Raw genomic sequence first — 115343 nt, 5'->3', positions numbered from 1 at the left:
AAGGAAAGCGAGGAAGTCTCGAACAACTCCAAAACCGATCGGGTAATCTTAAGCCCCGAGATGAATTCGGAACCTCCGATTTCTCCCAACGACCTAAATACTCTCCCGACCGAAGAAAAAAAAGCTCCTACAAGCGGGGAATTCTCCGGGGAACGGGAATCGGCTCAGCGTGAAACGGCGCCTTCCCCAGAAAAGAAAAACAATTCTCTCAAGGAAGAATGGCCGGAAGAAAAAAAATCCGGTTCCTCCGAAAAAGCCGAGCGTGAAAAATTTCCCGAAGACAAATGGACCCCTCCGAAAGACGAAACATCCCGAACCTACAAGGACGAAGAATCCAAAAAGGAAAAAGTCCGTGAGTCCCGCGATCGCGACGATTGGGAAACAAAAGCCGATCGCTATTCTAAAAAGCGTTCTTCCAAGAAATCGAAACTCAAAAAACATTCCGTTTCGAAAACCGGAAAACGGATTCGTTCGCTGGAAACGAGAGTGGATCGACTCGAGAAAAAACTCGGTATCTCGCCTTCCAAAAAGAAACACAAAACCGGGAAGTCCGGTAAACGAAGCCTGGAAAAACGGGTTCGCAAGTTGGAACGGGAAATGGAAAAATTAAAAACCAAAGAATGACATGGGGATCGCAGAACGTTATCAGGAAATCAACGAAGAGATACGAAATCTGAGACCGGAAAATCCTCCCGTCCTCATCGCGGTTTCCAAATTCCAACCGCTTTCCAAAGTGAAAGAAGCGGTCGCGGGCGGTGTTCTTCATTTCGGAGAAAACCGAATCCAGGAAGGACTCGAAAAATTTTCAGAATGGATCCAAGAAAAGAATTCCCCCTTGGTTCTGCATCATATCGGCCCCGTTCAGAGCGGCACCTTACGCAAGTTATTCGCCGGTTATTCGTACGCGCACGGAGTGGGGGCGATTTCGACGGTGCGGGAACTTCTCGCGCGCGCGGATAAGGAACAAAAACCGATCCGTTATTTTTTACAGGCGAACCTGACCCAGGAAGATACGAAACACGGTTTCGAAAAAAAAGAACTGATCGAAACGCTTATGAAAAAAGAAAATTTATCCAATGCGTTTTGTAAACTCGAAGGAATGATGGTGATGGGGCCCTCGGACGGAGATCCGATCCGTACAAGACAAGTCTTTCGCGAACTCGCAGAGATCAGAAAAGAGTATATGCCCGAAGGAAAACTTTCCATGGGTATGTCCGGCGATTATAAGATCGCGATCGAAGAAGGAAGCGACTTCGTCCGAATCGGAAGCGCTATTTTTGGAGAAAGGAACTGAAATGAAACATACGATCGGCATTGCAGGCTGCGGAAATATGGGAGGAGCGATTTATCTCTCCCTCAAAAAACGTTATCCGACACAGGTTTTGGGTTACGACCCCTACATGACCTCGAATCAAAAAATCGAACTCGTTTCTTCTTGGGAAGAATTCTCCGCAAAGTCCGACGTGATGATTGTCTGTGTAAAACCCGGCAAGGTCACGGAGTTACTCGGACAAATCAAATCGCCCAAAAAAATCATCTCCGTCGCCGCGGGAATCGGAACGGAAACGCTTCGAAAACATCTTCCGAACGGATCGCAAGTCGTACGCGTTATGCCGAATCTTCCTTTGCTCGTATCGGAAGGTGCGATCGGTTACTTTGGCGATAAGGATTTGTATGAAACCGTAACCGAAATCTTTCAATCCCTCGGTCATTCGGTGGAACTGGGTTCCGAATCTTTACTCGATGCGGTTACGGGATTATCCGGTTCGGGACCGGCGTTCGTTTTTAAATTCATTCAAGCGTTAGCCGAAGGCGGAGTTCTTTCCGGACTGGGTTATCAAGAGGCTTTGGATCTCAGCATTCAAACCGTGATCGGTTCTGCGGAACTTCTTCGCAAAGAAAGAAAAAAAGATCCTTCCGCTCATCCGGAAGTTTGGAAGAATAAGGTGACTTCTCCCGGAGGGACGACGATTGCCGGGCTTGCGGAGTTGGAAAAGAACGGATTTACGGATTCGATTCTGCAAGCAGTCAAAGCGGCCACCAAACGTTCTCAAGAGTTAGGCGGTTGAACGATTTTTTTCTCGTTCTATAGAAAGAGATTCCGAAATCAAGAATCGCTATTAAAATCGGCGACTTGATCCGGTTCGACTCGCGTTGTTATGCGAATCTTCTCGTGAAAACGAACTTCGCTTTGGAGAAATGCAGTAGTTCTTTTTGGTTAGTTCGTTTAACGCAAATAGCCTAACGGTTTCCTGTGAGTAAATATTCATGTTCTGATTGCAAAAAAGAGAGCAAACTTCTTATAATACGAAGTTATACAGGAAAACAATTCTTAGAGTTAAAATTTATCTTGAAAAGAAAGAGGGAAGGATTAAAACACTAGCGCGGACAGGATTCGAACCTATGACCTTTGGGTTATGAGCCCAACGAGCTACCAGCTGCTCCACCGCGCGGTGTCTATAGGTCAGTATTTGCTTGGAAGCTTCGAAAGCAACAAGAAATCGGCAAAAAGAATTGATTTTTAAAGAAAAATTGGTCTGATAACCTCTTAAAGAGAATCATTTCGAATGAAAAAGAACGTCGAATTAGACTCGGCACTCAATTGGAAAACACTCCCTTAGCATCTACAGAGACCGGAGAACCAACCGTTTGATCAGTAAAGAAAATGATCCCTTGATGATAGAATATCTGGAAAAGAAAATCTATGATCAAAAGCAATTATTAGAAATCAGCAAGGCCCTGAATTCCACATTAGATTACAAATATCTAATGGATGCGATTTTGAATATCTGTCTCGCTCAGCTCCAAACCCTTCAGGCGGCGATCTACGTCAGTCCCGAAGCGGATTCGGACTTTTTCGAACTCGATCCGAGCTATAAAGGATTCGACCTTTCCGAAAACGAGAAGTCATTTCGCATCAAAACGAACGCCGCGCTGATCCAGTTTCTCGAAACGAGAATGAAGGCGATGACCATCAATCAGATCGAAGAGAGCATGGGACGATCCGTGAACGAAGTCGATTTCCTGCGCGGAATCGGAGCCGATCTAATCATTCCTCTCAACGCGAAAGGAAAGGTGAACGGCCTCCTCGTTCTCGGAGAAAAGATGACCATGAGCGAGGTTCAGGAAGAAGACAGAGACTTCTTGACCACTCTTTCCACTCTCGCGGGAATCGCGGTCGAAAACTCTCGACTTTACGAACTCGCGACCGTGGATATGATGACCGGTCTCAAAGTGCATCACTACTTTCAAACCAAACTCAAAGAAGAGATGGATCGCTGCAGAAAGAAGAAGTCTCATCTCACTCTGTTGTTCACGGACGTCGACAACTTCAAGAAGTTCAACGATACGCACGGACACCAAGCGGGAGACCAGGTTCTGATCGAAGTCGCGAAACAGCTTATCCGCAACGCGGGCAAACACGATACACCCGCGCGATACGGAGGAGAGGAGTTCTGTCTTGTGATGCCGGGAGCCGACCTCGAACGCGGTTACGAGATGGGAGAAAAGATCCGCAAAGCCGTGGAAGCGAGTTCCGTCAAAAACCCGAACGGAGGACCGGACCTAAAAGTCACTCTTTCCGTGGGAGTTTCCGAGTTTTGGCCGAAAGACAAAAACAATCGAGATCTGATCGAAAGAGCGGATAAAGCCCTTTATACGGCCAAACATTCCGGTAAAAATCAGACCATTTGTTACAAAGAGAACTAGAAAAACTTTTCTTTTTTCGGAATCTGCCGATGAGTACGGTATGGAAAAGAATCTCCTGCTGTACCAGATTCCTCTGAGCGGACTCGAGGAAACAGAACTTACAAAACGGATTCAGGATCGCGCCCTCGGGAAAGAAAAATTTGATTTTTCCCCGTATTCGTGTTTTATAGAATACAAACCCGCGGACCCGATCACGGGAATTCAGTATCGGGACTGCGTGATCGACTATACACGATGTTCCAATCAGAAATGTATCAAAAAACTTATCTGAGGATACTTCTCTCCTTCGTAGTTTTCTTTTTTCTTTCCTGTTCTCTGATTCCCTCGCAGGCACGGATCTCTTCCGTTTCCGGGGGAATCGAAATCATTCTTCCGTTTCAGGAACGAAGCGGATTCCGCTTTATTCAACTTTCCCTTTCCCCCGATGAAAAACCGCTCCGGTTTCTTGTGGATACCGGTTCGAGATTCTCCTTTTTGGATGAGAAATATTTTTCCGAACAGGATGCCAAACGAAGAATCGCGGTGACCTATCCCGGAGGGAAGGACGATTCGGTTCGAAAAATCCGGACGATCCGACTTTTTCACAAAAGCCATCCCGTTTTTAAGGAAATGACGGTTCATTCCCACGGTTTTTCCGGAAGTCTGGAACTGGACGGGATCATCGGGATGGACGCTCTGTATGAGAAAATTCTAATATTAGAATATCCGAATCAGATCCGTTTTCTCGAAACCGCGGGTGGAGAGTTCGCCGAGTCCATGGTTCCCGAATTTCCGGGTCTTGCACAGAACACGGAACCGCTCCGTTTTTTTTCCGGTCACCCGGTTTTAGAAATGAATTACAGCCCGGATGAAAAAGCCCTTCTTTTGATGGATACGGGCGCCGATCTGAGTCTTTTGGAACTTCCCAAACCGGTTCCCGGTTTTGTGGAGGAAACTTCCTCGAGTCGGCCGGTCCAGATTCTCAACTTTCAAGGCAAGGTTTTGAACGTAAGAACGCGTTTTATACGGAAACTTTGTATTGATACCACGTCTATTTGTGTGGAGAATCTCGAAATTCTTCCTTCCGGCCTTCCTGTGGATTTTTCGGGAGTTCCCACGGGAGTCCGAATCCAGGGAATTCTGGGAGTAAACTGGCTGAACGAGCATAGAATTCTTTTGGACATGAAACGGAGTCTTATAGGTATAGTAGGGAAAGACGGCGGAAAGTAGATGAGCAAGGGTAAAATCATAGTGGCGATGAGCGGCGGGGTGGACAGCGCGGTGACCGCGGGTCTGCTCATGGAAGAAGGCTACGAAGTCATCGGCGTCAACTTGAGAACCTGGGAATACGAAGCCCCCGCCTGCGATACCACCAAAAAATCCTGTTGTTCTCCCGAAGATATCCGCGACGCGAGAGACGTGGGTCTTTCCCTCAAGATTCCTTTTTACGTCGTGAAGATGGAAAAGGTATTTCAGGAGAAGGTGATCGATCGTTTTATCGACGACTATCAACACGGGAAAACTCCGAACCCTTGCGTGGAATGCAATACCTTCGTAAAGTTCGGCGCGTTGTTTGAAAAAGCGAAAGCTCTCGGAATCGATAAGATCGCGACGGGCCACTATGCGCGCATCGCCAGGAACGGAGATCGTTACGCGATCGCGAACGGGATCGACGTCGGAAAAAATCAGGCTTATTATTTATACGGACTTTCTCAAGAGAATTTAAAAAACGTAATATTCCCTCTCGGTGAAATGACCAAACCGGAAGTGCGAGAGATCGCTAGAAGAATGGGACTTCCCGTCGCCGAAAAAGCGGAGTCGCAAGAAATCTGTTTTATTCCCGAAAACGATTACAGAAAGTTTTTGGAAAAGAAGAATGTCGAGTTCACTCCGGGTTTTTTCAAACTCAGGGACGGCCGAATCATCGGCAAACACAAGGGCCGCGAAAATTTCACGATCGGTCAGAGAAAAGGTCTCGGCATCGCTTGGAGAAATCCTCTCTACGTCATCGCGATCGAAGATGACGGTTCCGTAATATTAGGAGAAGAGAATGAAACCTATACGGGTTCCTTTTCCGTGATCGATGCGAACTACCAAGGAATCGCTCCTATCCGCGAAGGGGAATCTCTGGAATGCCGCGTTCAAGTCCGTTACAGACATATTCCGATCCGTTGCAGAATCACGAAAGTCGCGGACGATCTCGTGGTCCATCCTCTCGAAGACGTGCGCGGGGTGACCCCGGGACAATCGGCGGTGTTTTATCCTTTGGATTCCGACTACCTTCTGTTAGGCGGAATTATCCGTAAGGGAAGCATTCAAATGCAGATCCGGGAAGCCGTCGAACCGGCGGTTTCCGCACAAGGTTAACGAGGATTTTTCTTTTTGTCACTGAGTCATAAAATTACGGGAAAAACGATTCTCATCGTGGGCGGTGGACTTCTCCAGGTGCCCATCATCCAAACTGCGAGAATGATGAAACTCACGACGGTCGTAGCCGATATGAACGGCGACGCACCCGGTATGAAGATCTGCGACATTCCGATGGTGATGAGCACGAAGGACATCGAGGGAATGGTGCGCGAATCCAAAAAACTCGCGACCAAGATCAAGATCGACGGAGTGATCACCGCCGGAACGGACGCGAGTATGACGGTTGCCGCCGTCGCGAACGCGCTGGATCTTCCCGGAATTCGTTACGTTGACGCGGAAGCCGCTTCCAACAAAGTGAAGATGCGCGAACGTCTGAAAAAAGCGGGGATTCCTCTTCCCGGTTTCGCTCCCGTTTGGAGCCTTGCTGACACGCGAGAAGCATTAGAATTTTTGAAATTTCCCCTCGTCATGAAACCTGCGGACAACATGGGCGCGCGCGGAGTCATCAAGGTTGAAAACAGGGAAGAATTACAAGCGGCCTTTAAACACGCGAAAAAATATTCTCCCACGGGGGAAATGATCTTAGAAGAATACATGCCCGGTCCGGAAGTTTCCGTCGACGCGTTGACTTGGAACGGAAATTTCGTGATTACCGGAATCGCCGATCGAATCATCGAACGCGAACCGTTCTTTATCGAGATGGGACACAACATGCCTTCGAGTTTAAGTCCTTCCGTTTTAAAGGAAGTGGAAGACGTGATGTTTCGAAGCATGAAGGCGCTCGGAATCACTCTCGGCGCCGGTAAGGGCGATATCAAGGTCACTCCGGACGGAGTAAAAGTGGGCGAGATCGCGGCAAGGCTTTCCGGCGGTTTTATGTCCGCGTTTACGTTTCCCCTTTCCTCCGGGATCAACCTGAACCGAGCCGCAATTCTCATCGCACTCGGAGAAGAACCGGACAACTTAACTCCTACCGTAAAACGCGTTTCGATCGAACGTTGTCTGTTGGCTCCGAGAGGAAAACTTCTCGCGATCGACGGAATCGAAGAGACTCGCAAGATCGAAGGCGTCAACGATCTCTTCTTTATGAACAAGATCGGCGATATCATCCAGGAACCCACGAATAACATCGAAAAGACGGGCCACGTCATCATAAGCGCGGACACTCTCGAAAAGGCCGAAGCCGTTTTCGAAACAGTAAAAAATACGATCCGTTTTACCTGCGACGAGCTCTATTCCGTTTCCGAAAAAGAAATCCAACAAAACGCGAGAATCCGATTCGGGAAAGATATATGCTGGGTTTGTAAAGTATGCGACGGAACCGATTGCGCTTCCGGCGTTCCCGGTATGGGCGGTTTGGGAAGAATGCTTACCTTCCAAGACAACGTCAAGGCCTTACAGGAATATTCCATTCTTCCTAGATACATCCGCGAACATACGCAAGGCTCGACGGAAACTCACTTTTTAGGGAAAAAAATCAAAACTCCTTTGATGGCCGCGCCGATGACCGGCGCAGTCACCAACATGAACGGCGCCATGGACGAGTTCACGTTTGCGGCAACACTTCTCGAAGGTTGTCAAACTTCCGGCACCTTAGCATGGTTAGGCGACGGCGCCAGCCCGGACAAATATCTTATTATGCTCGAAGCGGTCCGTAAAACGAAGGCGGATGCGATTCTCATCTGCAAACCGAGAGAAGACGAAGGTCTTTTAAAGGAACGGTTTCAAGAATCCGAAAATGCGGGTTTGTTCGCGCTCGGAATGGACGTGGACGCGGTGAACTTCAAAACGATGACTTTAAGGAACATTTCTTCCGTAACCCGCAACGTCTCTAAACTCGGAAAGATCCGTTCTCTTACAAAACTTCCTTTTATCGTGAAGGGAATCATGACTCCGGAAGACGCGCAACTTGCGATCGACGCGGGTGCGGATTGTATCGTAGTTTCCAATCACGGCGGAAGGGTCTTGGACGATATGCCCGGAACCGCGAGGGTTCTATCGGGAATTCGCAAAGCTGTCGGAGATAAAATTCCGATCGCCGTGGACGGAGGAGTTCGAAGCGGGATGGACGTCTTCAAAATGATCGCTCTCGGCGCGGACACTGTTCTTGTGGGAAGGCCGATGGCGATTTTTGCGGTCGGAGGCGGAGTCGCAGGAATTCGATTTTTAATTTCGCAATATACCGAACATCTTTTGCAATCCATGAACGTGACCGGAGCGGAAACCCTTCGAGGCATCGGAATGGATCTTCTGTTCCGGAAAAAAAACGACGAAGAAAATTCGGTTTCACAATAAGAAAATCGTTTTACTAACTCGGCATTTCCGATCCAATATTCAAACCGCAAATCGGGGTTTCGTCCCCGATGGAAACGGGAATAACGGATCTCGACCAAATTCATGGATAAAATCATCAATGACCCGGAAGGAATTCACAAAATTCTTCAGTCTCTTTTTACCAGACTTCCGGTCGTGATCCTCGTTGACAATCGTCCTTTGCCAGTGCGGGTCGTCGGTCTCAAGGATGCGGTTCGCATCGTGGTCACTCTTCCGCCCGGAACTCCGACGGAAGCGCATCGAAAACTTTTTCTCGTTCACAACAATCACAGATTTGCGGCATTGTTCACGGTAGAGATGCACAATCCTGCCAACGGAGTCGAACTTCTTCTTGCTACCGCGATTCAAGTTACCGTCGCTCAAAGGACGGAAGAACGGATTCACGTGGACGCTAGCGCCAACGGTTCGCAGATCAGTCTTACCAACATCATCAATCAGGGGAATCTGAGAAAAACATTAGGATTTGCTGATAAAAAGATCGACGAGATCGTAAAAAAACACGCGAAACAACTCAGGGAAACGTATCCTCATTCCAGCGTTTTCTTTTCGGACCGCATGGATAACCGTCTCAGACTGATGTACAACTTCGATCAGGCGATCTACGTTCTGGATCGAAATTCCAGAGGAGACGGAAGCGCAGGGTTTCAGTTTCTTCCGTTTCCCGAATATCAAAAACTGATCGCTGTAAATAAACTCGATCCGGGAATCATCTCCGAAATTTCGATTATGATTCGGTACAAGGGTTATACCCCTCTCGGCTACGTTCAGATTCTTTCGGACAAGGAACTCGGCACGAACGACTTCAACGCGGCGAACATCGCGGCCAACGCGGTTTCGAAGGAAGTGATCGCTTCCGGTTTCTTTCAAGAATCCAAGGAAAAATGCAACGTGGACAACATCTCCATGCAAGGGGTCGGTTTTTTTCATCCGCAGTCGATTTTCTTTTCGAGAAGTTTTACCGTGGGAGAAACGATCCTGTTCGATCTGAATCTTTCCGCGGAAAACAAGGGGACGTTTCGAGCCGTTATCCGAAACATCAACAATACGGACAAGATGTTTCGCATCGGTTGCGAGTTCTTCAACTTGAACGAACGGGAAGAGAACATGATTCAGACCTACGTCGATTCCAAGGAACACTAAACTTTTTGGGCGCAGTTTTGATCGACAACCCGGATTTATCCCCAGGCTCGGAACGAGATTCCGAAACTCTACAGATCGCGATCTCCAAGGAAGAATCCGGAACGAGACTCGATCACTTTCTTTCCAAAAAATTCACGTATCATTCCAGAACGGCTTGGCAAAAGGAAATTTCCGAAGGAAGAATTTTGGTTTCCGGTAAGAAAGTAAAGCCGGGCGTATTGATCCGAGAAGGGGAGATTGTCGTTTATCAACCCGTGGAAAAAGAAGAACCTCCGGTTCGGACCGATTATACGATTTTGTTCGAAGATGATTGGATCGTAGCCGTGAACAAGCCGGGGGATTTACCCGTTCATCCCGCGGGAGCGTATCGAAAGGGAAACCTTCTGACTTTGTTGAACGAATCCGGCCGTTTCGGAACATTGTTCACGATTCATAGACTCGATCGGGAGACTTCGGGCGCGGTTTTATTCGCGAAGAATTCCATGGTCGCTTCCTCGCTTTCCTCTTTATTCAGTTCCGGGAATATTCAGAAATTCTATATTAGCAAAGTGTACGGGAATTTTCCCCACCGAAAAACCGCATACGGAGTTTTGAAACCGGATTCTACTTCAAAGATCAGAAAAAAACGCGCCTTTGCGGAACTTCCGCGGAATCGGAATATTTTTTCCGAAAAAAAGAATGTCGTTTTAGAAAATTCTTTCTCGGAGCCGAACGAGGAAATCTGTCTGACCTACTTTCAAAAAATTGAATCCGATCGGATCGGACATTCTACCGCGTTCGATAAAACGAAACGGCCGCTTCCAAACGACGGATCCACTAAACCGACCCATTCTTTCGTTTTGTGCAGACCGGTGACGGGGCGTATGCACCAAATCCGGGCGACTCTCTACGGTTTGGGATTTCCTCTTTGGGGTGATAAACTCTACGGAAAGGACGAAGATACGTTTTTGGATTTTATCGAAGGTAAAAATCCGGATCTGATTACGAGACTCGGAATGGAAAGGCAGGCATTGCACGCTTACTCGGTTCGATTCGTACATCCGATTACGAAAAAGAAACTAAAAATCGTAGCTCCTCTTCCGGAGGATTTTTCGTGAAGACGATCACTCCCGGACTTTTTGAATCTTTGATCCCTGTCATCGTTCTTGTGATGGGACTCGGTTACGCGGGAGTCGTGTTCGGAAACGGAACCGTGGACGGACCGGCACAGATGCTTCTGATCTTATCGGGGACGGTCGCGAGTTTACTCGGAATCCGACTCGGAGTCAAATGGGACGTTTTGGAAGAACACATCCTCGAATCTTTGAAGAACGTTTTAAAGCCAGTGTTGATTCTTCTGCTTATCGGTTCTCTCATCGGAGTTTGGATCTGGTCGGGCATCGTTCCTTCGATGATCGTATGGGGTTTGAAAATTCTCAAGCCGTCCTTCTTTCTGGTCATCGCTTGTTTGTTGTCCTCCGTCGTTTCGCTGATTACGGGAAGTTCCTGGTCCACCGCGGGTACGGTCGGAGTCGCGCTTATGGCAATCGGAACCACACTCGATGTTCCGCCCGGCGCTGCCGCGGGCGCCATCGTATCGGGAGCGTATTTCGGAGATAAACTTTCTCCGTTTTCGGAAACGACCAACCTCGCTTCCTCGATCGCGGGAACTCCTTTATTCAGTCATATTCAACATATGTTATATACGACTTTGCCGGCTTTCTGTATCGCCCTCGTTTTTTTTACGTGGATCGGTTTGGGATATAGCGGATCGGAAGGAATCGATCATAAGGTGAACGAAGTCGTTTCTTTGCTCGAGAATTCCTTTCGAATTCATCCTTTGCTTTTGATTCCTCCCGTTCTAACCTTCGTTTTGATTTACTTTAAGATTCCGGCAATCCCGTCGATCCTTGCCGGAATTCTTTCGGGGGTTCTATCGGGAATTTTTCTACAACATTCGGATCTGAGTTTTCAGGAAGTCTACAAACAAGTTTTGAACTCCGCTTCGAAAGGGAACGCTTCCAGGACGGGGAACGTTCTGACCGACGCACTTCTTTCGAGAGGGGGGATGGCTTCGATGCTTCCGACCGTTTGGTTGATTTTTTCGGCGATGTTTTTTGCGGGAGCGATGGAGGGCGCCGGTTTTATCCAAAAGATTACGAAAGGAATATTAAAATTTGCGAATACGGATCGTTCTCTTCTGACGGGAACCATCCTTACGAGCGTTTCCGCAAATCTGCTTTCTTCGGATCAGTATCTTTCCATTTTAGTTCCCGGAAAGATGTTTAAAAAATCGTATGAAGAACACGGGCTGGATTCCAAAAACCTTTCGAGAGCGCTCGAGGATTCGGGAACGATGACGTCGGCCTTGGTTCCTTGGAACACATGCGGTTCTTTTATGGCCGCCGCGCTCGGAGTTCCGGTGGTTGTGTTTCTTCCTTACGCCGTTTTAAATCTTTGTAGTCCGATCATTTCGCTCGTTTGTGCTTGGACCGGATGGACAATTCGTAAATCCTAATATTCAATTTTAAAAATGTTTTGCCCGAGAATAGAAATAAAAAATAACCTGCCTATCTTTAAAATCCGTTAAACCAAATTCGATGAATAACAAAAAAACGAAAGGATGGGCCCTTTTTTCCATTGCGCTCGGGATTTTGCTTTTGGGTTTTTCTTGGGAGGAATCCTTCTTGATGCCCGTGGAAGACGCCGGTGTTTCGAGTTACCATTCCGATTCTTTTTGGTTTTACCCTTGGGGAAAGTCGATCACGCACAAAGGCGTTGATATCTTTGCGAAGCGCGGAAGAACGGTTTTTTCTTCCACAAACGGAATCATTCTCTATCAAGGAAATATCGATATGGGAGGCAATGTGGTTCTTGTGTTGGGACCGCAATGGAAACTTCATTACTACGCGCACTTGGATAAGATCGAAACATTCTCCCTTTCTTATGTAAGTAAAGGAGCTATGATCGGAACCGTCGGAGATTCAGGAAACGCGGCCGGAAAACCAACGCATCTCCATTATGCGATCGTAACTCTCTTCCCATATTTCTGGCTTGCAGACAAAGGAATCGAAGGTTGGAAAAAAATGTTTTATCTAAATCCCATACCTTATTTAAACAAAGCCGGCAAATAGACGCGAGCCTTCCGTTCGAATTATAAAAGTATTTTAAGAATTAAGAATATACCGAGGTTGATTCCTCCCAGAACAAAGAACCAATTCAAGTTGGGAGGAAGAAACGTTTCTTGGATCGCGAATTCGATCGCTCGTTTCAAAACCTTTTGCAGATCTTCCGGATTCGGATTTTCAGAATCGGGTATTCTTTCCGAAATTTCTTTCAAAAGGGATTCGATTCCGAGTTTATCCGTCATTCGTTTGACGAGGAAGCGGATGGGAGAAGGTAGGTCTTCGAGTTTGCCGAGATAGTAGGGAAGGTTTTGAATCTGTTCCGAAATCGAGAATTTCTTTCCGGCCGATTTGTCCGTTTCCGCTTTTTTACGGATCGACGTTTCCAATTTTTCGGAAAGATAGATGCTTACGGGTTCGAGATGATCGGTGATCAACATCTGCAACGCTTTGGAAACCGCGAATTTTTTTCCGAACAGAAAATGAAGAAAGGGAAACGCGATCCCGAAGGTTAACACCATTAAGGTGATCGGCCAGAGCTCGATGACGATGATGATGAGCGCGAGAATCGCTCCGATTCCTCCCGCTCTGGCTGCGGGAATTCCTCCGAGCCCCGATGCCAACGCTCTCATCTCCGGGAACAAGAACGCGAGCAGAATCCAGTTGAGAGTCCAGCCTATCAACGAGAAGAAGACGGTATTAACCAAGATCGTAAACGAGGTCCGTGCCGTGGATTTGAGTAAAGAGACCGTGTCGAGTTTCATAATCTTTATTCCCCGAAGCTGAATTCTTGCGCTTCCATATAGGAAGAATCCAATCTGCGGACAAGCCGTAAATTTCTTTCCAAACGGGAAAAATCGAAATTCTTTCCTTGATCGTTCGTTATAAAATTGCGGAGTCGAAACCGACCCGAAAGCGTCCGTTTTTGCCGGAATCCGGACTCTTTTTTTCCTTGGAAAAAGTAGGGAAGGCCGATATTGATAAGAGAGAAAGCCATGGTTTCCAGAATTCAAATAATACTGATCGCAATCATCCTCGTGTCCGTAGAACTGCTTTGGGCCGTTTCGCCGGATCAAACCAACCTCGGAATTTTAATTGGTGAGAATAAGATCAATCTTAAGTTCATCAACATCTGCGTGAGCAATCTAACTCCGATTCTGGATGAAGGCGCCGCGGCTCAGGATAAAACTCCGCCTAACAGTACGAAAACGGAAGCCGCTTCCGCACCCGCGGCAACTACGGCGGGAAAGGAAGAACTCTATAAAAAACTGGCCGGCATTCCTTCGTACGGAAGTCTAAAAAAGGCGAATCAGTTCGACTTCAACGGAAACATGTGGTATTTCCAGAGCAATTATAGTCTTTCTTTTAAGAACCTTCGAAGCGCTCAAGGGGAAATGAAGGATCTCTATCAGGCGACTCACGAACAATATCTTCAAAACTCAAGAGTGATTTTGGAATTCGCTTCTCCGTTGATCGTTCGCAGCAACGATAAGATCGCGCAGCATCTTTTAAGGCTCGGTTTCCGAGATCTCAAAAGTTCCGAGGATCATTTCACCACGGCTTACAATTCCGCTCCGTATCAGTTCCGTTATAAACTTCTTCTTCATAGCGAAGGGATCAAGATCGCGAGAAGGGCGAGACGATTCGCTCTCCTTGCGATGATCGCTTCCAAAACTCCGGCGGAGGATAAACCGGAATATCAATTCGTCAACCTCGACGATATCAGAACCGCCGCGGAAAAAGAAAACATCACCGATTACGAAAGGATCAGAAACACCCTGATCAACTACATAGACAACGATCTCATTCAAAGGAAGATCGTTCCTCCGGGAGAAGCGAAGGACAAACCGATCGATGTTTTGGAAATCCACGACGACAACTATTCGATCATCACTTCGGGAAGAATTTCACTGATGGATATGAGTAACGACGAAATTCGTACGGACGATATGGTGCAAAAGGAAACTCTTCCTCCGATTCCTGCAAAACCGGCTCCGACCAATTAAGAATATTCGAAACTTGGAAAGTATGAATTCGAAAAGTATGAATAGGACGAAAATCGGCGTGAGCCTAGTTTCCATTCTTTTCGGATTCGCATTGTTGGTCCAGGATGGAAGCGCGGGAACTCTTTCGTTTCGAGAAAAGAAAAAATCGATCGAACGGAAGATCCGAATTCTGGAAGAATCGAAAAAGGCGATCCCGTTTCAAAAACAAATCGAAAACTGGAATCATATTGTCGATTTGAGAGACCGTTTTCGAACTTCGTATCGTTCGGGTTCCGCTCAGGAAAGGGAAGAAGCCTTACTCCTTTTGGAAAGGGCCGTTTGGCAAGTTACCGCCGACTTCGCGCAAGAAGGAAAATCGGCCGCAAAGAATCTGATCGTGTCGTATTCGGAAGGTTATCTTCGCGTAAAAAATCATCCGGAAGATGTTCCGCTCTCGGCAAGTCGCGAAGAAAAGGCCGCGAACTATTTTCGGATGGCAAAGGAAGAATTGGGCCAGGCCGAAAAGTTCGATCGGGACCGGAACGATTTTTACGCGATCGTCCTCTACGGAAGATCCATTCAATATTCCTTAAGTGCGATGGAAATGATCGGTCTCGAAACTCCGGCGGGTTTTGAGGGAATTCTCAAAAAGAAAATAAAACCTTAATCAAACGCGGACTTTATCGTTTGCCATTGTTTGAAAAACCCGTTTCAGGACTTGCCGATTTTTGAATGTAGTTTTTACTCCGTCGCTTTTTTGTTATCCGAATTCGTTTCCGAAGAGGAAGTTTCGTTTGGATCGTTTTGTTCTTTCGGTTCGATCCCTTTTTTTGTCTCGGATCCATTCGCATTTTCCGATTCGGAGATTTCGATCGAAACGGCGGCAGTGAGAGCGTAGTCGTACAAACGATAGTCGTCTCCCCGATACAAGGGATAGCGATACGAAAGGTTGAAGTTGAGTTTTTCCGAAACGTTCGCCGAAAAACCGACGCTGACTTCCCGAAAGATCGCCGGAACTTTTCCTTGGTCCGTTCGTTTTAAATCCACTCCTTCGTACGGAGTTCTATATAAGAAACCCGTAAAGAACGAAAGACCCGGCTTCCAAAGGTAGGTCACGTATCCGGAAAAGAGACTCGTCTTTTTTAAAAGGTAGGTTTCTTCCGGAGCGGCGGACGCAGGACTTCGGAGCCAATACGCGATTCCGTCGTTGTCCTGAAGATTGTTCGGCTGCGATCCGGAAAGAGGAAAGATTCCGCTGATTCTTCCCACAAAACTGAACTTACCCAAAAGATAACCGAGCGTAAGTCCCGGAATTCCGGAATAATAATTTCCACCCGTAAAACGATCCGTATCGGGACCGGAAGGAAAACCTACGTTGGCGCTTAATACGACGAAATAGTTTTTTTGAAAGTCGATCAATGGGAGATATTTGATTCCGATATACGTCTTTCCGATCCTCGCGGCGTCCGAACGATCCTTCTGTTCGTAGTAAGTGTAAGGGGTGCTGAGATTCAAAGCGAACATTCCGTTTTTCAGATTCATCTCTCCGTAAAACGTGGTCGTGTGGATGTTGTTGTTTTCGTTTGTCTGTTTATAAAAATCCTGCGTGATTACGACGTAGTTCGCCGGTTTTTCCCGCTTTCCGGTAAACGGATCCACGAATCGGGTGGAGGATTGTTCGCTTCCTCCCATGCCCGTATGATGCGCTTCGAGAGAAAGAGCATAAGCGAAAAGAATAAAGAGGAAAAATATTAGAATTTTATGTTTCATTAAAATAGACTGCATCCCGTTTGATACAGAATCCGGTCCTGCTGCTGAAAGTTGGCAAGAATCAGATTGTAGAGATTTGCGTTTTGATACGGATTGATATCGACCGGACTTGTCAACGCCGGGTTTGAGATCGATGCCAAGATCGACGTTCCGCTTTGATCCTGAAAGAGTCCGTTCATTTTCCAGGTGACCGGAAAACTTCCCTGTTTTTCGGGGACGACGTCGAATCTGCATCTAGGAAACAGCTCCACCGTAAAGGACGACGTTTGAAGCCGGATCGTCTTTGCGACGGGGGCCGTCATCTGAAACGTAAGAGTCATCGATTGAATCTTGTATTTCACCGAAGCCAAATACCCCGAAGGAATTCCGGAAATCAAAGGAGCCGCGGAAGTATGAACGTCCCCGGTTAAAATCGTCTCCGTGATCGTTTCCAAGTTTGTATCGTTAAACGAAGTCGTTCCGTATTCCTGTCCGTACGGAGAAGTGACCGGAAGATCCAGGGGAACCGTATACGGAGTGTGGGAATGGGTCGAATGTTCTTCCGGAGAAGTTTCGTCTAACGTTCTTGTTTGACCGGGAACTGTGGGGACGGGGTTCGGATTTACCCGAATCCCGATTCCGTCCCAAATGATTTTAGAGCCCGTTTGCAGTTGAAGGCTGTATGTGGTTGCTCCGGAAACCGCGTCAAAGTTTCCGATATTCGAATCTTGCTGATCGTCCGTATAATACAGATTCGCTTTGAACGTGGCAGGCCTTTCTCCATACAAGGTCAGCAGTCTCTGCAGCATCTTCGCTTCTTCCTTTCTGGAATCTCCCACGGAGCCGAAAGTGCATCCGAATAGGAAGAAGACGGATAAAAAAAGAATCCTAAAAAGGATCGCTGTGTCGCAGGTCATTTACGAACTCCGTGTCCGTTAAACTTTTCAAGAAATTCACGAGGTCCGTTTTTTCCGCGGCTGTCAATCCGATCGCAAACACGAACGGGTTCTTGTTCGGATTGAGTCTTCCGTCGCCCGTATTCGGACCGGTCGTAACGTTTCTTCCTCCGGCGTTGTAGTGTTCCACGACGTTTTCCAGAGTATCGATCGACCCGTCGTGCATATACGGCGCGGTTAATTCAATATTTCGAATGGAAGGCGCGCGGAATTTTCCCTTGTCCGCTGCGTTAGCCGTAAACTCGAACAAACCTTGATTGCCGGACGGATAACTTCCGTTGCCTCCGATATTATAAAGACCGTTGTTGTGAAACACGATCTCCTCAGTTACGGTTCCGGTATGAACGCTCGTTGCCGCTAGATTGAAACCTCCGTGACAATGAAAACATTCTCCCTTTTCCGAAAAGAAGATCTGCGCCCCTCTGAGGATCGAAGCCCTTTGTGTGGAGTTCCCGAGTGCGGCTACGTTTCCGTCGTAAAGATATTTGTCGTAAGGAGCTCGCCCCGAAATCAAGGTCCGTTCGAAGCTTGCGATCGCCTTAATGACGTTCGACGTAGTGAAAGGATCTCCTCCCGGAAACGCTTTTGCGAAAAGACCTTGATAACGATTGTCCGCGCGGAGACGATCGAGCATTTCGTTTTCCCGATTGGCGAGACCGAGTTCCACGGGATGTTCGCCGAACATCGGAACGAGCATTTGATCTTCGAGATTCTTCAGATTGGGATTTACCCACGTCTGACGCACGTTATACGCCACGTTGATGATTCCCTGCGAGTTTCTCGGATGAACGTCTCCGGTCGAACCGACGCCGGTCGTCAAACCGTCCGTAAACGCCTTTGCCTGTTTGTGACAAGAGCCGCAGGATTGAGTTTGATTTCCCGAAAGTTTCTTATCGAAGAATAAGAATCTTCCGAGATCGACTTTCTCCTGTGTCATCGGGTTGGAAGCGGGAACGACCGGAACCGGAAATCCCGGCGGAAGATTCCACACATAGGTGTTCTGCGGCAAAAGCAAAAGAAGCAGCGCTTCGTTTTGATTCGATTCCTTTTTTTCAAACGGAGCGAAGGGAAGAATTCCCGAACCGCAACCGATTATAAAAAACGCGTAAAAACAAAGAAGGAATGATTTCATGTTTCTTTCTCCCTGGCTCGAGAATCCCCGAGCCTTTGTAAAACGATCGAGTTTTATCACTTCGTCTTAACGGAAAATACGGTTTGAGTCGGAGTCGCCGGCGCCCCCGTTGCCAAAACTAAGCCGATATTCGGAAAAATGGTAGGACAACCCGTGCTCATCATACCGCTCGTTCCGGACATGCACATCGCAGCACCCGCGCTTGCGGTCAGATCGATTCCTTGTAACAGGGCCTGGACGTTGATCTTGATTTCCTGGGTGGAAGGATTGAATCCTCCATCGGGCGTGAGAGTTACCGGAATTCGATTGGCTCTTACACAGGTGCTCGCGCTTCCCGTTCCGGTGCAATCTCCCGAACCGATATGAACCGAGGTTCCGGCGCTCCCGGTTTCCACGGTTTCGAAGTCGAGCTTCAAGAATTTATAACCGCTCGTCCAACTCCAAAACATACCGGTCGTGTTCATCGGAGCGGCTTGATTGTCCGCGTCCAGGTGATTCTTGTTTTCGGGAACTCCGACTGTGAACTTGATTCCTTTGTAGGTTCCCATCGGAATGGCCGCTGCGACGAGGTTGTTGGTTTCGGGGGTTCCGTCGCACTTGCCGGTTTTGTTTTCAAAGTCGAGAAGGGCGATGTTTCCGGATTGAAACTTCCCGTCCTGATTGAGAGTCAGAGCGAGTTCTTCTCCCGAATCTTTGATCAGGATCACGTCGTGGACGAATAGGCGAAAGTCGTGCAGTTGAAAGGTAGTGCTTTCCGCGATATGCGCGTTCGGAATAAAAGGAGCCGTTTCGAGAACGCTCGCGTGTCCTCTGAGGGTCGCGCCGCATTCCAACTTTTGAGTTCCCGCATATGCAGAAAATTGAATGCCTTGGTTGGCGGTCAGAACGAGCAAGGAAGCGATCGCGGTCAGATCGGAATCGTCCTTTTTTTTATCCCAAGGACAATGGACTAAACTGAAACAAATCGAAACGACAAAAATAAATACGAATATTTTTCGTAACATAAAAATCTCCTAATGTATTCAAAATCGAGCCCTGAACGGAACGTTGCGGAATTGAAACGGATTCGCGGGACGAAAACGGCGACTTTTTCAGCGGACTTCGCTAAGTCTCGCTGCGAAAAAAACGCCGAGCCTGGGCGGTCGCTCCGACGGGCAAAAAAAGGTTTCGAAAAATCAGGAGAATCGAGGGGGTTTTAAAAGGGAGAAGCCGACGAGAATTCCAAAATTAGAATATTCTAAAGTGATAATTTGGAGCAAGCCGGGTTCGTGGTTTAGATCCGACGCGCTTTCGGGGGAAAAAAACGCCGAATAGAACGCGCCGAGCTGAGAAAGTTTATTTTCCGTCTTTTTGCAGGAACAGGAATGGATTTCGCCGGACGCGGCCGAATGACAATCGGGAAGTTTTTGAACAAGGGTCGATTTACCCTCGGAACGTAGCTTTTTCGAAAAACGTTTGTCTTCGCGGTTTGCGTGTTTCTGGGCCTTGCTTCCGTGGTTGCATTCGCAGAGTTTCGCCTTTTCGGAGAGAACGCAACCGAACAATCCGCTGGAAAAAACGACGGCTTGGAAAAGAATCGAAACGGAAACGAAGATGGAAAGGAAGGATTTCATCCCAGATTGATTTTGAGTTTGAAAAGCACGAGCTGCAATCCTTCGCTCAGTTTCACTTCCGAAATCCGGATCTCGTCCTTTTTCAATTCGGAAATAAATTTTAGAATACGGTTTAAAACCATGGAGGGAATGGCGACCACGGGAGTCATATCCAGAATCACTTCCGCCGGACGAATCTCGCGGATCTGGGAAAGAATCACGTCGATCTCATCGGATTCCACGGAACAGATATTCTTGCGGAACACGACTCGAAACGAATTCTTATCGGGATAGATTGTGGATTCTTCCAATTGCTGCATAAATGAGAACGCAAGTACGACTATTTCAGAAACCTCGCTCTGCTGGAAACAAAAAAATCCGAAGAATTCCCGCGGAAACGGCACGGGAAGCGTAGGCCGCCCTTGTTTTTATCGTTTCTTAAAAAGTCCTTCGGAACATAGTATCCGTATGAAAAATCGGATTCTCCATCGAATCTTGGATGCGAACGAAGGCGGGAACATTCGATCCTTGCTTTGGGGTTTCGTTTCGATTTTGATCCTTCTCCCCTTATTGTCTTTTTATCCTTGGAAGTTTAGAATCGGCTTTGCCGCTCTTTTAATTTTATTTTCGATTTTAGATTCGTTCGTTCCAAGGATCGCGACCTTTGTTCTCGCGGCGAGCGGCGTGTTTTTCGGAAATCATCCGGGCGGAAGATTTCTGGAACTTCAGGATTGTCTTTGGATCGTTTGGTCCCTGCGCGGAATCGCGGAAAATCGTCTGCACGGAAATCGAATTCTGCAAAACGAATTCTGGAAACGTCCGCTCGGAATCCTTTTGCTTTTGTTTTTCGGAACGGCTTTTTCGAGTCTTTTGGCAAATCCCGATCTGCTTTCGGATCTTCGATTTTATCGCAAAGGCTGGTTTTGGTTTTTGCATTCCACGGAGTTGGAACCGATTTATCCCTGGAAACTTTTGTTATTGGGAATTTTGTTCGTATTCGGTTTGCTTTCTAGAAACCAACTCGCCGCAGGGTCGTCGGATCGAACAAAACCCGATTCCGTTTTTTTGGATTATGCGGCCGGAATTTCATTCGGAATTTTGATCGCGGTATTTGCGGGATGGACGGAATATTTTTTCCCATTCGCAAAATCAACGTTAGACGGTTATCATCGTTGGTTGGACGGATACAAACTTGTCGCGCTTCCGCATTCTTTGATTCCTTCTTTGGAACGTTATTTGCCCCTATCGGCGATCCAATCCTTGTATTGGAACCGAAGCTGGTTTGCGATCCATTTGATCGCGAGTCTTCCGTTTTTATTTTATTGGTTGTTTTCCGAGGCCACGGATCGTTACCGAAAATTTAGGGTTCCGTTCTTGATTCTCCTCGTCTGCGTTTTAGCGGTGACTTTTTTTTGGATCGGTGCGAGAGGCGGGGTTCTTTCGTTTCTTGCTTTTTTGGGAATGAGCGCGTTTGTATTTGCGTTTTTTCGATTGGGGAAGAAGGAAAAGATCGTTTCCGTTTTTTCTGCGTTTTTATCCTTTTTGTTCGTGATCGCCGGAATCGTATTCCCTTTTGTCGTAATCGCGACGAATGCGGGAACGGGCGATGTGGAACGTCTTTCCCATTTTTTAGCGGGCACGAAACTCTTTTTCGAAAAACCGTTGTTTGGCGGAGGTTTCGAAAGTTTCGGATGGTACAACGAATGTTGTTTGAACCAAGAAGGAAGACAAAGTCCGTATCATACGGCTCACAATCAGTTTTTACAGATTTTTTCCGGAATCGGCGTGTTCGGAGCGGCCGTTTATGCGGCGCTTTGGGGATTTCTTTTTTATGAATTCTTTGCGGGGAAACGAAAAGGCCGATCGTTTGCGGAAACCTCCCTTGTGTTCGGATCCGTATTCGCGGTATTCGTATATTCTTTTTTTCAAGAATGGTTTTACTTGAGAGCGGTATATTTTCAGTGGATCGCTTTGTTCGCCGTGTTTTCTTCTTCAAAGGAAGAAGGACGAGAATCTTTGGTGGAAAGGAACGTCGCTCGGGTAAAATTGTGGCTTTCACAAACCGCATATAATATTCGAGGTTTTGAATGTAAAAAATCTCACGTTTCCGCGCTGGGAGGTTTGATTCTTCTTTTGGGTTCCTGGGTTTTGTTTCCGACAACTCTGTATCGTTCCGGAATTTATTTTCCTCCGGGAAACCCGGACCCGTACGAGGCGCTGATCTTGGAAGGGAAGGGGCAAATCGTCCTTGTTTCCAAACCGGCCATATATGACGTATATCCGGCCAGGGGTTTTGGATTCGTAGATCTTTCTTTTTCCACGGAAGGGGCGGAGTTCGTTCCTTATAAGCAATACAAACAGGATATACCTCGGGATGAACGGAGTCTCCGTACGATCGAAGGTAAGAATATTCTAAAAACGGAATGTACTTTGCGCGATGTTCCGAGTCCGTTTTCGACTCTGTTTTTTTGGATTGAGGAGCCGATCGATCCCGAACCGAGAAAATTGTGCGCCCGGTTTCGCATTCAAAAATATTTATGAACGAACGCAGGGCGCCGATTTCGGTCGTCATTCCGACGTTCAACCGGGAGGCAAAGGTTTTCAAAGCGATCTCCACGGTTCTTGCACAAACGCTCCTCCCAAAAGAAATCATCGTCGTGGACGACGGTTCCACCGATTCCACGGTTTCGAAACTCGAAAAAGAATTTGGAGAGGAACAAAGCCGCATCGTCATTCTCCCTTTAGAACACAAAGGAGTGAGTCACGCAAGAAACAAGGGCGTGGAAATCGCACGCAACGATTGGATCGCGTTTTTGGACTCGGATGACGAATGGCTTCCCGAAAAATTGGAACGTCAGTGGGGTTTTATCCAAAACCATCCGCAGACAACGATTCTGCAGTCGCAAGAGATTTGGGTTCGTCATGGAAAGCGAGTCAACCCTCCCGCGTATCTTGTAAAAAAAGACGGATGGATCTTTGAACAGAGTTTGGATTTTTGCAGCGTTACTCCTTCCTCCGTTCTACTGAAAAAAGATCTCTATCAAAGTTCGGGGGGAATGGACGAGGATCTTCCGGCTTGCGAAGACTACGATCTTTGGGTGAGGATTACTTCTCGTCATCCGGTTGCCTTGTTGGACGAACCCTTGCTCGTTCGGTACGGAGGTCACGAAGATCAATTGTCGTTTCGGTTTCCGGTCATGGATCGATTTCGAATTTACTCTATTCTAAAATTATTAAGTTCTCATTTACTCGACGATTCTCAATCCACGCTTTGCAAAAAAATCCTCTTTATAAAATGGAATGTTTTAAGGCAGGGAAAAGTCAAAAGAGACTCTTGGAGCGAAGAGTTCGATTTTCTGTTCGCATCCGTGTTGAAAGAAGGAATGAATTCTTCCTTTGGAAAGCGTATCAAAGAGTTTCTTTTGAATCATGAGAATTGGAGCAGATCCTGATCGTTTGAAATCTTTTTTTCCTAAAACGGGATTTGTAGTTTTCTTTTTGGAAGCAGTCCGAAAGTTATTTCCAATCCTGATCTTTGCGGTTATAATCGGAAGGTCGAAAAATTATCGGAGCTGATCGAATCATGGCCAACCCAATCCAAGAATTGACCAAGAAATTTAAGAAACAAACGATGGATCCGCTTTCTTATGAAATTCTAAAAAGCGAAATCGTTCGAACGAAAATTCTCTGCGGTTTTTTTACGTTTTCTTCCGCTTTAATGGTGATCGTTTTTAGTCTCTTTCACGAATGGATCGACAAGGAAACGGGCGGTAATTTTCCTTACGTGGCGGTTGTCGGAGTCAACGTGGGAACCGCGCTCTACGAGTTGCTTGCAAATCGAATCTTCAATCGTTATCTTAAGAAGAGGAAAGTGGTATTCCCGATCGCGAGATTCGGAAACGCGTTTATCGAAGTGTCTTCCGTGTCTTTGCTTATTTGGTTGAATATCGAAGCGTTTCAGTCTCCTCTGATTCCGTTGTATTCTCCTGCGGTTTTGACCTTTTTTGCGTTTATCATCCTGTCGGTTTTGCGTCTCGAATTTTGGCTAAGCGCGTTTACGGGTTTTGTCGCGGGGGCGCAATTGTTGGGTTTAGCGATTTATTATATTCCGAAAAACCAAATCCTGATGCCGATCAATTTCTTCAATTCGGTCGCGCCGTTTCTTTCCAAAGGGCTCTTGTTTACGTTCGGCGGCGTGGCCGCGGGTCTTGTGGGACTTCAATTGAGACGATCTTTAATTTCCGCGATGGATGCGGTTCAAGAGAAAAACAAGGTGGTCGGAATGTTCGGCCAGTATGTTTCTCCGGACGTTGTGGATCGTCTTCTCGAACAGAAAAACGAAAGTTTCTCCGAGTTCAAACACGTCTGCGTGATGTTTTTGGACATCCGCAACTTTACGAGATTCTCCGAAAAACGATCTCCGGGAGAAGTCATCGATTATCTCAATTATATTTTTTCCCACCTCATCGACATCGTGAACATGCACAACGGGATGATTAACAAATTTTTAGGCGACGGTTTTATGGCCGTGTTCGGCGCTCCGATTTCCGACGGAGGAAACGACGTTAAGAACGCGGTGAACGCCTCCTTGGAACTTTTGAAAAAGATCGAGTTTTTGAATCAGGAAGGAAAAATTCCGGAAACCCAAATCGGAATCGGTCTTCATTCCGGAGAGGCGATGACGGGTAACGTGGGCTCCGAAGCGAGAAAGGAATACACGATCATCGGAGACGTGGTCAATCTCGCTTCGAGAGTGGAGCAGTTGAACAAGGAATTCGGAACAAAACTTTTAGTGACGCACGCCGTTTACGAAGATATCAAAGCCGGTATTCCGGGAAGACATCTTTCTTCCATCCAAGTCAAAGGAAGGGAACAACCCGTAGACGTCTACGAGTTGGGCAAGGTCTAAAAAAGGGTTAAAGCCAGAACTCGAATTCTTTCTGATGTTTGACGGGATTCCATTCTATGATTTGGAATTCCGCGACTCCGTTCGTGTAGAACGGATCTTGATGACAGAACGCTTCCAATTCTTTGCGGGAATTGGATCTCGCGATTAGAATTCCTCCGGTTCTCGGTTCTTGAGGGCCGGATGCGAGTAGAATTTTCTGTTCGTATCCTTTGGATAAATGTTCCCGATGCGGGATTACGTATTGGTCGACCGTTTCGATCGGCGTGAGATAACGAAGAACCACGATAAATTGTTTCATGTTGTTGCCAGGATTTTCGAGCCTCTTGAAATTTGCAAACTTGTCGTAGATACGATCAAACACTCTGAAATTTTTTCGTAACCCCCAATTTCAGGCGGGACGGCGAGCTACAATCGAAGCGGGCTGTTAAGTTTTGAGGCGCCGGGAAGATGCGGCAGATTTTTCTCAATCACAAACATTTCCGGTTCGCAAATCAAAACTGAAAATCTTGTCGGAACCTTTTCGGCTTTCGATCAGATTCTGCCGTGGTTTTTGTGGGAACTCCTGCAATCGCATTCTATTTACTACTTGTCTCTTTTGTTTCCGCCGATCCGAGTCGCGATCCAGCGCACCAACGTCCTCAGAAAAAGGAAAGAAGTCGAAATCGACATCAGCGGAATCCACACGATAACCCATTCCGATTTCAGAACGGTAAGACCGCGTTCGGTCAAAAAGTTTTTGATTCCGATGGGAGAAACACGGATCGGTCTTTGATCGAAAAAGAAACGTTCGGAAGAATAGGGGATTAAAAATCCGACTCCGAGGCCTCCGCTCGTCATTGCGTCCAAGATCCCGTGGGAAACGATCGAGACGCATAAAAACAAAAGAACAACCTCGATTCTCGCGCGAAACCAGCGCACCAAAACGCAGGCCAAAACGGAAAGGGAACATCCGAACAAAATCGAATGACTGAAGCCCCGATGACCCCAATCGTTTTCATACGGAATTCCGAATTTAAACGCGATCACATCCGCGTCGGGAAGAATCGAAAATAAGATCCCAACCAAAAGCAATCGCCCCGGAATGAATTTATTTCCAAATGCGATCCAAAAAGAGATCGGAACCGCGGTATGAGTCATAATCGTAGGCATATTCAATTTCCTGAATGTTTTGATGCGGGTGAATCTAACTGATCGAAAACTTCATCTTTGGATCGAGATCATTTTCGGAAAACTGCGGACGTTTTCCAGCCATCTTCGAACGTTCGGAAACGTTTCGAACGAAAACCCTCCGTCCTCGGCGACGTGCGAATAGGCGTATAACGCGATATCCGCGATCGTCAACCGTTCGCCCACGAAAAAATTCATTTCTTGGAGATGATCTTCCATAACCGCAAATGCCTTGTTGCCCTTGAAGTGATTGTTTTCTAACACGGAAGAATTCTCCCGTCCATCGACCGCGTACTTCATCAGCCAGCGATTGACCGCGACATAGGGCTCGTGACTGTATTGTTCGAAAAAAAGCCATTCTAAGATTCGGGTTTGTTCGAGCAGATCCTTGGAAAAGAATTCCGTGTCCCGCGCCAAGTAATAAAGGATCGCGTTGGATTCGGGAATGTTCGTTCCGTCCGCAAGCTGAAGCACGGGAATTTTTCCGTTCGGATTGATCTTCAAAAATTCGGGAGTTTTCGTTTCTCCCTTTCTCGTGTCGATTTCGATCCATTCGAAAGGACGATCCAAAAGGGTAAGAATGGATTTTATCTTGTGACAATTTCCGGAAACCGTCATTCCAAAGACTTTATACACGATCGCTCGACCTCTCAAAGACTAAGATATAAGAATCGATTTTTTGACCGAGATCGGGACTGTATTTCTTTTTTTGAAACGGATTTTCCTCTTTCCGTAAATTCTTAGAAGTTGTTCGGACTTTTCCATTTGACTAGGAGAAGAGTCCGCAAAATTGTACTTACAGCGTGTCTCAAAATTCCGGTTTTACTAAATCGAAAAGACAAGCTGCAAGAATCCGTTCCGATCGTATTTCGGAAGGTAAGTAGGAATCTAAGATGAGCGATAACCTGAAAAAAAGAAGTTCCATGACGACCGATGGAGACAACCGCGCTCCGAACCGTGCGATGCTTCGCGCCGTAGGTTTTACGGAAGAAGACTTTCACAAACCGATGATCGGAATCGCTTCCACTTGGAGCGAAATCACCCCCTGCAATATTCATATCAATAAGCTCGCGGAAAAAGTCAAAGAGGGAGTCCGTGCCGCCGGTGGAATGCCGCAGATCTACGGAACCATCACCGTTTCCGACGGGATCATGATGGGACACGAAGGAATGCACTTCTCCCTTCCTTCCCGAGAAGTCATCGCCGATTCGATCGAGATCGTTTCCAACGCGATGAGACACGACGGTGTGATCGCGATCGGCGGTTGCGATAAAAACATGCCGGGTTGTTTGATGGCCCTTTGCAGAATCGACGTTCCTTCCATTTTCGTTTACGGAGGAACCATTCTTCCCGGAAACTGCGACGGTCACGACGTGGACATCGTTTCCGTTTTCGAAGCGGTCGGACAGATGAATGCGGGAAAAATTTCCAGAGAAGAATTCGTTCGCATCGAACAAAGCGCGATCCCGGGTGCGGGAAGTTGCGGAGGAATGTATACCGCGAATACGATGTCTTCCGCGATCGAAGCCCTGGGAATGAGTCTTCCCGGTTCGGCATCCATGCCCGCGGTCAGTTCCAGAAAGGCGAACGACTGCTACGAAGCCGGAAAGGCTTTGATGGAACTCATCAAAAAGAATATTACTCCGAAACAAATTCTTACCAAAAAAGCGTTCGAGAACGCGATCACCGTAGTACTCGTGTTAGGCGGTTCCACGAACGCGGTGCTTCACCTCATCGCGATCGCGAAAGAAATCGGAGTCGATCTGACGATGGAGGATTTCGATCGCATCAGCAAAAAAACTCCCCACCTCGCGGATCTGAAACCGGGCGGAAAATACGCGATGACCGACCTAGATAAAGTCGGAGGAGTTCACGGCGTAATGAAGTATCTTTTGAAAGAAGGAATGCTTCACGGTGATTGTATGACCGTGACCGGAAAAACGATCGCGGAAAATTTGAAAGACATGCCGGATCTCGTTGAGAACCAGACGATCGTTCGTAAACGATCCGAAGCGCTTCATCCTTCCGGTCCTCTCGTAATCTTAAAAGGAAATCTCGCTCCCGACGGAGCCGTTGCCAAGATTTCCGGTTTGAAAAAAATTTCCATCACCGGTCCCGCCAAAGTGTTCGAATCGGAGGACGATTGTTTCAATGCGATCATGTCCGATAAGATCAAAGCGGGAGACGTGATCATCATCCGGTACGAAGGTCCGAAGGGCGGTCCCGGAATGAGAGAGATGCTCGCGGTGACTTCCGCTCTCGTAGGAAAAGGACTCGGAGAGGATGTCGGTTTAATGACGGACGGCCGATTCAGCGGAGGAACGCACGGTCTTGTGGTCGGTCATATTTCTCCGGAAGCGTTCGAAGGCGGTCCGATCGCGATCGTTCAAGACGGAGATATGGTTACGATCGATTCTCCCAAGAATCTTCTGCAAGTGGAGATTTCTCAGGAAGAGATCGACAGACGTCTGAAATCTTGGAAGCCGATTCCGCCTCGTTATAAGTCGGGCGTTCTTGCCAAATACGTGAAGCTGGTTCAATCGGCGACGAACGGTGCGATTACGAATCTGCTTTGAAAACGATCTATCTTGCGGGGCCGGAAGTAGTTGAAAGCGTCCGAGAAGAACGAAGATTCAAAAACTTCCGGTTTCTACCGCACCTGCACGTTTATAGTTCGCAATGACGACACCGTTCGGCGTGACTTCGCTTTCGGTCACTTGGAACGCCGCAGGGATCGTGCCGTCGACGAACAATCGTTTTCCGCCGCCCAACGTCAGAGGATATATCTTTAACCAAAACTCGTCGATCAGATCGTGTTTCATGAGAGTTTGAACGAGATCGGCGCTTCCGTATACGTGTAAATCCGGTCCTTCTTCTTGTTTGAGTTTTTTGATTTTATCCGCGATGTTTCCGTTTAAAAATACGGAGGGCTGCCATTCGTGAGAAGTCATCGTATTCGAAGCGACGTATTTGGTCGCCGTCATAACCGCCGGCCAGAAGTCCGCATGTTTCGGCCAATAAGGCGCCCATATATCGAATGTCTTTCGCCCTAATAAAAGATCAAAGGGCAAATTCATCTGTCGATTCATGACCGCCCCAACGGCTTCGTCGAAATACGGAACCTGCCATCCGCCATATAGGAAACCGCCGTCCGTATCTTCTTTCGGTGCGCCTGGAGCTTGGATGACTCCATCCAAAGTGAGAAATTCGAGCACAATCAGTTTTCTCATGAGCGGCTTCCTTACCAGATAATTTCGAACTTAAGTTTAGAATCAAAGTTGAATCGCGTCAATAGCATATTTAGTCGCCGTTGGGATGCGAAGAACAATCGCGGTGTTCCGTATTCGGAATTCAACTTCAAATCGGAACGGAAATTTGTTCCAAACCTTCGGTCTCATTTTTTTTGAAAGGAAAGAATTCAAATTCACCGCAAGGAACTTTGCTCTAAGTTGATTTCCGCTTTCGAATTTGTATGGACATGCGCTTGTTTGTCTGCATATTGATCGGGGGAAATAAACGGATGACGCTGAAACGGATGGACAATGTGAGTATTATCGTCGAAGACCTCGCGGCAACGATCGCTCTCTTCGGCGAGCTTGGCATGGAGCTGGAAGGACAGGCTCGCGTCGAAGGACCATGGGCGGACGACGTTGTGGGTTTGAAAGGGATGCAGGTCGATATGGCCTTGATGCGAACGCCGGACGGACATAGCCGCCTTGAATTGGTGAAGTTTCTCAGTCCGAAGGCCGTGCACGCGGAACCGAGGAACGCGCCGGTGAACACTTTGGGAATCAGTCGTATTATGTTTGCCGTCGAAAACATCGAAGAGGTTTTGGCTCGACTTCAAACTCATGGGGTCAAGCTTGTCGGGAAGGTGGCCCGCTATGAAAATAGTTACTTACTCTGTTATCTCCGCTGCCCCGAAGGCTTTTTGATCGCATTGGCCGAGGAACTTCACTGAGGTATTGAGCTTAGTTATTTTAAAGGAATGGAATATTTATTAAATGGAATATTCATTGAATTGAATGTTTTTATTGAAACGGTCGACGCTTCCGATACGGCCGGAGTTTTTTGGGAAGAGAATGTCCGTAATCCTTTCAAAAAGACGGAATAGATCGATTTTTGCATAGGCCGGCATCGTAAACCTGTCGATTGTTTGCGGCTCTCTTGAAAAGTTCCTTGATCTGCGATTTCTTCCTCTGATCGACAAATTCCGCCTCTCTACTTTTTAGACAAGAAGCGGGAAAGCGGAATTAGGTTTGTATTCGACTAACCGTGAGTAAACGGTCTCTGGGTGTGAAGTGACGTAAGAATTCTTACATGCTTCTGCGGTATTGGCCGCCCACTTCATAGAGTGCGTGGGTCATCTGTCCCAGGGAGACTTTTTTGGAAGTTTCCATCAATTCTTCGAAGATGTTTCCGTTGGAAAGACTTACGTTCTTCAGTTGACGTAGGCGATCGGCAAGATCGGTTTCGTTTCGTTTGTGAAATTCCCGGAGCGCTCCGATTTGAGCCTGCTTTTCCGCGTCCGTCGAACGGATGACTTCTTCCGGTATAATCGTGGGCGAACCCTCTTTGCTTAGGAACGTGTTCACTCCGATCACGGGAAAGTCTCCGCTATGTTTTAAGGATTCGTAATATAGAGATTCCTCTTGGATTTTGTTTCTCTGATACATCATTTCCATGGCTCCGAGAACTCCGCCTCTTTCGGAGATTCTATGGAATTCCTGGAGAATCGCTTGTTCCACGAGATCGGTCAGCTCTTCGATGATGAACGAGCCTTGACCCGGGTTTTCGTTTTTAGCCAGTCCGAGTTCGCGGTTGATGATGAGCTGGATCGCCATCGCACGGCGAACGGATTCCTCCGTTGGAGTTGTGATCGCCTCGTCGTACGCGTTCGTATGCAAAGAATTGCAATTGTCGTAGATCGCGTAGAGCGCCTGTAGCGTGGTACGTATATCGTTGAACGCGATTTCCTGCGCGTGTAAAGATCTTCCGGAAGTCTGGATGTGATACTTGAGCATCGCCGAACGATCGTTAGCCCCGTATTTGTTCTTCATCGCCTTAGCCCAGATTCTTCTCGCGACCCGACCGATCACCGCGTATTCGGGATCGATTCCGTTCGAAAAGAAGAAGGAAAGATTCGGAGCGAAGTCGTCGATCTTCATTCCCCGGCTTAAAAAATATTCCACGTAAGTGAGTCCGTTCGCAAGCGTGAACGCAACCTGAGTGATCGGATTGGCGCCGGCTTCCGCGATATGATAACCGGAGATCGAAACCGAATAAAAGTTTCGAACCTGATTGGTGATGAAGTATTGCTGAATATCGCCCATCATCTTGAGCGCGAATTCGGTGGAAAAGATACAAGTGTTCTGCGCCTGATCCTCTTTGAGAATATCCGCTTGCACCGTTCCTCGGACGACCTTTACGGTTTCACGTTTGATCTTTTCGTAAACTTCCTTCTCGAGAACCTCGTCTCCCGTTACGCCTAACAATAATAAGCCGAGTCCGTCGTTTCCTTCCGGGATGGGCGCGTTGTATTTCGGTATGGGAAGATTTTTCGCTTTGTAGATCGCTTCTATCTTTTGACGGACTTCCGTTTCGATTCCGGTTGCTTTGATGTGTTTCTCGCAGGCTTGGTCGATGGCGGCGTTCATAAAGAACGCGAGCACCATCGGTGCGGGACCGTTGATCGTCATCGATACGGACGTAGTAGGGTTGGATAGATCGAAACCGGAATAGAGTTTTTTCGCGTCGTCCAACGTGGCGATGCTTACCCCGGAGTTACCGATTTTACCGTAGATGTCCGGTCTTTCTCCCGGATCTTCCCCGTATAACGTGACCGAGTCGAACGCGGTGGACAAACGTTGTGCGGGCATTCCGAGACTCACGTAGTGAAAGCGCGCGTTCGTTCTTTCGGGTCCGCCTTCTCCGGCGAACATCCGAGTCGGATCTTCTCCCGTTCTTTTAAACGGAAATACTCCGGCGGTAAACGGGAATTCTCCCGGAAAATTTTCCTGAAAGGACCAGCGGACGATCTCTCCCCAATCCTTGAACTTAGGAGTCGCGACCTTAGGAATTTCGAGATTGCTCAGGGATGTCGTCCTGTTGGAAACCTTGATTTCCTTGTCTCGAACCTTGTACGTGAAGTTTTCTCCGCGGTAGTTGGCGAGTTTCGCTTCCCAACCCGCGAGAATTTTTTTGGTTTCGGGCGCCAGAGAGTTTTCAATTTTCGAATATTCGGATTCCAGAATATTCGTCTCTTGTCCGGAAGACCTTAGAACCTCGATCGCCCCTTGGAGCTGGAAGAGTTTGCGCGCTTTTTCGGATTCTTTTTCGGCGATTTGATCGTATCGATTGCATTCTTCTCGGATTTCGGCGAGGTAACGGACGCGATCCGGCGGAATGATGAAGATCTTCTCGCTCATTCCCGCTTCCTTTTCATAGGAAGAATTCCATCCGAGCTTCATCTTATCGGAGAGCGCCCGGATCACATTGCTGTATAGGCCGTTGGTTCCCGGATCGTTGAACTGCGACGCGATCGTTCCGAACACGGGCATGGAATCCAAGTTCTTGTCGAAGAGTTGTCTGGATCTTTGATATTGTTTTTTGACGTCTCGAAGCGCGTCGAGTGCGCCCCGTTTGTCGAATTTGTTGATCGCGATCAGATCCGCGTAGTCGATCATATCGATCTTTTCGAGCTGCGTAGCGGCTCCGTATTCAGGCGTCATCACGTAGAGCGCGATGTCGGCGACCTCGGTAATTTCGGAATCGCTTTGACCGATTCCCGCCGTTTCCACTACGATCAGATCGAAACCCGCGCTTTTTAAAACGTCTATGCTTCGTTTAACGTTTTTGTTAAGCGCAATGTTGGCTTCTCTCGTGGCGAAAGATCTCATATAAACCCGTTCGTGCGAGATGGAATTCATTCGAATCCTGTCCCCTAAAAGCGCTCCTCCCGTTTTTCGTTTGGAAGGATCCACCGATAGGATTGCGATCGTTTTATCCGGAAAATCGATCAGAAATCGGCGGACGAGTTCGTCCGTAAGAGAGGACTTTCCCGCTCCTCCGGTTCCGGTGATTCCCAAAATCGGAACGGTTTTATTTCCCGGTGGAAACTTGAGTTTTTCGGTTAACGCGGATTTTTCGAGTTCCTGTCTTTCGAACGTGTTCTCGACGAGCGTGATTGTCTGCGCGATCGCGAGAGGATTCTTATCCTTTAAGGAAGAATGCAACGTGCCGTTGAACGTCAGCGGCGGAATGAAGTCGGATTTGCGAATCAGGTCGTTGATCATTCCCTGAAGTCCTAGTTCTCTTCCGTCGTCCGGAGAATAGATGCGCGTGACTCCGTAGGATTCGAGTTCCTTGATCTCGGACGGAAGAATGGTTCCTCCTCCGCCCCCGAATACCTTGATATGACCCGCGCCTTTTTCCTTCAACAGATCGATCATGTATTTGAAGTATTCCACGTGACCGCCCTGGTAACTCGTGATCGCGATTCCCTGCGCGTCCTCTTGGATCGCGCATTCCACGATTTCGCGGACCGAACGGTTGTGTCCGAGATGAATCACTTCCACTCCGGACGCCTGGAGAATTCTTCGCATAATATTGATCGACGCGTCGTGCCCGTCGAAAAGGGAAGCGGCCGTGATAAAGCGAACCTTGTGTTGTGGAGTGTAGATTTGCGTTTCCATGTTTATTCTTCTATTCTAATATTCTAAAATACCAAAGTTTCGTTCAACTTTCCGGAGCATCGATGAGCTTTCTCACCCTGTTTTCCAATTCTTCCGTCACGATTTTTGCGGCCTTTTTCAACGGTTCCTTCGGGAACTCGTGCGGATAGATCGGCTTTCCGATGTTGTACGTGATCTTGGCTCCGAACGCTTTTCCCGTGAGGAACGCTTCGGGTTTCATCATTCTCCAGGCTCCGTTGATCGCGCTCGGGATGATCGGAACTCCCGCGCGGATTGCGAGTTTTGCCGAAAGCGCCTTGAACGATCCGGGTGTGACGTGCTCGGTCCGAGTTCCCTGCGGATACACCGATATCAATTCTCCCGTTTGAATGAGTTCGACCATATAATTTTCGAGGTCTTCGTAATAGGCCGCGGCGGATTTCGCGTCCTTCACGTTATGCGCTCTTAGGATCGGATGTCCGCCCCAGTGCATGAGTTGTTTTCCCTGCAGATCTCCGAGCGCGTTTAAGGTCGTGACGAGGGTCTGTTTCATCAGACTCAACGGAAACGTGTTGAGAGGGGAGGATGGATTGTTGAGAAAATCCAGAATCGTTTCCTGAGGATGAAACAATTCATACTTTCCAAGATAAATCACTTTTCTTAAAACGGAGGTTCCTTGTACGATTACATCCAGGTTGTCCGTATGATTGGAAATCAGGACGGCGCCCCCAGTCGGCGGAACGTTTTCCAAACCCGTAACTTCCACCGAATATACGAGGTGAAGAAGAGTTTTTAAGAATTGTTTTACGGGTTCTCTCGGAATGAGGAAGAGGCTGTCAAGAATATCGGATTCTGTTTGGGTTTCCATTCAAAGTCTGCTTTTCGAACGAGTGTTCAATAAATATTGGATTTAGAATTCATTGTACCGAATGGAATCGAATCCATCAAGTTGGATTTTTTAAACGCGATTGATCTTTAGGGGAAGTTAGGAGATACAGTGAGATGAGTGCAAACATCGGTTGGTTTCAAGATTCGTTTTGGTTCGGAGAAACGTTTTTAGTTTCTTTGCGGGGAGGAGGGTTCGATCCGGTTCTCGGAATCGTTACGCTCGTCTTTCATCATTTGGGCGGTAACACCTTCTTTATGATTCTTCTTTCTTCGGTGTATGTTCTTGCCGATCGAAAACTCGGAATTCGACTTGCCTTCGGACTATTGACGACGGGGATTCTCAACGGCTTGACCAAAGCTTTTTTGGAAAGTCCAAGGCCGAACCTGCCTTGGATCGGTCCTGGAAATTTAACGGAAGGTTCTTACGGATTTCCTTCGGGGCATGTGCAGACGAGCGTCGTGATCTGGGGATTGATCTTTCTCCATGTGAAAAACAAAACGATCCGAACGATCGCGCTTCTTATCATTTTGTTTATGCCTTTTTCGAGAATGTACGCGGGAGTTCATTTTGCGGGTGACGCGCTCGGAGGATTCGCGCTCGGAATTTTCGGGCTTGCACTTGTGGAAATCTTGTTTCGGTCTTTTTCCGAGTTGGAATCTTCCGGACGCTTTGAGGGACAGACTCTCTCAAATACCAAAACTCTTTCTTTAGTGATCGTAGTATTTACCTTGCCTTCCGTTCTATTGTATTCGAACGCGGATGTGTTGGAAAAACTCAAGTCCTATGAGAACGTGATATCCGCAAGCGGAGCCTTGGCGGGATTTTCGATCGGAATTCTGCTTTGCAAATTTCATTCTTTGGATTGGAAACCCGCGGATTCTTTTGCGGAAGTTTTGAAACGGGCGGGAGTGTTGATTACAGGGATCTTGTTGTTTTACATTCTTCCTGGAATCGTCGTTCAAAAGCTCTTTCCCGAAAATCCGGTTGCAAGATACCTCCGGTACGGGATCGTTAGCAGTTACATCGCTTTTTTTTCCGTATTTATTTTGGATCGATGGAAGGGAAAAGCTGATTTAAAAAACTAGAATGTTGAGTCTCTCGGGGAAGATGCGAAAAATTTCGGACCTCTTGGTCCAGTTCCGTAAATCCGGAATGTTCAAATCTTCCCTCTTTGTCAGCGTCTCCAAAGCGATCTCATCCCTGCTCAACCTTGTGTTTATGGTCTATTCCGTAAACATTCTCACCAAGAGTGAAAACGGACTTTTTCAATACTACGCAGGATTTCTTCCCGTGCTTCTCGCGATCGCGGAGTTCGGGCTACCGGCCGCGCTGGTAAAATTTCTCGCACCCGTCACCGGAGACAAACAAAAGATCGGAGTATTGTTGTCCTCTTCGATGATCATCAAACTCGGGGCGCTCGGGGCATTGGCCGTGATCAGTCTTGTGGGCGCGGTTCTGCTTCGGGAAAGTTCGATCGTGGTCGCGCTTCTCGTGTTGGGAAGTTTTGTCCTGTCTTTCAATTCCTTTTTTGAAAGTATCTTTATCTGTTTCGGAAATTATATTTCCTTATCGTTTTGGAATCCTCTTCCGAATTTAATCCGACTTGTCGTTTTGTATGCGGCGGACCATCTCACGGAAAGGGCGCTCGGTCATCTCGATATTTTGGCGATCTTTACCGCGTCTCCGTTGTTCGTGTTGGTATTGTTCTTCTTCGTGTTTCCGCGAAAACAATTGTATTGGAGCGGAGAAAAAAACGGAATCAGGGAAATGACTTCCACTCTAACTTCGTTCAACGGATACGCTTTTTTGGCCTCTATCTTCGCGATGATCTCGGATCGGATGGAAATTTTCTTTTTGAAATGGTATCATTCCCAGGAATCCGCCGCGGTTTACGGCACCGCCTTACAGTTGTTCAGCGGATTCGTGATTTTGTTTTCGGTCATCAACTCTCTCATTTATCCGAAATTGTCCAGGCTCGTCGACTCGGATGAATTTCCCAAGTTTTTGTGGAAATCCGTTTTGCTCGCGGTCGGAATGGCGGTCGTATTATCGCCCGGATTTTTCTTGGCGGAATGGATCTTGAATCTGTTGTTCCGCGGAAAATACGCGGACTCGATCGGAGTCTTTCAGATTCTGTATCCGAATTACATGTTGCAGCTCGTGTTCTCACCGCTCGGGATCGCGTTATTCGCGCTTGGGCAGCCGAGAATGCTCGCCTTTCTCGCTTTGCTTCGGCTTGTCTGCGGACTCGTGTTGGCAAATCTGCTCATTCCGGATTACGGACCGACGGGTGCGGCGTCTTCTTATTTCTTAGGCCAGATCGTATCGTGGCTCATCCTGACGGGATATTTTCTCGCGTTCTTTCGAAGATGAAACGGTGCACGCGTTTCAGGATGAAGGTTCGGGGCGATTCCGCTGCGCGGACCGGGCTTGCAGCTTCGGTCAATAAATTTCAAAACGACCGAACGAGGAACGATTGAATCCTAACCCGAAATTTATTGACCCCGCTTTAATCCCTATCGCGCGACCGCAGGCAGCGCGATTGAGTTCCGCGCGACCGCAGGCAGCGCGATTGAGTTCCGCGCGACCGCAGGCAGCGCGATTGAGTTCCGCGCGACCGCAGGCAGCGCGATTGAGTTCCGCGCGACCGCAGGCAGCGCGATTGAGTTCCGCGCGACCGCAGGCAGCGCGATTGAGTTCCGCGCGACCGCAGGCAGCGCGATTGAGTTCCGCGCGACCGCAGGCAGCGCGATTGAGTTTCTTTATTTTTTGTATATTCCAAATCCTGCAAGTTCCCGCGGCTGCGGAATCGTATTCCTCGTATCGCCTCGACGATTTGTTGCTCTTGGAAGACGGAAAACGCGAATTTACCGGAAAGGGAAGATTCGCGGACTTCAAAACGGAAATCAACGACGAGAGGAAAAAAAGAGATTTGAATTCCCCGAATCAAACATCGCTCGGAGCAAAAGAAACTTCGGTTTCGAATCGCGGCGCAAACGAGAACGACGGAAAGGAGACTTCTTCCGAATTGAATTCGGTTTCGGGTTCAAAAGAGAAGTTTTATGCGAACGGATTCGTTTTGTATCGGGGAATGACTCAAAACGGAGGAACCCGGGAAGAACAAGCCGATCGAAGTTTTTCCAGAGGAATTCTTTCTCCCGAAGTCGGTTGGATGGCAAAGGGCGAACGTCTATATTCCAAAATTCTAATCTCCCCGTTTTTGCAATACGAGGAAAGTATAATCGGAACCAAAACGGTAACGCGCGGAGCCGACGGAGAAATCTTGTGGATTACAGGATGGGATTCACCTTCGCTGCGGATCGGAATCGAAGCGGGAAGAGGATATCAAAGGTTCGATAGAAACGGATTCTTATTTACGGGTTTTGCGAATTACGGAGAATTTCAATTCGAATGGAAACCTCTCCGTTTATCCGGCGATTTTGTCGGAGCGCAGATCCAAAATTCGACTTTGTTTTCGACGCGGGATCGGGCGGAATCTCCGCAACGCATCTTCGGAGGAAGTTTGCGTTTTTCCGAAAATCTGTTCGTTCAGAACTTTAGAATATTCTATTATTCGTATCAAGAATCCAGGCAAGAGCCGGTCAAAGGCGATTTGTTTTTGCAGGCGTCTCCGTTTCGACCCTACGGAAAATTTCAATACTACGGATTGGAATTTTCTTCCGCCAAGTTTTTCGGATTTCGTTTGGACGCGGACGCGATCCGAGTTCTGGGCGCTCGCGAATACGGAATCGACGCATTTCGGAGTTATCAAACGGAACAATCGACAAACGGTGGTTTGGCGGGAGCGAGAATCGTCTGGGAAAGGGAAGAAGCGTCTTATTTTCTCGGAGGCATTTATGCGTCCAAGGATTCCGATCCGCGAACGGATCGAAATTCGAACGGATATGCCGGAATTCGGACCGATCTCCGTGGATACGGTGGGAAAACCTCGTTTCTGTTAACCGAAAGTCTTTTGGCGCAGGAGGGAACGGTCTTTCGAGAGGACGGAACTGCGTCCAAGCCGAATTACGAAAACAAAGGGTTTTCCCTGTTTCAGATCGGGGCTAGAAAAAAATGGCGGGAAACGTGGGCCGCTCAAGGGATGATTTTGACTTCTTCGTCTTCCTTGGGCCGCGGTTGGGAAGGGATCGCGACCGCCGGTTATCAATCCGAATTTTCATACATTCTTATGAGCTTGTCGTATGCATACGTCGATCCGCAAAAGGATCGAAAGAATTTCATCGATGAATGGAGAACCAAGGAACCGATCCGGGAATATTCCCGAATTTATTTATCCGCGGGAATTTATTTTTGAAGAACCGGCGTAGCCTTCTTTAAGGTTTTGCTAAAACTGACTTCGTTTCCGATCTCGTTGTAGATCAGTTCGTCCACGTTCATTCTTACTAAAAAAATACCTCGTCCCGAAAGATGACTCGCGTTCGGATCCGTCACGGGATCGGGAACTTTGGAAGGATCAAAACCGGCTCCGTGATCTTTTAGAGAAACGTAAATCTTTTGATTTTCAAAGCTGACATCGAGTTGAACCGATTCGTTCAACGCGTCGCAGATCCGATCCACGTGATCGAAGTAGTTCACCTCGGAGGAAAGAAGTTTGGATTTGTTTTCGTAGTTGATTCCGGCGGAACCGTGTTCGATCGCGTTGCCGAGCAATTCGTAAAGGGCAAGTTTGATCGCGAGAACGTCGTCCGTATGAATTCCGGGGATCAGGGAAATCGAGCGCATGACGAGGTTCACATATTGATTCAAGTTTTTTAAACTAGGTTTGATCGAAAACTGCTGCTTGGATTGGGCGAGTTGAAAGTGATTTTTGCCGATCAACTCCTGGCTTGAGATAAAAAGATTCTCGAACTTCTGCAGGGAATGACGGATCGCATCCATGCGAAACGGTTTGATAAAAAAGTCCACGGCGCCTAAACGAAGAGCGCGGATCGAAACGTCTATGTCCTGATTTCCGGTGATGACGATGAACGGAGTGTTGACTCCTATGTCTCTCAATTTGGAGATGAAGTCAATCCCGCTCATCTTGGGAAGACGTACGTCGGTCACGATCAAATCGAAGGACTTGTCCTTGCAGATTTCGAGCGCTTCTTCCGCGGTGCCCGCCAAGGTGAGATCGTGAAATCCGCCGAATATTTCACGAAACAAGTCGCGGATCACTTCTTCGTCGTCTAAAAAAAGAATTCGCATATCGATTCCATTCCGAATTCAAAAATTACATTTTCGGAATGGATTCGTCAAGATATTATCAGTCTAAATTATCCAGTTTATCCAGATTATAATTTGAGATTATTTTCTGATTGAGGCTTTGGAGTTGTTCCTTTTCAAACGTCGCAATTCGATTGCCTGAAAAACGGAATACGATATGAGAATCGTGATTCTCTTTTAGAATTTCCTTAAGATCGGCAAGAGAACGCACGGGCTTGTCGTTTACGGATTCCAGGATCTGATCTTGAAAATCGTGAAAGCCCTCGTTGGACGAGTCCGGAAACACTCTGCTGATAAACACGAGTCGATTCTTTTCGGGATGCATCTTCTTGTTGAAGGATTCGTACAGATACAAAAGCTTCTTATCCGAATTCTCACGATACTTATCCCCGGATTCTTTCAAATAGGCTCCGGTCAATTCGGTGAAGAAAAGTCCTCCGCTGATCAGATATCGAGGCGGTTTTACGCCGGATTTGGAAGGAATAAAGAAGGATTCCTCCGTGTACGATTTTAACGAGTACGTGATTTCTCTCCGTTTGCCCGCGCGGAATATCCCGAGCGTCACCAACGTTCCCGGAAGAGCGATTTGATGATTTCTTGTAAGAATTCTGGAAAGAATTTCCTGACGATCGGGCGGTGTGGAAAATCCCTGGCCGTTGACGCTGTAGATGGCGTCTCCTGGAAATAAGTTATGGACCGGTCCGACTCCGGGATATACTTCCGAAACGACTACCCCGTACGAAGCGTCCGGAAAGTAGAATTTCTTTTCGGGGACTGTCAAAGCGTCGTCGAAGGAAAAACCGGGATGTGCAATCGGACTGGAAGACGAGGAATGAACGAAGGCGGAAAGATATTCCGAAGGAACGTTCCAGCGTCCGTCCGAATAACCGCAGATTCCATTTTTGGAATATAAGAATTTTCTTTCACTCGATTCTTCTCTGGATTGTCTGCTCATCCGCAGGATCGCGTTCGAAAATTCGGGATGTCCCCATTCGAGTTTCGGAAAAAAACGGGAACAAGCGGGGGAATGGGCGCCGGCAAAGTGAACCCGCTTTTTCGAAGAGAACTTTCCTCTGTGGGAAAAAAGAGCCAAGCCGGTTTCCGGATCGTGTTTGAAAATATACAAACGGGTTCCCGGTCTCGTTTCCGGATTCATTTCCGAAAACAAGGGCATTTCTCCCGGCGGCAAAAGCGCCAGTAAAAAGTCGCCGTCCGCGATCACTGCCGGGATTTTTCGTTCGTAGTGCGAACCCTTTTGCCAAGGATTCTGGTGGGAAAACTTCCGAAAGTGCACGAGGATCGTTTCCGCCCGCAAAGATCCGAATTCGGTCGAAACCGAAGTCGCAAAGAGTATTATAAAAATTGCAAGTCGCAACAACGAAGCTCCGTATAAGAAAGACGCGACTCTTGAGCGCAAAACTCTCCGTTTTACCAAGGCGGATCGTAAAGCCGAAACGGTTCTTTCCAGCAAGGTCGTTCTCATTCGTCCGCCTCCGCGTCGAAGCGTTTTTTAATGCGAACATTGATCTTGTCGATCGTATCCTGATCTAAGACGATCGGAAGGTTGACCCCTCTGAATTTCAGACTGATCGTTCCTCCGTAGAATTTCTTCCAAAGGGATTTGAAATCCTCCAGATTCAAAGGAGTTCGATCGTTGATCGATTCGAGAATCTTATACCGATAACCCGCGTATTTCGAGTTCAACGGATCGGGATATACGCCGGAAAGAATGATGTCACGGTCCGTAAACCGATAGAGTTCGTCTTGGATGTAATAACTGTAATGGTAACGGAGCGAACTTTCCAAACGTTTGGAATCTCCTCCCGCCAGCGCGCGATTGACTGGCTGAAACAAAAAACCGCCCGAAAGAAAACTCGTATTCGTTCCTTGTTGTCTGTAAAGATCCAAACTAGGAACCCGCTTCAACGTTCCCTCGAGTTTGTAGTTCTTCCCGTTTCTATAAAAGAAAATTTTAATGGGATCTCCGATGAACTTGTTCTCGATCATTTCTCCTATGAACATTCCCCCGCCGCCGCTCGGGTCCATGATTCCGCCTTCGTCCGTAAGATACGATTCGTCGATCTTATACACGAAGTCTTCCGGTTTTAAAAGATCCGAAAAGGAAGAATCTGGATAAACCGTGTTCACGAGAATTCCGTTCAACCCGTCCGGAATTTTTAAATACGACTTCAAGGAGGAGGAATGTCCGTTTTGAAAACTGAAACCGGGAAACGGAAAGCCGTGATACGTTTCGTCCTCTACGTCTTTCAGGAAATGGTTGATGATTTCCGGAGGAATGAGATACGCGATATTTCCCTGCGATTGGCTGACTTGAAACGTGATCCCCGCCACTTTTCCGTTCTGGATCGCGGGTCCGCCCGAATAACCGGGAACGATGTTCGCTGTGACGCGGATGGCCTTTCTGTAGTCCAAACCAGTAAACGAATAACGGATCCGTTCCACCCGGGAAACATTACCGTTTTCTAATGTGATGTTTTCGTCCCCGCCCGGATACCCGAGAATCAGAAGATTGCTTCCGAGAGAAGGGGAGGATTCGGAAATTTCCAGAGGTTCGATTCCGTTGAAAAATTCCTCCTCTTCCACTTTGAGGATCGCGAGGTCGCAGTCGAAGCCGAGATATTGAACGCTCGCCTTATAGAATTTGCTCGAATTGAAATGTTTTACCTTGAGATAACCGGAGTTCGAAACTACGTGTGCGTTCGTTAAAATTCTGTTCCCGGAAAGGATCATTCCTGTTCCAGCGTCCCGGTTGATGGATTTGTCCGAATAACCGGAACCTTCTTCCTTTTCCGAAAAGGAATCGCTTCGGATGATGACGACGCTGTCCAAAAGCGCTTTGAGATCCGCGGAGTTTCCGTTCTGCGCGGAAAGCGAAGAGCCGAGGACAACGCTCCATAAAATTAGAATATTCTGAAATACCTTATTATTCATTGTAGAGTTCCGCATCCTGTTGCCAGAGGATTTTATCCGCTTCTATGGAATGGATTTTCAGTTTACCGAGGTATCTTCCGCCTTCCTGGATTTGATCCGTGTCCTTGTCATCCAGACGGATTTTTCCCAAAAAATCGGAACGAACACGGATGTAGGAATAGGGAGAAGAGGAAATGCAGCTCGCTTGAAAGGAATAATACACTGCCTTTTCCCAATAAAAGTCCGCGTCCTTTTTCAAGAAGATCAAAGGACAAGTGGAATCGAAAAAGATTTCCTTGCCGCTCTTTAAATCTCGTTTGGCCGGGTGTTTAGCCACGCTCAAAAAATACTGAAGACCGAAATTGTCCTTCGGTTCTTTCACGATTTGCGGTCGGATCGGATTCGATTCCTTCTTTCCGTATCGTTTCCAATTCCAAGCGGATTCTTCCGGAAAACGATCCTCGAAGGAAGGTTTGATTTCGAGGTAGGTTTTTTTTCCGATCTGCAAAACCTCTCCCAAAGAAATCCGAGTCGATGATCGTTTCCAAAATTCGGAACCGGCGCCTAAGTAGATAAAGCCCGGCCATTTCTCTTCCTTACAGGAATAGGAGAGATAGACTACCTTCTCGAATCTCCCCGATTCTTCAAAGCCGCAAGGCGCGACATCCAAAGAAGAATAGCGAGCGCGGAACGAACGAGCCAAAGATTCCGAAGGACGTTTGTGAAATTCTTTGACGAAGGACGTGAATTTTTCCGAAGGAGTCCGTTCCGGTTCGGATTCGGAGCCGACGCTTCCCAAAAATAAAACGAAACCCGCGAGAATCCAGACGAACCATTCTCCCGTCTTGCGGAGGGCCGCCGGAAAAAAACGAATCCGAGTACGGACGATTCTGAATTCTCGTATCATTGTTTAGAATATCGGCCTCGCGACCCCCCGATGTTAAATCCACAAACGCAAAGAAGATTCTCGATTCGATTTTTCGTTTCGCATTTTGCGAAGAATTCTTTCTTTCTTTTTTACGAAGTCTTATGTCCCAAATTTACGATGTTTTTTAAAAAAAAGTACATCGGAATTCTCAGGCTGAAAATAATGGTTAAATTCAAAGAATAACTCATTTCGAATCGATAGGGTAGGTTTGCTTGTCCAGCTGGAATTTTATAAAAACTGAATTGAATGATAAGGATTTTTTAATCGATTGTCGCTCCGCGTCCGGTTATCAGGAATCTACTCTGAAAGGCGCTTACAGTTTTCCGTTTATCAAAAAAGCGTTCGCATCGGATCCGGAATCGCAAAAAAAAATGACCGGACCTTTGGAAGAAATTTTAAAGCTCGTACAAAAGGACGGATCGGCTCGAGTCATCGCCTTCGACGAAGGAATGGGGATGTTCGCTTCCAGAATGGTTTATCTTTTGAGAGCGGCCGGTTATCAAAACGCGTTTCTCTACGGAAACCGTTGGCCCGTGGAAGGAACCGCGCTGGAAAAAGGTTCCCGAGAGATGGAACTCGCTCCCGGAGATAAACCGAAAAAACTTGAAGGTGTAGTGGACAAGGCTTTCCTCGAAAAGAATTTAACCCGACTTCAAATTTTCGACACGAGAACCCAGGAAGAATACGAAGGAAAACTTCCTAGATTGACCGCGCCGGAGCCCGGATCGTTATGCGGTCGTTTGCCGGGAGCGTTTCTTTGGGACTGGAGAATTCTTTACGACGGCCAGGGAAATCTCATCGAAAAAACGCAGTTTAACAAAAAACTCAGATCCTTTCCGTTTATGCCGGAACGTACGACGGTGATCTACGATTACAACGGCGCAAGATCCTCTTTGCTCGCTCTGATGTTACGCGAAGTCGGTTATCTCGACGTTCATACCTACCAAGGTTCTTGGTTCGAATGGAGAAGATCGAGTCTTCCGAAACAAGCGGTTTCGGTTTACGGACAAGCCGGAACGGGCGGCGCGGCCCCGAGAGTCGGCGGCTCCGATCGCAAATAACTAGAATCACGAAGCCCTTCGAATAAGAACTGGATTTTTAAACAGTTCCTTGGTATTCGGTATCAACGGATTCATAAGGAGAACTGAATGTTCTTAAGAAGGGCTTTTTTATGTTTACTCAGCGCCGGACTTTCCGTTTGTTCCGGTCCGTTTTCCAATTATACAAAAATCACCCTTCCTGTTGAACAAAAGTTCACGTTCGGCAAATACTTTCAAGCGGTTCAAAGGGAGAATGTCCTGGAGATCCGCTCGAACGCGGGGATCTTTCTCGAACTTTCCCTGACAAAACCGTTTTTATCTGCGGCAAAAGGCACTCAGGAAGTAAAATCCAAATTCGCGACCTATCATATCAAGGATCGGATCGGGCACCGCTGCGATTCTCAGAGTATCGAAAGTATCGTCGCTTCCACGGCCGATCTGAAAATTTCGGGCAATCTCGAAGGGGCGGGCTGCGCGAGCCGTTACGAAGTCGTTTTTACGCCGTTAGACGAAACGTCTTTGTACTTTCAAGTCGGTATAACTGATTCTACATTAAACCGAACTTATCTCCGGATCGGCTCGGAGGAGACGGAGAATATCTTCGGGCTGGGGGAACAATTCTCCCATTTCAATCTCAAAGGAAAAACCCCGTTTTTGTTAACCGAAGAACAGGGAATCGGAAGAGGGGATCAACCGATCACCGCGGGAGCGAACCTGACTGCGGGCGCGGGAGGAAACGAATATTCAACCTATACGCCGATTCCTTTCTTTCTTACCTCCAAAAACAGGTCCGTGTATTTCGAAAATTCTTCCTATTCCAGTTTTGATTTTTCCAAACCGGAAGAAATCTCCGTGGAGTTTCGCGAGAACGGGTTGAGGGGAACGATCTGGAAGGAAGCTTCTCCCGTAAAACTCGTACAGAAGTTCACCGCAAAAACGGGCAGGGCTCCCGAACTTCCGGATTGGGCCTACGGAACCTGGCTCGGAGTCCAAGGCGGAAAGGATGTCGTATTAAAACATATCGAAAGCGCAAAGACGGCGGGAAATCCGATCACCGCTCTTTGGATTCAGGATTGGGTGGGGAGAAGAAAGACCACTTTCGGTTCCCAGCTTTGGTGGAGATGGATCGCGGACGAGAAGTCGTATCCCGAGTTTCGAAAATTCTGCGCCGATCTAAACGCACAAGGAATTCATGTATTAGGATATTTGAATCCGTTTCTCGCCAACGAAGGCCCGCTCTACGAAGAAGCAGTCAAAAAAGGATATCTAGTAAAAGACAAAAGCGGCAAGAACTACGAAATTCAGACCGCGGGTTTTCCCGCCTATTTATTGGATCTCACCAATCCGCAAGCGGTCGATTGGATTCAGGGAATCATACAAAAAAATCTGATCGGTGCGGGTTTGTCGGGTTGGATGGCCGATTTCGGAGAATGGCTTCCTCTCGACGCGGAGTTGCATTCCGGAATTTCAGCCGAGGTTTACCATAACGTATATCCGGTCGAATGGGCGCGCATCAATCGCGAGGCGATTCGCAAAGCGGGCAAAGAAGGAAAGGTCGTCTTCTTTACCAGAGCGGGATACAGCCAATCCATGAAACATTCCACGTTGTTTTGGGAAGGCGATCAGATGGTAAGCTGGGGAGAACACGACGGAATCGTTTCCGCATTGACCGGGTTGTTATCCGGAGGAATCAGCGGAATCTCTCTCAACCACAGCGACATCGGCGGATATACGACGATCAACAATCCGATTCGAGATTATCATCGTTCCAAGGAATTGTTTTTGCGTTGGGCGGAACTCAATGTATTCAGTCCCGTATTTCGGACGCACGAAGGAAACCGTCCGGAAAAAAATCATCAACCCTACACGGACGAGGAAACGATCCGGGAGTTTGCGAGATACGGAAAGATGCATCTTGCTCTGAAAGAATATCTTCGTTCTCTCGTAAAGGAAGCGTCCGCCACCGGACTTCCGGTCGTGCGTCCCTTGTATCTTCATTATCCGGATGACATACGGACTCATACGATTCAAAGGGAATTTTTGTTAGGAGAGGATCTATTGGTTCTTCCCGTTTTGGACAAGGGAGAATCATCCGTGGACGGATATTTGCCCGAAGGAGAATGGGAACACGTTTGGACCGGAAAATCCTATTCCGGAAAAACAACGGTGAGCGTCGAAGCGCCGTTAGGCGAACCGGCCGTATTTTTGAAAAAGAACGGAACTTGGTACGGAAAGTTAAAGGCGTCCTTACTGCCGTTGAAACGGTAATCGAAAGCGGCCATCGAAATGACGCTCAGAAATTTTTTCGGGAACGGACTTCAAAGGTTTTATATTCTTGTTCTTATTTTGCAGGGAGCTCCGCTCTTTGCGCAGAACTTTAAAACAGGAGTTCATCTGATCAACGGGGACGATAAGGCTTATACGATCGTTTATTCCGAAACGAACCTCCCATCGTCTAAAATTTGTTTCGTGGAAAAGCCGAGTAAAACTCGGAAGAACGGATTGGCGCCGGTTGCAATCCGGGGCGATGTTCCCGGTTTTAAAATTCTTTCGAGAAAGGAAGACAAGGATTCGTTTCAAGTGGAAACCAAGGGGGTTCTAGAACCGAAAGCCGAAGTTCCTTGTTTGAGTTTGTATCTAAATTCCATTTCCATCGAAAACGGAATGTCTCTCCAAGAGGTAAAAAATCGGACGATCGTAATTGAAAACGGTAGATTGACTCGCCGAAAACGCGGAGTCTAAAGAAAGAATGAAAGAAACCGGTTTTACTCCGCAAAAATCTCCGATCGTTTTCTTTGACGGTGTTTGCAACCTATGCAATGCGGCAGTTCTTTTTTTCTTGGATCGCAATCGAAAACAAAATCTTCTTTTTGCCAGTCTTCAATCGAACGCAGCGGAAAGAATTCTTGGAAAGAAGGTAGAATTCGACGATTCTCCCGGTTCGGTTTTGTTTTTAGAAGAAGGAATTCTCCATCAAAAGTCGACGGCCGTCTTGAAAATCTGCGCGCATCTTTCATTTCCTTGGAAATTGCTTCCGTTCTTTCGGTGGACCCCCGTTTTTTTGCGCGATTGGGTTTACGATTGGATCGCAAGAAATCGTTATCGGTGGTTCGGCCGCTTGGAAGCGTGCAGAATGCCTGATCCAAAACTCAAATCCAGATTCTTAGAAGACTAAAAACAGAACGACCGACTCGCTTATGTTGCGTTGCAAAAAGAAGGAGTGAAAATTTTTCACGGATTCAATCTGAATTCTTCCGAAGTTTTTGGAAAAATGTAGGAACTCATACAATCTTCTCCTTCGAACAGGAATTGGATCGAAACCTGTGGGAACTCTTACACTCGTGCTTCCAACTTCTATCGTTCTTGCCAAACTGTGGGAACTCCCACTTCTCCTACTAAGAATCTATTCTCAATAAAAACAGTTCAAATCGTAAAAAACGAAAAAATCTCCGTAAACCAAATAATAAAATTCAAAAACAGAAGAATTCTAATCAAATTCCTTTAATATCGTCTGTTTTCCCTTTAGGAATTCCGTTGAAAAATCCTTGAATGGAATCCTGAAACGAGAAGACTGACTTCAGAAGTTGTTTTCCGTTGCCGACGTTCAATTTAGGTCTCGGGATTCCGAGGTTTTGTTGGCGACATATTTTGGAATAAACGATATGAAAAGAAAAACCGGCACCGTTCTGGCAGGATTGTTCCTTGTTGCGCTGTTCTTTAGCATCAAATCCTTTGCCAACACCAATTTAGAAGAAATCAAATTAGACAATCAATACCTTCAGACCTATCGAGGCCTGGAAGGAATTTGGATCGTTCCGAATCGGGTCAAAGAATCCGTCGGGGATCTGATCCACAACTTCGGAACCACCGAACACGAAATCAAACGGGTCAACGGAATTCCGGACAACGAAAGAATTCCCGTAAACGAGCCCGTATTCTTTCCCTATAACGAAAATTTTACCAGAAGTCTTTTGCTCGAAGACAAGGGCCGCGAAATTCTCCGCACCGATCAGAGAGAATTCATTTGGCCGATCAGTTTCAAACATTCTTTCGTGACGTCTCGTCTGGGAAGAAGATGGAACGCGATGCATTCCGGAGTCGATATCGCTTGTCCGACCGGTTCGATCGTGATCGCAGCGGCCGACGGAATCGTTCTTGAATCCAAAAAAGACGGCGGTTACGGGAACAAGGTTCTTCTTTCTCATCCGGGGATCAACGGGATCAATACGCTTTATGCACATAACTCTCTTCTTTACGTAAAAGAAGGAGATAAGGTGAAAAAGGGGCAGATCATCGCTCTTTCCGGGAACACGGGACATACGACCGGTCCGCATCTTCACTTCGAGGTCCGTTATCAGAATGTCGTATTAAATCCGGAACACTATCTTCCGGTTTTTCAATCTTCTTCCGAGGCTCGTGTGGCGATCGCCCGGGAGACCATCGAACAATAAGTGTCTTTAACGCGGGATTTTTGGAATCCGCAGATCTATGAAATTCTTTCCCGAAATCAACCCGGGAAAGCCGCATTCGATTTCGATAATACTCTTGTAAGAAACGATTTCGGCGAAGCCGTGATGGAACTCTTTCTTTCACAGGGTGTTCCCGCTTACAAAGGCGATCTTTCCGCTTTTTTTCCACGGGAGAATCTGGACAAAATTCTTTCTTCGCGTTTTCAAGATTCCGATTTGTTTCGTAAACTCGTGTTAGACGAGTACGAATCGATTCAATCCGAATCCGGACTCGAGGCATCTTATCGTTGGAGTTCCTGGATCTTTTCGGGACATTCTCCTCAACAACTAAAAAGAATTTCCAAGCGGGTTTGGAACGATCACGCGATGGATCGGAGTTCGCAGGCCGTAAAAATTTACGAACCGATGAAGGAACTCGTCGCCCATCTCATCGAGAAGGGTTGGGAGGTTTGGATCGTGACCGCTTCGCCTCAGGAGATCATTCAATCCGTTTCTCATCTGTTCGATATTCCCTCGGAACGAGTTTTAGGAATGAATCTTGCGGTTGTGAACGGAATTCATTCTTCTACGATCCTGGAGCCCTTCACGTATGGAAACGGAAAAGTGGAACGTTTGCGCGTTGCAACCGGTGCCTTTATGGATCTTGCGTTCGGGGATTCGGTGAACGATTTTCCGCTGTTGCGTTCCGCTGCGCGCGCGGGGATTTTTTTGGATCGCGGAAAGGGTGTTGTTCCTCCTTCCGAGGCAAAGATTCAGGCGATCGCCGATTGGAACGTTTTGGAAGGCGTTCTCGTCGAATCGTAACGTCTTAAATCGGCTCGGAACATCCGTTTCTTGAAAAAAGTTGGAATTTTTGGAATATTCGAAATCGATCATTGAATCATGGAAACTTCGAAAAAAGGAACCTTAATTTTAGTATCGGTTTCTCTCGGAAATCCGGGAGACCTCACGCAGCGCGGCAAAGAATTATTAGAACATTCTGATATACTCATAGGCGAAGAATCCAGAACGACTTCCACTCTTTTAAAATCCGTCAACGTCCAAAAAGAATTTCTTCTTTGCAACGAACATACAACCCCGGAACAAATCAAAGAGCTCGGCGATCAAGTGATGGACGCTAATCTCAGCGTTTTGATATCGGATGCCGGAACACCGGGAATCGAAGATCCCGGAAGGGAACTGGTTCAGGAAGTCTTGCGAAGAGGCGGAACTGTCAAGAGCTCGCCCGGTCCGATCGCCTTCGGAGCGGCTTTGAGCATTTCCGGTTTTAAGATTTCTCCGTTTACGTTTTGCGGCTTTTTATCCAGAGAATCGGCCGATCGTAAAAACGAATTGAGCCGTTATTTAAAACCGGGTCATACGATCGTATTTTACGAAACGCCTTACCGTTATAAGGCGGTGCTACACGATTTGGATTTCGTCTTAAAAAAAACGGGAGAGGATCGGCAGATCTTTCTTTGTCTGGACCTTACTTTGGAGTCCGAGTTTCAGTTTCGCGGAAAGATCGGAGATCTTTTGAAAATCGTGGATAACCTTCCGAAAGGAAATCCGGTGATCGTCGTTTCGCAGAGAAAGGGGCAGTCGAAGTCAAATGCAGGCCAGGGATCGAAGCAGGAGCATAATCAGCGATCAATGCCAAAACCCCGAAAAAAATATCGAAAGCGATCTTCGAAGTTCTCTAAAAATTAGAATACAGATTCTGAGAAGGAATGTAAAGAAATCTATTTTCCCAAATTAATTTCAATTGTTTATGAGAAAATAGATTCTTTTTTTCTAATATAAGCAAGGGGAAGATGACTTACAAAAGGATAATGAGTTGTAACATTGTGACGATGCTTTACACGTGTAAGGATAGATGCTACATCCGGCTGCGGCTCCTCCATTGTAGCAGAGGTAATTCCCGTTTTTTATTTCTATATTAATCATTGTCGATACACTTCCTGAGCTATTTGTTCCCGTTATCGTATACGTTGTTGGTATTGATGTTGCAGTTGGGGTTCCAGAAATAGTTCCGTTACTCGTGTTTAATGAAAGACCGGCTGGAAGAGCGGGGTTGATAGAAAACACGGTGGACGTTGCTGATTGAAGTGCTGGAGAATTAACCGGATAAGAGATAGATCCGAAGGTCGTATATTCCGTTGTAGATAGTGTTGAATATCCGAAAATTAGGCTTTTTATTCCGATATTTAAGTTTGCTTGGGCATTGCCGCCTGCATTTTTACCTGTGACCGCATAAGACGTAATAGAAGAGAGGGTAGTCGGCGTTCCCGATATATTACCGGTGACCGGGCTGATTGACAAACCAGCCGGTAGAGACGGGGCGGTCCATTCGTTGATCTGTGTTTCAATCTGTGAACTTCCTTGGTAGTATGGAGCCAGCGTTGAGATCGGGACGTTGACTGCAAAATTACAAGGAGAGGAAAAAGAACAAGGATAGGATAACGAAGGGGCATTGACTACTGTAGACATAGAAAATGTTCCTGAAACTTTATACGACGGATCTCCTGAGTAGGTAGCTGTAACCGTATAGATTTTAGGTGAAGTGACTGCGGTCGGAATACCAAGGATTTGGAATCCGTTTCCATTCTTATAGATACTACTTGTTGTCAACCCTGAAGGTAGATTAGGAGAAATAGAAAATTGAAATTGACCTGTTGTCGAGATTGTTTTCGCCGTTCCAGTTGCCATCGCTCGAATATCTATCGTCTCCTCATAAATTCCATAGGCGCTATTGATTGACGGATTACCCGATTTGAGCAGGCTAAAGGTAATGGGACTTGGTGTTGATTGTCCCTGCGCTCCTAAAAGCAAAAGTAAATCATTCATTTCCTGATTGGAACCGCCACCGTGTTTACAACTCGGATTTAAGGTAAGGAGGACGATGAAAAGAAAGTAGGTGATTTTGAGTCTGGTTTTTCTCGTAAAATCGGTTGAAAAATTTTGTTTTTTGCGCATATCTCTGAAATTCATGGAAACTGGATTCCTTTTTTGTATTCCAAATAACCGAATTGAAAATATCATGTAACAAAAAGGTTATTTTATTCATAATATTATTTTGTGATTTTTATTCAATAAAAAAATCACAAAATAATAGCTGAGAATTCGAAAACAAAATGAATTGAGGCACTGGATTCCGGTTTTTCGAGCATTTGAATTTGCAGAAATAAATAAAGTTTCAATTCTCAGCGGTTACCCAAAGGCGTCTTTCGTAAACAATAGACAGGCGCGCAAAAGGCAAAAGTTCACTGGAGTGTCCCAATGAATGAACATTATAAATCCGGCATATCGATCGCTTTCAAAAACGAAGATCGGTCGTTGAAGACTGCTTCGGTGATCGTAAACGGAGAAATACTCGGAATCTTTTGACAAACGTCGGAAGGTTTGGAGGAAAACGCGGTTTTATTTTGGGTTTGTATCGGCGGTAAAAAACCGATTTGTTTCGGGCCTGTCTTGCCGCCGTAAAAGTTCACGACCAGAATTTTTACTTTTTTATCTTTCAAAACGTTGATTCTAAACGTTCCATTCGCTTCGACGTTTGCATAACTCATTCCGTAATAATCAAGTCCGATCGCCTGAACCGAAAAGTTACGATTGTTCTTAACATCGACCTTTCCTTCCAGACAAGTGAACTCGGGTTTCGGTTTATCGAAATTCCACCAACCGGTCGATTGAATCTTGGAATAAAACTGGAAGGGAAATCCTTCCATCGTTTCAACCGCTTGGCGGGTTGTCGCTTTGGTCTCGCTTGAAACTAAATCCCAGGTTCCGTTTGAAAAACGATATACGTTGGAGCCGGACGGATCGGTCAAGGCTTGGAGTTCCACAGACAACTGCTTTCTGGGTTCGGTTCGTTTTCCTTCCTCATTGTAGAAGGCGAGATAAAACATTCCCGTAGATTCCAAAAGAAGATTCGCCCCGATTTGTGTGGGAACTCCCGCGAAAAGAAAATCGGCGTGATTGTTCAGAACGGTGATCCTTGCTTCGATGCGTTTCGAATCGGAAAAGGAATTCGCAGGAATTTTAAGTCTTAGATTTCCCGTATCTAAAACCGTTTCCTGATACGGAAGAAACGACTCGATGAACGGTTTTAAAATCGAAAAACCGAACGTGCTTGCGTTTACGTTTTGTGAAGATCCGGCAATTTCCCAACGGTCTTCTTGTTTTGCGATGATCCGATCCCTTTCCTCCCGACTTAAAGAGGGATTGCTCGGATCTTCCTGAGCCGAAACCGGGACGACGGCAAAATATGCAAAGACGAACAAACAAGGAACGTAATGTGAAAGTAGCTTCATAAGGAGGATATCGATTTTTTAATTTAGAACTTTAGGTGCCGATCTTTTTAATGGTCTCTTCGATTTAATTTTTTTAGCAACCGAATTTAAAACTTCTTCAAATATTCAGGCATTTCCGGAAGGGACCTTTCGGTCCATATCCAAGCGCCCACAAGAGAAACGATCGGAGCCGATTCTCCTTCCAAAATTCGGATTAACGCATTTTTTAAATCGTCTTGTGACGTTAGTCGAAACGGAATGTTCGGAAATTTCGAACCGAAAGAAGCTTCTTCCTGCTTGGCAACATATTCCAAAAAGAAATCGGGAAAACTTTTTCCCGATTCTTTTTGAAGTTTCAAAAGCTTCAGCAAATCCGGATCCTGCGATTTTTTTCCCATTCTTTGAAGAATGATCGTGATACCGCGAACGCTCTGACTGAAAAAAGAACCCGCACGGATGATTTTGCGTCGAGCCGGATCTTGCAGCGCCCATTCCTCCATTTTCTTTTTTACGAACGCGAGCGATCCGTAAAACGGTTGTAGGTGCGGTCTATAATAATACGCGGAATATCCGACACTGAGAGTCGGTTTGAGTTTTGCTTCGACCGCAAGCATCGGGTCCATACAGAATTTCAAAGCGTCCTTGACGTCGTTTTCGGGGGTTTCGGAAACCGGATAACCTAAATTGCCTCTTGCCGGTGTATAAATAAAAAGATCGATCGTATGAATTCCGCTCTTTGAAAGTCCTTCGTACAAACGAGGAAGAGAATGATCTTCCGCGTCCAAATCGATTTCCGTGATCGTTAAATCGGCTTCGGTCAAGGGAGAATTCTTACTCGTCGTCGCAATCACATTCCATTCTTCGTTTTGCTTGTTTGCGAATTCGCGAATGGCCGCGACCGCGCTTTGCCCCGCAACACCGCTGGTTCCGATGATAAGTGCGTTCTTTTTTGACATGGAGTTCTCCCGTTGGAGAGAAACCGTCTCTTAAGTGCCGATCCTTGTCTTTCTATTTTAGGAGGAATTTCGAAAAAATCGAATCATCCAATTCGACATCGTCCAAGAAGTTTTGAAAGTCGCGAGGAGGAGGACAAAAAATTCTTTCCTTAGTTCCTTCCGCGGTTTCGAACGAAACTGCCATCGCGTGTAAGAGAGAACGTTTAGCGATCGGCCTTTGCCGTTTCTGTTTTGTGATGGGAGTTCGGCTCCGATTGTTCGAAGTCTTTTCCACGCGAGAGGCATCGGTTTCCGATTTTCCATAAACATGATCGCCGAGGATCGGGAATCCTTTTTCACTCAGATGAAATCGGATCTGGTGCCTTCGTCCGGTATGAAGTTTCGCGAGTAGAACGGTATAATTTTCATTTCTTTCCCTTTTTAAAACGAAGAATTCGGTGATCGCTTTGTCTCCTCCGGAAAAAACTTTTCTGACTTTTTTATTTCCGTCTTTCAGATAACAGGTTTCTGTGAAACGTTCCTCTTCCACGATTCCAACCGCGACACAGAGATAAATTTTTTCCGAAGTCTTTAATATGCGATCTGCTTCCGGATTTTTCTCAGGATCTTTGCAGAAGAAAACGAGACCGCTTGTGTCCAGATCCAATCGGTTTACGGTTCTCAAATATTCGAACGAGAGTTGTTTTTGGAGACGGTCCGCAAAATTCTCCCGTTTGGAATCTTTGGTCGCATGAACCGGTATGCCCGGCGGTTTTTCGGCAAAAAGAAAAGATTCGGTTTCGTAGAATATTCTAATATTCGAATGTTTTTCAGGCATTCTGCTGTCTTAGATCCAAAAGGGAACTTCTGAAGTTTTTTTCGTCTTTGAGAATGGAAAAGAAGAGCTTGTCCGTGGATTCAACGATATGAACGGCCTTTTCGACCAGCTCTTTTCCTTCCGGCGTGAGTAACAAACAATTCGCTCTGGAATCCTCCGGATCGGGTTTTCTCGTAAGGAGTTTTTTGGATTCGAGACTGCGCAAGACCTTGGAGGTCATCATGACGTCCGTTTTCGCGTGTTCGGCGAGGCGGACTTGCGTCGCTTTTTGGACGGTTTCCTCGAACCAAGCCAAACTCGCCAACAGAACGAATTGAACGTGCGTCAGATCGAGAACCAAAAGATTCTCCCGAATCCGTTTTTGCCAAAGGTTCGTAATCTGCCAAAAAAGAAATCCCGTGCTTTCTTCGGCCTGTAATTCTGAGAATATCGATTTTGGTTTCATGGCCTTTTCTCGGGGTTAGGGTTTCATTCTATTTTTTTATTCTCGATTGTAAAGTTGGATTGTTCCGGAAAATCCGGATTTTGGGGTTTGTAATTTCCGTTTCTTTACGTTAGAATTCCTATAAGAACCTGTCCCAAAGAAAACTCAGCGACACTGCTCTCTATGGGTCGCAGCGGGAAACTCAGCGACACTGCTCTCTATGGGTCGCAGCGGGAAACTCAGCGACACTGCTCTCTATGGGTCGCAGCGGGAAACTCAGCGACACTGCTCTCTATGGGTCGCAGCGGGAAACTCAGCGACACTGCTCTCTATGGATCGCAGCGGGAAACTCAGCGACACTGCTCTCTATGGATCGCAGCGTCAGGAATGAAGCTGTAGCTTGTTTTTCTATCCAAGTAGAAATAAGTTTCGGGACAAGCCGTATGATTCTTTGAAAATTGTCGGCATTTTTCGGTTTATAATTTTTTTTGAAAAAATAATCGGAAATAAGGGTTAATCTAATGAGGCGATCATGAAAAAAGTTATTTCCATTCTGATTTCTGTTCTCCTGGTTTCCGCCTGTGCACAGGCCGATAAATTCAGTCTTGATTCTTCGAATCCTTTGGCGCTTTTAGCGCAAATTTCCTGGAGCATCAACGCCGTTCCGAATACGGGTTCCGGCACGACCAACTTCGTTGCCGTTGGTGAGAAATGTTCCTTTTGGAAAAGTTCGGACGGTAAGACTTGGACATACAGCAATACGAAATTCTCCGGTTGTACGGACGGTTCTATTTCCGCGATCGCCTACGGTAACGGGACTTGGGTGGCCGTAGGCGCTTTGAACGCGAACGGCGGTTGCGGAATTTGGTCGAGCAAGGACGCGGAAACTTGGACCGCTTCTTCCTGCGATCCGAATCCCAGCCCGCCGAATGGAACTTCGGCTCTGCATCCGTTGTACACGATCGTCTATGCGGGAACCCGTTTCTTTGCGGGAGGTCCGCATAACGGTTCCACTACGGGCGTGGGATTTTTCGGTCAGGTATCGAGCGACGGTTCTTCGTGGCAGTATCTTTCTTTGACGGACGGCGCCAGTTACATCGGTTCGGACTATCTCTATTCTTCTTCCTATAACTCCGTTACTTCCGAAGTGTATTTCAGCGGTGTGCATAACGTGAACAGCGAAGTGATCACCGTTGCGCTTCCAGGCTTGGGTCAATCTTCCGTTTCCGTCTCGATGACTTCCTTCAGCTACGGTGTGTTAGCTTTGAAATCGGGTAAGGTTCTCGTATACGGCGACGATAACTACACGTCTCCGACGATGGGTGTGGTGAAGATCGGAAATTCGATTACGACCGTAAGTTCGGCGAGTTCTTCGAACACGGGCGTGACGAGTCATATCAATACCGCCGCGGAAGGAAAGGACAAGATCGTCATTTTAGGGAACCAATGTAAGATCGATTATTACCAATTCGGTTTAAACGTTTGGCATCCGGGGATTGCGGCGCCCGCACCCACCATGACGAATTGTTCCGGTCTGGATTGGACATCCATGGCTTACAATACGGCCTTGGATCTTTACGTAGCGGGCGCGCGCGTCAGCGGAAGCACTCCGACCGCCTTCGCGTATTCGACGACCGGCCTTCCTTCCGCGTGGACAGTCGTATCACAGGCGTCTGGCGGAACACCGGGACCGGCCATCTTAGGAATCGCCACCAAGTAAGATCGTATCTACAAGAGTCGTCGTTCATTCCGCGGAGTATGGCATTCATTCCGAATATTCAAATTTTTGTATTTTCCGAAATTCTCGTTTGTTGTTTTGTTTAGAGATCGGAAACCGTTTTCCAAAATGAAGTCGGTTTAAAAAATCCCAGATCCGATCGATCCGGAGAAAACGAGTGAGACGCGGGTATTCATTTATTGTAATCCTTTCGATTTTTCTAAGTTCCTGCGCGCAAGCGGACAAGTTCAGTTTGGACGCTTCCAACCCGATGGCACTTTTGGGTCAGATCGGTTGGAGCTTCGGCCTTACCCCGTCGAATGCCTCGAACGCCAGCGGAACACAATTCGTAGCCGTAGGAGACAATTGCACATCCTGGACTTCCCAAGACGGAATTTCGTGGAAGTTTAGCGCCGTCCGATTTCCGGGCTGTAGCGGAGGTTCTTTGAAGAACGCCGCCTATGGTAACGGAACCTGGGTTGCGGTCGGGACGACAAACGGTGGAGGCAATTGCGGAATCTGGTCGAGCAAGGACGACGGAGAAACTTGGGTGTTGCGCGCGTGCGATCCCGTAATGATTGCATCGACGCCAACCACCAAATCGTTGTTTGGCGTTACCTACGGCGCGGGACAGTTTTGGGCCGTGGGGCAAAAAAATCAGGCCGCCAACGGAACCGATTATTTCGGACAACATTCTTCGGACGGAATCACTTGGCAATATATGGGAATCACGGACGGTTCCTCCTACATCGGAACCGACTATTACAACACGGTCTCTTATAACGAGGTCGCATCCCAATTGTATTTCAGCGGAGTTCATTCCGTAAACCCCGAGTTTTCCGTGGTGAACATTCCTTCACTTGCGAACTCGTTTCCTTCGGTGGGAATGGCGAGTAACGTAAATCAGGTTTTGGCCTTAAAGAACGGAAGTATTCTTGTCTATGGCGATGCGGACAACCCCGGAGCAGAAGCAAAAATCGCGTCATCCGTTACGAATGTAGGAAGCGCGATTGTGTATTCCACCGCGATCCAAGTTCACGCAAGCATTGCCGTTGAGGGAAAGGACAAGATCGTTTTGTTCGGAAATTCCTGTTCTATGGATTACTATCAGTTCGGTTCGGACGTTTGGCATCCTTTGGATGCGAGCGTAGTCTCGGGTTGTTCCGGTAAAAATCTTTTGGGAGCGGCTTACAATTCCGCTTTGGATCGATACGTGGTCGCGGGAACTTCCAACTTTTTCGCGTATTCGACGACCGGCCTTCCTTCCGCGTGGACCGCGGTTACGCCCGACCTCGGTGGAGCATCGGCGCAAGCGGTCAACGGAATTGCGTCTAAACAACGTTAGGCTGTAATTTTCCCCGATCAAAATTAAAGTGGCCGATTCTTTTTCGAGAGGTTGAATTTGGAAAAATTAATTAAGTTTAAAAACCTATTGGAAAATAGCGGAAATTCGGAAATTGAAGATTCTGACAGGGTTGTTTTGCTAAAATGCGACGATCTATATCATTTGGAATTTTATGGAAATCCGATCGAAGAAAATTATTTCGAACTTTTAGAAATAATTTGCGATAAAGAAATATCCGAAAAATTAAAATCGATCGATTTCAAAGGGCCCGATGTCGGATCAAACGGAACACGAAATTGGGATTTGAATCCGCTGGTAAACGGTTCCGCAAACTTTAAGAATTTAGAATATTTTGCGGTAGAAAAAACGAAATCCAATCATCATAACCGCACTATTATCGGAGAATCTTACAATGAAGACGGAGTTCTTGCGAAACTATCTCTAAAATGTCCGAATCTTAGGGTATTGATTTCTCCATCGGCCCCGAATGCCGATTTTTTTAAAAACAACCACAATACATTAGAATTATTAAATGTATCTTCCGGATATTCCCACGAGAATTTCATCGAAAATTTATCTAGTTACGATTGTTTTCCGATGTTAAGAAGTTTGCAATTCGGAGAATATAACGAAACATACATGAATAATTATTCGGATCTTACTACTCCATTCGATCATTATAAAAAACTTTTCTCTTCGGGGATTCTGAAAAAGCTGCGGGTGTTTATTTTAGAAAACCCGGTTTGCTCCAAGGAAGAATTGTCGGAAATAAAAACCCTGCTTAAGGAATGTCAATTTCAAGTTATTCGATGTTCTTCCGAATGGATTCGAAGATAGGTCGGATATTTCCGTTCGTATATTGAAACCAAATCTTTCCGCTAATATTTCCTCATCGCTTCGTTCCGGATCGCACGGTCGATCCTCACTTGGGGCAAAACAACGGTTTTTGCCGTTCGTTAGGCGGCTTCCGCAAGTTTCGCGAGATTTTTCATCGCGCCTGGTAATTCTTCCCCGATTTTATTTCCGATTACGCGGGAGAATAAGAAAGAAAGCGGGCCTGTGAACGTTACGGTGTGCACGAACTTTGTTCCTGAAGGAACGGGAATGAGTTCGTGTCTGAATTCCAATTTGCAAAAAGGAAGTTGTGTGAGATCGGAAAAGAATTCCTTCTCGCGGACTTCGGTAAGACGAAACCAGGTTTTCGGTCCGCCCTTGGGTTTGAGCATTCCCCGGCTTCCCGTTTTAAATTCTCCCTCTAAATAAGAATCTTCGACTTCGTGATCCCAGCGTTTCCAATTCGATACGTCTTGGTAGAGTTCCCAGAGTTTGGCCGCGTTGGCTTGGGTGATTTCTTCGTGTTGTATGCGTTTCATCTTCTTACCTTTTTTGAATTATAACTAAATTTATAATAATCGTGATTATCAATCAAGTCTATTTTTTTCCGGTCCGGAGTTTTAGATTGACAGAATTCTGCTATATTAGACAAAAAAAGTGTAATGAACCCATCCATGGAAGAATTGGAAGCCGGTAAAGAATCCCCCTCCAGTGAACATATCACGGAAGTCGTCAAAGAAAATCTCAAACTGATTCGCCATACGAAAGGATTCTCCTTGGATAAGTTGGCCTCCCGTTGCGGTGTAAGCCGCGCGATGCTTTCGCAAATCGAGCAGGGAAAGAGTGTTCCGACAATTTCCGTTCTTTGGAAGATTGCAAACGGTTTGAACGTTCCTTTCAGCGAACTTCTCAAAGAGAAAGGCACGGAAGGCGTGATCGTGATGAAAGCGGAAAACACGAAGGTTTTGTTTTCCAGTTCCAAAGTCTTTTCTAGCCGCGCACTTTTCCCTTATAACGGAAATCGAAAAACCGAATTTTACGAACTCATTTTAAAACCGGGCGGGATTGAAGTTGCCGAGTCCCACCAATCCGGAACCACCGAAAACATCGTGGTCGTTTCGGGAAAACTCCGCCTGCGGGTCGGAGAGAAGGTCGTGGAATTGGAACCGAAAGATTCCGTTTTCTTCAGAGCCGATATTCCGCACGAGTATTCCAATCCTACAGATCAGGAAACTCTGATGTATCTGGTGATGGATTACAGAGACGAAATCAACTAATTCCTAAAAAAGATCTTTCCTTTCTTTGTCCGCATCGGAGAATCCTTCGGATATTTCCTTTAGGATATTCAAGAATGCCGAAACGTCTTTCTCATACGATTCTTCTTTTCGCTTCGCTTGTCAGAATACCGTCGGCGATCGGCACGGTTTTGATTTCGTTTTCCGTTTTCTTTTCTTTGAGTGCGGAGAATCTTCCGCCGATCACCGCACCCGATCCGGATGCGCGTTACACCGAACAAATTTCCTGTCATTCGAACGATTGTATTTCCTTAAAACTCGAAGACATTCTTGCCGAAGGATCCGTTAAGTCCAAGATCTCCGATCTCATGGCGGAGAACGCCGGTAAGATCTTAATCGATACCTCGAACGCGCCCCGCAAGATCGATTCCGAGGATTTGGACGACGTTCGTACTCTTCTGGAAGAAATTTCCAAACGCGACGGAAAGGTTGCGATCGAAAAGCTACATATCGCGATTCGTTCGTTTCAGATTCCCGATCCTCCTTTTTTAAAGGACGTCGGTCTCGTTGGTTGGGACGTTTTCAAAAGAATCTACAAGAAGGTTTATTACCGTAGAACTTCGGACTATCATGCGAAGGTTTTGTATCATCCCGAAACGACGAACATCTTTCTGGTTTATTTCGTTCACCGAAAATACGGAGATATTTGCAACACGGTGTTTGCAAGCTGCAATGAGATCGAATATCTGGACGACGATACGTTCGATCTTCAACTTTCGCAGGCTTTGCGCGAATCGAAGGAAAAGAAGATTCCTGTGAAGGTCGCTTTTCGTCAAACTCCGGCTCTTCTTCCCGAAGCGAAGATCGATCTGGAATATCTGAAAGGGGTCAATCGTTCCACCCGGATTTATAAGTGGCTGGCGGCCGGTAAGGAAAGGGAAGTCAAACCCGTTACCAAGTCGCGCTTTCTTGTGTTTCAGGCGGTCGTTACCGCGATCGATTATTCTTTGACCGTGTACGATATGATTTCCGCGCTAATTCTATACAAACCCGCAACGGAACGGAAGATCGAAGTGAATTATATCGATTCGCCGCAGGGTAAACAAATCGATTCGATCATCTTTCTTCCTCCGGAAGAAGAGAAGACGAATTGAAAGCGTGAACGTGCGTTTCGCGGTTTTGTTTTTTAGAAAGTAAATTCGGATTTGTTGGGCTTGTCGGGACTTTGCCGTTTTTCGGAGACTGTGGGAACTCATACGAAGTGTGCGGGTTTTACGGTCAAACTCAGAATTGTGGGAACTCATACGAAAAACGCGGGTTTTGAGTACCGGATCTCGAAAATGTAGGAACTCACACAATCTGCGAGAGGGATGCGCAGGGCTTGTCTCGAAGCGCGCCTTGGGGAACATTTGATTTCCGCGCGAAGAGATGAGCGAGCAGCGAACCCGGAGCAGCGCGTTTCCCGCTTTGCGGGAACTCGCCCTAAAAATCGACAAACTCAATTCGGTCTTTCCGTCGGAACATTTCGTTTTTTAGAAATGTGGGAACTCATACAAATCGCGGGGTTTTACAATCCAACCTTGAATTGTGGGAACTCACACGTTTACGAATCCTATAAACGACTGGAAGAACGGATTTGAAGCTGTGAAACGATCCCGACCTTTCCCGCAGAGGAAAGGTCGGATTTCTTTTTAACGGAAGAAAATAAACGTAAGCAGGATGAAGATAGGAATCAAAATTCCGAAAGAATATAGAACGTATCCTCCGAAACTCGGCATCTTTACCTTATTCTCTTCCGCAACGGATTTTACCATAAAGTTAGGCGCGTTTCCGATATAAGTCAGAGCGCCCATAAACACCGCACCGACCGAAATCGCCTTCAGAATCGCTTCGGCACGACCGTCCGCCAAAATCTGCGCGACGTCGTTCATTCCCAACGTTCCCTTCGCCAATGACAAGAACGTTAAGTAAGTCGGAGCGTTATCCAAAACTCCCGAGAACAAACCGGTTACCCAGAAGAACTGCCAAGTTTCGGTGACACCCAATTCTTTTCCGTGGTGTTCCAAAAGAATGAGCGCAGGAATCATCGTAATAAAGATTCCTATAAACAGATAAGCGACTTCCTGGATCGGATGCAACGTGAATTTGTTGTGTTCTCTCACATGTCCTTTGGTGGTCAGTTTGGAAAGAACGATCAGACCGATCAAAACTCCTTCGCGGATAAACGCGATGTACGGATTTTCCACGATCGCAGGAATGTAGTTTTGATTTAAATAAGCGACCGCTAAGACGACTCCGAGAAGCCAGATGAAATTGACCTGACCTTCCAAGCTGATCTTTTCGTGGCGCTTATGATCTTTCTTGAGATCGGTTTGGGTTTCTTTTTTATACGCGATCGTATCCCAGATAAAATACAGAATCAAAAGAAGAATTCCCGCAACGAGCAACTCCGGTAAAAGTTTAAACGTCCAGGTAAACGGAACTCCGATCAAATAACCGAGGAACAAAGGGGGATCTCCAAGAGGAGTCAGGGAGCCTCCGATATTCGAAACCAAAAAGATAAAAAAGACGACGGTATGGACCACGTGTTTTCTTTCCGAGTTCGTTTTCAGAATCGGACGAATCAAAAGCATGGATGCGCCGGTCGTTCCGATAAAAGAAGCCAGAAACGTTCCGATGATCAAGAAGATCGTGTTGTTGAGAGGAGTCGCGGTAATATCTCCCTTCAAACGGATTCCGCCCGAAATATAAAACAAGGCGCCGAGAAGAATGATAAAGGGAACGTATTCGAACACGAGCGTATGAACGATCTTTCCGAACCATCCGTGTAAAACCAGAATGGTAAACGAAACCGCCGCCAACGCAAGGGCGAGAATCAGCTTGTTCGTGTTGCTTTCCCACCAGTGAGAAGTCGCGTGTGAAACGATCGGTAAAAGAGCGATGCTCAAAAGCATAAGAACGAAGGGAAGCACGCTCCAATACGGAAGTTCGTCTCCCTGCACTTCGTGATGGCCGGAAGATGCTTCGTCGTTATGGGAAGAATCATGGGTCTCCGTGGTTTGCACGGGCGGTTGTGTTTCCCCCGCCGGTTCGTCCGCTATAAGCGCGACGGACGGCAGGGTAAGAAGGATCGCCAGAAGGACGGATGTAAGTTTTTGTTTCATTGCTCGTATCATCTGAAGAATTTTTAGACATTCTCGGGATTCGGAAGAAAGAGTAAAAGTAAAAAGACTTTCTTTGCCTTTTTTTTCCCCGTTTAACACAATCTATTTTGCGAACTTTTTTAGATTGCAGAATTTTTCAAGAAAGAGATGCTTTCCTGTGAAGTCCCCGAATAAAATTGTGCGAAAACGCGATTTACGGATGTCAGATGAAGAGAAGGGTTTCCCTCAAGGAATTCTAAGAAGATGGAAGCGTTGTTTGCAAAAAAAGTCTGTTTAACTCCGGCGGAGATCGAACAACGATTGAAGTCCGTTTCCATTCAACCCACGATGCAGAGAATTTCAATCTGCCAGTATGTTCTTTGCGAGGCCGATCATCCCACCGCGGAAGAAGTCAAAGAATGGGTCGATAGCCGTTCCTTCAAAATGAGTTTGGCTACCGTCTACAACACGTTGAACATCCTTGTATCGGCAGGGCTTTTGAGAGAATTCAAATTTTCCTGTTTGGGAAAATCCGTTTACGACAGCAATATCGTGGATCACTATCACTTCTTCGACGAAAAGAGCGGTAAGTTCCATGACATCGATCCTTCTCTTCTTTCCCTCAGTTCCAATCTTCCCGCCGAGTTCCTGGTCAACAAAACGGATATTTTGTTAACCGGAAAACTGGCAAGCGATCCATCGAGCGACCTGAATTGCGACTCATAGGGATTTAATTCATTGAGTTTAGGAAGCGAGACGCCGAGTTTAGAGGGCGTGTCGGCCAACGAGCTCCGGAACACGGCGAGTCGCTCTCTTACAAAGTAAGAAAACTAAAGATTGATCGCTTCTCCCAAAGCGGCGCCGAAAGACTCCATTACGGTTTCTGAAAGTGTAGGGTGTGCAAAGATCGTAGTCGCGATTTCCTTTGCCGTCAACTCCTGCGTGATTCCGAGTGCGACCGCCGGTAAAAGTTCCGTAACACCGGGACCGATGAGATGCGCTCCTAAAATTTCTCCCGTAGCCTTATCCACGATCACTTTGGTAAAACCGCCAGCGTCTCCCATCGCCTGCGCTCTTCCGCTTGCGGTAAACGGAAACTTTCCTACGCTGATCGTATAACCCATGTCAGTCGCTTTTTTTTCGGTGAATCCGATCGAAGCCACTTCGGGATGACAATACGTGCAACCCGGAATCGCGTTGTAGTCGATGGGAACGTAGCTCAAGCGGTGGGGATTTCCCGCGTGGATCGAAATCGCTTCCGCGGCTTTGATTCCTTCCATGGAAGCGACATGCGCGAGAAGAGGAGGGCCGTTGCAATCTCCGATCGCGTAGATATGAGGAACGCTTGTTTTGTATTTCGTGTCCGTCTTTACGAAACCTTTTTGTAAAAAGACTCCGATCTCTTCGAGGTTCATCGCGTCCGTGTTCGGAACCAATCCGATGGAAACGAGAATCTTTTCCGCTTCCAAAACTTCTCCCGTTTCCGGGAGATTTTTTCCCTTGAGTAGAACCTTTACTTTTCCGTTTTCCAGTTTCGGATCGGAAACGCCTACGCTCGTTAAAACGCGGATTCCCCGCTTTGCAAACGATCTTTCTAAGAATGCAGAAATCTCTTTGTCTTCCACGGGAAGAATCTGGTCCAGCATTTCGACTAACGTGACTTTGGCGCCCATCGTCGCGTAAAAGTCCGCGAATTCCACTCCGATCGCACCGGCTCCCACGATTAAGAGCGATTCTGGGATTTTTTCCTGAACCATCGCGCTTCGGGAAGAAAGAACGGTCGTTGGATCGAAGGGCAAACCGGGGAGTTCTCTCGCTCTTGCACCCGTCGCGAGAATGAAATACTTCGAAGTGATTTCCTCTTTGGAAGTATCGGGCAGCCAAATCGTATTCGAATCTTTGAATACAGCCGTTCCCTTTTTGCGTGTGATCTTGTTTTTGTTTAATAAGAATTCCACGCCGGAAGCCATACCGTCCGCGACTTTTCTGGAACGTGCGATCATAGAGGGTAAGTCCGGCTTTGCGCCTGTAAGATCGATTCCGAATTCTTTAGCGGAACGCATCTTTTCCAAAAGGTGCGCCGATTCGAGCAAGGCTTTGGTGGGAATACAACCCCAGTTCAAACAGATGCCGCCGGGCCTTTCTTTTTCGACGACGCAGACGTTCATTCCCAACTGAGCGCCTCTGATGGCCGCGACGTAGCCGCCTGGCCCCGCGCCGATGACGGTGAGATCGTAGGATTCTGGCATAAAATTCTCCGGAACTATTAGAGTCCTTTTCGGAACGGTTCCGCAAGAATTATTTTGAACGGTCGGAAAGAATCCTCCGGATCAAGCGCTTTTCTTTTTCAGAACGAGAATCATTCTTCCCGCCGAATTTTTGAACTTCGTCTCGTTGAATCCGGAATACACGTGCATGATCTCGAATTTATGTCTGAGAATCATCCGTTCGATTTCGGGAAGATAGAAAACGCGCATAACGTGTTTATCCCGAATTTCCTTCGTATTGATCTGATAGATGTAATTCACTTCCACCATCGTGGACGTATCGGCCCTGACCAAACGGAAACCTCGGTTTCTTTGAATCGTAGCGCTTTGTGATTTGATCTGGGCCACCGGAGTGATCGGTTTTCTTTTGATCGTTCTAAGCGGCTCCGCGTTCCAAACTTCCAAAATCGCGAGACCGGCGGGTTTCAGATTCTGCTCCATGAGCTTGAGAGTGGAATCGATTTCTTCGTTCGTTAAGAGATAGTTAAACGACCCGAAAAGACTCATCACACAATCCAGAAGAACGCCGGATTGATACGTCTGCATCGGAGATACGTCGAACTTGCAATGGGAATATCTTTTTTTGGCGACGTCGATCATACGGGAAGAGGAATCGATTCCTTTGGGACGGTAGCCTAAGGATTGAAAATAACGAACGTGTTCTCCGGTTCCGCAACCCATATCGAGAATCGTCATGATTCTATGTTTGCGGAAAAGCCGATCCAAAAACTTGGCTTCGGAATCGATCTTGCGCGCGGGCTTTTCGATATCGAAGTAGAATTCTGCGAGTTCGTTGTACAACTTCATAAAAAATCGGTTTAGAGGTCTTGGAATCTGCCCGTTAAATATATTAACGGCAGTCTGCTTATGAAAATCCAATATTTCGGAATCATTTTCTTTTTTTTTAATTGTTCTCTCGTGTCTCTCGAAAGGCAGACCGGACTTAACAAAAGTCTTTGGAGCGGCGATACGTTGATTTTGGGGGGAATTTCGGTTTCTCTTTTGTTTCTCTTCGGACTGGTTCTGAAGGAAACCGTTCACAAGGCGCCCGATCCTTCGTCGAAGTCCTTCGAGGAGAATCGTGATTCGCACAAAAACGAAATTCTTCCGCGATCGGAAAACGCCGTTCTTACGAACTTCGAATCGAATGCAAAGCAGGATTCGATTTCGGAAACACGGACTCGGGTAGAATCGACGGTTCGAGCTCGAAACGTTTCGAACCTAAGAACAAATCCGAATGCGCATGCAAGTTTCGTCTGGAAGAGGGAAGTCCCCGCACATCCGGAACTCATACTCGCACATGAGACATTTTTAAAACTGCTCGGTTCTTATTTGAGCTCCGCTGAAATCTATTTTTTAAGCGGAGAAGTTTCGTTGCTTCTCGCTTCGAGAAAGGGAAAGATCTTTCATCTTCCAGAAAGCCCCGAAGAAAACGTACTGACCGAAAAAAGTCTGAGCGAGTTGCGTGAAGGAAGAATCAGTTTTACCGAATCGTTTGCGTTGATTCCGCTTTCGACCGGAACCGCACCGTTCGGATATCTCAAGATTTTGTTAAACGAATGGAATCTCTTGAACCCGAAAGAGTTCCGCTCCTGGAAGGAAGAATACGAAGAACAGGTTTCGATTCAATTCGAATCTTCCGATCCGGAAACGGGTTTCGGCAATCTTCACGCGTTCGAGTTGGACAAGCTTCGCGCGGAGGAGAATATTCTGATCTTTGCAAGTATTCAAACCGATTCTTCCCATCCGTATGTCTTGAAATGGATGTCCCTTTGGACTTCCAAAATCCTCCGAAAAACGATTCGCTTTTATAGAATCCGAAAGGATCGAGTCGCATTCCTTCTTCACGCCGAAGAATGGGACGCGTTCAGCAAAAATCTGAAGGAACTGATCGAATCCCTGCAAAACGAAAATCATCGAGTCGATCTCAACTTAGGCGTTTCGATTTTAGAAGAAACGAAGGAAGAATGGGTTTCAAACGCGAGAAAGGCGTTGGCCGCTTCGATCGAACAGGGACCGAACAGGTACATTTGTCTGTGAGCATCGATCCTTTACTCGACGAAAAATTCATTCTGACGATCTCTCAGATCTTTCCGGAATATTTGGACAAAACGTTGAACGTCACCGCGATCCGCGAGGCGTTCGGTCCTTCCAAAAACGAGGGGCTTTGTTACGAGAACTGTACGATGGTCGAGTTCAAGGGAGAAATCGAAGGAAAACTATTTCTCGCCATGGACGGATACACGAAGTTGAAACTTCTCCCCTTGGTCGCGCGCTCCTTTCACATCGATCCTACCGTACGGGCCGACGCACCTTCGATTCTGATGGAGTTCGCCAATCAGATCTGCGGAATGTTGATTTCCGAAATGAGGCTGGGAAGATTCGAAGCGGAACAGCTTCCTCCCGAAATTCTCAATCATAAACTCATACCGATCGATTTGGAAACGTACAGGCAATACATCCTGATTTATTTTTTAAAGGACGCGAAAGCGAAAGAGTATCTCGGAAGGGTTTATCTCATTCTTTTGATGAAGAAGTTTTAGACAAAAATAACGGTCTTTCGAAAAATTTTTGTGGAGATTTTTCCCGTAGCATAAACCCTCATTCGGATGAATTCTTTCAACGTATGGAAGGGATTGCCCTTTCTACTCGACTATTCCGGAATCAAAACTCCCCCGCAAGCGCGCATAACGGAAACGAGCCTGAGTCTGCCGAACTCCGTTTCCTTAAGAACGAAGATTCTCGAAAGCGGAAAGAATGCAAAGGCTCCGATCGTTTATCTCCAGCACGGGATGAGCTTTAAAGGAATCGACGATCCGCGTATTCTCGCGTTGGGAAACAATCTCGCCAATCGGGGCTTTCGAGTATATCTTCCCGAATTACCCGAAGTGAAAGGTCTGTTGATCCGTTCCGAAACGATCTCGAATATCCGGTCCGCGTTTTTAGGGATTCACGCTTTGGAAGGCCGGCCTCTTTCTTATCTTTCCGCGAGTTTTTCAGCGGGAATGGGCTTTGTCGCATTAGCAAATCCGGAATGTCAGAACGCTCTTACGGCCGCGCTGTTGATCGGCGGTTATGCGAACTTCGGCCAGACCTTTGCGTTCGTATTAAAGAACTACGAGATCGAAAGTTACGCGGTGAACGTGATGATGTACAACTACATTCATCTGATCCGTTCTAAACACGAAGGTTTAAAGGAATATTTCTTAGAGTCGGCCTTGGACAACGGATTGTCTCGAACGCCCGATTCGCTCCGCGGTCCTAAGATCCTTGCCGGTTTGAACGAAGGTGATCGGAGCTTTGTTCGAAAGTTTTTGGAAAATGCCGAATTTCGGAAAGAATCCGCGGTCGCGATCAAAACGGCGGTCGCCGAACCCTTTGTGGAAGCGACTTCTCCCGCTTTCTTCGCGCATGAGTTTATCAAACCGTGTTTTCTGTTGCACGGAGACGACGATCCCGTGATCTCACCGCAGGAATCCAAGGATCTTCGCGAGTTGATTCTAAAGAACGGAAACCGAACGGTTCCGTTTCTGGAGACCAGTCTCTTGACGCACGGAGATCATCTTCCGTTTTATACGCGTTTGACGGAGATTTTGCCGATGGCATCCTTTTGGGGAGAATATCTTTTTTCCGCGAATCATCCATTCTAAGCGTGGATTTTTCCACAGCGTCTCGTCTCATAGCCGGCCGAACCAATCTTTGACCCTTTTGTTTCCGGGGAGAGGAGGGTTCGTAAGGTTCAAAAAAATCGACGGAATTCTCGAAGAAATCCGATGCGCCGATTGTTAAAAAGAATAGGATTTTCTTTTTTATTTATAATTTCACGGTAATATAAGTAAAAAAAAGTTTCATTTCAAGGGAACCTTATATACTACATTTAAGTTCCTTCTCTTTAAGTCGAAATTAGAAAGAGAAATGAACTTCGGTTTAGACCTGAAGATCGAAATACTATGAATGCGAAAGACGAGCCTATGAAAACACCAGCAACGGAATCCCAAACCGCCCCATCTCCCATTTCCATTGAATCGGCGATCAGCATCGGAATTTCCGCCGATCAGCTTTCTGCGGTGATGACCGTACGACCTTACAATCTCAAAGGCGAAAGCGTTTCCAAGGATAAGCTTTGGAGCATTATACTTGACTGGGGAATTCACAGAGAACGGATGTTAGTCGACGAGATCCGAAGAGTTTTGACTCTCTTGGACGAAGCAGGGAAACGAGGGGACTTTACTCCGATCAAGGTTGAAATCGCAAAAGGTGTCGCGCCGACTCCCGGAGAGAACGGTTGGGTTCGTTTTTATCATCCTATGGCAAAGCGCGTTAAGCTGCTCGAAGACGGACGCGCTGATTTCAGAAATATCGATCGATACATCAACGTAAAAATCGGCGAGAAGCTCGCCACAAAGTTCGAGGGAATTCCAGGCAACCCGGGTTTCGACGTTTTCGGAAACATCATTCCTGCACCGGCGATCAAACGTCCTAAGCTCGTGCTCGGGAAGAATATCGAAGAACGAAACGTTGTTGAAGAAGGAAAAGAACTTCAGGAATACTTTGCCGCGAGCAACGGCGTGATTTTCGTAACCGAAACTTCGATCACCGTTTCTCCCGAACTGCAAATTGCGGGCAACGTCGGACTTTCCACCGGAAACATTCAATTCGAAGGAAACGTGATTGTGCGCGGAGATATTGAACCCGGTTCTATCGTGGAATGTACCGGATCGCTCGTTGTCTATGGAAACTTGGAAAGCAATCAAATCAAGGTCGGTCAGGATCTGATCGTTCACGGCGGAATCAAAGGTTCGGGAACGGAAATCATTCACGTAACGGGAAGAGTACAGGCGAAGTTTATCGAGAATGCACATCTCGAAACCGAAGGTGATATCATCATCGAAGGTGCGATTTTAAATTCGACGATCGATACTTTAGGGTCCGTTCTTTTGAGCGGCTCCAACGGCAACCTCGTTTCGAGCAAGGTAAGAACGAACGAAGGTGTTTCGGTCGTCTCCTTGGGTTCGAGCGCCGAGTTGGATGTTACCGTTGAGCTTGGATTTCATTTTAAGAACGATCGATCCTTTCAGGAAATCACCCGTAAGATCCAAATGGGTGAGAAGGAAATGGAAAAGATTCTTCCGAAAATCCAGCAGATCAAACACATGGTTCAGCGTTCCCGGGGAAATCTTCCCGAGGACAAGAAGGCGGCGTTTAAGACCGTATTCGAAGACTACAATAAGAAATTAAAGATTTTGAATATGCTCAAGTTCAAACAGGACTCCCTGAAAACTTCCCGTTTTAATCCGGGATCGGTTCGACTTGCGGTTCAAAAGGGAGCTTATCCGGGTGCCGTGATTCATTATAGAAGACAGATAGAGAAGATCACCAAATTTCAGTCTTCGTTTATGATGGTTTTTGAACCCGGTCAGGACAAAGCGATGATGGTCGCGCTGCAAACGACGAAGTAGTCCCGTTTTGTAGGAGTTCCTACGAAATTTTCGAATTAGAATGGGCTTGTCGTGAAGTTCGTTTTGTGATAAGTAGATTTTGCCGAGGTTTTCCCGCCACCTCACCCCCCACCCAAAACAAGGGCGGGGCTCCGCGTGTTTCACAAAAAAATCGTCGGAAGAACGACGCATTCTTCAGCTTCAGTCGAAGATCTTCCTAAGATTCTCTTCCGTAACGGGAGAAACGATTCCCCGTTCGGTAATGATTCCGGTGATCAACGAAGCGGGGGTAACATCAAAGGAAGGGTTGAGCGCCTTCATTCCTTCTGGGGCAATCACTCCTTCGCTCAAGAACGGTTGTCCGTCCGCGTTCTTTAAAAATCCGAACGAAGTGACTTCTTCTTCCTTTCGCATCTCGATCGGAATATGACTTCCGTCCGGGATTCTAAAATCCATGCTCTTGGCCGTGGCCGCGACGTAAAAAGGAACTCCGTGATGTTTGGCGACGATGGCAAGCGGATACGTTCCGATCTTGTTGGCCGTATCTCCGTTGGAAGCGATACGATCCGCGCCGACGACAACCGCGTCGATCTTACGGGAAGACATCACCCAACCGGCCATGTTGTCCGTGATGAGATACGCGGGAATTCCTTCTTCTTTCAGTTCCCAAGCCGTAAGTCTTGCACCTTGCAGATACGGTCTTGTCTCGTCCGCGAAAACCGTCAGAGAATGACCCGCGTCGCGTAGGGATCGTATAACACCTAACGCGGTTCCGTGACCGGCGGTCGCGAGCGCTCCCGTATTGCAGTGAGTGATGATGTTCAACGCGGAAGGATTTTTCGGAAATAAAGAAAGCGCGTTTTTGGAAAGAGTCAGGTTGTTTCCGAGATCTTCCTCTAACATGAATAAGGCGAATTTCTCCGCTCCTTCTTGAAGATCGTTCAGTGTGAACGAATCATAGTCCGTTTCGGGAAAGCGTGCGGAGAATTCTTCGATCGCAAGTCGCAGATTGACCGCGGTGGGTCTGGATTCTAAAAGTTCGTGTAGTTTTTTTTTGAGTTCCGCTAAAGTCGGTTTCGAGGAAAGTCCGTTTAAATACAACGTGATCCCGAAGGCTCCGGTGATCGCGATCGCGGGAGCGCCTCTTACCACCATTTCGCGGATTGCGAAGATGCAGTCTTCCATCGTTTTTGCGTCGAGATAAGAAGTCGTACCGGGAAGAACCCTTTGATCCAAAAGAGTAAGCCGTTTGTTTCTCCAAAGAATGGGTTTTAATCCTGATTCCTGCATTTTTTTCTTCCCGACTATAAAGGATGAGGCCCGATTTTTCGATTTAAAGAATGTGATTGAAAAATCATTCTCCTTCTCCCGGAGAATGAGGAAACCCGGGGTGAATTTTTGCCCCGGCTTTGCCTGCTTGACTCTCTGACCACAGTTCGTATTCTATCCAATATGGCAAAAAGAAAATACCGAAACGGATTGTCGCTGTTCGGTTATTCCATTTTTCATCCGATCAATCTGTTTTTAATCGCGAACGTCCTGATTTATATTCTTCAGCTTTTTGCCGGCGGAACGGGAATCATAGAATACTACTTTGCGCTCACTCCCGCACGCGTGTTTCACGGATTTTACTGGCAGATTTTTTCATACGGATTTCTACACGAAGCGTATGGAACTCCTTTTATTCACCTTTTCTTCAATATGTATGTCTTTGTCATGTTCGGCGGCTTGATCTGTAAATACATTCCCGCTTGGAAGTTTACGATCGTGTACGTCGCGGCCATTTTGACCGGAGGATTGACCGTAATTCTCGCTCCTATCTTCGTTCAAGTATTAGGAATCCAGTATCCCATGGATTTATACCAAACCACCACGCTCGGTGCGAGCGGCGGTGTTACGGGAATTTTGGTTTTGTTCGGAATTCTTTTTCCGGAAACCGAAGTCTTTCTGATCTTCTTTCGGATGAAGGCCCGTTATGCGGCATGGATCTTTGTCGGCGGGGGATTTATCGCGGATATCGTTTCGGTTTATTATTTCCATTCTCCGTTTGTCGTGAGCAACTCCTGTCATTTGGGCGGGGCGCTCGGTGCGACACTCGTTGCACCTTGGATTTTAAAGGGAAATTCTTTCGACTCCGGAAAGATCTTTCCGAAGCGACAATCACCACAGGAAAATTCCGAATCCAAACCGCAAAACCGTTCTTTGGCGGAGGACCTCGATTCTCAAACGCGCAAGAATCGGGAACTGCTCAGCAGCCTTGCCAAGAAGAATTCCTTTTCCGATCAGGAAAGATTTCTGACTCCTTTGCAACAAACGAACGTGAATTTGTGTCCTCCTCCCACGTATCAGCCCGAAGATCCGTTCTGCTTACGTTGTGAATGGCTTCCGAACTGCGCGTTACGAAAGCTGAAATTAGAGAGGGAATCTGGAAACTAATTGTTTCCGATTCTTTTTCCGATGCCTCCAACAAAAGAGATTTTTTTCCAAGAAAATTCGTCGTATAAATTGTTTATAATAGCGGAAGAAGTCCGATTTTCCGATACATTAAAATAGAACCATTTCAAAGATAGGGTGTAATTGTGACTCAGAATAAAAAGAGCGCTTTATTCGACATTTTAAAACGCGAGAAATTGGAGAAGCTTCTGAAAAAGAACGCACCTCCGAAGACCTCTGCGCCGAAAGAGAAGTCGCAATCACCCGCGATGGAAACTTCGGGAGAGAAGTCGGCGCCCGTCGATAAAAAAGATCAGGTTTCTAAAATTTACAAGGCCATGGACGAAGTGAAACTTGACGTTCGATATTATTTTTTAGAGGACGAATACAGGGATAAGATCGCGGGTATTTATATCAAAAACGAGGCTCATCTGGATCGTCTCGGGATCGAAGCCAAAAAATATCTGGATTATGCCCGCGAAAGTTTCGATCGTTACAAACAACTCGATAAAAAGATGCCTCTCGAACCCATGAACAAAAAATCTTGGGATCACGTCGAAAAGAGCTTAAACGAACTCATCGCCAAACTTCTCGAGAAGTTTGTTAAATAAAAAATCGCCCGCGAGCGGAAAAATCTGTAGGATCGTTTTCGAAGACCACGCCCGTTTTCAAAAATCTTCGGCCCGATTTCAAAATCGATACAGCCGTTTTCGATGGATCGAATTCTCTAGATTTGATTTCGAAAATTTCAACGAACTTTAATCCGGCTTCATAAACTCATTTCGATCGTATTTCTTTTTTGAATCCGAAAGGTTGGATCGATCAACATACGAAAAAAGCCGCAATCTCTTGCGGCTTTTTACATTCGAAAATTCTAAACGAATTTAGATTAAGTTAAACTCGAATTCAAAATCAGTTGAAGAATCTTTTGTTCGCTTCTTCGGGGATGGAAATTCCGGTGAGTTTCGCCTTTTGGATGATCTCCCAGAAATATCTGTAAGTCGCACGGTCGTGAAGATCGCCCGCATACTGGATCGGTCCCCATTCCGCGTTTTGAGCTTGGATAAGAATTTCAGCCGCAGTTTGCACTTCGCTGTAATCCGGAGCCATCGCGTCGAGGATCGCTTGGATCTGAGTCGGATAGATGGACCACATTCTCAAGAAGCCGAAATCGTCATGGGCGCGTTTTGCGTCCTTGTACGTTTGATATTGGTTTTTAAGATCGAGAGTTACGTTGTGCGCAGGGATTACTCCGTTTGCAAGCGCCGCCGCTACGAGATTCGCTTTTCCTCTTCTTAAAAGTTCGTGGTCGAACTGACCGGGGCTTTTCATACAGGAAGCGGGAATCGCTCCGTGGTGTCCCGAGATAAAGTCCATTAAACCGAAGTCAAGAACTTGCAACCAAGGAAGAGCCGCGATCTTTTCGATTTCCTGAAGAGCTCCGTTGGTTTCGATCAATACGTGAATCGGAATTTCTCTTTTGATTCCCGCTTTTTGAACCGCTTTTTGGATGTAAGTGATCATTTCCTCAACCTGGGCCGCGCGGGTCGGTTTTGGAATGGTGATGTATGCGATTTTTTCCCCTGCGCCCGGAACGATAATGTCTACGTCTTGTTTCCAGAATGCGTTTGTGTAGTCGTGAATTCTCACGCCGCTCATGTTGTGTTTGTTCAGTTCGCTGTTTTGAAGACGAACGATGAGTTCCGCGTGTTCTTTTTCTTTTCCGGTTTGCGCGCCGTCTTCGCAATCCATGGTGATGTCGAAGAGTCCGCCGAGTTTGTTCTGAAGTTCGAGGGCTTTTGTGATCAGCTTTTCCGATCCTGCAAAGTGCTCACAGGCAGGAATGATAGGGAAAGGCTTTTCTCCTTCGAAGAGCGCCTCTCTTGGATGAGTCAATTTAGACATAGAGATACCTTTAATTCTTATTTCGAGCCTGCAAGTGAGGGTGAAAAGGCTCTAAATACAGGTTTCGGAAGAAGGGGCCTCTGGTAAACCGATTTTCCTGAGATCAAGCCTCAAGAAGTTTTAGAATGACCGCTTTTTGAGCGTCCAGTCGATTCTCCGCTTGCTGGAATATGATGGACCTAGGGCTTAGAACCACGTCTCGGGTAATCTCATATCCCGCATGGATCGGCATGTCGTGCATGACTCTTGCGTTCGTCTTTTCCATCAGAGCGGAATTGATCTGATACGGCATCATCAGTTCCATTCTTTGTTTTTTCTTATCGGCGTAAGAAGGATCGTTGAAGAATTCCATGTCCAGCCAAGTGTCCGTGTAAACGTAGTCCGCGTCCTTTACTGCCTTTTCCAAATTCGATTCCCAAGCGAGCGTTCCCTTGGACTTGGCCCGTTCCACGGTAGATTCGTGTATGTTTTCCTTTTCGGCGATCGGGGTTACGAGAGTCAAATGAATCCCCAAAGCCGCGGTGATTCCGATGAGAGAGTTGACCACGTTGTTGTGAACTCCGACATACGCGAGTCGAACCTGATTCAAAGGGCGTTCGGGTTTGTCGAGCGCGATGGTCATTACGTCCGCAAGAGATTGACAAGGGTGAAACATGTTGTCGCAGCCGTTGATGACCGGAACTTGTGAACCGTTCTTCATAGCAAGAAGGTCTTCGTGTTTTTTTAGACGGGCCATGATGACGGAAACGTTTCTGGAGAGATATCTCGCTTCCAGATCGATGTCGGAAAGTTGAAAGTTAGACGCCATCCAGTCCAAGTAAATTCCGTGGCCGCCCATTTCGGTCATCGCCACTTCAAAAGAAACTCTGGTTCTTGTGGAAGTTTTCTGGAAGAGCATCGCCAAAGAACGGCCGCTCAAATGACCCGCGTAGTTGACTCGATTCTTCTTTACGTGGATCGCAAAGTTCAGCAGATCGAGAATTTCGGAATCGGACCAGTCTTCCCAAGAAATAAGATGTTTCACGTTGATTTCGGACATAGGACTTTATGTACAGAAAACAGAATAGAAGGAGTTTCGTAAATGAAAATAGATATAAACGCCGCTCTAAGTTATGACCCATAGGGAGTAACTTGCTGAGTTCAGGAAGGCGTTTGCTGAGTTTTCGCCGATCGAATCGAATGACTCTGGGGGGATGAGATTAGAATTATCCGGAAAAGTGTTTTTGAGTTTTAAAAAAACGGGGCCGGGGAAGCCCCTAAAGGTTCATGGTAAATCATGCTCCGCTCTCTATGCGTCGCATCTGAGAACTCAGTGCCATCGGCTTCCTACGGGTCGCGATGGCAGCGACAAATACGGAGGGGAAAGCGAAGTGCGCTTCGAAGAATCGAGTCTAAATCAAGAGGCGAGTTCGAGGGCGATGAGAATGTCCGGCAAGCCCGTTCTTTGATGGAATTGAATTCCTAAAATAAATCCTTTTCCGTCGGGACGGAGAACTGTTCTTTGCAGACTTCCTTGAAATCGAAATTGAAAATCGAGTGCGTTGGAATCGATTCTTCCGCTGAGAGGGGAACCCGGAAGAAGATTCAATTCATTCAAAGAAGAAATCGTAAGACCTTCTTCCTTGAGTTTGAGAATTTCAAACGAATCCTCGAAACCGTCGATTTGTAATTTTAATCCTTGTAGATCTCTCGATGGGGTGAGGGGAATCCCTTCCATGGTTTACCTGCTATACTATGATGGGGAGAATGTAGGATACTTCCGTTACATTCGATTTACCCGAACAATACGAACCGGTAAAAAGAAGAATCCTCCGTTGACCGGGCGAAGTGTGGGAACTCTTACAAATTGGGAAAGTGAATCTTGGGTTCGGACCGTAAAACTCAGGATGGGGAGTTCCTACATTTCTTTCTACGATTGAATCTTGATTTCACAGTAAATCCGATTGTGGGAACTCCCACAAATCTCCTCGATTTTAATTGCTGACAGTCGGATTTCCGCAAAAAAGCTGGAAAGAGGGCGGAGTAAAAGTCGTGAGCGAGACAATAACACAAAAACCGAATCAATCCATCGAGGAAGAAACCAAACGGAGAAGAACCTTCGCCATCATCGCCCACCCGGATGCCGGGAAAACGACCCTTACCGAAAAGCTTCTTTTGTACGGAGGCGCGATCCAACTCGCGGGCGCCGTAAAGGCGCGTAAAAACAGAAAGGCAGCGACCTCCGACTGGATGGAGATGGAAAAAGAAAAAGGAATCTCCATCACATCCGCCGCGCTTCAGTTCGAATACAACGGATTCGTTCTCAATTTATTGGACACTCCCGGTCACGAAGATTTTTCCGAAGACACGTATAGAACTCTCATCGCTGCGGATACCGCAGTGATGGTGTTAGACGCGGGAAAAGGGGTCGAGCCTCAGACGATCAAACTCTTTAAGGTTTGTCGCGATCGCGGAATTCCCATCGTTACGTTCATCAATAAGATGGACCGGCCGACCAAAAATCTTTTCGTACTTCTGGATGAGATCGAAAAGGTTCTGGGAATTGCGGCGGTTCCTATGGTATGGCCGATCGGAACCGGAGTCGACTTCAGCGGAGTGTATTCCCGCAAAGATAAGAAAATTCTAACATACGATAAAACTCCGGGAGGAAGTCAGAAGTCTTCCTTTCAAACCTCGGGAGTCAACGATCCCGAACTCGACTCACGATTCGAAGATTGGGTTTTGAAATCCTTTCGGGAAGAATTGGAACTCGTGGAAGGCGGAATTTCCGAATTCAATCAGGAAGATTTTCTGGAATCCAAGATTACTCCGGTGTTCTTCGGTTCCGCCGTGAACAACTTCGGAATTCAATTGTTTCTCGACGAGTTTATCAAAATCGCGCCGCCTCCTTTGTTCTTTCCTTTGAAGGACGGTTCCCGTTTGGATCCGATCCATACTCCGTTCAGCGGATTTATCTTTAAGGTTCAGGCGAACATGAACCGGCAACACAGAGACCGAATCGCTTTTTTACGCGTGACTTCTGGTAAGTTCGAACGAGGGCTCAACGTGCTTCACGGAAGATTGGGAAAGTCGGTGAAACTTTCCTCGTCGTTCGCGTTCTTCGGACAAGATCGAAATACTGTGGATGAAGCGTATCCCGGCGACATCATCGGGCTCGTCAACCCGGGCACCTATGCGATCGGAGATATTGTGGCTTCTTCCAAGGTTCCCGATTTAAAAGGACTTCCCGTATTCGCGCCCGAACTCTTTGCGACGATTTCTTCGGCTGATACGGCGAGCATGAAAAGCTTTCGAAAAGGAATCGATCAACTCGCGGAAGAAGGAATTCTTCATTTGTTCTCTTCACAGACGATCGGGGGAGGATTGCCGATCATCGGCGCGATGGGCCAACTTCAATTCGAAGTTTTTCGTCGAAGACTGATGGACGAGTACAACGCCCCGTCCACGATCACGATTCTTCCGTATGTGATTTCTTGTTGGATCGGACAAGAGGATCTGCCCAAGGTTCCGTCTTCCGCGAATCTCGTAACGGATCGTGGCGGAAGAGCGGCGCTTCTCTTCGATACGGAATGGGACAAGGGATATTTTCAAAAGAAGAATCCGGAAATAACCCTTTTGGATTATCCCCCAACCGCTTAATACCCGATTCATCCGTTCTAAAAGCGGCCGCTCCGTATTTTTCTGCGGATCGATTTGTAAGAAAAAAGCAATACTCTGGTAAGATTCCGATTCATTTCGGAGTCATACATTTCGTATTTGCACCAGATGTCTTTGAGGCGGAGCGGCTTTTTTTAGTCACTTCGCCTATTTTTTTTGAAAGAAACTTTTGACGTTCACCTTGGTCTCTGGTTTCGTTCTCTTTCTCGTTCATTGGAAACTGAGGACGTATTGTTAACCCAACCGGCTCCTTGGACCGCTATGTAAGAAGCTTTTTTATTGCAACCGGTAACTCCCACCTGTCCGTTTCCTCTTGATAACTCTCCTAATACATGGATTTGAATTTTTTCCTGGGGGCACTCCATGTCGAAAGAGGCTTTATTCAACCCATATTGGCGGAAATGTTCTTCCGTTGTCATACAGTTGGAAATGAATAATGTTACGCAAAATACACTCGAGATGTTAATAATTTTTTGAATCATGTAACTATCTTCAGTTATTCTTTTGTTTGAATCATATTCTAATTCTTTCCGTTTATTCCGATTTATTCGTTGATGGTTCTTGTGGTTGTTACTCGATGGGAATGGATTGAAACTAAAAATTCCGGGGTTTTAAACCCGGCTTTGAACGGATTAAGCCAAAATGTCGAAATAGAATTCGGAGCAACAAAGTAGAAAAACGCGTTTCGCTTTCGCGTAAACGCCGTCTGTGCTCTCGAAAAATTCCTTTGAGCTTGAAATTCGATTTGATAGAGTTACAATTTCAAGAGTTGTCAATAAACATTTCACCGCGCCGCGGTTTCGTTCAGGATCGTTTCAAGACGTATGATCGTAAAAAAATTCCAACGTATTTACGCACAAGAACCGTTTATCTTAAGGGTAAGGGCTTTATATTTACTTCTGTTTAACATAGTGGTTCTTACGTTCGCGAGTCTTTCGCTTACTTTCTTTTTCTACGAGAAGGAAGAAACGTATCGTCCCAGTTTTATACTCTTTATCATCGCTTCGATCCTTGCGATTCTCCTGCTCTGGTTGGGGCAATACAAGAAGGCGTTGATCATCACTTTATTTTCCGTTTCCATCGGGGTTGGAGGCGCCTTACTTTTTGCGAATCGGGTCGGAAATATAATTCCGAGTCTTTCCATTCTTGTGCTGCTGTTTTTATTGTTCACGAATATTCGGACCACGCTCTTTGTCTCGTTATATTCGTTTATTATAATGCTCTTGTTTTTTTACAAACTCAGCCAGAGAAATATGTTCAACAGCGTATTCTTTGTGGATTCGGTGATCGGTTTTACCATTTTTATAATCCTCGCTTTTTTGACGGTCAATCTTCTGAATTCTTATATTAAGGAGAAGGACGAATTGATTAAGGAAATTCATCATAGGGTGAGAAATAATCTTCAAGTCCTAAGCGGCTTGGCCGACCTCCATCGCAACGACAAATCGGATTTGCAGAAAATCCTGTTCGAGTTTCAGAATCGAATTCTTACGATGTCCGAAGTGCATAATTTTCTGTATAAAGCGGATAATTATCACAGCATCGAATTTTCGAGCGTGATCGAAAAGATTATCGAGAATCTGAAGAACAAACACAAAAACTTGCGGGTAACCATTCGTAACGAATCGGAAAAAATCGATCTACCGATCGAAACCGCGATTCCTTGCGCGATGATCTTGAACGAACTATTAAACAATTCTCTAACGCACGCTTTTAAAGAATTTTCGGATCCGAAGATCGAGATCCGTTTTTCGAAACGCGGAAAAAATTATAAATTAGTCATAAAGGATAACGGAGTGGGGATGGCTACTCCGGTGGATTTAAAAAAATCGAATACGACCGGATTCACTCTGATGCATATTCTCTCCCAACAGATTCGCGCGAACTTCGAATTGAACAATGATAACGGTTTGGTTGCGACGCTTGAGTTTTGATTTACGATTGCGCGTGCCGCACGACCCGCCGCGTTGTTGCAGTCATCTCGGCGGTATTGGTTGCATAGATTGCTTTTATGTCGGCGGAGAATACCGATTTTTGGAATTGGATCTGTCTCCTTACCTAAGAGAGCTTTAGGAATAAAAAAGCCGGTTTAAAAACCGGCTTTTTTATTCGGATTCTTTGAAACCCGCTCGGCGTCGCAGGGCGGGTTCCTAAAATCCTTTGCGTAAATTCTAAATTAGAATTTGTTACTGGAGGTTATCCGCAACCAACTCCGCAATGTCTTTTACTTTTACTTCTTCGATCTTTCCTTCGTGTTTCACACCGTCGGTGATCATGGTCACGCAGAAAGGACAAGCGGTCGCGATCGTAGTCGCACCCGTATCGAGAAGCTGTTTGGTTCTCTTGACGTTGACACGATCGTTGTTTTGTTCTTCCATCCACATCTGAGCTCCACCGGCTCCACAGCAAAGACCCTTTGTGTGGTGATCGGAAGGTTCCGCAAGTTTTCCGCCGGCAACTTTTTTCACGACGTCTCTCGGGTTCTCGTAGTTGTCGTTGTAACGGCCGATGTAGCAGGAATCGTGATACGTGTATTTTCCGGAAGAAGCGTCTTCCGCGGTTTTCACGTCGAGTTTTTTGTCCTTAACAAGCTCGTTGATGAATTCGGAGTGGTGAACCACTTCGAAGTTTCCGCCGAACTGAGGATATTCGTTTTTGATCGTGTTGTAGCAGTGTGGACAAGCGGTTACTACTTTTTTCACGTTGTATCCGTTCATCGTGTCCACGTTCGCTTGCGCAAGAGTTTGGTAGAGGTATTCGTTCCCGCCTCGTCTCGCAGAATCACCGGAGCAGTTTTCTTCCGTTCCGAGGATTCCGAATTTCACGTCCGCCTTCTGGAGAATTTTTACGAAAGACTTCGCGATGCTTTTGTTTCTTTCATCAAAAGCTCCCGCACAACCGACCCAATAAAGAACGTCCACGTTTGCGTCTTCGGCCATGGTCTTAACGCCAAGACCTTCCGCCCAATCCGCTCTTGTATGAGCTCCTACACCCCAAGGGTTGGAGTTGTTTTCCATGTTTACGAATGCGTTTTGTAATTCCACGGGGAATTTGGATTCCGCAAGAACCAAGTGTCTTCTCATTTCCATGATCGCATTGACCTGGTTGTTTCCAACGGGACAAGCCTCCACGCAAGCGTAACAAGTCGTGCAACCCCAAAGAGCTTCTTCGCTTAAACCTTCGTAGCTGTTGATAACTCCAGTGTCCAGAGCAGCGACTTTTTCCGCAGCCACCGCGGAATCGGTTTCCTGCGCTCTGATCTTTGCGACTTCGGGCATTTTATCCAAAAGGGCGTGTTTTAAATCCGCGATGATCATCTTCGGATTGAGAACCTTTCCGGTTCTGTTTGCAGGACATTGAACTTGGCAGCGACCGCATTCGATACAAGACATACCGTCGAGAAGGTTCGGCCAGGGGAAATCTTCCACACGGTTCACACCCCAAACAACGTTTTCATCTTCCAAATTGAGTTTGGAAAGAGCGCCCTTCGGAGTATCGGATTGAAGGAAGTAGTTGAACGGTGCGAAGATCAAGTGTGCGTGCTTGGAAGTCGGCACGTAAAGCATGAACGCGAATACGGAAAGAATGTGAACCCACCACATGATTTGAACGACCAGGTCCGCTGTGGAATATTCCACGCCGATGGATTTCCAAACGGCACCGATTCCGGCAGCGATAAAGGAAGCGTTTTCAGTAGGGCTGTCGTAAACCGCTCCCACCGCTTTTGCGCCTTCTCCCAAAAGTGTGGAGATCATCAGAATGGAAATCATGCTGATGACGATCGCAGACGCAGGAGAATGAACGTCGAGGCCTTTCGCTTTTTGAATCCATCTTCTCCAAGCAAAAAATCCGAGACCGATTAAAACGAGAATCGAAACGACTTGTACGATGGACTCGTAAAGATGTCCCGCGTGTTCTCCGAACAAGAAACCTACTAAGGAGAATTTATACGGATCATCCATTCCGTACCCGATAAGACCTGCGATCATCTGGCTTGTAGTGTGAATCGTATAGGTTATGAAACCGTAGAAGATGAACGCGTGCATGATACCGCGGACAGGCTCTTTGAAATTCTTTTTTTGAAGAATTACGTTCTGAATAAAGCTATTGATTCGGAATACCCAGTTCGGATTTTCCAAAAAGTTTTCGGTTCCTGCGGCCTTTCTCGCGCTGAAAATCAGATTGAGGCGATAGAGGATCGCACGAACAAAAACTACATTCGCGATTACGAATAAAATGGTGAAGATCAAATGAAAGGCGATTTGAGAAATTGCCATATGGATGAGTTACCCTTTCTTGTGGATTGGTGAATGATTTACAGCGTAGGAATCGAGAACCTCCCTGTCGAGGAATTTTCAAATCAAGGGTTTCTGGTAGAACGATCGTTCTTGAGATTGAAACTCAATGATATTTTCGTGAGAGCGGAATGTAGTAGTTCCTACATTTTGAAAAGAAGTCCGGAAGAATGTGGGAACTGCTACGTTTTTCCGGATATTACGGCGGTCTTGATCTTACTGAAAACGGCATGTGTGGGAACTCATACGGATTCCAGAGTGGATCTCGTGTTCTCCCGTAAAACGTGGAGTGTGGGAACTCATACAATTCTCCCGTAAAACGGACTTGCATTGAATTGAGACAAAGTCTCTTTTAGAAAAAGACAACCATAGAAACAAACATAAGCTTCTTTTCTAAGGTCTGAATTCTTAGAAACGGCAGGGAAGAATTCTCCAAAAAAGAGGGTGCAAAATAAAGAACGCCCTCCAAGCTTGAAGGTGTTCTTTGCGAAGTTCGCAGCTCATAAGGAGTAACAGTGGCCTCTATCTTCTCATCTCAACCCAGCGATCGGATTCTCGAAAAAGCCTTGGACGGAGTTCGAATTTCTCCCGAGGAAGCACTGATTCTGTATCGGGAAGGGGATCATCTTAAGATCATGGCGGCTGCCCGTAGCCTTCGGGAAAGAATTCTCCCGCACGAATACGCGAGTTATACGATGTTTCGCGTCGTCAATTACACGAATTACTGCAACGTGGAATGCAGCTTTTGTTCTTTTATGGATGAGATCGGAAACGGAAAAGGTTACGTTCTTTCCGCCGAAGAAATTTTGGAAAAGATGGACTATGCGGTCGGCGAAGGTGCGGACCAAATGTTTTTGCAAGGCGGCGTGTATCCGGATCTTCCGTTCGACTATTATCTCAACGTCATTTCTTCCGTGAAAAAGAAATATCCGGACATGCATATCCGCGCGTTTTCTCCGGTGGAAATCATCAATCTCGAAACGATCACCGGTCTTCCTCTGAAGGAGGTCCTACAAATCCTAAAACAAGCGGGACTGGATTCCGTTCCCGGGGCGGGAGCCGAAATTCTCACCGACAGAATGAGAAACATTATCTCTCCTAAAAAAGCGACCACGGAAGAATGGGTTCGCGCGATGGAAACCTGCCACGAAGCGGGACTTCCCGGAAGCGCGAACATCGTGTTCGGTTCGGAAGAAACTCAGGAAGAAGTGATCGAACACCTAAGCGTTGTGCGAAACCTCCAAGACCGGACCGGAGGATTCTTATCCTTTATCCCTTGGACCTTTCAACCCCAGACAAAACGATTCAAGGTGCGCGCGGTTTCCACACAGGAATATCTGAAGGTGCTCGGGATCTGTAGAATCTTTTTGGACAACATTCCTCATATCGAAACTTCGGTGATGGTTCTCGGAAAAGGCGTCGGTCAACTGGCTCTGACGAGCGGCGCGGACGATATATCTTCCGTGGTCATCGAGGAAAACGTGCTTCGTTCTTACGGACTCAAAACCGAAAAAGAAGCGGTGAAATTTTTGAAAGAAGGCGGCTTTGCACCGAAACGCAGAGACCTTCTTTACAACTACGATCGTTACAAGAACGAACTCGCGCAGACGCTTTGATCAAAAAAGAATGTTTTAGAGGATAGGATGATAAAAATCGTAAACTTTACGCTCGTGTTTCTGATCGCACTCGCGGCTTGTACGAAACAAATCCACGAAAGAATTCACGTCGATACCGGCGTGACCGTAGAAACCTTAGGACCGCATAAATACAAATTAGTCGCGATCGGGGGAGCTTCTTCCAGTTCGGTCGAAGAAAACGACACGTTCAAAATGAAGAATACTTCCTGCACTGCGGCCAAGTCCATCGCTGCCCGCAAACTCGAAGAGTTGGAACCAGAACAAAAGAACAGACAGTTTTTTATGGAAGCGACGAGCACTCGTTATATCGACGACGGCGCGTATTGCGAAATCACCTTTCACTACGAGCTTCCCGCTCCTAAGAAGCAGCCGTAGTCGTTCCGGGAGTTTCTTTCGGAAAGTAACGGATCGGTTCGATAAACGAAACCCGGTTGCGTCCTTTTTTTTTCGATTCGTATAAGGCCGAATCGATGGAGTGATAGATATCGTCGAAACTGAATTCTTCCTCGGGGCCGAAGATACAGGCCCCAATCGAAACGGAAATTTTTACGGAAGCTCCGCTTTTGGTTCGATAAGACAATTCCTTTTCGGAAACTTCCTTGCGCAACTTTTCGCAAAGCTGAGAAAGATCGTCTTTTTTGATCGCGTCGAGAAGAATACAAAACTCGTCCCCGCCGATCCGCGAACAGATATCCGTCGCCCTTACCCTTTGTTTCATCACGTCGGAAATCGTCTTTAAGGCCGAATCCCCCGCGAGATGTCCGTAAGAATCGTTGATTTCCTTGAGATAATCCATATCCAAGATGATCATCGCAAGGGAGAATTTATAACGTTGTGCGCGCTTTAGAAAGAGTTCGAACTGTTCGATCAGATATCTCCGGTTGTAAAGCCGCGTAAGCTCGTCCACCTTGGAAATTTTTTCGATTTGAATGTTCTTATCCCTAAGTTTGTTCACCGCCTTCTGCAGTTTTTTCTTGGCGCGGTGATCCATCACTCTCCAGAAATTGATGAGAAGATTTCCGAACACTCCCGTAAAAAGATAAATCAGAACGTTTGCAAAGTCGTGCTGCAAAGCGGTCGCGTTTCCGGTTAACGTGGTGCATAAAACCAAAGAGAAGTAAAAGAGCGCATTGAAAAAGATCACGGTCGTTCCCGTGAACCAAAGCAGAATGTTTCCGCTCACGACGAGGGTCGTATAAAAATGAAAGTAAAGTCCCATTCTTTCCGAATCCAAAAACACGTACGGAAGAATCGAAAACACGATCGTGCCCGAGGAAAAAATACTGAATCGTTCGATGGTTCTGCGAAAAGAGGATTTCCATTTTATAAGTAGAAATGCAAAAAAAGCGGACAACAATACGACCGTCAAACGGGAGTATACAAGGACGCGATTTTCTTCACCGAGAGGAGAGGCGCCGTCGGGGACCAAGGCGGAAAGAAAACTGATTCCGATGCAGAAGAAAAAGTAAATGACCGTCGCTCTTCGGATGTCCGGTTGATAGATTCTCAGATAATCTTCCGGGAACGGATTGAAAAAAACTCTCCGAGCGAGGAGTTTTATTTTTTGATTGTTTCCCAAAAAAAATCTCATGCGGTATTGCAAACTCCGAAACGGAACCCGGCTTCCTCATTTTAAAAACGCTATTCTATAAACAATCAGGATTTATCGTCCGGTTCAAGCGACTTTGCCTGTACTCGTTGTTTGACGATTAAAAAACGACGATCTTTCTCGGGTTTTTGGTCAGAAGAGAGGGCAACGGCATTCCTTCTCCGCCGAGAGAACGCACAAATTTACCGTTGATGGAGAGTTGAATGCCTCGGATCGGGAGATTCTCCATAAGGCTGTAAGTAAGCTGATCGATTCGATCCTTAAGAATTTCAGGCCCGGCGCCTCGTTCCAAATCCCCGCTTAAAGAAAGTTTCAAAACCCCGTTTTGGATTTCGTAATCGGAGTCATAGCGCAGGGATTGCGGAATCGAATTCAAAATTCCTTTTTCTTTTTCCACAGAAACCGGTCCCGCGATCAGGGAATTCAGGATGAGCTTGACCCGATCTCCTCCTTTGGAAAGACGCAAAACCTTCACGAGCCGGGAATGACTTTTGTTTCCTTTTCCGTAGAACTTCAGAAAATACAAAGACAATTCTCCCTTTTCGCTCGGGATCGGAACGCTTGCGTGTGCGGAACCGTGTTCCGATTCTTTTTCGGATAAAACGTTCGTAATCGGAGGTTCGAGAACGGGAACGAGATTGTCCTCGTCCAAATCCTCTTCGATGGAGTTTGCGTTTTCGGAAGAAGTCTGCACGTCTCCATTTTGGAGAAGTTCGCCTAAGATTTCATCCTCGGCTTGATCCATGATTTCTTTGTGATTGAGATTTCCCTTTGGAGAAGAGGAGGATTCGGGGCCAAACTTACCGATGTTGCGAAACCCCTGAAATCCCGCGCCGGAAATGGAAAAACCGGACCCGGTGCTTTTATCCAAAAGCACCAATGTAAAAATAATTCCGGCGAGTATGAAGATGAGATTTTTTCTTTTTTCGGAATCCGGCACGTTTTCATTTTCGGAAAAAAAGGGAATTCTATGCAGGCAAAAATCTACAGGATTGCGGTCAGATCCGTAAGGTTTTTGAGTTCCAATTCAAAGTCGGGGATTTCCCCGGCGGGCGCGTGACCGTAGGCGCAGAATGCGAACGGGCATCCGTTTTGACGGGCCGCTTCGTGGTCCGAAAGTCTGTCTCCGATCATGAGGATTTTGTCCGGTTCAAGACCGTAGAGTTTTACGTATTCTTTGAGAATTCCTCCCTTGGTCTTGATCCGATCGTTGTCCAGGACGAGAATCGGATCGAAAAAGGAAAGAACACCTGCAACTTCCAAAATGGTTTCGACATACGGTCTTCTGCCGTTTGAGGCGGCCAGGATGCGGAATCCTTTTTTGGAAAGGGATTCGATCGTTTCTTTGACGCCGGGGTAGAATTCTCCCTCTCCGTTTCGGATGCGTTGGCATAAGAATTTCAATACGCTGTCGGAAATGCCGTCTCTTTGTTCTTCGTTGAGTTGAGGGAGAAGATTTTGAAAGATCGTTTTGACCGGTTTTCCGATTTCCATCATGATTCTGTCCCGGGACGGAAGTTCGATCGGAATCCCCGTGGTTTCGGAAAAATTACGGATCGAGTCGCGATAGACTTCGAGAATGATTTCTTCGGAGGAGAATAAGGTCCCGTCCACGTCGAAGGCAAGAGCCTGGAGAAAATCGCCGGAAAATGCAGTCATCACGGACAGTTTCTGAAAACGGGTCCTTTTGGCATTTTCTTTTTCCCTTTGCTTGATTTTCCTCCTACACGGAGAAAATAGGAAGAACCCTCTTATGAAGACTTCGCAGCCGCATTCCTTTGCTTCTCTTTCGGGACAAGAATGTTCCGCAAACCGCACCGCGTTGTTTTCTTCTTTCGTATGGAACGATTACAAGGCACAGCTCCAGAATCGGGTGCGAGGATTCGAGCTGGAACGTTATTTCGCATTAACGGAAGGCGAAAAAATCGGAATCTCCGATACGATCCGTCTCAACGTTTCCGCGACGCCATATTACATTTCTCTAACGGACCCGAACGATCCGGAAGATCCGATCCGAAAGATGATCGTTCCGCGCGAGGCCGAGTCCGTTTTTTCACCGGAAGAATCTCCCGATCCGCTGCACGAAGAACGCCTTTCTCCCGTAAAAGGACTGACGCATATGTATCCCGACCGAGTCCTTTTGTTTACCAATCACGAATGTTCCGTGTATTGCAGACATTGTATGAGAGGACGCAAGGTTTCCGATTCCAGGGAAAGAATGTTGACCGGAGATCTGGAAGCCGCGTTCGAATACATAGAATCGCGTAGGGAAATACGCGACGTCGTATTATCGGGAGGGGACCCTCTCAATCTTTCCGATTCCAAGATCGATTGGATTTTGGAACGTCTGGAAAAAATCGATCACGTAAAGATCTGCAGGCTCGGAACCAGAAATCCGGTCACGCTTCCGTTTCGAATCACTTCCGAACTTTGTGCCGTCATCGAATCACACAACACCGATCGACTTTCGATCTTCTGCAACACTCAGTTCAACCACGCCAACGAATGTACGAAAGAAGCGAAGGAAGCCGTGTTGAAACTTTTGAAAGCCGGAGTCAGCGTGGGAAATCAGTGCGTTCTCCTAAAAGGGATCAACGATTCCGGAGAAGCTATGTTAGAACTTCATAAAAAACTGTTGGAGTTGCGGATTCGCGCGTATTATATGTACGACCCGGAATTGATTCCGGGCTCGAGAGGATTTCGTACCCCTCTCGCCAAAGGAATCGAAATCATCTCTTATTTGAGAGGAAAAATCGCAGGAATGGGGATTCCACAGTTCGTCAACGATCTTCCCGGAGGCGGGGGCAAGATCACTTTGACCCCCGATTGGTATCTCGGTTATTACAAACCGGAACGAATGCACGTATTCCGCTCCGCGTTACGCGGAACCTATCATCTCAGTCCGGAACCTCCCGATAGCGATCGGGAGGAATTCTATCCTTCTCTTTCCGCCGAAATCTGGGATCGGATCGCTCCGAACAGCTACGGGGCCAAAGAGAAAAAGTTTTTATGAAAGAAGAAACGCGAAACAGAGACGAAAAAGAAGCGGGCCTTTCGAATACGAGTCGATCCGGTCTTCCCGAAACGTTCGGAGCGGGCGAATTTGATCGAAACAAAAAGCCCACCGTTTTGTTGTATGCGGATCTGTACGAGTTCGAAGGAGAGATTCCGGACCACTATAAACAAGAGTGGGAATCGAAAATTTCGGTCGATTCGATCACGAAATTGTTAAGCGACATGGATGAAAGGGTGGAACTCGTAACTACACCCGAAGAGCTTTTGGAAACTCTGCAGGTTTACGCACGTTTGGATCGCAAAGAACGTCCCGTCTTGTTTCATTTGATGGAAGGATTTCGGTCCCGCAATCGGGAGTCCTTGATTCCGGCCGCGGCGGAATTGTTCGGGTTTCCCCATACAGGCTCGGACGGCTATGCACAGAGCGTTTCTTTGGATAAGAATCTGACGCGGATCTTTGCGGATTCGATCGGATTGCCCGTGGCTCCGGGGTTTTTGGTGCGTTCCAAGAATACGATGACGGAGAATCTGCAAAACGTTTCCGTTGCAGATCGAAATTCTCCCATGAAAAAACAAGATCTCGTTTTTTTAAAAGAAGATTCGTTCTTGAAAACACGACGCGTTTTTTCCCGGGAAAACGCAGTTCTTCCGAACGGAGTTTCATTTCCCGCTTTCGTGAAACCCGCGGGAGAAGGTTCCAGCCTCGGAATCGGTGAACGAAATATCGTTCACGACTTGTCCGAACTACGCGCATTTTTATCCGCGAACCCGGAGGAATTCTTCCCTTACTTAGTCGAAACGTATTTAAGAGGAACTGAATATACGATTTCCGTAATGGGTTCGGAAACTCTCGGTTACCGCGCAACCGGGGCCGGGAGATTGATCTTGCAGGAAGCGCTCAAAGTCGAGGAAGTCTACGGGGAAAAAACGAAATCCAAAGATCGAATGCCGGAGACGCTCGTATTCGATTGTCCGTCCCGATTGGAAACATTCCTTCAGGAACAAAGTCTTCATCTTTGCAAATCTTTGGGAACTTCCGGCGCGGCAAGACTCGACTGGAAATTGGATTCTTCGGGAAATCCCTTCTTTCTGGAAATCAATTTAACTCCGGGTTTGTCCCCGTTTTATTCCAGCTTTCCGATTTGTTATCGTCAGAGCCTAGGGGACGAAAAAACCTTGTTTCAAGAGATTTTAAACATCGCTCGCAGAGAATTCGAAACGGATCGATTTTTATATTCTCAAAAAAAGATCCGTCGGATTCTCTCACGGACATAGACTTGAATTTATGCAGACCGCAAGCCTGAAACAAACGACGATTTCCTTTCGCAATACTTTGGAAGATTCGGTTCGCAATCATCCGGTATTGACTTCCAACCGTTGGCTGGAACAAAAAGAAAGAAGAATGGAAAAGGAGGATCTTCTTCTTTGGCTTCGTCAGGAATACTTCGTAAGCGTCGATTTCGTAAACTGGTTTTTAAATACGGCCGCGATCTCCGAATCCGTGGAAGCGAAGATCGTTCTCGTTCAGAATATTTGGGAGGAATTGGGGGAAGGGAAGGCGGAAGATTCCCATGTTCGAATTCTGAAAAAATTCCTTTCCGACATGGGAGAAATCGTCGAAGAACGGCACAAACTTCCGGAAACACAAGCTTATTTGGATCTGATGCGGAAGATCACCACTTCCGATTTTTATTCCGCGCTCGGGGCGCTCGGACCGGCGAACGAATACTTGCTGAAATTGGAATATTCAAGAATGTTTGAGTCTTATCGCGATCTGAAAACCAGAATTCCCTTGCCCGAAGGAAAATTTTTTCAAGTAAATTTGGAAGCCGACGAATCCCACGCGGAAAAACTCTTTCGATTGATCGAGGTCGTCGCCGACACCGATGAAAAACGGAATCGAGTGCTGGATGGAAACAGGCTCGCACTCGACGCAAGGCTCGTGTTTTACGAAGGATTAACGGCTTTTCAGGGTCTTTAATAGACCGATTCCTATCATTCCGAAAATAGGAATCAACGGAAGATACAAAAGCGGTGCGATCCACCGATATCCTTTGAGGGAATGGCTGAGTTTGCGGATCGCGAAAAAGCCGGGGTATCTTCTTCCATCCGCGATCATCTGCACGTTCCCTTCCGCCACGGAAACGTTCAAAGAAGGATGGATTTCCCGTAACTCTTTTTCCGAAAAATCGCGGAACGAACGAAAGCGGATCTTTGGGTCGAGGTTGATCGATTGCAGTTTCGCTGCGAGATTCGCACAGAAAGAACAATCGCCGTCGTATAAGAAAACGAGAGAATTCATTAGAATATTAAAATGTACTCACTTCTTTTTTGGATTCGAGGTCCTGCGGAAGGTTTTTTAAAAAGGCGCAGACTCCGGGAATGTGTTCCTCTTTGACTCCGATCCAGAAATAGATCCAGATTCCTTCTTTTTGCATTCCGTCGCAAACCTTCATATACCATTTGGAGATCGTGTTTTCCTTTCTCGCTCTCCAGAATAAAATCGGGAACCGCGCGATCATGTCGTCCCAAATATCCCTTCCGACTCCTTCTCCTCTTGCGATTTCGTCCACCGCGAACTTGGAAAGAAAGGTTCCGAACGGAGTGTTCTTGACCAAAGCGCAGCCCTTGTATTCGGATTCGAGAACGATTCCCGCGAATTCCTGTTTCCAGAAATCCTCTTTGAGGGAACGCTGGAACGCCTTTTCAATCAGAAGATTCATCTTCTCTTTCGAGACCGAGTTTACGTCCGCGATAAAATCGATTCTGTTTTTTCTACGGAGAAGCGTTCCGCTTCCTTTGATCGTGAATAATTCCTTTAACAACGACGAAGCGGACGTGACGGCGATTCCGAATTCCTTGTCCTTTACGTTTTTATAAAGTTCCAAACAGGAGTTCAAAAGGGCGGAATCTTCCCGGTCGGCGACGACGGAAGAATCGATATCGTAGATGGAGATCTTATTCCCTTCGGAGTAGATTCCTCCTCTCGTATATAGATGGACGAGCTTTTTCGTTTTTAGAGTGGAGCAAAGCTTGGTTAAAAAGGAAAAAAGCGCGGCGCCTTTTTCCTCGGCCACAAATACCGGAAGTTTTTTTTCGGCGAGAGCGGATGCGACCGAACCCGCCAAATCCTGAGAATGTCGGAATAATTTTCCGGGAAGAATCGACGACGTTTCTTGCTTACTTTGATTTCTGTAAAAAAGATTGGTATAGGAGATTCCGTCCTTGTCCAAGACGACGACGGGATACAGGTCGAGTTTGTGCAGCAACTTCAGGTTGTAGAGAAGCGCTTCCGCGGATTCCATCAGGGTTCCGGAATCCGCGTAGATGACTGCGAACTTTTCGGGTTCGATCGAACGGAAGAGTTTTAAAAATTGAAACGAATCCTTGGTGTTCTCTGTGACTTCTAAAAGTTTAAGGAGAATTTCCTGATGTTTCATTCTTTTTTGATTCGATTATTTGCCCAGAGTGTAGGCAACCAATTTTCCTTTGAGCTTCCCGATTGTCAGGGATTGTTCCTTGTCTTTTTTGAGTTTTAAAAAACCCAAGAGCGAAGTGTCGCCGCAGACGATCGCGAGTACGTTGCCCGCAAAATGGTCCTTGAGCCGCTTCCCCCAAGCCGTATAAATCTCCTTGGCTTCCTCCTTGGTTCCGAGACGAACTCCATACGGAGGATTGGTCACGATATAACCGCCCGATATCTTATGTTCGTTTTCGGAGACGGTCGCATCGGATTCAAAAAAAGTGATGAGGTGATCCACTCCCGCATTCTTCGCGTTCAGTCTCGCGAGATTCAAAGCCTTTTCATCCAAGTCGGAAGCGAAAATTTTCGCAGCGGAAGAATTCTTCTCATTCTCCCTGCGAGTCGGCTCGCCGAACAGTTTTTGAAACGGAAGGGAAGAATCCAGACTTCTGTAATTCGTATAACCGCCGTATAAAAGTTTCAGGGCCGCCTCGATCACGACGGTTCCCGAACCGCAGAACGGATCGTATAACGGTGATTTGGCGTCCCATCCCGAATAACGAACGAGCGCCGACGCGAGAATCTCCCGGACGGGCGCTTCTCCGCCGATTCTTCCGTGACCTCGTTGTTGGAGAGGTCTCGTGTTTAAACCGAGGGAAAGTTTTGCGTGTTCGGAATGGGAACGAAGATAGAGTAGAAAATCCGGTTCTTCGCGCGAAATTTTCGGGGGTTCTTTTCCTTTGGAACGGAACCTGTCGAAGATCGCGTCCTTCAGTCGGTATGTCGCATAACGTGAATCTTTTAACGCGTCTTTGGTGGTGGAATCGATTCGGATCGAATGTTCCGAGCCGAAAATTCTTTCGAAAGGAAACTCGAGCGCTTGATTGTAGAGATCGTCCGGATCTTCCACTCTCCAGAATTTAAGGGAAACGCTGATCCCGGATGCGATTCCGGTGGAAAGAATGAAATCCTTCAACGCCTTGGACGAACCTTGAAAAAAAACTCCCCCGCGGTTTTCGGCGACGATCTTTAAACCGGCTTCCAATACTTCCTCGCGCAAAAGGCCGGACAATCCGTCCGGACAAGAAGCGTGGTATTCGAAAGAATCCGGTTTTGAAAAATCCCATTCCGATTTGGAAGGAGAGGAATTTTGTCGGGGACGTTCCTTGGGATTTCCCTCCGGCTTTCGAGTTTTTAGCCGAAGGGATTTTTTAGGTGCGGGTTTTTTAAAATGGGTCACTCGATTTGTTGCGCTAGATAGTTTTCAACGCCGATCTGACGGATAATTTCCTGTTGGGACTCGATCCAATCGATATGCTCTTCTTCGGAGACGAGAATTTTTTCGAACAATTCTCTCGTTCCGTTATCGTTGTTTTTTACCGCGATCGCGATGCCTCGGTTGAACCGTTCCACCGCCGCATACTCGAGTTCTAAATCCACTTTTAAGATCTCTTCGATGTTTTTTCCCACGGAGATCTTCATGTATCTTTGAAGATCGGGAACGCCGTCGAGATAAAGAATGCGATCGATGATTTCGTCCGCGTGTTTCATCTCGTCGATGGATTCGTGTTTCATAAAGTCGGCGAGTTTTTTGAAACCCCAATTCTTGTTCATCTTCGCATGAATAAAATATTGATTGATTGCCGTAAGTTCAGCCGCAAGGACTTCGCCGAGGATCTCAAGCACTTCTTTGTTGCCTTTCATCGTATTCCCCCTTGTATCCATTCAGTATAAAAATCATTCCTAATTTTGCAAGGATAGTTTGTAGACGAGGATGAAAAGTCGTCTTGCACGCGTTATTTAATTTTTTTTGATTTTCAATCTCACAATTTTTGAAAACATAGACTTCCATGTCTTCATCCGTTTTCATCATCGATTCCGAATTGAGCCGCTTCGGAAAAACTGAACTTGATTATCATTCTCTTTCGTATCAAACCGCGGCGAAACTTTTGGAAAGAAATTTTGAGTTTGAACCTCAATTTCTTATTTTTGCCGCGATGGCTCCGGAACGTTATACGGGAGAAGTGTTTCTTCCGGCAAGAATCAAGGAAAGCCTCGGTTTAAAAAATTGTTTTACAATCAGAACCGAGACCGCATCCTCTTCCGGCGCGAGCGCTCTACATACTGCGACGTATCTTTTACGATCGGGAGCGTTTCAAAGAGGGATCGTCATCGCGACCGAAGTCATGAGCCGTCTCGAACGGGAAGAAAATAATCTTCTGCTCGGAAGCGTTTTATCGGAACGACAAAAAGGATTCGCGATGTCGATGGCACAGGGCGGTGGAATGATCGCGACGCGTTATCTGCACGAGTACGGATACGATCGAAAGGATCTCTACGCACTTTCCAAAAAACTGCACGACAACGGACTCAAAAACGAGAAGGCTCATATCCGAAAGAATATTACGGAAGAAGAATATTTTAAATCTCCTTTATTCGCGAGTCCCTTGTGTCTTTACGATATTTCGCCTCTTTCCGACGGAAGCTGCGCGATTTTGCTCGGCTCTGAAAACGAGCATTCTTCCCGACCTTTGAAAGTTTCCGGAATCGGACACGGAATCGGAAATCTTTCCTCCGCACCGGGGCTCTTGAGTTTTCCTTCCAGCGTTTCCGCGTTTGCGGGAGCTTACAAAGAATCGGGTCTGAAACCCGAACAGATTCAGATCGCCGAGTTGCACGACGCATTTACTCCGTTCGAGTTGATCGGAGCCGAAGACGCGGGATTGTTTCCGAAAGGAAAAGCGTTACGTTATGTGAAAGAGGGAAAAACTCATCCGGACGGACAACTTCCGATCAACGCATCGGGAGGTTTGAAAACGAGAGGACATCCGGTGGGAGTTTCGGGTTTGGCTCAAATCGCGGAACTGCAGACTTGGATGTATCGCGAGGATCGTTTTCAAAACGGTTTGGCGCTTTCCATCGGCGGTTTGGGCGTGAATAATTTTGCGACGATTCTTTCCAAAGTTTAGAATGGAACTTAACGGTGAATGAAAAAATATTGCTGATTCAGACCGCGTTCTTGGGCGATCTGATTTTAACGACTTCCTTCTTTCGGGAAGTGAAAAAAAAATATCCGAATTCCCATCTGACGGTACTCGTCAACAAGGGAACCGAGGCGGTGCTTGAGGCGAATCCTCATATCGATCGATTGATTCCTCTCGATAAAAAGGAATTTAAGAAATCCTTTTGGAAATTCTTTTCCTTTCTGTTCGGATTGAGGAAGGAACGTTATACGCTTTGTCTTCTGCCTCATTTTTCCTTTCGATCCACTCTGATCGGATTTGCGAGCGGAGCCAAGGTAAGAATCGGTTACGAGTCCGCCGGATTTTCCTTTTTACTCACTAAAAAAATTCCGAGACCGATCCGCGGAATGCACGAGGCGGAAAAACTCTTCTCTTTGTTATACGACAAGGAGGAAGTTTCCAAAATTCCGAAACGCCCCGAACTGTTTTGGAAGGAAGAATCCGTGTTTCGCGTGCGGGTGTTGATGAAAGAGAACGGACTCGAGCCGGGAAACTTCGTGTTGCTCGCTCCAAGCTCCGTCTGGGAAACCAAACGTATGCCCGCTCCCAAGTTCCGCGTCTTAGGGGAACGTCTCGCAAAAGAAACCGGTAAGAAGGTCGTACTCATCGGTTCCAAAGCCGACGTGGAACTCTGCGAAGAAGTGGGAGCCGGTTACGCGATCAATCTTGCCGGGAAAACCAATCTCCCCGAGCTGTCCTTTCTCGTATCCAAAGCGGCTTTGATGGTCAGCAACGATTCATCCCCGATCCACTTCGCCTCCGCGTTCAACATTCCCACGTTAGCCGTCTTTGGTGCCACCGTGCCCGATTTCGGTTATACTCCGCTTTCGGATTCTTCCTATATCTCCGAGATCCAAGGATTGTATTGCCGTCCTTGCGGAATTCACGGAGGAAGGGTTTGTCCCGAAGGACATTTTCGTTGTATGAAGGAACAGGACACGGACAAACTGTTCGAAACTTCCGTCCAATTAGTAAAAGGGTTTTCCAAATGAATCAGAATCCGTACAAACAAAGAATCGCGGACGTACAGAAAAGACTCAAGGAAGGGGAGGTCTTGATCGTTTTTGCGGCCTCTCATTTGATCCGAAATCGGGACGTGGACTATAAGTTTCGTCAGGATTCGGATTATTACTATCTCACCGGCCTCGACGAATCCGACGGAATTCTAATATTAAAAAATTCTTATAAAGCCGTCTTCGTTCTTCCCAAGGACAAGGAAAAAGAGATCTGGACCGGGATTCGGATCGGAAAGGAACAGGCAAAAAATCGTTTAGGTTTGGACGAATCCTTCGACACGACCGAATGGGAATCCAAACTCGACGAGATCCTCGTCAACCAACACACACTCTATCATTTTTTCGGAAAGAATCTCGCGCGGGATTCCAAACTTATCGAATGGATCTATTCCCTCAATCAAAGATCGAGAGAGGGAAAATTCGGTCCGCGAAGGATCGAATCCCCCGATTTTCTACACTGGATGCGAATGTTCAAATCTCCTCTTGAGGTGGAAGCGCTTAAGGAATCGGCGAGAATCACCGCTCTCGGTCACGATCGATTGATGCGCGAATCCAAACCGGGAATGTTCGAATACGAACTCGAAGCCATCCTCGAATCGGAATACTTGAAACACGGGGCTTGGGGCGGAGGTTACGGACATATCGTAGCAGGAGGGAAGAATGCCACGATCCTTCATTATACGTCTAACAACTGTCAGTTGAACGAAGGAGAACTCGTGCTCGTGGACAGCGGCGCGGAAAAGGGATATTACACCGCGGACGTGACCAGAAATTTTCCGGTGGGAAAAAAATTCTCCGCAGAGCAGAAAGCCGTTTACGAAGTCGTATTGAAGGCGCAAAAAGAAGCGGTCGCAAACACGAAGGAAGGAACCGAGTTCGTCGCGATCCACAACCGGGCGGTCAAAACTCTCGTGGAAGGTTTGTTGGATTTGAAGTTGCTCGAAGGAAACGTCGAATCCGTTTTAGAGCAGGGAACATTCAAAAAATATTATATGCACAGAACGAGTCACTATCTCGGAATGGATGTGCACGACGTGGGAACGTATTATCAGGACGGAACTTCGAAAAAACTCGAGAACGGTCAGGTGATTACGATCGAACCCGGGTTGTATTTCGATCCTGAGGATGAAACGATTCCGGAGCGGTTTCGCGGGATCGGAATCCGAATCGAAGACGATGTTCTCGTACAAGGTGCGACTCCGGTGAACTTAACGTCCATGATTCCGAAAGAAATCGAAGAGATCGAGTCAAGAAAGAGAGGATAATCCCGTTGAACGCAAGTTTTACGTTTCGATCGTTCTAAATACGGCGGAAGTGGAATTCCTTTTTTATTAAACGACAACGATCTTTCTTAAAAAACTATTTTTTTCCTTGTCGAAACCGCGAGAAACGTTAGTTGTATCGTTTCTTGAGGTTCCAGGAAAATTGTATTTTTATCTCCTTTCCATTCTGTTTTCTTTCCTTATTACAATTTCCCTCGCTTCGGAATCGATCCAAACCATCCCCTCGTTCGACGGAATCGTCAGTTTAGATTCTTCCAAAGAACACAACTGGGAGATCGCGCTCGAGTCGATCGATCCCGTGTCTTTTTCGCGTTCGTACCTGGAAGGAAAGAAGGACTTTGACAAGATTCCTTTTTTGCGGTATACACCTCCCGGTGTTTATAAACTTCCGAACGAGTCTCTTCAAAACGTAACCATCGTTAAGAAATTCATCGCCCCGAAAGAATGGAAAGCGGCCGCGATCGCGGTTCGTTTGGGAATGATCACGGATAAGGACAAGGCGTATCTCAACGGAGTTTTGATCGGCGAAACGGGAGATATGAATTCGGTTTTGCCTCAGGCATACGATAAGATTCGGATCTATTCGATTCCGAACGAACTGATTCGCAAAGGAAAACCGAACATTCTCGTGATCCGAGTCAAAAAATTCTTTCGATACGAGGTGGGAATCGAGCAGGACCGGACCGCGATCGGCGACGCTTCCCTCGTTCAGAAGGAACTTCTGCGTTCTGAATACATTAAGATTTTCTTATTGATGATTTATCTCACCGTGGGCGGTTATTTTCTGTTTCTCTACGTGAGGCGCCGAACCGATAAGGAGAATCTATACTACGGTTTGTTTACTCTTCTTTTGGTCGTTTATCAATTCTGCAGAAATCAGGTCAAATACGACCTCGGAATCGAGTTTATCTATATGAAAAAGTCGGAATATATCATTCTGACGGTCTTAGTTCCGATCTTTGCGAACTTTATACGCGCTTATTTTAAGTTTTCGCGGAATTTACTGCTGAACGTTCTCGACGTGTCCTACGTCTGTTTTACGCTCTTTTATTTCGTCTCGAACAACGTGATTCATTACAATCTTCTGAACAAACACGTGGTTCAATACGGATGGATTCTGTATGTGGGGATGGTTCTGTATTATCTTATCCGCCGTATGATTCAAAAGGACCGGGACGCTCTTTATATTTTAGGCGGCGTTTTGATCACGGTGTTCGCCGTCGTTTTAGACACGCTCGGAGCCAGAAACGTCATCGTATTTCCGAGAATCCTAGGTTATGCGTTTCTATTTTTTATCTTGAGCATCGCGACGATTCTCGCGAACAAATTCGTTCGTTTGAACGAAGAAGTCGAGGAGCTCAACGAAAGTTTGGAAAAGAAGGTCGAACAAAGAACGGAAGAATTAAAACTTTCCTTGGAACAGGTCAACCGCCTGAAAGTTCAGCAGGACGCGGATTACTTTTTGACTTCTTTGCTCATCAATCCCCTGTCTTCGAACCGGAACACGAGCGATATTATAAAAACCGAATTTTATACGAAACAAAAGAAATCCTTCGAGTTTAAGAATAAGACGTACGAGATCGGCGGAGACATTTTGATTTCGGGTAACGTGGAACTTCGGGGCAAGAAATACGTCGTCTTTGTGAACGGGGACGCGATGGGAAAATCCATTCAGGGAGCGGGAGGAGCGCTCGTAATGGGAACCGTATTCAATACGATTTTAACCCGTGCGGGGATTCCTTCACAACAGGATAAAAATCCCGAGAAGTGGCTGGAAGAAGCCTTTCTGGAGCTTCAGAAAATTTTCGAATCGTTCGACGGTTCCATGTATATCTCCATCGTTCTCGGTTTGGTGGAAGAGGCGACAGGACTTTTGTATTATATCAACGCGGAACATCCTTGGACGGTTTTGTATCGGGACGGTGTCGCTTCCTATATCGAAGAGGAGTTGACCCTTCGGAAAATCGGTATTCCGGAAAACGAACAACATCTCGTTATCAAGAATTTTCAAATGCTTCCGGGAGATACGATCGTGATCGGTTCTGACGGAAGGGACGATCTTCTGATCGGAAACGAAGAGGACCGTATCATCAACGAGGATCAGAATCAATTCTTAAAAAGAGTGGAGGAAGGATACGCAGATCTTCGGGAAGTATATGATCGAATTTTAAAGTTCGGCGGTCTTGTCGACGACCTGACGCTTTTAAAGATCACGTATCATCCGGGGAAAAACGGGACCGCCGCTACCGCGGATTCGTTTCTATCCCGTTCTTACGAGGACGTATTGAAACGGGGAACTTCCTTTTTGCAAAATAACCGGGTTCGGGAAGGTTTGGATCTTTTGGAACAAGCGCTCGAACTCAATCCGAAAGGCGAAACCGTTTTAAAAATCCTCGGAAGATATTATCTCAAAGAAAAGGATTACGCAAAGTCTGTCGGATATTGGGAAACTCTTTTATCCGAAAATCCGGAATCGGCCGAATTTCTCTATCATATCTCCCTTTGCTACAAAATGCTGAAGTATTATCAAAAGGCCGCAGAGACCGGAGAAAGGGCTTTTGCCGCCGATCCTCGATACATCCGAAATCTGATCAATCTCGCCGATATATACAAAATAATGAATATTCAGGATCGCGCAATTGCGTACGTGAAAAAAGCCCTCGTATTGGATCCGCGCAACGCCAAGGCGATTCAGGTCAAGAATTCGCTCGAAACCGAAATCTGATTTACGAAACGATATTCGAGCCGTGTCGGTTTAAATTATACTCACTCTTAGAATTTCAGTTTTCTTCCAAATAGATTCGGATCGCTTCCTTTAGAACGCTGAGTCCGATCGAAAGAGAGTCCTCGTCGATATCGAACTTGGAGCTGTGATGCGGATGCACGAGACCTTTTGCTTCGTTCATCGAACCCACAAAGAAATAACAACCGGGTACTTTCATCAAAAACGCGGAGAAATCCTCTCCACCCATGGACTTCGTGTTTTCTTCCGTCACGCTTCCCGGTCCGAGAATGTTCAGAGAGGCTTTGCGTACGACGTTCGCCATAAACGGTTCGTTGATCGTTGGTTGATTGGTTCGTTCGTAATGAATCTCCGCTTTGGCGCCGAGCGCGGACGCGATTCCGTTTACGACCCGTTCGAGTTTGCCCGGAACCTCTTCGAACATCTTTTTGGAATACGTTCTCACGGTGCCTTTGAGTTCGGCGGTTTCGGGAATCACGTTAAACGCGTTTCCCGCGTGAAAACTTCCCACCGTAACGACACAGGAGTCCAACGGGTCCGTATTCCTGGAAACGATCGTTTGAAGCGCGTTCACGATTTGTGCGCCGACTACGATCGGGTCCACCGTGTGTTGAGGCATCGCTCCGTGACCGCTGATGCCGGAGATGCGGATCGTAAACTCGTCGACAGCGGCCATCATCGGTCCGTCCACGACTCCGACCTTTCCGACCGGAATGTGATTCCATACGTGCAGGGCGAGGGCCGCATCTACGTTATATTTTTCTAATATACCTTCCTCGATCATTTTGTCCGCGCCTTGGCCGCCTTCTTCCGCGGGTTGGAACACGAGTAAAACTTTTCCCTTGGGGAGAATCGAACGGATATCCTCCTTGATTTCGGTTGCGAGGCCCATGAGGATCGAAGTGTGCGCGTCGTGACCGCAGGCGTGCATCACACCGTCGTGAACGGATTTGTATTCTTTCTGGGATTCTTCAAAGATGGGAAGGGCGTCCATATCGGCGCGCACGAGAAGCGTCTTTCCCGGTTTGCCGGAATCGATCAGCGAGACAACTCCGGTTTTCGCGATTTTATCCTGAAACGTAAGGCCGAGTCGTTTTAAGTGATCGATCACGAAACTCGCGGTTTGATTCTCCTCATAGCGGAGTTCCGGATGTTTGTGGATTTGTCTTCTGTAACGAACGAGTTCTTCGGTGCGGTTTGCGGTCACTGAGAGTTTCATACTGCTTCAGACCATTCTAACCGCAGGAAGGGTTTTCGAAAAGAATTTTAGATCACTCTGGAATACTCGGATAACTCCCGTTTCCAGACTTGGGTTCCGCAGTAGTGATCTCCTTCCGGGCAATACGGCTTCACTTCTCCCTGAAGGCGGATCCAGCACGGAGCTTTGATCCACTTTGCGATTTGAGGATGCACCTTCATGACGTCCGTGAGTTCGTTGACCGAGGCTTGGAAGATTTCTTCCTGCGCGTTGTAACAGGTTCTGGATCTCCATTTGTGATGGAGATTGAGCAGATCTCCGCTTTCGTAAAAACGGATCGGAAAGCTGTTCGGCAAAAGATACGTTCCGTGTTCGGGAGAACCTCCGGCCTCCAGAAAACGATTCAGTTTTTCGAAAATATTCTTATGGAAAGAATCGTATTTCTCCTGAAGTTCCGGATATTTTTGAACTACGAGAGGAGTGATGTAATCGGGAACGCCCGCGTATTGCGACATGAGAACCGGTCTTCCGCCCGGAACCATTCTATGTCTTTGATCCTGACTGTCCGCGGTGTGAGAGATTCTTTTTTGGAAAGAATACTGAACGTTGAAGAGGGCTCTCGTGATCGGACTCATCGAACTTTCGTTCAAGGTCGAAGTCAAGTGTCGATTTTTTGCCGGATTGAGGACGAGATCGATCGCGTTTTCGTCGCTCAAGGATGATTTAGGAATTCCTAATATAGATCGCACCGACTGCGCGAGAATCTCGGGACCGTTCGCGGAATGCGAAACGAGTCTGGAATATCTTCCGCCGAGCTCGTCGTCGAATTCCTTTACGAAAGCAGCGGCGGTTTCCGGATGAAATTCCCGTTTGCCGTTGCCGAAAACGGACTCGAAATAACGGTATTCGGTCGTTTCTTCCAGAGGAAGAGGATCGTCCATTTCGTCGGCATACAACGGATCGACCGCGCGGACTTGATTGACCATTTCGGTGACGACGGCTCTTTGTTCGTCGGGCACGTCGTAAGAATTCATCAGTCGATAGTAGCGATGCAGAGTAAGTCCGTTGATGGAATGATAAAGATACGTATACGTTCCGAGCGGTAGCAGATAACGCGCCACTTCGAGACATTTCTTTTTGATCGGAGCCTGCCATTTGTCGGGATAGTTGGCGCGGGCTTTGTAAATGTTGAAGTATTCTTCTTGGATGTAGGGATGAAGAGCTTCCGTATACGAGAAATACGCCTGACTTGCGTAGTCCACCGCGTCAAGATAGAGTTCCAACAATTTTCCGCCGAGTTCCGACGGAACGTAATAATTCTCCTTTTTGACTTCCACGTATCTTTGGGAAACTTGTTCGGAATTATAAAAGGGATGAGAATGTAAAAACGACCATACGAATTGTCGGGAAACTTTATCGAGCGTAAAGATAAACTGAGGATGTTGACGGGTGGTGAGATGTCCGGCCTTCTTTGTCGACTTTGCGACCCTGTCTCGGATCTCGATCGATTTTTCCGACGCGATCATATCGGAGGGCAGAAGAATTCCCTTCGAAGAATAGCAAGTTCTCGCGGTCGCGATGGCGAGATTGAACGGATCCTTGCTATGATCCAGAAGTGATACGATCGGTTTTTGGGCTAACATCGAAGTCTCCGAACGGGACTATGTCCCCTGTGGAACTATCCTGAAGGGGGAAAGATGGGGGAAAACTCTTTTTTTTGAGAGGTTTTATTCGAAGGAGTTCCTACATTGGACGGGATTTCACTTCTCGTAAATGTCTTTCCTGTGACCGATTGCAATTACATGCACGATCAGTCGTTTATCCACGATATCGTAAAGAATTCTATAATCACCTTTTCGGATTCGAAATCCCGTTCTTCCTTTTAATTTTTTGGCCCCGACGGGTCTCGGATTTTTGGCGAGTCCTTGAATGATTTGGATCAGAGAATCTGCAACTGATTCGGGAAGTTTTTCGAGTCGTTTTACGGCGGATGTAGTGAGAAGGACTGAATACTCAGACATGTCGTCTTTTGTTCTTTTTGCCCGATCTTGCCTTTAAGAATTCCTGAAGAGGAATCGATTTTTCCCGTTTCGCTTTTACCTCGTCGTACAAACGAATGTCCTCAAGTTCTTGCAGGTTTTCGAGAATCTTTTTGTATTCCTGCATGGATAGAACGACCGAAAGTTTTTTTCCTTTTTCATCGGTGATGTATTGAGGATGAGAAATCATACTTCCAGAATATGACTCTGTAAGGATTTAAGATCAAGAGCTTTTTTTCTCAGTGAATAAAAAGAGAAAAAGAAGTTTGTCGGTCCTATTTTCGCCGTCCACGAAAACGTTTCTCTGATTCTAAACTGTAGGAACTCAAACAAGAATCCGATTCTGGATGAAAACGATTCATCGCCTTTATTCTGATCCTTCTTTCCTTTCGAACGAACTTACTTCTTCTTTCCTTTCTTTGCTTTGGGAGATTTTTTCTTTTTAGAATCTTCTTCCGTTTCCACTTCTTCTTCGGTTATGATTTCCTGCGTTTCCGCGTGAGTCGAAATCCATTCGCTGTTGTCGTGTGCAAAGTTTTGTTCCGGATTTCCGAACGCGCGTTTTTCGAGAAGCTCCCGTTTTGCCGATCTTCTTCTTTCCTGATTTTCATAAACGTTCAAGAGATATTCCATCACGATCGGAAGAAGAACACGGGAGAATACAGTCGCGACGATAACCCCGAAGATAACGACTGTCGCAAGAGGACGTTGCACTTCCGCACCCGCCATCGTGGAAATCGCCATCGGAATAAACCCGACCGCCGCGATGACTTCGGTCGTCATTACCGGACGCAAGGAATGAATCCCCGCGAGATACACAGCGTCCGCGATCGAAGCTCCCTTTTCCAATTCTTCCCGAAGGGTAGAAGCGTAAACAACTCCGTTTAATACGGCGATCCCGCTCACCGCGATGAAGCCGACCCCGGCCGGAATACTAAACGGAAGTCCGCGAAGGACTAAACCTATGATTCCTCCCGAAACCGCGAGCGGAACCACGATAAAGACGCCTAACGCGTAGTAGATGCTTCCGAATGCGGCCATGAGCATAAAGAAGATGATCGCGAGCGCGATCGGAACGACCAAGGCCAATCTTTCTTTGGCTCGAGTGAAGTTCTCGAACTGGCCGCCCCAATCCGTTCTATAACCGGGTGGAAGATTCTTTTCGATTTCTTCGGTGACTTTCTGAGCTTCGTTTACGAAACCGACGAGGTCTCTTCCTCGAATGTTGGTCTCGACCATGATTCTTCGTTTGAGCTGTTCTCTGTAAATCGCCGCCGGGCCTTCCACGAGTTTGATCTCCGCGACTTGACCGAGAGGAACGGTGGAACCGGAGGAAGTGAATACGGGAATGTTTTCAACCTGTTCCAGATCCGTCGCGTCGATCTTCAGGCGAACGACGAGATCGAATCGTTTGAATCCTTCGAACACCTTTCCGGTTTGTCTTCCGAGACGAAGCGCTTCTACCGTTGCGAGAATCTCTTCCGCTTGCACTCCGTAACGCGCCATGTTTTCCCGATCGACCTTGATTTCGACAAGGGGAAGTCCCAAGACTCTTTGAACGCGCAAGTCTGCGACTCCCTGAACTCCTTTGAGCTTGGAAGCGAATTGACCGGCGATGTCCTTGAGTTTTACGAGATCGTCTCCGTAGATTTTAATTACAACGTCTGCTTTCGATCCGGAGAGAAGCGCGTTCACTCTGTTTTCGATCGGCTGCGACAAACTGATCGTGCTCGAAGGAATGAACTTGAGAATTTCATCCTTCATCTTGCTCATAAGTTCTTCGCGATCGTCGGCGGTCACCCATTCCTTGCGGGGTTTGAGTTTTACCATCGACTCGCCTTCGTCCGTTCCGACCGGCTCCGCCGCGGATTCGCCTCGTCCCATTTTGGAAACAACACTGACCACTTCGGGAAATTTTTTTAAGACCGCTTCCATATCGGAGTTCGTGTCTCTGGAATAGTTGATCGCCGTGGAAGGAAGACGTTTGATATCGATCGCGATTTCCCCTTCGTCGATTCTCGGTAAGAATTCGGAACCCAACGTGGAACCGAGTAACAACGCGAAGACGACGATTCCCACTCCTGCGTAACAGAATTCCTTTTTACGAGCCATTCCGAAATCCAGAAGAAGTTTATATTTCTCCGTGATGACGTCCCAATATTTACTATGATGAAAGACCGGATTTTTAAACAGAATGCTCGCCGCCGCCGGAAACGTGGTTAAGGAGAAGAGCAGAGCGGCTCCTAACGCGAGTGCGACCGTGATCGCCATCGGCTTGAACATTCTTCCTTCCACACCTTCCAAACTCATCAAAGGAAGATATACGAGCATAATGATCGCGACCGAGAATGTCGCCGCGCGGCCCACTCGAACGCAGGCATCGGTGATGATTTCTTCCGCTGCGAGTTCCCTGTCCTCGAGTTTGGTCTGCATGTCGTAGAACGATTTTTTCAGGATGAATCCGTGAAGGATCGATTCGAGCATCACGATGGTTCCATCGACTAACAGACCGAAGTCGAGCGCTCCGAGGGACATCAAATTTCCCACGATCCCGAACGCGTTCATAAAGATCGTGGCGACGAGCATCGGAATCGGAATCGCTAATGCGACAAGGAGCGCGCCTTTCACCGTACCGAGCGCTACGATCAAAACGATTACTACGAGGACCGCGGCTTCCGCGAGATTGGTAAAGATGGTGCTGAGAGTTCTTCCGATAAATTCCGAACGATCGTAGAACGTTTCGATTCTCATTCCGGGTGGAAGACGTTCTTTGATCTCTTCCATTCTTACCTTAACCCTCTTTACGACTTCGAGAGAGTTTTGGCCCATGAGCATCATCGCGGTCGCGCCGACGACTTCTCCTTTGGAATCCTTCGTTACAAGACCGAAACGAAGCGCGGGACCGATTTCCACTTCCGCGATTTGACCGAGTAAAAGAGGAATTCCGTCTCCGGCGGTCGTTACAGCGGTGTTCTTCAAGTCTTCGATGGATTTATATTGGCTTTCTCCGCGGATAACGATCTGCTCCGCGTTTTTGGAAATGTAACCGCCTCCCGTGTTCTGGTTTGCGGATTCGAGTTTATCATAAATTTGTGATAGAGTTAAGTTGTGCACCGCGAGTCTTCTCGGGTCGATCTTGACTTGATATTGACGAACCTGACCGCCGATGATGTTCACGTCGATGATCCCTTCCACGGACTTCACTTCCCGGGCGAGTTCCCAATCCATGTACGTCCGCAATTCTTCCGGAGAATGTCTGTCCGACGTTAATACGAACTCGTAGATGTCGCCGAGACCCGTTGCGATCGGCGAAAGTTCGGGTCTTCCGTAACCGGGAGGAATGACGGCTTCCGCTTGTTTGATCCGTTCGTTTACGAGTTGTCTCGCAAAATAAATATCGGTTCCGTCTTTGAAAATGACCGTGACCGAACTTACGCCCGTTCTCGAAATCGAACGGATTTCTGTGACGTTCGGAAGACCGGTAAATTCCATTTCGATCGGATACGTGATGAACTGCTCGACTTCCAAAGGAGAAAGACCCGGGGAAGAAGTGACCGCCGAAACCTGAACGTTGGTCACATCCGGAATCGCGTCGATGGAAAGATAGAATGCGTTGTAAATCCCCACGAGGGTAACCATGAAGGTCAGCACCAAAACCAGGGCTCTATTTTTAATGGAGGCGCGGATCAGTTTATCAATCATGTTTGCTGCGGATCTCTAAAAAAAGGCGATATGGACAGGAAAGCTCGTTTGGGTCAAAGATGAAAGGTTTTTTTAAACAAGGAAGAAGCCGGGCGCTTCGAGAAAAGAAATGAAAAAACGGACCCTTTCGATTCTTACAAAGGTCGCTTAGTTCCGTGCGAATGACGCGTCCCTCTTCGATACTTCTCGTATATATCCATATGCAAAAAAAGGAATAGAATTCCGTATTCAAAAGAGAGCCAAAAAAAGGAATCCTTATACGGAAACACAGAATAGGCGGAATAGGAGACGAAGATCAAACAGGACCAGACGATCGGATAGATGTTCCCGGAAAAAATCGAACAAACGATTAACGGGAGAATATACCAAGGATGTACCGTGGTCGAGAAAATCAGAAAGATCAAATAGACGGATTCCGCGGTTCGAAAGACGTTTTGTGGACCTTCTTCATTTCGTTTCCAAAAGGAGAATAGGGAGATTGCGACTAACGTGGACGCTCCGCAGATTTTTCCGGCCGCGTAAAAATTCTCTCCGATCCAGCGCAGAAATTCCCGTAAAACGTAATACACGCTTCCGTTGAATTCGAATAGCTGAAAGAAAACTCCGAGCCCCGACGTTTTTTGTTTTCGGATCAGTTCCGGAAAAAAGGAAAATCCGATCCAAGCAAGAGCGACAAAAACCGCAATTGCGGTTCCCGAAATCCAAAGTCCCTGTCGACGCAGAAAAGAGCGTTTTCCGTTCGCGATGGAAAAAAACAAAAACGGAACCAGAATCAGCGGCGTGATTTTGGTGAGAATTCCGCAGAGAAAAAAGGCGCTCGCAGAAAATAGATCCCGGATGCGATTTTCGTTTTGCCAGCGCACAAATAAATGCAGCGTTCCCGCAAAAAAGAAAACGAGGATCGATTCGGGATGCGCGTTGCCGGTAATTTCCACAAGGACGAGAGGATTCAGCCAATAGATCAGGATTTTTTCCGAAGCGATTTTGTAGTTTATTAGAATCTTATAAAGAAGCCAAAAAACTCCGAATTCGCTTAACAAAAGGATCGTTTTCCAAAAAAGAATTCCCGCTTTCACGTTTGCGAAAACGAACATTGCCTTTGCGGAAAGAAAAAAGAAAAATTGCAGGATCGGCGGATAAACCGAATAGAATTGGGGAGAATTCATCGACTGCAGAAGTTCGACGGCGAGTTTTCGGGCCTGCGGCGATAGGGCTTCGATCGGAAATTCTTTCGGTAAAAAAGCGAAGGGAGAAACGCCTTCTTGGATCAAAAGCCCGTCCCATAAAAAACGATACGCGTCTTCGGAAAGAATCGGATCGGAAAACATAAATGCGATTCGTAAAATCAGACCGAAGGCGAACCAAAAGCGCAAAGATTTCCGATCGCGATCCCGAACTAAAATCCAAGCATACGAGATGAACGCGGGAAGGGCCGCGGTCAGAAGAAGAAAAAAATGAGAACGTTCTTCGAAATATTGAAACCAAAGGATGGGAACAAAAGAAAGAATCGGAAAAAAACGAAGGCTTCCCGCTCGAACGAATTCGAAGTTCATTTCGAGTGCAGTTTTCCGATCGTATACAGAATTTTCCAACCGGCACGGATGGAACCGGAGATCGTTCCGCTTACTTTGGAAATTCCGATTCTTTTTTTATAACTGACGGGGACTTCGACACAACGCAAACCCAACTTTGCCGCCTTTATCTGCATTTCGACAGTCCAACCGAAATTCCGATCCTGCATATTCAATTTTTTTAAAATATCCGAGCGTATGACTCGAAAAGGACCGAGGTCCGTGAATTTCATCCCGTATAAAATCCGAATGAGAGCGGTTGCCAAACGATTTCCGAAACGTTGAACCGGCATCAACGAACCTTTTTGGGAATTTCCGAGAACCCTCGAACCGATCACAAGATCCGCGTTGTGATCGAGCAGGGCTTGCGTTAAAAGAATCAGTTCGCTCGGAGAGTCCGAGTAATCCGCGTCGACGAACGCGATCAAATCGGGAAGAGAAGAAGAGTTGAAAATTCTTTCCAAACCTTTCAAACACGCCGCTCCGTATCCCCTTTGAAATTCCTGTAAAACCACCGCGCCGTTCGAAGCGGCGGCATTTTTCGTATCGTCGATAGAACCGTTGTCCACCACGATGATTTCGCGAAGGTCCAGACCCGGAATCGAACGCAGATCCTTTAAAACGAACGGAATCGATTTTTCTTCGTTGAGAGCGGGGATGACGACGCTGACCGACGGTGAGCTCACAGTTTGCCTTGTTTAGAAAGTTGGAATAGAGTTTCCCGGGAGGAAAGTTCGGTCTTTCCCGAGTTCAGATCGGTTTTCGATTCGTAGAACAGATTCGCGAACGGATAAAACGATTCGATCCTTTTCAGCTTGGCGGCGATCTCCGGAGAGGAGTTTTTTGCGTTCTTTCTCATATGTTCCGAATTCTCTTTTGTTAAACGAACATGTTTGATTCGAACGATTCCGAAACGAACATTTTTGTTCGGATCAAACTTGAGGAGAAGTTCGATTTTCCTTTTTTCTCCCGAACGAATCCGGTTGTCCGCCGTGAGTTTCGCTTCCGGATACCATTCCCAAGTTTGGCCGATCCGAACGGTTTCTTTTGCGATCGCCGAACCGACTTCGTTTAACAAAATCGCCTCGATCAGAAGATGTCTTTCCGGATCGCCCGTCGGAACGGAATGACCCGCAAAACGGTTCTCCAATTCGAGTCGAACTCCGGTTTTACCGGAAGTAAAATCTTTTTTCGACCATTCCAAACCTCCGATTTTCAAACCGGATTTGTAACCTCCTCTCCACTGCGGTTCGAAAAGTTCGAACGTCTTCGGAACTCCGCCGCCTATAAATGTATGACGATGCGAATCCCGTTTCGTGTGAGGGAACGAATCCGTGACGATCTTACGTTCGATCGAAGGCATGTGACAACTAACGCAGTCATCTTTTTCCGCGTGTATGCTTTCCTGATATTCTTCCCCCGTTTTGAAGTAACAAACAAAAGAAGAATCGAGTCTGTAATCCTGATTGTGACAATCGTTACAGCGGGCGTGCAAGGCCTCTCGATTTTTTACGACCGGGTGCGGAGCTAAAGAAGCGCCCGTAGGTCCGATGAGAATCGTGTTTCCGTTCGGATCGGATTTTAAATGACAACTTCCGCAACTCACTCCTTCCTTTTCCCATGTCGGATTAAATTTCGGATTGGAAATGGCGATCGGCTGTAAGACGTCCCCGTTTTTGAGATGGGTTGTAATTTCGCTCCTTTGGCCGGAAAGAGGAATATGACAGTTCAGGCAAAGCCAGCGCGGAGAATTCGGCTTCGTTAGTTCGGATTGAAACTGAAGATCGGTGAACGCATTCGCGTGAGTGGACGTTCTCCATTCTTCAAAGTGATCCTTGTGACAGTTTCCGCAATCCTGGGCGGTGAGTCCCGCGATTCCTGGAACGGCTTGCGATATTTCTACGGGTTTAGCCCAGGGTTTACCGGGAAAACGTTCCTCCACCGATAGGACCGGTGAGGAGTCTTTGCATAAAAATACCGCGGAAGCGCTTACCGAAATTCCGAATAGAATCGCGATCGTTCTATAGGGTTTTAGAATATTCAAAAAATATAAATCTTTTAAACGTCTCATTTCAGCGTCAGCGGGTATTCCTTCTCGTTTCCGGAGGACCATTCCCACATGGACCCGGCGTAATTTTTAGCGTTGAAGCCTTCGTTCCGCAACACAGCGGTCACCCAAGCGGAGCGAATTCCGCCCGTACAATAGGAAACGACGATAGAATCCCTGGAAATTCCGAGTTCCTTGATCTTTTCGGAAATCTTCTCGGATGGTAGAAGGATTCCGTCTTCGTTTAACAAAACTTTGTAATAAAGATGTTTGGCGCCCGGGATATGTCCGCCCCTCGATTCCCCGTAAGGAGTTTCGCCCTTGAATTCGCGCTCCTCTCTCGTGTCCAAAAAGACGTATTTTTTATTTTTGAGATTGGATCTGATTTCGGAAGAGGTCGCGCTCAGGTTCGAGTCGAGTTGAATCTTGAAGGAGCCGATTTGTTTGGGTTCGCCTTGATTGGAAACGGGGGCGCCTAACTGTTTTAAGGCGGAGTAACCTCCGTCGACAAGAAACGCGTTGTGATGTCCGAGCGAACGCAGCATCCAAACGATTCTTCCGTCCTCGCCCCAATTGTTTTTGGTTTCGCTGATCACGAGAACGGGCTGGTCGTTTCTGATCCCGTAAGCCTCGAGTTTCTTTTTGAGAACGTCGAGCGGGAGGAGATTCCCTTTGCGGGGAAGTTCCGATACGGAGAATTCTTCCCAAGTCACAGAACGGGAACCGTTGATATGTTCCCTGTAAAATACGGAACGCGATCTTGTGTCCAAAACGAGGCTATTGGAAAGAATCGCTTTCGCTTCTCCCGAAGTTAAAATCCAAGATTCCGATTTTTGAGACCAAAGCAAGGTCGGAACCAAAAGAATTAAAGTGTAAAGGAAGGATTTGGATTTCATATAGTTTTTCCGATCTTTCCGGAAATCTCTTCTTTCTATCATTTAGAATCAAAAAAGAGTTCTAAGAATTTCATTTTGGCGATTGAAAAACGGTTTTTCGAAAAAGCAAGCCTTAATCCGTTATAGCGGATATTTTAACGTTATAGTAAAAATTTTTAGTTATTGCAGAAATGGATGTGACAATTCTAATTGAATGATGGGTCTAAAGAAGAGGACTGACGTTATCCAAGAGGGTGGTGGACTTATGATTCAAATAGGTAGTTTTCCCGATTCGGTCAACGAATACGCCGCGAGATCGGTGGCGGGACTCGTGTTTTTTCTGACGATTGCGACCGTCTTGACTCAATCGATTTGGCTGAATCTTGCGTTGCTCTACGGATTTACGGCGAGAGTTTTATACGGTCCGAAATTTTCTCTCTTTGCGAAGATCGCGATTCATGGTATCGTTCCCTTATTGGGGTTGGGAAACCGGGAAACAGCAGGACCACCGAAACGTTTTGCGCAGTCGATCGGGTTTCTGTTTAGCCTAACGTCTCTGATTTTGCTTTTGCAGGGACAGATTTTCGCGTTTCAAATCGTGCTCGGTATTCTGATCTTTTTTTCCGGTTTGGAATCCTTCGTCGGTTTTTGCGCCGGTTGTTTCGTTTTCGGTTATTTGATGCGATGGGGAATTATACCGCAGGAAGTCTGCGAAAAATGCAATCATCTCACCTTTCCGTCGAAACAATCCTGACCGATCTGCAAGTTGAAATCGAAAAAAGTAAATTAGAATTTTTTAAAGTTTAAAAAAGGAATCCACATGTCTAAAGAATCCTATTACGTTCCCGAAGATCTCAAGAAATTCGGAAACATCGGCGAGTTTCAACCCGATCTTGCGAAAAAATTTTTCGACTACTACGGTGACGTTTTTGCGGAAGGCGCTTTGACCGCGCGTGAAAAGTCCCTGATCGCATTGGCCGTTTCTCATGCGATTCAATGTCCTTATTGTATCGACGCATATACGACCGATACTTTGGAAAAGGGAGTGAGCGAGGCCGGCTTGATGGAAGCGGTTCACGTTGCTGCGGCGATCCGCGGCGGCGCTTCTCTCGTTCATTCGGTTCAGATGATGAATAAGGTCAAAGAACTGGGAATGTGATCGGTCAGCGAGAGGAATGATCTTGAAATCTCTTCAGTTCAGGGGAAGCGAGCTCGTTTCTCCCGAAAGACAGTTCGAAATTTTAGAGGAAGTTTTTCAACGGAAGAATCTTCCTTCGTTTACGGATCGTCTGATCGAATCGGGAGTCGGAGAGTTGCGTCCCGTACCGACCGAAATCTTTCAGATGAATCTCGGAAAACTTTGTAATCAAACCTGCAAACATTGTCATGTGGACGCAGGCCCGGATCGAAAAGAAATTATGAGCAAGGAGACCATGCTTCATTGTTTGGGCGTTCTTGCCGTAAGTCCGATTTCCACGGTAGATATCACCGGCGGAGCGCCGGAAATGAATCCCGAATTCCGTTGGCTCGTAACCGAACTTAGACGTCTCGGAAAGAAGGTTATGGTTCGGTGCAATCTAACGATTCTTCTTGCGGGTGAACGATACAAGGATCTTCCGCAATTCTACGCGGATCAAAAAGTGGAAGTCGTATCCAGCCTTCCTTACTTTGAAAAAAGAAGAACGGATGCACAGAGAGGGGACGGCGTTTTTGATCGTTCGATCGAAGCTCTGAAACGATTGAATGCGGTAGGTTACGGCGATCCGGATTCGGGGCTCGTGTTGAATCTCGTCTACAATCCCGCGGGCGCGTTTTTACCCGGGGGGCAGACGACTTTAGAACGCGAATTCAAAATCTCGCTTCAAAAACAATTCGGAATTCGGTTTAATTCTTTATTCACGATTACGAATATGCCGATTTCTAGATATTTGGAATATCTGATAGACAGCGGAAATTTGGACGGATATATGGAAAAGCTCGTGACTTCCTATAATCCGATCGCGGCTCGCGGAGTGATGTGCAGGAATACGTTCAGCGTAGGTTGGGACGGCGCAATGTATGATTGCGATTTCAACCAGATGTTGGATATGAAGTTGGAAGGAAG

The 115343-nt window shown here is 46.8% G+C and carries 102 protein-coding genes, 1 tRNA gene and 3 pseudogenes (2 of these 106 running past the window's edge); 57 read left to right on the top strand and 49 right to left on the bottom strand.

The window, feature by feature from the left end:
• The 3 genes in view from LFX25_RS11765 to proC are tightly spaced (at most 1 nt apart) and all read left to right on the top strand, a layout consistent with a single transcriptional unit that may run on beyond the window.
• On the top strand, positions 1–624 hold the 3' portion of the coding sequence (locus LFX25_RS11765; RefSeq protein WP_238730409.1) for a hypothetical protein. The gene continues 114 nt to the left of window position 1, outside the view; only the last 624 of its 738 coding nucleotides appear in the window; its start codon lies off the left edge, out of view; its stop codon occupies positions 622–624.
• Between the two features lies 1 nt (position 625).
• Positions 626–1294, top strand: a complete 669-nt coding sequence (locus LFX25_RS11760; RefSeq protein ID WP_238730408.1) for a YggS family pyridoxal phosphate-dependent enzyme — start codon at positions 626–628, stop codon at positions 1292–1294.
• A gap of 1 nt (position 1295) precedes the next feature.
• Positions 1296–2069, top strand: coding sequence for a pyrroline-5-carboxylate reductase (gene proC / locus LFX25_RS11755; protein ID WP_238730407.1), 774 nt, complete (start codon positions 1296–1298; stop codon positions 2067–2069).
• Positions 2070–2380: 311 nt separating this feature from the next.
• On the opposite strand, the gene LFX25_RS11750 is transcribed toward proC, so the two are convergent.
• Positions 2381–2453, bottom strand: a tRNA-Met gene (locus tag LFX25_RS11750).
• 196 nt (positions 2454–2649) lie between these two features.
• On the opposite strand from LFX25_RS11750, the gene LFX25_RS11745 reads away from it, so the two are divergent.
• The 9 genes from LFX25_RS11745 to LFX25_RS11705 all read left to right on the top strand — a co-directional run bounded on the left by LFX25_RS11745 (position 2650) and on the right by LFX25_RS11705 (position 12644).
• Entirely contained in the window at positions 2650–3708 is a 1059-nt protein-coding gene (locus tag LFX25_RS11745) for a sensor domain-containing diguanylate cyclase (RefSeq protein ID WP_238730406.1), read from the top strand.
• Positions 3709–3748: 40 nt separating this feature from the next.
• The gene (locus LFX25_RS11740) at positions 3749–3979 is read left to right on the top strand and encodes a hypothetical protein (RefSeq protein WP_118956044.1); all 231 of its coding nucleotides are present in this window, start codon (positions 3749–3751) and stop codon (positions 3977–3979) included.
• Entirely contained in the window at positions 3958–4917 is a 960-nt protein-coding gene (locus tag LFX25_RS11735; protein ID WP_238730405.1) for a retropepsin-like domain-containing protein, read from the top strand. The genes LFX25_RS11740 and LFX25_RS11735 overlap by 22 nt, the downstream gene beginning before the upstream one ends.
• The gene (gene mnmA / locus LFX25_RS11730) at positions 4918–6054 is read left to right on the top strand and encodes a tRNA 2-thiouridine(34) synthase MnmA (protein WP_238730404.1); all 1137 of its coding nucleotides are present in this window, start codon (positions 4918–4920) and stop codon (positions 6052–6054) included. It abuts the gene before it with no gap.
• A 15-nt stretch (positions 6055–6069) separates the two neighbouring features.
• On the top strand, positions 6070–8352 hold the full coding sequence (locus tag LFX25_RS11725; RefSeq protein WP_238730403.1) for an alpha-hydroxy-acid oxidizing protein: 2283 nt from the start codon (positions 6070–6072) through the stop codon (positions 8350–8352).
• Between the two features lie 102 nt (positions 8353–8454).
• Positions 8455–9531, top strand: coding sequence for a PilZ domain-containing protein (locus LFX25_RS11720; RefSeq protein WP_238730402.1), 1077 nt, complete (start codon positions 8455–8457; stop codon positions 9529–9531).
• 17 nt (positions 9532–9548) lie between these two features.
• Entirely contained in the window at positions 9549–10628 is a 1080-nt protein-coding gene (locus LFX25_RS11715; RefSeq protein ID WP_238731584.1) for a pseudouridine synthase, read from the top strand.
• Between the two features lie 5 nt (positions 10629–10633).
• Complete coding sequence (gene nhaC / locus LFX25_RS11710; RefSeq protein ID WP_238731583.1) at positions 10634–12028, top strand: Na+/H+ antiporter NhaC; 1395 nt, start codon at positions 10634–10636, stop codon at positions 12026–12028.
• Between the two features lie 82 nt (positions 12029–12110).
• The gene (locus LFX25_RS11705; RefSeq protein ID WP_406600496.1) at positions 12111–12644 is read left to right on the top strand and encodes a M23 family metallopeptidase; all 534 of its coding nucleotides are present in this window, start codon (positions 12111–12113) and stop codon (positions 12642–12644) included.
• Positions 12645–12664: 20 nt separating this feature from the next.
• Here the strand turns inward: LFX25_RS11705 and LFX25_RS20955 are convergent, their stop codons facing one another.
• A complete protein-coding gene (locus LFX25_RS20955; RefSeq protein ID WP_238730401.1) occupies positions 12665–13399 on the bottom strand; it encodes a hypothetical protein in 735 nt (244 codons plus the stop codon).
• Positions 13400–13404: 5 nt separating this feature from the next.
• Complete coding sequence (locus LFX25_RS11695; protein ID WP_238730400.1) at positions 13405–13632, bottom strand: hypothetical protein; 228 nt, start codon at positions 13630–13632, stop codon at positions 13405–13407.
• Here LFX25_RS11695 and LFX25_RS11690 point away from each other — a divergent pair.
• Both LFX25_RS11690 and LFX25_RS11685 read left to right on the top strand, forming a co-directional pair.
• The gene (locus tag LFX25_RS11690) at positions 13631–14641 is read left to right on the top strand and encodes an adhesin OmpL37 family surface protein (RefSeq protein WP_238730399.1); all 1011 of its coding nucleotides are present in this window, start codon (positions 13631–13633) and stop codon (positions 14639–14641) included. The two genes, LFX25_RS11695 and LFX25_RS11690, sit on opposite strands and share 2 nt — an antisense overlap.
• 58 nt (positions 14642–14699) lie before the next feature.
• The gene (locus LFX25_RS11685) at positions 14700–15287 is read left to right on the top strand and encodes a hypothetical protein (RefSeq protein ID WP_319937214.1); all 588 of its coding nucleotides are present in this window, start codon (positions 14700–14702) and stop codon (positions 15285–15287) included.
• A 74-nt stretch (positions 15288–15361) separates the two neighbouring features.
• Here LFX25_RS11685 and LFX25_RS11680 read toward each other — a convergent pair whose 3' ends face one another.
• The 6 genes from LFX25_RS11680 to LFX25_RS11655 all read right to left on the bottom strand — a co-directional run bounded on the left by LFX25_RS11680 (position 15362) and on the right by LFX25_RS11655 (position 20369).
• On the bottom strand, positions 15362–16390 hold the full coding sequence (locus LFX25_RS11680; protein WP_238730397.1) for an LIC11086 family outer membrane transporter: 1029 nt from the start codon (positions 16388–16390) through the stop codon (positions 15362–15364).
• Positions 16390–17286, bottom strand: a complete 897-nt coding sequence (lsa30, locus tag LFX25_RS11675; protein ID WP_238730396.1) for a laminin/fibronectin-binding adhesin Lsa30 — start codon at positions 17284–17286, stop codon at positions 16390–16392. The genes LFX25_RS11680 and lsa30 overlap by 1 nt, the downstream gene beginning before the upstream one ends.
• The gene (locus LFX25_RS11670) at positions 17258–18457 is read right to left on the bottom strand and encodes an MbnH family di-heme enzyme (RefSeq protein ID WP_238730395.1); all 1200 of its coding nucleotides are present in this window, start codon (positions 18455–18457) and stop codon (positions 17258–17260) included. The genes lsa30 and LFX25_RS11670 overlap by 29 nt, the downstream gene beginning before the upstream one ends.
• A gap of 56 nt (positions 18458–18513) precedes the next feature.
• On the bottom strand, positions 18514–19461 hold the full coding sequence (locus LFX25_RS11665; protein ID WP_238730394.1) for an MbnP family copper-binding protein: 948 nt from the start codon (positions 19459–19461) through the stop codon (positions 18514–18516).
• A 171-nt stretch (positions 19462–19632) separates the two neighbouring features.
• A complete protein-coding gene (locus LFX25_RS11660; RefSeq protein ID WP_238730393.1) occupies positions 19633–20070 on the bottom strand; it encodes an LIC_11090 family protein in 438 nt (145 codons plus the stop codon).
• The gene (locus LFX25_RS11655; protein ID WP_238730392.1) at positions 20067–20369 is read right to left on the bottom strand and encodes a sulfate transporter; all 303 of its coding nucleotides are present in this window, start codon (positions 20367–20369) and stop codon (positions 20067–20069) included. Before LFX25_RS11655 ends, LFX25_RS11660 begins: the two co-directional genes overlap by 4 nt.
• A 148-nt stretch (positions 20370–20517) precedes the next feature.
• Between LFX25_RS11655 and LFX25_RS11650 the strand changes: the two genes are divergently transcribed.
• The 3 genes from LFX25_RS11650 to LFX25_RS11640 all read left to right on the top strand — a co-directional run bounded on the left by LFX25_RS11650 (position 20518) and on the right by LFX25_RS11640 (position 24958).
• On the top strand, positions 20518–22590 hold the full coding sequence (locus tag LFX25_RS11650) for an O-antigen ligase family protein (protein ID WP_238730391.1): 2073 nt from the start codon (positions 20518–20520) through the stop codon (positions 22588–22590).
• Positions 22587–23501, top strand: a complete 915-nt coding sequence (locus LFX25_RS11645) for a glycosyltransferase family 2 protein (RefSeq protein ID WP_238730390.1) — start codon at positions 22587–22589, stop codon at positions 23499–23501. Before LFX25_RS11650 ends, LFX25_RS11645 begins: the two co-directional genes overlap by 4 nt.
• Positions 23502–23632: 131 nt before the next feature.
• Positions 23633–24958 (top strand): adenylate/guanylate cyclase domain-containing protein, encoded by a 1326-nt coding sequence (locus LFX25_RS11640; protein WP_238730389.1) that lies wholly within the window; start codon positions 23633–23635, stop codon positions 24956–24958.
• Between the two features lie 7 nt (positions 24959–24965).
• On the opposite strand, the gene LFX25_RS11635 is transcribed toward LFX25_RS11640, so the two are convergent.
• From LFX25_RS11635 to LFX25_RS11625, 3 genes are all read right to left on the bottom strand, one after another.
• Positions 24966–25256: a YciI family protein gene (locus LFX25_RS11635; RefSeq protein ID WP_238730388.1), complete on the bottom strand. Its 291-nt coding sequence runs from the start codon at positions 25254–25256 to the stop codon at positions 24966–24968.
• A 284-nt stretch (positions 25257–25540) separates the two neighbouring features.
• A complete protein-coding gene (locus tag LFX25_RS11630; RefSeq protein ID WP_238730387.1) occupies positions 25541–26107 on the bottom strand; it encodes a metal-dependent hydrolase in 567 nt (188 codons plus the stop codon).
• A 51-nt stretch (positions 26108–26158) separates the two neighbouring features.
• Positions 26159–26761, bottom strand: a complete 603-nt coding sequence (locus tag LFX25_RS11625; RefSeq protein WP_238730386.1) for a glutathione S-transferase family protein — start codon at positions 26759–26761, stop codon at positions 26159–26161.
• Positions 26762–27018: 257 nt separating this feature from the next.
• On the opposite strand from LFX25_RS11625, the gene ilvD reads away from it, so the two are divergent.
• Positions 27019–28701 carry a dihydroxy-acid dehydratase gene (gene ilvD, locus LFX25_RS11620; protein WP_238730385.1) on the top strand — a complete coding sequence of 561 codons (1683 nt, stop codon included), beginning with the start codon at positions 27019–27021 and terminating at the stop codon, positions 28699–28701.
• A gap of 57 nt (positions 28702–28758) precedes the next feature.
• Here ilvD and LFX25_RS11615 read toward each other — a convergent pair whose 3' ends face one another.
• Positions 28759–29355, bottom strand: coding sequence for a dihydrofolate reductase family protein (locus LFX25_RS11615; protein ID WP_238730384.1), 597 nt, complete (start codon positions 29353–29355; stop codon positions 28759–28761).
• 242 nt (positions 29356–29597) lie between these two features.
• Between LFX25_RS11615 and LFX25_RS11610 the strand changes: the two genes are divergently transcribed.
• Positions 29598–30086, top strand: a complete 489-nt coding sequence (locus LFX25_RS11610; RefSeq protein WP_319937211.1) for a VOC family protein — start codon at positions 29598–29600, stop codon at positions 30084–30086.
• Between the two features lie 355 nt (positions 30087–30441).
• On the opposite strand, the gene LFX25_RS11605 is transcribed toward LFX25_RS11610, so the two are convergent.
• A complete protein-coding gene (locus LFX25_RS11605; protein ID WP_238730383.1) occupies positions 30442–33819 on the bottom strand; it encodes a methylmalonyl-CoA mutase family protein in 3378 nt (1125 codons plus the stop codon).
• 43 nt (positions 33820–33862) lie between these two features.
• Positions 33863–34666: a lysophospholipid acyltransferase family protein gene (locus LFX25_RS11600; RefSeq protein ID WP_238730382.1), complete on the bottom strand. Its 804-nt coding sequence runs from the start codon at positions 34664–34666 to the stop codon at positions 33863–33865.
• 134 nt (positions 34667–34800) lie between these two features.
• Here LFX25_RS11600 and LFX25_RS11595 point away from each other — a divergent pair, with 134 nt between their 5' ends.
• From LFX25_RS11595 to LFX25_RS11585, 3 genes are all read left to right on the top strand, one after another.
• Complete coding sequence (locus tag LFX25_RS11595; RefSeq protein WP_238730381.1) at positions 34801–35772, top strand: phosphatase PAP2 family protein; 972 nt, start codon at positions 34801–34803, stop codon at positions 35770–35772.
• A 1-nt stretch (position 35773) separates the two neighbouring features.
• Complete coding sequence (locus LFX25_RS11590) at positions 35774–37060, top strand: oligosaccharide flippase family protein (protein ID WP_238730380.1); 1287 nt, start codon at positions 35774–35776, stop codon at positions 37058–37060.
• A 379-nt stretch (positions 37061–37439) separates the two neighbouring features.
• Positions 37440–39002 carry a hypothetical protein gene (locus tag LFX25_RS11585; protein ID WP_238730379.1) on the top strand — a complete coding sequence of 521 codons (1563 nt, stop codon included), beginning with the start codon at positions 37440–37442 and terminating at the stop codon, positions 39000–39002.
• Here LFX25_RS11585 and LFX25_RS11580 read toward each other — a convergent pair.
• The 4 genes from LFX25_RS11580 to LFX25_RS11565 are packed head-to-tail and all read right to left on the bottom strand — an operon-like array spanning position 38993 to position 43751.
• On the bottom strand, positions 38993–39895 hold the full coding sequence (locus LFX25_RS11580) for an ATP-binding response regulator (RefSeq protein WP_238730378.1): 903 nt from the start codon (positions 39893–39895) through the stop codon (positions 38993–38995). The two genes, LFX25_RS11585 and LFX25_RS11580, sit on opposite strands and share 10 nt — an antisense overlap.
• Positions 39896–39953: 58 nt before the next feature.
• Positions 39954–41396, bottom strand: a complete 1443-nt coding sequence (locus LFX25_RS11575; protein ID WP_238730377.1) for a PDZ domain-containing protein — start codon at positions 41394–41396, stop codon at positions 39954–39956.
• Complete coding sequence (locus LFX25_RS11570) at positions 41393–42865, bottom strand: S1C family serine protease (RefSeq protein ID WP_238730376.1); 1473 nt, start codon at positions 42863–42865, stop codon at positions 41393–41395. Before LFX25_RS11570 ends, LFX25_RS11575 begins: the two co-directional genes overlap by 4 nt.
• A complete protein-coding gene (locus LFX25_RS11565) occupies positions 42858–43751 on the bottom strand; it encodes an LIC11113 family protein (protein ID WP_238730375.1) in 894 nt (297 codons plus the stop codon). The genes LFX25_RS11570 and LFX25_RS11565 overlap by 8 nt, the downstream gene beginning before the upstream one ends.
• On the opposite strand from LFX25_RS11565, the pseudogene LFX25_RS11560 reads away from it, so the two are divergent.
• From LFX25_RS11560 to rsmI, 8 genes and pseudogenes are all read left to right on the top strand, one after another.
• A pseudogene (locus LFX25_RS11560) lies at positions 43737–43929 on the top strand (hypothetical protein); the annotation flags it as partial. The gene LFX25_RS11565 and the pseudogene LFX25_RS11560 sit on opposite strands and share 15 nt — an antisense overlap.
• Before the next feature lie 55 nt (positions 43930–43984).
• Complete coding sequence (locus tag LFX25_RS11555; RefSeq protein ID WP_238730374.1) at positions 43985–44833, top strand: sulfurtransferase; 849 nt, start codon at positions 43985–43987, stop codon at positions 44831–44833.
• An 87-nt stretch (positions 44834–44920) separates the two neighbouring features.
• Positions 44921–47080: an alpha-glucosidase gene (locus LFX25_RS11550; protein ID WP_238730373.1), complete on the top strand. Its 2160-nt coding sequence runs from the start codon at positions 44921–44923 to the stop codon at positions 47078–47080.
• 18 nt (positions 47081–47098) lie between these two features.
• Positions 47099–47554, top strand: coding sequence for a hypothetical protein (locus LFX25_RS11545; protein ID WP_238730372.1), 456 nt, complete (start codon positions 47099–47101; stop codon positions 47552–47554).
• A 7-nt stretch (positions 47555–47561) separates the two neighbouring features.
• A complete protein-coding gene (locus tag LFX25_RS11540) occupies positions 47562–47987 on the top strand; it encodes a thiol-disulfide oxidoreductase DCC family protein (protein ID WP_238730371.1) in 426 nt (141 codons plus the stop codon).
• A gap of 487 nt (positions 47988–48474) precedes the next feature.
• Positions 48475–49263, top strand: a complete 789-nt coding sequence (locus LFX25_RS11535) for a M23 family metallopeptidase (protein ID WP_238730370.1) — start codon at positions 48475–48477, stop codon at positions 49261–49263.
• On the top strand, positions 49264–50085 hold the full coding sequence (locus LFX25_RS11530; protein WP_238730369.1) for an HAD family hydrolase: 822 nt from the start codon (positions 49264–49266) through the stop codon (positions 50083–50085).
• Positions 50086–50163: 78 nt separating this feature from the next.
• Positions 50164–50970 carry a 16S rRNA (cytidine(1402)-2'-O)-methyltransferase gene (gene rsmI / locus LFX25_RS11525; RefSeq protein WP_238730368.1) on the top strand — a complete coding sequence of 269 codons (807 nt, stop codon included), beginning with the start codon at positions 50164–50166 and terminating at the stop codon, positions 50968–50970.
• Positions 50971–51054: 84 nt separating this feature from the next.
• On the opposite strand, the gene LFX25_RS11520 is transcribed toward rsmI, so the two are convergent.
• From LFX25_RS11520 to LFX25_RS11500, 5 genes are all read right to left on the bottom strand, one after another.
• Positions 51055–52251: a putative Ig domain-containing protein gene (locus LFX25_RS11520; RefSeq protein WP_238730367.1), complete on the bottom strand. Its 1197-nt coding sequence runs from the start codon at positions 52249–52251 to the stop codon at positions 51055–51057.
• A gap of 299 nt (positions 52252–52550) precedes the next feature.
• Positions 52551–53573, bottom strand: a complete 1023-nt coding sequence (locus tag LFX25_RS11515) for a hypothetical protein (protein WP_238730366.1) — start codon at positions 53571–53573, stop codon at positions 52551–52553.
• An 86-nt stretch (positions 53574–53659) separates the two neighbouring features.
• Entirely contained in the window at positions 53660–54508 is an 849-nt protein-coding gene (locus tag LFX25_RS11510; RefSeq protein ID WP_238730365.1) for an SDR family NAD(P)-dependent oxidoreductase, read from the bottom strand.
• A 52-nt stretch (positions 54509–54560) separates the two neighbouring features.
• On the bottom strand, positions 54561–55325 hold the full coding sequence (locus LFX25_RS11505) for an RluA family pseudouridine synthase (RefSeq protein ID WP_238730364.1): 765 nt from the start codon (positions 55323–55325) through the stop codon (positions 54561–54563).
• Entirely contained in the window at positions 55318–55770 is a 453-nt protein-coding gene (locus LFX25_RS11500) for a MarR family winged helix-turn-helix transcriptional regulator (protein ID WP_238730363.1), read from the bottom strand. Before LFX25_RS11500 ends, LFX25_RS11505 begins: the two co-directional genes overlap by 8 nt.
• 511 nt (positions 55771–56281) lie before the next feature.
• Between LFX25_RS11500 and LFX25_RS11495 the strand changes: the two genes are divergently transcribed.
• The 3 genes from LFX25_RS11495 to LFX25_RS11485 all read left to right on the top strand — a co-directional run bounded on the left by LFX25_RS11495 (position 56282) and on the right by LFX25_RS11485 (position 59648).
• The gene (locus LFX25_RS11495) at positions 56282–57469 is read left to right on the top strand and encodes a beta propeller repeat protein (protein WP_238730362.1); all 1188 of its coding nucleotides are present in this window, start codon (positions 56282–56284) and stop codon (positions 57467–57469) included.
• A 175-nt stretch (positions 57470–57644) separates the two neighbouring features.
• Positions 57645–58811: a hypothetical protein gene (locus tag LFX25_RS11490; RefSeq protein ID WP_238730361.1), complete on the top strand. Its 1167-nt coding sequence runs from the start codon at positions 57645–57647 to the stop codon at positions 58809–58811.
• Positions 58812–59207: 396 nt separating this feature from the next.
• Complete coding sequence (locus tag LFX25_RS11485) at positions 59208–59648, top strand: hypothetical protein (protein ID WP_238731580.1); 441 nt, start codon at positions 59208–59210, stop codon at positions 59646–59648.
• Between the two features lie 119 nt (positions 59649–59767).
• Here the strand turns inward: LFX25_RS11485 and LFX25_RS11480 are convergent, their stop codons facing one another.
• The gene (locus tag LFX25_RS11480) at positions 59768–60184 is read right to left on the bottom strand and encodes an SRPBCC family protein (protein ID WP_238730360.1); all 417 of its coding nucleotides are present in this window, start codon (positions 60182–60184) and stop codon (positions 59768–59770) included.
• A 123-nt stretch (positions 60185–60307) separates the two neighbouring features.
• On the opposite strand from LFX25_RS11480, the gene LFX25_RS11475 reads away from it, so the two are divergent.
• Positions 60308–60922: a helix-turn-helix domain-containing protein gene (locus tag LFX25_RS11475; RefSeq protein ID WP_118955996.1), complete on the top strand. Its 615-nt coding sequence runs from the start codon at positions 60308–60310 to the stop codon at positions 60920–60922.
• A gap of 74 nt (positions 60923–60996) precedes the next feature.
• Positions 60997–62034, top strand: a complete 1038-nt coding sequence (locus LFX25_RS11470) for a hypothetical protein (RefSeq protein WP_238730359.1) — start codon at positions 60997–60999, stop codon at positions 62032–62034.
• Positions 62035–62571: 537 nt separating this feature from the next.
• Here LFX25_RS11470 and LFX25_RS11465 read toward each other — a convergent pair.
• A complete protein-coding gene (locus LFX25_RS11465) occupies positions 62572–64044 on the bottom strand; it encodes a sodium:proton antiporter (RefSeq protein ID WP_238730358.1) in 1473 nt (490 codons plus the stop codon).
• Between the two features lie 243 nt (positions 64045–64287).
• Here LFX25_RS11465 and perRB point away from each other — a divergent pair, with 243 nt between their 5' ends.
• Positions 64288–64749 carry a peroxide-responsive transcriptional repressor PerRB gene (gene perRB, locus LFX25_RS11460; protein ID WP_238730357.1) on the top strand — a complete coding sequence of 154 codons (462 nt, stop codon included), beginning with the start codon at positions 64288–64290 and terminating at the stop codon, positions 64747–64749.
• A gap of 104 nt (positions 64750–64853) precedes the next feature.
• On the opposite strand, the gene lpdA is transcribed toward perRB, so the two are convergent.
• Positions 64854–66272: a dihydrolipoyl dehydrogenase gene (gene lpdA / locus LFX25_RS11455; protein WP_238730356.1), complete on the bottom strand. Its 1419-nt coding sequence runs from the start codon at positions 66270–66272 to the stop codon at positions 64854–64856.
• 81 nt (positions 66273–66353) lie between these two features.
• A complete protein-coding gene (locus tag LFX25_RS11450) occupies positions 66354–67097 on the bottom strand; it encodes a class I SAM-dependent DNA methyltransferase (protein ID WP_238730355.1) in 744 nt (247 codons plus the stop codon).
• A 444-nt stretch (positions 67098–67541) separates the two neighbouring features.
• On the opposite strand from LFX25_RS11450, the pseudogene LFX25_RS11445 reads away from it, so the two are divergent.
• The 4 genes and pseudogenes from LFX25_RS11445 to LFX25_RS11430 form a co-directional block, all read left to right on the top strand.
• A pseudogene (locus LFX25_RS11445) lies at positions 67542–68330 on the top strand (hypothetical protein); the annotation flags it as partial.
• Positions 68321–68833, top strand: a complete 513-nt coding sequence (locus tag LFX25_RS11440) for a chemotaxis protein CheX (RefSeq protein ID WP_238730353.1) — start codon at positions 68321–68323, stop codon at positions 68831–68833. The pseudogene LFX25_RS11445 and the gene LFX25_RS11440, both read left to right, overlap by 10 nt.
• A 66-nt stretch (positions 68834–68899) precedes the next feature.
• Positions 68900–69940 (top strand): alpha/beta hydrolase family protein, encoded by a 1041-nt coding sequence (locus tag LFX25_RS11435; RefSeq protein WP_238730352.1) that lies wholly within the window; start codon positions 68900–68902, stop codon positions 69938–69940.
• A gap of 300 nt (positions 69941–70240) precedes the next feature.
• Positions 70241–71749 (top strand): DUF342 domain-containing protein, encoded by a 1509-nt coding sequence (locus tag LFX25_RS11430; RefSeq protein ID WP_238730351.1) that lies wholly within the window; start codon positions 70241–70243, stop codon positions 71747–71749.
• A 180-nt stretch (positions 71750–71929) separates the two neighbouring features.
• Here the strand turns inward: LFX25_RS11430 and mtnA are convergent, their stop codons facing one another.
• Positions 71930–73018: an S-methyl-5-thioribose-1-phosphate isomerase gene (mtnA, locus tag LFX25_RS11425; RefSeq protein WP_238730350.1), complete on the bottom strand. Its 1089-nt coding sequence runs from the start codon at positions 73016–73018 to the stop codon at positions 71930–71932.
• A 108-nt stretch (positions 73019–73126) separates the two neighbouring features.
• On the opposite strand from mtnA, the gene LFX25_RS11420 reads away from it, so the two are divergent.
• Together LFX25_RS11420 and LFX25_RS11415 are read left to right on the top strand one after the other, a co-directional pair.
• Positions 73127–74164: a rhomboid family intramembrane serine protease gene (locus LFX25_RS11420; RefSeq protein WP_319937205.1), complete on the top strand. Its 1038-nt coding sequence runs from the start codon at positions 73127–73129 to the stop codon at positions 74162–74164.
• Positions 74165–74307: 143 nt separating this feature from the next.
• A complete protein-coding gene (locus LFX25_RS11415) occupies positions 74308–74772 on the top strand; it encodes an LIC11177 family protein (RefSeq protein ID WP_238730349.1) in 465 nt (154 codons plus the stop codon).
• 301 nt (positions 74773–75073) lie between these two features.
• On the opposite strand, the gene LFX25_RS11410 is transcribed toward LFX25_RS11415, so the two are convergent.
• From LFX25_RS11410 to LFX25_RS11400, 3 genes are all read right to left on the bottom strand, one after another.
• Complete coding sequence (locus tag LFX25_RS11410; RefSeq protein WP_238730348.1) at positions 75074–76066, bottom strand: HpcH/HpaI aldolase/citrate lyase family protein; 993 nt, start codon at positions 76064–76066, stop codon at positions 75074–75076.
• 103 nt (positions 76067–76169) lie between these two features.
• Positions 76170–77105 carry an ornithine carbamoyltransferase gene (locus tag LFX25_RS11405; RefSeq protein ID WP_238730347.1) on the bottom strand — a complete coding sequence of 312 codons (936 nt, stop codon included), beginning with the start codon at positions 77103–77105 and terminating at the stop codon, positions 76170–76172.
• 357 nt (positions 77106–77462) lie between these two features.
• Entirely contained in the window at positions 77463–77783 is a 321-nt protein-coding gene (locus LFX25_RS11400) for a hypothetical protein (RefSeq protein WP_238730346.1), read from the bottom strand.
• Between the two features lie 314 nt (positions 77784–78097).
• Here LFX25_RS11400 and LFX25_RS11395 point away from each other — a divergent pair, with 314 nt between their 5' ends.
• Together LFX25_RS11395 and LFX25_RS11390 are read left to right on the top strand one after the other, a co-directional pair.
• The gene (locus tag LFX25_RS11395) at positions 78098–79705 is read left to right on the top strand and encodes a peptide chain release factor 3 (RefSeq protein ID WP_238730345.1); all 1608 of its coding nucleotides are present in this window, start codon (positions 78098–78100) and stop codon (positions 79703–79705) included.
• Between the two features lie 842 nt (positions 79706–80547).
• Positions 80548–81657, top strand: a complete 1110-nt coding sequence (locus LFX25_RS11390; protein WP_238730344.1) for a sensor histidine kinase — start codon at positions 80548–80550, stop codon at positions 81655–81657.
• A 252-nt stretch (positions 81658–81909) separates the two neighbouring features.
• Here LFX25_RS11390 and LFX25_RS11385 read toward each other — a convergent pair whose 3' ends face one another.
• Complete coding sequence (locus LFX25_RS11385; protein ID WP_238730343.1) at positions 81910–84000, bottom strand: heterodisulfide reductase-related iron-sulfur binding cluster; 2091 nt, start codon at positions 83998–84000, stop codon at positions 81910–81912.
• A gap of 533 nt (positions 84001–84533) precedes the next feature.
• Between LFX25_RS11385 and mqnC the strand changes: the two genes are divergently transcribed.
• Positions 84534–85634: a cyclic dehypoxanthinyl futalosine synthase gene (gene mqnC, locus LFX25_RS11380; protein WP_238730342.1), complete on the top strand. Its 1101-nt coding sequence runs from the start codon at positions 84534–84536 to the stop codon at positions 85632–85634.
• A gap of 27 nt (positions 85635–85661) precedes the next feature.
• Positions 85662–86030, top strand: a complete 369-nt coding sequence (locus LFX25_RS11375; protein WP_118955978.1) for an LIC11299 family lipoprotein — start codon at positions 85662–85664, stop codon at positions 86028–86030.
• Here the strand turns inward: LFX25_RS11375 and LFX25_RS11370 are convergent.
• The 3 genes from LFX25_RS11370 to LFX25_RS11360 form a co-directional block, all read right to left on the bottom strand.
• A complete protein-coding gene (locus tag LFX25_RS11370) occupies positions 86014–87246 on the bottom strand; it encodes a GGDEF domain-containing protein (protein ID WP_238730341.1) in 1233 nt (410 codons plus the stop codon). The two genes, LFX25_RS11375 and LFX25_RS11370, sit on opposite strands and share 17 nt — an antisense overlap.
• 118 nt (positions 87247–87364) lie before the next feature.
• Positions 87365–88204 carry a GerMN domain-containing protein gene (locus tag LFX25_RS11365; protein ID WP_238730340.1) on the bottom strand — a complete coding sequence of 280 codons (840 nt, stop codon included), beginning with the start codon at positions 88202–88204 and terminating at the stop codon, positions 87365–87367.
• 44 nt (positions 88205–88248) lie between these two features.
• Positions 88249–88923 (bottom strand): HAD family hydrolase, encoded by a 675-nt coding sequence (locus LFX25_RS11360; RefSeq protein ID WP_238730339.1) that lies wholly within the window; start codon positions 88921–88923, stop codon positions 88249–88251.
• A gap of 94 nt (positions 88924–89017) precedes the next feature.
• Here LFX25_RS11360 and LFX25_RS11355 point away from each other — a divergent pair, with 94 nt between their 5' ends.
• The 3 genes from LFX25_RS11355 to LFX25_RS11345 are packed head-to-tail and all read left to right on the top strand — an operon-like array spanning position 89018 to position 92260.
• Positions 89018–90277, top strand: coding sequence for a KamA family radical SAM protein (locus LFX25_RS11355; protein WP_238730338.1), 1260 nt, complete (start codon positions 89018–89020; stop codon positions 90275–90277).
• Entirely contained in the window at positions 90274–91554 is a 1281-nt protein-coding gene (locus LFX25_RS11350; protein ID WP_238730337.1) for a D-alanine--D-alanine ligase family protein, read from the top strand. The genes LFX25_RS11355 and LFX25_RS11350 overlap by 4 nt, the downstream gene beginning before the upstream one ends.
• A 10-nt stretch (positions 91555–91564) precedes the next feature.
• Positions 91565–92260: an iron-containing redox enzyme family protein gene (locus LFX25_RS11345; RefSeq protein WP_238730336.1), complete on the top strand. Its 696-nt coding sequence runs from the start codon at positions 91565–91567 to the stop codon at positions 92258–92260.
• On the opposite strand, the gene LFX25_RS11340 is transcribed toward LFX25_RS11345, so the two are convergent.
• The 4 genes from LFX25_RS11340 to bfr are packed head-to-tail and all read right to left on the bottom strand — an operon-like array spanning position 92237 to position 95446.
• Entirely contained in the window at positions 92237–92581 is a 345-nt protein-coding gene (locus tag LFX25_RS11340) for a DCC1-like thiol-disulfide oxidoreductase family protein (protein WP_238730335.1), read from the bottom strand. The two genes, LFX25_RS11345 and LFX25_RS11340, sit on opposite strands and share 24 nt — an antisense overlap.
• 7 nt (positions 92582–92588) lie before the next feature.
• The gene (locus LFX25_RS11335; protein ID WP_238730334.1) at positions 92589–93719 is read right to left on the bottom strand and encodes an acetylglutamate kinase; all 1131 of its coding nucleotides are present in this window, start codon (positions 93717–93719) and stop codon (positions 92589–92591) included.
• 15 nt (positions 93720–93734) lie between these two features.
• Positions 93735–94982, bottom strand: coding sequence for a THUMP domain-containing class I SAM-dependent RNA methyltransferase (locus tag LFX25_RS11330; RefSeq protein ID WP_238730333.1), 1248 nt, complete (start codon positions 94980–94982; stop codon positions 93735–93737).
• Positions 94979–95446 carry a bacterioferritin gene (bfr, locus tag LFX25_RS11325; RefSeq protein WP_238730332.1) on the bottom strand — a complete coding sequence of 156 codons (468 nt, stop codon included), beginning with the start codon at positions 95444–95446 and terminating at the stop codon, positions 94979–94981. Before bfr ends, LFX25_RS11330 begins: the two co-directional genes overlap by 4 nt.
• Before the next feature lie 146 nt (positions 95447–95592).
• On the opposite strand from bfr, the gene LFX25_RS11320 reads away from it, so the two are divergent.
• The 5 genes and pseudogenes from LFX25_RS11320 to LFX25_RS11300 all read left to right on the top strand — a co-directional run bounded on the left by LFX25_RS11320 (position 95593) and on the right by LFX25_RS11300 (position 101789).
• Positions 95593–96711: a thiolase family protein gene (locus LFX25_RS11320; protein WP_238730331.1), complete on the top strand. Its 1119-nt coding sequence runs from the start codon at positions 95593–95595 to the stop codon at positions 96709–96711.
• Positions 96712–96725: 14 nt separating this feature from the next.
• Positions 96726–97757: a glycosyltransferase family 9 protein gene (locus LFX25_RS11315; RefSeq protein WP_238730330.1), complete on the top strand. Its 1032-nt coding sequence runs from the start codon at positions 96726–96728 to the stop codon at positions 97755–97757.
• The gene (locus LFX25_RS11310; RefSeq protein WP_238730329.1) at positions 97754–99046 is read left to right on the top strand and encodes an aminopeptidase P N-terminal domain-containing protein; all 1293 of its coding nucleotides are present in this window, start codon (positions 97754–97756) and stop codon (positions 99044–99046) included. Before LFX25_RS11315 ends, LFX25_RS11310 begins: the two co-directional genes overlap by 4 nt.
• Positions 99047–99152: 106 nt before the next feature.
• Positions 99153–101303 (top strand): annotated as a pseudogene (locus tag LFX25_RS11305) (SpoIIE family protein phosphatase); the annotation flags it as partial.
• 45 nt (positions 101304–101348) lie between these two features.
• Positions 101349–101789, top strand: a complete 441-nt coding sequence (locus LFX25_RS11300) for a tetratricopeptide repeat protein (protein WP_238731579.1) — start codon at positions 101349–101351, stop codon at positions 101787–101789.
• A gap of 55 nt (positions 101790–101844) precedes the next feature.
• Here LFX25_RS11300 and LFX25_RS11295 read toward each other — a convergent pair whose 3' ends face one another.
• From LFX25_RS11295 to LFX25_RS11255, 9 genes are all read right to left on the bottom strand, one after another.
• The gene (locus LFX25_RS11295; RefSeq protein WP_238730328.1) at positions 101845–103026 is read right to left on the bottom strand and encodes an amidohydrolase; all 1182 of its coding nucleotides are present in this window, start codon (positions 103024–103026) and stop codon (positions 101845–101847) included.
• Positions 103027–103073: 47 nt separating this feature from the next.
• Positions 103074–104648, bottom strand: a complete 1575-nt coding sequence (locus tag LFX25_RS11290; protein WP_238730327.1) for an FAD-dependent thymidylate synthase — start codon at positions 104646–104648, stop codon at positions 103074–103076.
• Positions 104649–104765: 117 nt separating this feature from the next.
• Positions 104766–105026, bottom strand: coding sequence for a type II toxin-antitoxin system RelE family toxin (locus LFX25_RS11285; RefSeq protein ID WP_238730326.1), 261 nt, complete (start codon positions 105024–105026; stop codon positions 104766–104768).
• Positions 105019–105234 (bottom strand): hypothetical protein, encoded by a 216-nt coding sequence (locus LFX25_RS11280; RefSeq protein ID WP_238730325.1) that lies wholly within the window; start codon positions 105232–105234, stop codon positions 105019–105021. Before LFX25_RS11280 ends, LFX25_RS11285 begins: the two co-directional genes overlap by 8 nt.
• A gap of 209 nt (positions 105235–105443) precedes the next feature.
• Positions 105444–108746 carry an efflux RND transporter permease subunit gene (locus LFX25_RS11275; protein ID WP_238730324.1) on the bottom strand — a complete coding sequence of 1101 codons (3303 nt, stop codon included), beginning with the start codon at positions 108744–108746 and terminating at the stop codon, positions 105444–105446.
• Positions 108747–108880: 134 nt separating this feature from the next.
• On the bottom strand, positions 108881–110299 hold the full coding sequence (locus tag LFX25_RS11270; protein ID WP_238730323.1) for a glycosyltransferase family 39 protein: 1419 nt from the start codon (positions 110297–110299) through the stop codon (positions 108881–108883).
• Positions 110296–111003: a glycosyltransferase family 2 protein gene (locus LFX25_RS11265; RefSeq protein ID WP_238730322.1), complete on the bottom strand. Its 708-nt coding sequence runs from the start codon at positions 111001–111003 to the stop codon at positions 110296–110298. Before LFX25_RS11265 ends, LFX25_RS11270 begins: the two co-directional genes overlap by 4 nt.
• Complete coding sequence (locus LFX25_RS11260) at positions 111000–112388, bottom strand: cytochrome c family protein (protein ID WP_238730321.1); 1389 nt, start codon at positions 112386–112388, stop codon at positions 111000–111002. Before LFX25_RS11260 ends, LFX25_RS11265 begins: the two co-directional genes overlap by 4 nt.
• Positions 112385–113260, bottom strand: coding sequence for a sulfurtransferase (locus LFX25_RS11255; RefSeq protein WP_238730320.1), 876 nt, complete (start codon positions 113258–113260; stop codon positions 112385–112387). The genes LFX25_RS11260 and LFX25_RS11255 overlap by 4 nt, the downstream gene beginning before the upstream one ends.
• 244 nt (positions 113261–113504) lie before the next feature.
• On the opposite strand from LFX25_RS11255, the gene LFX25_RS11250 reads away from it, so the two are divergent.
• The 3 genes from LFX25_RS11250 to arsS all read left to right on the top strand — a co-directional run.
• Complete coding sequence (locus tag LFX25_RS11250; protein WP_238730319.1) at positions 113505–113993, top strand: DUF4395 domain-containing protein; 489 nt, start codon at positions 113505–113507, stop codon at positions 113991–113993.
• 66 nt (positions 113994–114059) lie between these two features.
• Entirely contained in the window at positions 114060–114398 is a 339-nt protein-coding gene (locus LFX25_RS11245) for an arsenosugar biosynthesis-associated peroxidase-like protein (protein WP_238730318.1), read from the top strand.
• A gap of 16 nt (positions 114399–114414) precedes the next feature.
• On the top strand, positions 114415–115343 hold the 5' portion of the coding sequence (arsS, locus tag LFX25_RS11240; RefSeq protein WP_406600495.1) for an arsenosugar biosynthesis radical SAM (seleno)protein ArsS. The gene runs 121 nt beyond the window's last position; only the first 929 of its 1050 coding nucleotides appear in the window; its start codon is at positions 114415–114417; its stop codon lies off the right edge, out of view.

Source organism: Leptospira sanjuanensis, from assembly GCF_022267325.1.
Lineage (GTDB): Bacteria > Spirochaetota > Leptospiria > Leptospirales > Leptospiraceae > Leptospira > Leptospira sanjuanensis.
The sequence above is the reverse complement of the archived record's forward strand: the minus strand, read 5'-3'. Positions and strand labels throughout refer to the sequence as shown.

Coding starts and splice junctions, on each gene's coding strand:
- lsa30 (WP_238730396.1), bottom strand. CDS start 17,286: ATGACCTGCGACACAGCGATCCTTTTTAGGATTCTTTTTTTATCCGTC.
- LFX25_RS11280 (WP_238730325.1), bottom strand. CDS start 105,234: ATGATTTCTCATCCTCAATACATCACCGATGAAAAAGGAAAAAAACTT.
- ilvD (WP_238730385.1), top strand. CDS start 27,019: ATGAGCGATAACCTGAAAAAAAGAAGTTCCATGACGACCGATGGAGAC.
- LFX25_RS11465 (WP_238730358.1), bottom strand. CDS start 64,044: ATGAAACAAAAACTTACATCCGTCCTTCTGGCGATCCTTCTTACCCTG.
- LFX25_RS11260 (WP_238730321.1), bottom strand. CDS start 112,388: ATGAGACGTTTAAAAGATTTATATTTTTTGAATATTCTAAAACCCTAT.
- LFX25_RS11690 (WP_238730399.1), top strand. CDS start 13,631: ATGGTTTCCAGAATTCAAATAATACTGATCGCAATCATCCTCGTGTCC.
- LFX25_RS11665 (WP_238730394.1), bottom strand. CDS start 19,461: ATGTTACGAAAAATATTCGTATTTATTTTTGTCGTTTCGATTTGTTTC.
- LFX25_RS11360 (WP_238730339.1), bottom strand. CDS start 88,923: ATGACTGCATTTTCCGGCGATTTTCTCCAGGCTCTTGCCTTCGACGTG.
- LFX25_RS11515 (WP_238730366.1), bottom strand. CDS start 53,573: ATGAAGCTACTTTCACATTACGTTCCTTGTTTGTTCGTCTTTGCATAT.
- LFX25_RS11310 (WP_238730329.1), top strand. CDS start 97,754: ATGAATCAGAATCCGTACAAACAAAGAATCGCGGACGTACAGAAAAGA.
- LFX25_RS11705 (WP_406600496.1), top strand. CDS start 12,111: ATGAATAACAAAAAAACGAAAGGATGGGCCCTTTTTTCCATTGCGCTC.
- LFX25_RS11275 (WP_238730324.1), bottom strand. CDS start 108,746: ATGATTGATAAACTGATCCGCGCCTCCATTAAAAATAGAGCCCTGGTT.
- LFX25_RS11580 (WP_238730378.1), bottom strand. CDS start 39,895: ATGCGAATTCTTTTTTTAGACGACGAAGAAGTGATCCGCGACTTGTTT.
- LFX25_RS11410 (WP_238730348.1), bottom strand. CDS start 76,066: ATGTCTAAATTGACTCATCCAAGAGAGGCGCTCTTCGAAGGAGAAAAG.
- LFX25_RS11540 (WP_238730371.1), top strand. CDS start 47,562: ATGAAAGAAACCGGTTTTACTCCGCAAAAATCTCCGATCGTTTTCTTT.
- LFX25_RS11595 (WP_238730381.1), top strand. CDS start 34,801: ATGAGTGCAAACATCGGTTGGTTTCAAGATTCGTTTTGGTTCGGAGAA.
- LFX25_RS11760 (WP_238730408.1), top strand. CDS start 626: ATGGGGATCGCAGAACGTTATCAGGAAATCAACGAAGAGATACGAAAT.
- LFX25_RS11470 (WP_238730359.1), top strand. CDS start 60,997: ATGCCGAAACGTCTTTCTCATACGATTCTTCTTTTCGCTTCGCTTGTC.
- LFX25_RS11600 (WP_238730382.1), bottom strand. CDS start 34,666: ATGGAAACCCAAACAGAATCCGATATTCTTGACAGCCTCTTCCTCATT.
- LFX25_RS11735 (WP_238730405.1), top strand. CDS start 3,958: ATGTATCAAAAAACTTATCTGAGGATACTTCTCTCCTTCGTAGTTTTC.
- LFX25_RS11255 (WP_238730320.1), bottom strand. CDS start 113,260: ATGAAATCCAAATCCTTCCTTTACACTTTAATTCTTTTGGTTCCGACC.
- LFX25_RS11435 (WP_238730352.1), top strand. CDS start 68,900: ATGAATTCTTTCAACGTATGGAAGGGATTGCCCTTTCTACTCGACTAT.
- LFX25_RS11270 (WP_238730323.1), bottom strand. CDS start 110,299: ATGAACTTCGAATTCGTTCGAGCGGGAAGCCTTCGTTTTTTTCCGATT.
- LFX25_RS11645 (WP_238730390.1), top strand. CDS start 22,587: ATGAACGAACGCAGGGCGCCGATTTCGGTCGTCATTCCGACGTTCAAC.
- LFX25_RS11370 (WP_238730341.1), bottom strand. CDS start 87,246: ATGAGATTTTTTTTGGGAAACAATCAAAAAATAAAACTCCTCGCTCGG.
- LFX25_RS11290 (WP_238730327.1), bottom strand. CDS start 104,648: ATGTTAGCCCAAAAACCGATCGTATCACTTCTGGATCATAGCAAGGAT.
- LFX25_RS11615 (WP_238730384.1), bottom strand. CDS start 29,355: ATGAGAAAACTGATTGTGCTCGAATTTCTCACTTTGGATGGAGTCATC.
- LFX25_RS20955 (WP_238730401.1), bottom strand. CDS start 13,399: ATGAAACTCGACACGGTCTCTTTACTCAAATCCACGGCACGGACCTCG.
- LFX25_RS11655 (WP_238730392.1), bottom strand. CDS start 20,369: ATGCAGCAATTGGAAGAATCCACAATCTATCCCGATAAGAATTCGTTT.
- LFX25_RS11495 (WP_238730362.1), top strand. CDS start 56,282: ATGAAAAAAGTTATTTCCATTCTGATTTCTGTTCTCCTGGTTTCCGCC.
- LFX25_RS11695 (WP_238730400.1), bottom strand. CDS start 13,632: ATGGCTTTCTCTCTTATCAATATCGGCCTTCCCTACTTTTTCCAAGGA.
- LFX25_RS11520 (WP_238730367.1), bottom strand. CDS start 52,251: ATGAATTTCAGAGATATGCGCAAAAAACAAAATTTTTCAACCGATTTT.
- LFX25_RS11375 (WP_118955978.1), top strand. CDS start 85,662: ATGATAAAAATCGTAAACTTTACGCTCGTGTTTCTGATCGCACTCGCG.
- LFX25_RS11670 (WP_238730395.1), bottom strand. CDS start 18,457: ATGAAATCATTCCTTCTTTGTTTTTACGCGTTTTTTATAATCGGTTGC.
- lpdA (WP_238730356.1), bottom strand. CDS start 66,272: ATGCCAGAATCCTACGATCTCACCGTCATCGGCGCGGGGCCAGGCGGC.
- mnmA (WP_238730404.1), top strand. CDS start 4,918: ATGAGCAAGGGTAAAATCATAGTGGCGATGAGCGGCGGGGTGGACAGC.
- LFX25_RS11635 (WP_238730388.1), bottom strand. CDS start 25,256: ATGAAACAATTTATCGTGGTTCTTCGTTATCTCACGCCGATCGAAACG.
- LFX25_RS11630 (WP_238730387.1), bottom strand. CDS start 26,107: ATGCCTACGATTATGACTCATACCGCGGTTCCGATCTCTTTTTGGATC.
- LFX25_RS11590 (WP_238730380.1), top strand. CDS start 35,774: ATGTTGAGTCTCTCGGGGAAGATGCGAAAAATTTCGGACCTCTTGGTC.
- mtnA (WP_238730350.1), bottom strand. CDS start 73,018: ATGCAGGAATCAGGATTAAAACCCATTCTTTGGAGAAACAAACGGCTT.
- LFX25_RS11500 (WP_238730363.1), bottom strand. CDS start 55,770: ATGAAACCAAAATCGATATTCTCAGAATTACAGGCCGAAGAAAGCACG.
- LFX25_RS11640 (WP_238730389.1), top strand. CDS start 23,633: ATGGCCAACCCAATCCAAGAATTGACCAAGAAATTTAAGAAACAAACG.
- LFX25_RS11450 (WP_238730355.1), bottom strand. CDS start 67,097: ATGAAGTTGTACAACGAACTCGCAGAATTCTACTTCGATATCGAAAAG.
- LFX25_RS11650 (WP_238730391.1), top strand. CDS start 20,518: ATGAAAAATCGGATTCTCCATCGAATCTTGGATGCGAACGAAGGCGGG.
- LFX25_RS11740 (WP_118956044.1), top strand. CDS start 3,749: ATGGAAAAGAATCTCCTGCTGTACCAGATTCCTCTGAGCGGACTCGAG.
- proC (WP_238730407.1), top strand. CDS start 1,296: ATGAAACATACGATCGGCATTGCAGGCTGCGGAAATATGGGAGGAGCG.
- LFX25_RS11285 (WP_238730326.1), bottom strand. CDS start 105,026: ATGTCTGAGTATTCAGTCCTTCTCACTACATCCGCCGTAAAACGACTC.
- LFX25_RS11355 (WP_238730338.1), top strand. CDS start 89,018: ATGAAGACTTCGCAGCCGCATTCCTTTGCTTCTCTTTCGGGACAAGAA.
- LFX25_RS11605 (WP_238730383.1), bottom strand. CDS start 33,819: ATGGAAACGCAAATCTACACTCCACAACACAAGGTTCGCTTTATCACG.
- LFX25_RS11405 (WP_238730347.1), bottom strand. CDS start 77,105: ATGTCCGAAATCAACGTGAAACATCTTATTTCTTGGGAAGACTGGTCC.
- perRB (WP_238730357.1), top strand. CDS start 64,288: ATGGAAGCGTTGTTTGCAAAAAAAGTCTGTTTAACTCCGGCGGAGATC.
- LFX25_RS11575 (WP_238730377.1), bottom strand. CDS start 41,396: ATGAGAACGACCTTGCTGGAAAGAACCGTTTCGGCTTTACGATCCGCC.
- LFX25_RS11545 (WP_238730372.1), top strand. CDS start 47,099: ATGACGCTCAGAAATTTTTTCGGGAACGGACTTCAAAGGTTTTATATT.
- LFX25_RS11720 (WP_238730402.1), top strand. CDS start 8,455: ATGGATAAAATCATCAATGACCCGGAAGGAATTCACAAAATTCTTCAG.
- LFX25_RS11680 (WP_238730397.1), bottom strand. CDS start 16,390: ATGAAACATAAAATTCTAATATTTTTCCTCTTTATTCTTTTCGCTTAT.
- LFX25_RS11245 (WP_238730318.1), top strand. CDS start 114,060: ATGTCTAAAGAATCCTATTACGTTCCCGAAGATCTCAAGAAATTCGGA.
- LFX25_RS11385 (WP_238730343.1), bottom strand. CDS start 84,000: ATGGCAATTTCTCAAATCGCCTTTCATTTGATCTTCACCATTTTATTC.
- LFX25_RS11510 (WP_238730365.1), bottom strand. CDS start 54,508: ATGTCAAAAAAGAACGCACTTATCATCGGAACCAGCGGTGTTGCGGGG.
- LFX25_RS11565 (WP_238730375.1), bottom strand. CDS start 43,751: ATGATACGAGAATTCAGAATCGTCCGTACTCGGATTCGTTTTTTTCCG.
- LFX25_RS11340 (WP_238730335.1), bottom strand. CDS start 92,581: ATGAATTCTCTCGTTTTCTTATACGACGGCGATTGTTCTTTCTGTGCG.
- LFX25_RS11320 (WP_238730331.1), top strand. CDS start 95,593: ATGTCTTCATCCGTTTTCATCATCGATTCCGAATTGAGCCGCTTCGGA.
- LFX25_RS11660 (WP_238730393.1), bottom strand. CDS start 20,070: ATGAAATCCTTCCTTTCCATCTTCGTTTCCGTTTCGATTCTTTTCCAA.
- LFX25_RS11335 (WP_238730334.1), bottom strand. CDS start 93,719: ATGAAACATCAGGAAATTCTCCTTAAACTTTTAGAAGTCACAGAGAAC.
- LFX25_RS11550 (WP_238730373.1), top strand. CDS start 44,921: ATGTTCTTAAGAAGGGCTTTTTTATGTTTACTCAGCGCCGGACTTTCC.
- LFX25_RS11505 (WP_238730364.1), bottom strand. CDS start 55,325: ATGCCTGAAAAACATTCGAATATTAGAATATTCTACGAAACCGAATCT.
- LFX25_RS11350 (WP_238730337.1), top strand. CDS start 90,274: ATGAAAGAAGAAACGCGAAACAGAGACGAAAAAGAAGCGGGCCTTTCG.
- LFX25_RS11345 (WP_238730336.1), top strand. CDS start 91,565: ATGCAGACCGCAAGCCTGAAACAAACGACGATTTCCTTTCGCAATACT.
- LFX25_RS11400 (WP_238730346.1), bottom strand. CDS start 77,783: ATGGAAGGGATTCCCCTCACCCCATCGAGAGATCTACAAGGATTAAAA.
- LFX25_RS11430 (WP_238730351.1), top strand. CDS start 70,241: ATGAATGCGAAAGACGAGCCTATGAAAACACCAGCAACGGAATCCCAA.
- LFX25_RS11535 (WP_238730370.1), top strand. CDS start 48,475: ATGAAAAGAAAAACCGGCACCGTTCTGGCAGGATTGTTCCTTGTTGCG.
- rsmI (WP_238730368.1), top strand. CDS start 50,164: ATGGAAACTTCGAAAAAAGGAACCTTAATTTTAGTATCGGTTTCTCTC.
- LFX25_RS11610 (WP_319937211.1), top strand. CDS start 29,598: ATGGACATGCGCTTGTTTGTCTGCATATTGATCGGGGGAAATAAACGG.
- LFX25_RS11570 (WP_238730376.1), bottom strand. CDS start 42,865: ATGAATAATAAGGTATTTCAGAATATTCTAATTTTATGGAGCGTTGTC.
- LFX25_RS11390 (WP_238730344.1), top strand. CDS start 80,548: ATGATCGTAAAAAAATTCCAACGTATTTACGCACAAGAACCGTTTATC.
- bfr (WP_238730332.1), bottom strand. CDS start 95,446: ATGAAAGGCAACAAAGAAGTGCTTGAGATCCTCGGCGAAGTCCTTGCG.
- LFX25_RS11295 (WP_238730328.1), bottom strand. CDS start 103,026: ATGAAACTCTCAGTGACCGCAAACCGCACCGAAGAACTCGTTCGTTAC.
- LFX25_RS11480 (WP_238730360.1), bottom strand. CDS start 60,184: ATGAAACGCATACAACACGAAGAAATCACCCAAGCCAACGCGGCCAAA.
- LFX25_RS11475 (WP_118955996.1), top strand. CDS start 60,308: ATGAACCCATCCATGGAAGAATTGGAAGCCGGTAAAGAATCCCCCTCC.
- LFX25_RS11250 (WP_238730319.1), top strand. CDS start 113,505: ATGATTCAAATAGGTAGTTTTCCCGATTCGGTCAACGAATACGCCGCG.